Below are 115,343 nucleotides of genomic sequence, written 5' to 3' on the forward strand. Positions count from 1 at the left end.
CTATGTACGGCGGCTGGACGGTTTTGAAGTGGTGGCCGAGGCGCACGGCATGGGGGCGGCGCTGGCGGTATTGAACGATCCCGCGGTGCCATCCATTCAACTGATCCTGCTGGACATGAACCTGACCGACGGCCACGGTTTGGACCTGCTCCGGCGCATCCACGGGCTGGGGCTCGTGCCGGACGTCGTGGCCATTACGGCCGTACGGGATGTCCACGTGGTGCGCTCCGCCATCGCCCTGGGCATCACGGCCTACCTCATCAAGCCGTTCACCTTTGCCGCCTTCAGGGAAAAACTGGAGAACTATCGCAACTATCACGTTGTGCTGGCGGACAGGTCCCAGACGTCACAAGATGCAATAGACAGGGCGTTGTCGCAACTGCGCCCCACGGGGAAACTCACGCTGCCCAAAGGGATGCTGCCCGAGACGCTGAGCGCCGTGGCTGACTGGCTAAGGACGCGGGAATACCCGGCATCAGCCACAGAGGCCGCCGCACAACTGGCCATGTCCCGCGTGACGGCCCGGCGGTACTTGGACCATCTGGTCGAGACCGGCTCCGCGAGCAAGGCACCCCGGCATGGATCACCCGGCCGCCCGGAACTCGAGTACAGCTGGTCGCGCTGACAGCTGCAGCGGCACTTTCCAGCCCCCCGGAGGAAACCCTAAACCCCAAAGCACTTCCTTCCCTAATTAAGAAACATTAACTTGACGTAAAGGTAAGCCTAAGTAAGGGTAGGCTGTGCTTGGTTTTTTGCCAGCTATTACCGAACGCAAGGATTCCCCTCTTGACATCGCTGCACACAATAAACGATCCATCCATCGCCGAACTCGAATTTGGTTCCGGCGTGGAGGAGGCTCTAGCCGCCAGCAATTACCTGTTCAATTCCGCCAATTCGGCCCGCTATGTGGCCGATGTTCTCCAAGGCGTTAACCTGGTGGCGACCACTGTGTCACGCACCACCCGGCCCTTCACCGGGGCCACCCCGGCCGAATTATCCGCCCGGGTTGAAGCGGTCGACCTGGAACAGCCGCTGGAGGACACGGCGGCCGCCCTGACAGAGCTTGAATCCCTGTACCTCAGGGACGCCGTCTACTTCCACGACACGAAATACGCGGCCCACCTGAACTGCCCCGTGGTGATCCCCGCACTGGTCGGCGAGGCGGTGTTGTCGGCCGTGAATTCATCCCTGGACACGTGGGATCAAAGCGCTGGTGCCACGATGATCGAGCGCCGCCTCATCGATTGGACCACCGAGCGGCTTGGGCTGGGCCCGGATAGCGACGGCGTGTTCACCAGTGGGGGCACGCAGTCCAATCTGCAGGCAATGCTGATCGCCCGGAACCACGCGGTGGCATGTTTGCGCCTGGATCCTGCCAACGCAGAATTGCGTCTTCCGGCCCTGTTGGACCGGCTAAGGATCTTCACCTCCGGTGCCAGCCATTTCAGCATCCGCAAGTCAGCTTCCATGCTGGGCCTGGGGTATGACGCCGTGGTTGACATAGAGTGCGACGACAACCGGCGCATGGATCCCGCGGCGCTGGCCAGGGAACTGGCCGTTTGCCAGGCGGAAGGTCTCATTCCCCTTGCCGTGGTGGCCACGGCCGGCACCACTGACTTTGGCAGCATCGACCCCTTGCGGGAGGTGGCGGCCCTCAGCCGGGCGCACGGCAGCTGGTTCCATGTTGATGCCGCCTATGGCGGAGGGCTCATCACATCTTCAAGGTATCGACATCTCCTTGATGGGATTGGCCTGGCCGACTCCGTCACGATTGACTATCACAAGACGTTTTTCCAGCCCGTCAGCTCCAGCGCCCTGCTGGTCCGCGAAGGCGCCAAACTAGGTCACGTCACCTACTACGCCGACTACCTCAACCCGGAAAGCGCAGCCCGGGCCAACGTTCCCAACCAGGTGGACAAGAGTATTCAAACCACCCGGCGCTTTGATGCACTCAAACTGTGGTTGACCTTGCGAACCATGGGCGCAAACGGCGTCGGGGCACTGTTTGATGAAGTGATTGACCTAGCCGCGCGCACCGGCGAATTGCTGGAGGCCCACCCGGACTTTGAGTTGGCCGCGAGCCCTGCGTTGAGCACATTGGTGTTCCGCTACAAGCCCGCCGGCAGCTCCAATGCCGACGCCGACATCCTCAACCCGCTAATCCGCTCAGCCGTTTTCGCATCCGGGGAGGCCGTGGTGGCAGGAACCAAAATGGATGGCCACCACTTCTTGAAGTTCACCCTCCTCAACGCCGAAACCACGCTTGGAGATATGAATCAGATCATCGAACTTCTGCGCAGCACCGGCGAGTCGCTGCGCAGCTCCGGAATCATCGCTGGGGGCGCAGCATGAGCGCCGCAAATTTTGGTACAGGAGTCACAACTTTCCCTCGAATCTACGACGTCGCCGGGATTGGCGTTGGCCCCTTCAACTTGGGACTGGCCGCTCTCGCCGCACCAGTGGACGGCCTGGACGCCGTGTTTTTGGAGCAACGCAGGGGATTTGATTGGCACCCAGGCATGATGTTGGAATCGGCGCACCTGCAGGTGCCCTTCATGGCCGATCTAGTCACCTTGGCAGACCCCACCTCGCGCTATTCGTTCCTGAATTATCTCAAAGAGGCTGGCAGGCTCTACCCGTTCTATATTCGGGAGAACTTTTACCCGCTGCGGGCTGAATACAACCAGTACTGCCAGTGGGTCGCCAATGAGCTTCCCAATGTCCGCTTTGGCGTCACCGTTCAGCGGATCACGTTCGCCGACGGCATCTATGAGCTGCACTCCATGGGTCCGGAGGGGGCCGAGGTGGTGAGGGCTAGGCGACTGGTGCTCGGCACAGGTACTTCTCCCCACATTCCTGAGGCTGGCGCCGGTCTCGTTTCTGACGGGGGGCTGGTGCTGCACAACTCTGAGTATCTGGCCCGGCGGGAGGAACTGGTGCGCCAGCCCAGCATCACCATTGTGGGGAGCGGACAAAGCGCAGCTGAGATCTATTACGACCTGCTGGGTGAGATCGACATCCATGGATACCAGCTGAATTGGGTGACCCGGTCTGGCCGTTTCTTCCCTCTTGAGTACAGCAAGCTGACCCTGGAGATGACCTCACCCGAGTACGTGGACTACTTCCATGCCCTGCCTGAGCGGACGCGCGATCGGCTGAACGCCAACCAGAAGAACCTCTACAAGGGGATCGACGCGGAACTGATCAATGACATTCACGAACTGCTCTACACCAAAAGCGTGGCCGGCCCCGTCCGCACGTCGCTGCTGACACAAGCCGCACTTTCAGGAGGTAGCTACGACCCTGTCAATGACAACCACCGGCTGGATTTCAAGCACCAGGAACTTCAGGAGGATTTCAGCTTGGAGAGCGCCGCCGTGGTTCTAGCCACCGGCTACAGCTACCGGGAACCGGCCTTCCTGAGCGGCATTTACCAACGCATTCGCCGTGACTCGAACGGGCGTTTCGACGTTGGGCGCAACTACGGGATTGGCGCGGCGGCCGAGGACATCTTTGTTCAAAATGCCGAACTCCACACCCACGGCTTCGTCACTCCCGATCTGGGGATGGCTGCCTACCGCAATTCCTGCATCCTCAGGGAAATCACCGGCCGGGAGGTCTATCCGGTGGAGCGCAGCATCGCCTTCCAACACTTTGGTGTGCCGCAACGAACGGTGGTGCCCGCATGAGATTTTCCTTCCGGCCGGTGAATCCGGCAGCCGACGCCCCACTGCTGCACTCCTGGGTGGGCATGGACTACGCCCGCTTTTGGGGCATGCAGTCCGCCACCCTGGCCGAGGTTCGCGCCGAATACGAGAACATCCAGTCCTCGGGCCACCACACAGCCATCCTCGGGATGGAAGACGGGAATCCCGTGTTCCTCATGGAAAGCTACGATCCCACCCGTTCTCCACTTCATGGGCTCTATGACGCAGAAGCGGGCGACATTGGCATGCACCTGCTGGTAGCTCCCCCGCTCCGCCCCCGCCCGGGTTTCACCACAGCAGTGATGTCCGCCGTACTGGACACGCTGTTCGCCGATCCCACAGTGGAACGCGTAGTGGTGGAGCCAGACGCCACCAACCACAAAATCCACATCCTTAACGCCCGCCTTGGTTTCCGTAAGCACGCCTTGGTTCGGCTGCCAGACAAGGAAGCCTGGCTGAGCCTGTGCACACGGGAAAACTTCCGTGACGCCGCGCTCCTGCCAACAACCCAGACCGCTTCCGAAGGAGCTATCCGATGACCGCCACACTAAGCGATCCTGTCACCACGTCCGCAACCACGGGAATTGGGGCTGGCCACGCGCGCCAGGACGTGGAGCATCTCACGCCCGAGCGCTGGGCCATAGCCAATCGCCACGTTCTCCGAAAAGCACTGTCGGAATTCGCCCACGAACGGCTGATTGTCCCGATTCCGGAGGGCAACAACAGCTATCTTCTGGCCAGCGACGACGGCGCGATCGAGTACCGGTTCACGGCCCGCCGGCTGCAGCTGGACCACTGGGCCATCGACGGCGCATCCATCCACCGGACACGGCGCGGCACCGTGCCGTCCCAGGGGCTTGCCTTGGACGTCCTGGACTTCATCACCGAGTTCCGCGGCACGCTGGGAGTCCGCGAGGACATGCTGCCGCTCTATCTCGAGGAAATCAGCAGCACCCTGGCCAGCCACGCCTACAAACAGCTGGCTGACCGTCCATGTTCGGCCGAGCTTGCCAAGGGTGTCAGCGCGGGCGTCAATCCGGCGGCCGACTTTCAGATGATTGAAATGGCCATGACGGAGGGGCACCCCTGCTTTGTGGCCAACAACGGCCGGATGGGTTTCGGCATCACCGACTACCGTGGCTTCGCACCTGAGGCTGGTGCCCCGGTTCGGCTTCAGTGGCTTGCCGTGCACCATTCAAAGGCCGTCTTCTCCGCCAGTGCGGGGCTCGAATACCGAGCCCATTTCGAGGCCGAGCTCGGCGCCGCGGCCCTGGCCAACTTTGACTCTGAGCTGACGGCGCTCAGTGTGGACCCGGCGGACTATCTTCTGATGCCGGTTCATCCCTGGCAGTGGGAAAATAAACTGGCCGTGACCTTTGCGGCCGAAATCGCCCTACGCCACCTCATCCCACTGAGTCGTGGAAGCGAGGACTATCAGGCACAGCAATCCATCAGAACCTTTTTCAACACCTCCACGCCGGAACGCTGCTACGTCAAGACGGCCTTGTCGGTACTGAACATGGGCTTCATGCGGGGCCTGTCCCCTGCCTACATGAAAGCCACACCGGCCATCAACGACTGGCTGTTCACCTTGATCGGGGCGGATCAGACCCTGATGCATCACGGGTTGACCATGATCCGGGAAAAAGCCGCCTTGGGATACCACAATGCCTACTTCGAGGCCGCCTCCATCAAGGGCTCCCCGTACCGGCAGATGCTCTCGGCCCTGTGGCGGGAAAGCCCGCTGCCGCTCCTGGGGCCTGGCCAGCAATTGGCGACCATGGCGTCGCTGCTTCATGTGGACGGCGCCGGGGTGCCTCTCGCCTCGGAATTGATCCGTCGCTCCGGGCTGGGCGCGACACAATGGCTGCGCCGCTATCTCCATGCCTACCTGGTGCCCGTGGTGCACTGCCTGTTCCGCTACGAGCTCGCGTTCATGCCGCACGGGGAAAACGTCATTCTGGTGTTGGAGCATGGCGTGCCGGTGCGTGCAATCATGAAGGACATCGGCGAGGAGATCGCCCTCATGGGCGACGACGTCGAGGTACCTGATGAAGTGTCCCGAATCAAGGTGGCCATTCCGGAGGGCGAACGGGTTCTAGCCGTCTTCACCGACGTCTTTGACTGCATCTTCCGGTTCCTTGCCGCAACACTCGTCGAAGATGGGGCGCTCAGCGAGGACGAATTCTGGGGCACGGTGGCCGCCGTCGTACACGGCTACCAGAGTGACCACCCCGAATTGGCCGAGGCGTTTGCACGGCACGACCTCTTCGCCGACGAATTCGATCTCTCCTGCCTGAACCGGCTGCAGTTGCGCAACAACAAAAACATGCTGGATCTGGGCGACCCGTCAGGCGGGCTGCAGATGGCCGGCAAGCTTGCCAATCCGCTGGCCGCCTTCCGGTAGCACCTGCGCGCGCATCACCCGCCCGTCCCGCGTACTAGTGCTGAGGCGGCATTTCCGTCGAGCCAGACCCAGCCCCGTTAAATCAGACGTGGGGGTGGGTCTGACTCGAGGCATGCACCGGGACAGGGCAGCACTACATGGCCCGCAATACCGGCAGCAAGGCATCGATGACGGAAGGCTCCTCTATGGTTGAGGGCACCGTGTAATCGTCACCGTCGGCAATTTGGCGCATGGTTTTGCGCAGGATCTTCCCGGAACGGGTCTTGGGCAGGGCCTCAACCACGGTTGCATTCTTGAAATCCGCCACGGGCCCAATCTCGCGCCGCACCAAGGCCACCAGCTCCTTTTCCAACGCCTCCGGCGCTATGCTCAGGCCGGATTTGAGGACCACGAATCCCACAGCCTTTTGTCCCTTGAGTACATCGGCAACACCAATCACGGCACACTCGGCCACGGCCGGGTGGGTGCCGATGACCTGCTCGATCGCACCCGTGGAGAGCCGGTGCCCGGCCACATTGATGACATCGTCGGTGCGGCCCATGACAAACACGTAACCGTCCTGGTCCTGGTAGCCGGAATCGCCCGTAAGGTAAAAACCGGCGAAGGCACTTAGGTATGAATCGATGAAGCGCTGATCGTCATTCCACAGCGTGGGCAGCGTGCCGGGAGGCAACGGCAGCCCCAGCACAAGGTTTCCTTCTTCGCTCGTTGCCACGTCATTGCCCATGCCGTCCACGATCCGCAGGTCAAAGCCCGGCATAGGCACAGACGGTGAACCTGCCTTGAGCGGCAGGGGCTCCAGGCCGCGCGGATTGCCCACAATTGGCCAACCGGTTTCGGTCTGCCACCAGTGGTCCACCACCGGCACTCCCAGAACCTTGCCGGCCCAATGATAGGTGTCGGTGTCGAGCCGCTCACCCGCGGTGAACAGCGTTTGGAGGCTGCCGACGTCGAACTTCTTCAGCAGCTCCGCGTCCGGGTCCATCTTCCGGATGGCCCGCAGCGCCGTGGGTGCCGTGAACAGCGCCTTGACCTTGTGCTGCTCAATGACGCGCCAAAACGCGCCGGCGTCGGGGGTGCCCACAGGTTTGCCCTCATACATCACGGTGGTTGCCCCTGCCAGCAAAGGTCCGTAGACAATGTAGGAATGCCCCACGACCCAACCAACGTCCGAGGCTGTCCACCAGACATCGCCCGGGCCAATGTCGTAGTGATTGGCCATGGTCCACAAAAGTGCGACGGCGTGACCCCCGTTATCTCGGACCACGCCCTTGGGCGCACCGGTGGTCCCAGACGTGTAGAGAATGTAGAGGGGATCACTGGCCTTCACGGGCACGGGCGCCGCGGGCTCTGCGTCTGCGAGCGCGGCATCCCAATCAACTCCATTCAAGCCGAGGGCGGCGGGATCGGCTGCGAAACCGTCGCGATGCTTGATGATGACAGGTAGTTGCGGGACCCCGGCCTTCTGAAGTGCCTCCTGAGTTGTAGGCAGGTATTCGACCCGCCGTGCGGGCTCCAGTCCTCCCGAGGTGGTGACCAAGACAGTGGGTCCCGCGTCTTGGATGCGGACCGCAAGTTCGCTCGCGGCAAATCCGCCAAACACTACGGAGTGGATGGCGCCCAGCCGGGCAGTGGCCAGCATGGCGATGGCTGCCTCGGGGATCATGGGCATGTAGATCAGTACCCTGTCCCCCTTGCCTACACCCTGGGCACGCAGTACCCCGGCGAAGCGGGCCACAAGGTCTGTGAGCTCCCTATAGCTATAGCTGCGTTGTGTGCCCTGCATGGCGGAATCGTGAATCAGGGCAGGCTGCTCTCCCCGCCCGGCTGCGACATGCCTGTCGAGGGCGTTGTAGCAAGTATTGAGTTCGCCATCGGCAAACCAGCGTCCGTTGGGAGCATCTTCCTTGTTGTGCCCTTGGCTGGGCGGCACCACCCAATCCACGGCCTGCGCAGCTTGAAGCCAGAACCCGTCTGGATCACTGATGCTGCGCTGGTATTCGTCCCTGTAACTGGGGGCGTTTGATGCCATGGTGTTTCTCCATCCACGTTGATGTGATGTGAGCCATGCTACATGCGTGTCGTTAGGCACGACAAGCACGAATGTATACACGAAATGAATTTACCTGAGAAATTTCGCAGAATTTGCCTCTTGAGACTGTTCTTTGTATACACTGAGCGAGTATTGTGTTCCGTAATGGGCATCTGGTTGTGACTCCGGGTGCCTGAATCCAAAGGAGGGTCCATGCGAGCGAGTGAACGCGCCTATGCAACCTTGCGTAGCGAGATCATCGACTGGAAGCTCACCCCGGGCACTGTCCTGGGAGAAGTTGAACTCTCCGAACGCTTGGGTGTGTCCCGCACCCCCATTCGTGAGGCGCTCGCAAAGCTGACCGCCGAGGGGTTGACGGAACCGCAGAGCGGGCGCGGAATGGTTGTTAGCGAGATTTCCCTCGACCACCTCAATGAGCTCTTCGAACTTCGCTCGGCCCTTGAATGCAGGGCGGCCGAATTGGCGGCCCAGCGATGTGAGCCGGGGATCTTTCTGGCACTCCACCAGCAGCTCACCAATGCCGGTGAGTTGATTACGGCTCAGGACCCCACACGTACTGACTATTACCAGCTGGCAGGTGACCTCGATGCAGCCGTGGATGCCGCCGTCGGCAACCACTACCTGAATCTGGCGCTGAAGAACCTGCGCGTCCATCTTGTCCGTGTCCGCCGCTTGGGCAAGGACAACCCCACCCGACTCCGCGACGCAGCCCGCGAACATGCGGCGATTGCCCTTGCCATTGCCCACGGCAACCCCACTGTGGCAAGTGCCGCAACTACCGTCCATCTGGACAACAGCCTGCGCCACCTGCTGAGCACCACACACTGAACCACTGAAAACACTTTTTGTATCACCCTGTGAAAGGAACACCATGACCATTGAGCACAACGTCCGCGTTTACAAGAGTGAAGAGAAGCTGGCTCGCGAGGACCAGCTGGCACACAAGATCGCAACTGTGGCCGCCGATCCCGTAGAGGTGACGGCTGAGGTTACCGACATGATCATCAACCGCGTGATCGACAACGCCTCCGTGGCCATCGCGTCCCTGAACCGTGGCCCCATCGTTGCGGCCCGCGCGCAGGCGCTGACGCATGCTCCCTCCACGGGCGGCTCCGGTGCGTCAGTCTTTGGCATTGCAGAGAAGGTATCCCCCGAGTGGGCGGCCTGGGCCAATGGCGTTGCCGTGCGCGAGCTCGACTACCACGACACCTTCCTTGCTGCCGAGTACTCACACCCCGGGGACAACATCCCGCCCATCCTGGCCGTCGCCCAGCACACGGGTGCCTCGGGTGCTGACCTGGTCCGTGGCATTGCTACCGGCTACGAGATCCAGGTTGACCTGGTGAAGGCCATTTGCCTGCACAAGCACAAGATTGACCATGTTGCCCATCTCGGCCCGTCGGCCGCCGCAGGCATTGGCACCTTGCTGAACCTTGAGGTGGAGACCATCTTCCAGGCCGTGGGCCAGGGCCTGCACACCACAACTGCCACCCGTCAGTCACGCAAGGGCGAGATCTCCACGTGGAAGGCACACGCTCCCGCATTTGCCGGCAAGATGGCTGTCGAGGCTGCGGACCGTGCCATGCGCGGGCAGACCTCACCGGTGCCGATCTATGAGGGTGAAGATGGGGTTATCGCCTGGATGCTCGACGGCGCTGACGCCCAGTACACCGTGCCCCTTCCCGCCGCTGGTGAAGCCAAGCGCGCCATCATGGACACGTACACCAAGGAACACTCCGCCGAGTATCAGGCGCAGGCGTGGATCGACCTTGCCCGCAAACTCCACCGCGAGCACCCGGAAGCCACCGACCCGGCGAACGTTGCGAGCGTGCTCATCAAGACCAGCCACCACACCCACTACGTGATTGGCTCCGGCGCCAACGATCCGCAGAAGTACGATCCCACCGCCTCACGCGAAACCCTTGACCACTCCATCCCGTACATCTTCACGGTGGCCCTGCAGGACGGTGCATGGCACCACGTTGACTCCTACTCCCCGAGCGTGCCGGCCGCCCCGACACCGTGGAGTTGTGGCACAAGGTCACCACGGAGGAGGACGCCGAATGGACGCGCCGCTACCACTCCCTGGACATTGCCGAGAAGGCCTTTGGCGGCACGGTGGTCATCACCCTCAACGACGGCACTGTCATCACGGATTCCATCGCCGTGGCCGACGCGCACCCGCTCGGTGCCCGCCCGTTCGCCCGTGAGCAGTACATCAACAAGTTCCGTACATTGGCCGCAGGCCTGGTGGAGGAAGCCGAGATCAACCGCTTCATTGCGGCGGCTGAGAACTTGCCCAACCTTGCCGCGGGCGAACTGAACCAGCTGAACATCACGGCAGCCCCCGGCGTCGTGGATCTGGCCGCCGCACCCAAGGGTCTGTTCTAACATGCTGTATTCGAAGAAGACTCCCGAGCAGAAGCGCCGTGACCTGCGCGCCATGCTGGTTCCCGGTGCCGCAGTGCAGTTCCCGGGCGCGTTCAACCCGCTCTCGGCCCGCCTCATAGAGGAAAAGAAGTTCGACGGCGTCTACATCTCCGGCGCTGTCCTCGCCAACGATCTGGGATTGCCGGACATCGGCATGACCACGCTGACCGAGGTGGCGGCCCGCGGCGGGCAGATTGCCCGCATGACGGATCTGCCCTGCCTCATCGACGCCGACACCGGCTTTGGTGAGCCCATGAACGTTGCGCGCACCATCCAGGAGCTGGAAAATGCGGGGTTGGCCGGTTGTCATATTGAGGACCAGTTCAACCCCAAACGCTGCGGCCACCTGGACGGCAAGAACATGGTGGATCTGGACACGGCGGTCAAGCGCATTGCCGCCGCCGCCGACGCCCGTCGTGATGAAAACTTCTTGATTATGGCCCGAACCGACATTCGCGCCGTGGAAGGCCTGGACGCGGCCATTGACCGTGCCAAGGCCTTGGTCGACGCCGGAGCGGATGCCATCTTCCCGGAGGCCATGAAGAGTGTGGCCGAATTCGAGGCTGTATGCAACGCAGTCAATGTTCCGGTCCTGGCGAATATGACAGAGTTTGGCAAGAGCGAGCTGTTCAACCGTGAAGACCTTGCCAGCGCTGGCGTGGCCATGATCATTTACCCCGTGACCCTGCTGCGCAGCGCCATGGGTGCGGCAGAGCGGGTACTGGACGCGATCAGCGCCGAAGGAACACAGGAATCGACTGTGCCAGACATGCTGACAAGGGCGCGTCTTTATGATCTGGTTGACTATGAGGCGTACAACCAGTTTGATACCGGCATCTTCAACTTCCAGGTTCCCGGCCTGGACATCGGGCGCAACAGCGCAAACCTTTAGGCATCAACTCTTTTCGAAGAAGGAGTACCAACTGTGAGTGACGAAGACGTACGTAAGGGTCTTGCCGGCGTCGTTGCCGATTACACCGCCGTTTCCAAGGTAAACCCGGATTCCAATTCGCTGCTGTACCGCGGCTATCCGGTGCAGGAATTGGCGGCCAGCAAGTCCTTTGAGGAAGTGGCCCTGCTGCTGTGGACCGGCGAGCTGCCAACAGATGTGGAGCTGGCCGCGTTCGAAGCCTTTGAACGCGCCAACCGTGCCCTCGATCTTAATGTTCGGGCCGCCATTGACCTCCTGCCGCTGGATTGCCACCCGATGGATGTGGCCCGCACGGCCGTTTCCGTACTCGGCGCCAACCATCCGTTGGCGGAGGAGTCCTCCCCTGAGGCAGAACTGGAGAAGGCCAAGTCCCTTTTTGCGCATTTCCCGGCCGTCGTCGCTTACGACCAGCGCCGCCGTCGTTCCCTGCCTTTGGTGGAACCCCGCGCAGAACTTGACTACTCGCAGAACTTCCTGTGGATGACTTTTGGCGAGGAGGCCGCCCCGGCCGTAGTGGACGCCTTCCGCGTCTCAATGGTGCTCTACGCGGAGCACTCCTTCAACGCCTCCACTTTCACGGCCCGGGTCATCACCTCAACCCTGTCGGATCTGCATTCGGCTGTCACGGGTGCCATTGGAGCATTAAAGGGTCCGTTGCACGGTGGCGCCAACGAAGCTGTCATGCATACCTTTGACGAGATTGGCATCCGCAAGGAGGAATCGCGTGAGGAGGCGGCCGCGCGCGCCAAGGCGTGGATGGAGGACGCCCTGGCCGCGAAGAAAAAGGTCATGGGCTTCGGCCACCGCGTCTACAAGCACGGTGACTCCCGTGTGCCCACCATGAAAGGTGCGCTGGATAAGATGATTGCGCACTTTGAACGGCCGGAAATACTGGGGCTGTACGACGGTCTGGAACAGGCCATGGACGAGGCGAAGCAAATTAAGCCGAACCTGGACTACCCGGCCGGGCCCACATACCACCTCATGGGTTTTGACACCGACATGTTCACGCCCATCTTCATCGCCTCGCGCATTACGGGGTGGACGGCGCACATCATGGAGCAGCGGGCAGCGAACTCACTCATCCGCCCGCTCAGCGCCTACAACGGTGTGGATGAGCGGCACGTGGGCTAACTGCAGATGCTGGGCCAACGGCGGGAGGCAACCTTTTCACGAAGGGTTGCCCCCGCCGTCGGGCTTTAACGAACCCTGCGGCGGTAGGGTGAGTGGCATACCTTGAAAACAGTGTCGTTGAGAAGGAGCATCGTGGAAAAATCATCCCTGACAGCCCTGGCTCGGGAACTCATGGTTTCCGCCAAGGCCAAGAACAGCGGCCGCAGCGCCCGAACAGTCTTTGGCGGTCACGAGCGGATCCTGCGGCAGACGGTTGTTGCCCTGACAGCGGGCTCGTCCCTTGATGACCACGACAACCCGGGCGAGGCAACAATCCACGTGCTCAGCGGCCGGATCCTCTTGAAATGTGGCGAGGTTCAGTGGGAGGGCTCCCCAGGCGACCACCTGGTGGTGCCGCTGGCCCGCCATCGTGTCGATGCCGTCGAGGATTCGGCGTTCCTGCTGACGGTGGCGAAACCTTAGCCGCCTGCACGAACGTGAACTAGCTGCCCGTGTTTTCCGCTGGGACGGCTCCCCGGGGCGGGGTGTGGTTGCTTGAGGCGACCGTTTCGTTGTCGTCGTTGAGGACTACGCGCCAATGGCCGCGCTCGCCCGAAAGGAACGCCGGAAGCCAGTGACTGGCATCTGCCCACATCTGCGCGTGGGGCAGCTTCGCCACCGGATGCCATTGTGGCGTAATTTCATCGCTTTCAACAGCTTCGCCATCGAAATCCCGGCACAAATACACCGTGGTGAACATGTCCCATTCAGGTTTCGCGGGGAATTCGAACGCCACGGTGCCCGCGGGAATCAGGTCCATCGCGCCAACGACGAGGCTCGTTTCCTCGGCCACTTCCCGGCAAATCGCCGCAACAGTGCTCTCGCCCGGCTCCACATGGCCGCCAATTCCCACAACTTTTCCCGCGCCAAAGCCGGTCTTCTTCAGTCCCAGCAGCACCTCTTCACCGGCACTGCCATCACGCAGGAGGAAACACAGGGTTACGGGAGCACTCATGCAACCAGCCTATGGCACCAGCGAACTTCGCCGTACTGGCAAGGATTTTGACACATTTTCACGGTACAGTTCGACTTCACAAATAGGTGATGTGTGTCAAATAACAAATATAGATTTTGCATAGTGAAACTTTTGTTCAATGTGCTTCGCACCACACATCGCGCCCTCCTAATGTCATCTCATGCCCGCTGCGATTTCTGCCAGGGCCCCACTTGACCATCATCCCTGGAGGAACCGTGAAGTTCTCACGCATGCTCGCCGTAGCTACACTGGCCGCCCTGGCCTTGACCAGCTGCGCACCCCCAACATCCAACAACGCTGCATCAACGCAGGACGAAAAGACCGGCACCTTGCGCGTCTGGCTCTTCTCCGAAGTGAACCAGGACCCCAAGTCGGCCGTGGTGAACGCGACCGTCAAGGACTTCGAGGCCTCCCACAAGGACGTCAAGGTCGACGTCCAGTACATCCCCGTTGACACACGCGCAGAGAAGTTCAAGGCCGCCTTCAACGATCCCTCCAGCGCCCCCGACGTAGCCGAGTTCGGCAACACCGACCTGGCCAGCTATGTGGCAGCCGGTGGTCTTGCCGACATCACCTCCAGCATCAAGTCATGGGACGAGGGCAAGGACCTGGACCCGAAGGTCCTGGCCACCACAGCCCTGGACGGCAAGAACTACGGCGTGCCGTGGTTTGTCGGCGTCCGCGCCCTGTACTTCCGCACCGATATCCTCAAGGATGCCGGCGTCGAGGTTCCCAAGACCATGGCCGAAATTGAAACCGCTGCCCGCGCAGTGCGCGCCAAGAACCCCGGCATGCTGGGCATCTCAGTAGGCGGCAAGGCTCAGTTCTCCGCCATGCCGTACCTGTGGGCGCACGGCGGCGCCATTGCCGAAGACGCCAACGGCACGTTCTCCTCGAAGCTGGACACGCCCGAGTCCCAGGCCGGCATCACCGCCTACACCAACCTGATGAAGGATGACATCTGCCCGGCACAGACTTGCGCCGAATTTGGCGGCAACGCCAGTGTCCAGCAGTTCATTGCGGGCAAGGCAGGCATGACCATCGGTGGCGACTTCAACTACAAGGCCATCGCGGCGAGCGAATTCAAGGACAAGTTCGGAGTGGTTCCTGTTCCCGGCGTCGAGGCCGGATCCATTGCCCCCGCTTTTGCCGGCGGCAACAACTTGGGCGTCTTCAAGAGCTCCAAGAAGAGCACCCTGTCCAACGACTTCGTGCAGGCCCTCGCCAGCAAGAAGTCCCAGCTGGCCATGTTCGATGCCATGGGGAACCTGCCCACCTTCACCGATGTACAAAAGAGTGTCGCCGAAAAGAACCCGTACGTGGCACCGTTCATCGACACCATAGCTGCCGGCACCAACTTTGTGCCGATCACCTCCACTTGGTCAACCGTTGACGCCAAGGGCCTGTTCACGAACATGTACCAGCAAGCGGTCACCGGCAAGTCAGATGTTTCCACGGCGGCCAAGGACACCGCAGCAGCCATGAACAAGATTTTCGAAGCCAAGTAGTCACATCATGACCCTTCAACTTCCCGCAAAGTCCTCCCTGCAGGAGTCGAGCCTGCCCACCCCGCCGCGCCGCACCAAGCGCCGCGGCGGGGTGAGCCGGTTTGAGCATTGGCTGTACCTGGCTCCGGCCCTGATCGTGCTGATTGCCCTCATGGGGTATCCGCTGTTCCAGCTGGTCAACGTCTCCCTGTACGACTACCGCCAGGACCAGGTCAGCGGCAACGCGCCCCTGGACTTCATTGGGCTGGGCAACTACCAGACCCTCATGGCGGATCCCGAATTCTGGCAGGTGCTGGCCAACACTGTCATCTTCGCCTCGGCCTGTGTGGTTCTGACCCTTCTGGTGGGCTCCACCCTGGCGGTACTGGCCACCCGGCTGCGCCCCTGGGTCCGCAACACCCTCTTTGCCGTCTCTCTCGGCGCCTGGGCCACCCCGGCCGTCACCGGCAGTGCCGTGTGGTTGTTCCTGTTTGACCCCACCCAGGGCCTGATCAACAAGATGCTGGCCGGCATTGGGCTGAGCCAATTCGTTGATCATTCCTGGACGTATGAGAAGTGGTCTGCGTTCGGGTTAGTGGCCAGCGAGGTTGTCTGGTGCTCGTTCCCGTTCGTCATGGTCACCGTCTATGCCGGCATCCAGGCAATCCCCACCGAGGTCCTGGAGGCTGCACGCCTCGATGGCGCCTCCATGCCGCGCATCTTCTCCAACATCATGCTGCCCATGCTGCGCCCCATCGTCATCATCGTGACCATCCAGTCCATCATCTGGAACTTTAAGATCTTCTCCCAGATCTACATCATGACCAGCGGCGGCGGCATTGCCGGCCAAAACATGGTCTTGAACGTGTACGGCTACCAGCAGGCCTTCGCGGCCAGCCTGTACGGCCTGGGCTCCGCCCTGGGCGTCATCATGACGGTCCTGCTGCTGGTCATCACCCTTGTTTACCTGCGACTACTCAAAAGGAGTGGTGAAGTCCTGTGACAACACTCAAACTGGACGGGCCCGCCAAGCCGGCCACCCGCCGTCGTATCTTCCCCGCCCGCAAGGGCTGGACGGTGAACATCGTTGGCCTGCTCATAGCTGTTGCGGTCGCGTTCCCGCTGTACTGGATGGTGCTTTCGGCCCTGAAGCCGGCCACGGCGCTCGACGCCGGAGACTCCACCCCGTGGACCCTCACCCCGTCCTTTGACTCGTTCGCGAGGGTGCTGAGCGTGAACAACTTTGGCCAGTACTTCATGAACTCGGTCATCGTGGCGCTCAGCGTGGTGGTCCTCTCCACACTATTCGCGTTCCTGGCCGCAGTGGCCTTGACCCGCTACAACTTCAAGATGCGCACCAAGCTGCTCATCATCATCCTCGTGGCCCAGATGGTGCCCGTGGAAGCGCTGACCATTCCGCTGTTCTTCCTGTTCCGCAACTTTGGCGAAAGCATTCCGGCGATCGGCCTGAACCACTTGGGCTCGCTGATCCTGGTGCACGTGGGCTTCTCCATTCCGTTTGCCATCTGGATGCTGCGCGGCTTTGTTGCCGCCGTGCCGCTGGAGCTGGAGGAGGCTGCCAAGCTCGACGGCGCCAGCAGCTTTCGCTTTGTCCGCTCGGTCTTGTTCCCGCTGGTGGCACCGGGCGTTGTGGCATGTTCTGTCTTCGCCTTCATTTCCACCTGGAACGACTTCCTGTTCGCCAAGACTTTCATCATCTCGGCCCAGGAAAACTCCACCCTTCCCATGGCATTGCTGACCTTCTTCAAGCCTGACCAGAACGACTGGGGCGCCATCATGGCCGGCTCGGTCATCATGACCATCCCGGTGCTCATCTTCTTCATTGCCGTCCAGCGCAAGCTCGTCTCCGGCCTGGCCGGCGCCGTCAAGGGCTAAGAAAGGCCTCCCATGCATTCCCTGATCCCCGCCCCCAGCTCCTTCACCGCAACGGGTTCCACCCTGCGCCTTGATGCGGCCACGTCCGTGTCCTCATCTCCCGAACTGGCCGCCGCCCGGCGCTGGTTTGTGTCCGCGCTCGGTGCCGCCACAGGATGGGAGCTGGCGGATGCGCCGGCCGCCACCATCGCCTTCGTCCTGGACCCCGAGGTGGAGCCTGAGGGCTACACACTGACCATTGACACGGCTGTGCGGATCACGGCATCGGACAATGCCGGCGCCATGTACGGTGCCCAGACCCTGCGCCAGCTGCTGGGTCCGGCGGCACTGCGCCAGGCGCCCACGGCCGCGTCCTGGGCATTGCCCACCGCCGTCATCACGGACAGGCCCCGCTTCAGCTACCGCGGGATCATGTTGGATGTGGCGCGGCACTTCATCCCCAAGAATGACGTGCTGCGCTTCATCGATGTCGTCGCCGCGCACAAGCTCAACGTGCTGCACCTGCACCTCACGGATGACCAGGGCTGGCGGGTGGACATCAAGAAGTACCCGCGCTTGACCGAGGTTGGCGCCTGGCGCAAGGAGTCCAATCTGGGCGCCTGGCGGGCGGGCATCTTTGACTCCACCCCGCACGGCGGCTTCTACACGCAGGAAGACCTGCGCGAGATTGTGGCGTTCGCCGCCGCCCGGAACATTACAGTCATCCCGGAAATTGACGTCCCCGGCCACTCCCAGGCAGCCATTGCCGCCTACCCGGAGCTGGGCCTGCCCGGCAAGCCGCTTGAGGTGTGGACCCGGTGGGGCATCAACGAGAACGTCCTGGAACCCACCGCCTATGCGGTGCAGTTCTACAAGGACGTGCTCGATGAGGTCATGGACATCTTCCCCTCCCCCTGGATCAGCCTGGGCGGCGACGAGGTTCCGCTGGATCAGTGGAACGCCAGCCCGTTCGCGCTTCAGGCGGCCGCCGATCTTGGCTACGACTCCGTGGCCGGGCTCCACGGCTGGTTCGTGGGACAGCTGGCCAAGCATCTGCACCAGCACGGGCGCAAGTCCGGCGTGTGGGACGAGATTGGCGACGTCGGCCTGCCCGACGGCGCCCTGGTCGCCTCCTGGCGCGGCTACGAGGGCGGCCTGGATGCCCTCGCCAAGGGCTACGATGTGGTCATGTGCCCCGAACACAAAATGTACTTGGACCACCGCCAGTCTGCCCTGGATGAGGAACCCGTCCCGGTGGGCTACGTCACCACCCTTGAGTCTGTCTACAACTTTGACCCCATGCCCGACGCCGACGGCCGGGACTTCCCGGGCCGGCTGCTGGGTGCCCAGGCCAACATCTGGACGGAGCACCTGCCGTCCGCACGGCGAATTGACTATGCCGCGTTCCCCCGCTTGAGCGCCATCGCAGAAGTGTTTTGGTCCAACCCGGACACACGCGACTACGCTGACTTCGCGGCCAGGCTTTCCCCTGCACACCTGGACCGGCTCTCCGCCATGGGCGTGGAATTCCGGCCACTGGACGGCCCGCACCCCTGGCAGCAGCGCCCCGGCGTTGCAGGCTGGAAGCGAGACTACGAGGCGGAGCAGGCGGCACTCGCCGCTGCAGCGCAGTGAGCGATCCGGAAGACACCAGCGAGAAGCGGAACTCGTCGTCGTCCCTTCGCAAGGCGCTAAGCCTGTTGTCCACCGTGGCCGAACAACCGACAGATCCCGAAGGCATGTCCCTGCTGGAGCTGGCCAAGCGTTCGGGCATCAACAAAAGCACCGTGCTTCGCCTGAGCGCCGCCCTCATCGATGAGAACCTCCTGGAGCGGGACAGGCAAAGCGGCAAGTTCCGTTTGGGCTTTGGCAGTTTGCGGTTGGGGCAGTCGTACCTTGATTCGCTGGACCTGCGCAGTGCCGCCAATGCGGAGCTGCGCTCGTTGATGCGCAAGACCGCCAACACGGTTCACCTGGTGGTCCTCTCCGGCCACGAGGTGGTGTATCTGGACAAGGTGGAGGACGAGGCCACCGTGCGCATGGCATCCCGCGTGGGCGCCACCATGCCCGCCTACTGCACGGCCGTGGGCAAGGCGATCATGGCCTACAGCTCCGAGGAGGTGGTGGCGTCGATCCTGTCTGTGCCGCTTGCTCCCATTACGCCCAAGACCATCACCGACCCGGCTGCGCTGCGTCAGGAGCTCGCAGCCGTGCGCCGCCGCGGCTACGCGATTGATGACAGGGAGAACGAGCCGGAGGTCCGGTGCGTTGCGGCACCCATCTTCAACCACGACGATGTCGTTGTTGCGGCATTGAGCGTCTCCTCGCTGACCTCCCGCATGACACCGGCCAAGGTGCGCGAGGTGGGGCCCATGGCGGCCGCGGTGGGGCTGCGCATCTCGGTGAAACTGGGCTCGCGCCGTGCGGCGGCCCTGCTGACGTAACACCGGCAGGCGTTCCTCCGTCGACGGCGTGCCAAACAGTTGAGGGCCCATGAAATTTCATGGGCCCTCAACTGTTTGGCACGCCGTCAGCGCACTCTGGCGTGGATACGCTTAGTCAATCATCCGCCGCTGCGCGTTCGCCATGGCAGATTTGATGCGCCGCCGCAGAAGCTCGGGGTCCGCCAGATCCGCCCAGACCACCCTGATGAAGCTCCACCCCGCTTCCATGAGTTCGCGTTCACGCAGCCGCTCCTCATAGATGACCTCCTCCGTGGGTTTGAAGTCGAAGTACTTGGTTTTGCCGTCAAACTCCAAGGCCAATTTGATGTCCCACCATGCGCCGTCCACCCGGTAGGCGTTTCCCCGGACAATTATCCGCACTTGGTACTCCGGGGCGGGGATGTCCATTCCTGATATCAGCAGCCTGGTCCGGGTTTCCCCCGCCGACTCTGAGCCGATGTCCAGGGCGGCAATGACCTTCCGCGCCGCCGCAACTCCGCGGTGGCCGGCAAGTGTGCCCAGCAGCGCGAGCATAGCGTCAAGCCTGGCACCTTGGTGCAATCCGCTGTCACCGATGATGACTGCCGTGACAAAGGGGGCCGTCCGGGCACAGTCAACAATTGTCTGCTCCAGCGACGTGAGGCGGACCATCCCCATGTGGCGGTGCCGAATCCGCATCAGCTGTTCCGGTGCCACAGTGCGCCGGTGCACCGTGACGCCCCGAACCTTGCTGGTGGCGGACAACGACGAAGGTGAGCTCACGTGAATCTCGCGGCCTGCATTCCACACCCGCAGCCCCAGCAAACGGGCGGCACTGAGATGGCTGTAACAGGCGTTTGAGTGAGTGGCCAGGGCATGGGCGCGAAGCATAAGCATGTCCTGTTCCCACGGCGTCCTTTGCTGCCACTCCACCATACGGATGTAGACCCCGTGCCTGATGCGAAACAGCAGGCCGCAGGACCTTGCTGCCTTCAACACCTGCGGGCCAAGCCCGGCTGCGGTCAGCTGCGCCGTGTTGGCAATGGTTTTCCCGGCGGGCCAGTCCCGGGTGATTCTGTTGGCCAGATCCCGCGTTTCCATGGATCCAGCATCGCCCTGCAGCCAAACCAATTCAACGTAGGTGCGGCGCGCTTGTGGATAACTACGCCCCGCCAATCCACGACGGCGACACCGCCCTTGCGCCGAGGGCGTGCCAAACAGTTCGGGGCCCATGAAATTTCATGGGCCCTCAGCTGTTTGGCACGCCCTCGAGTGGAGGAGGGACCGGCGTCGAACGCTTGGAGCTGCTAGACGAACTGCCAGATCAAAGCGGCCATGCCGAATCCAACCACCGAAAGCACCGTCTCAAGGACAGTCCAGGTCTTCAACGTGTCCTTGACCGACATGTTGAAGTACTTGGAGATGATCCAGAAGCCGCCATCGTTGACGTGGCTGGCGATAACCGAACCTGACGCGATGGCCATGACAATGAGCGCCATCTGCGGCTGTGAGTACCCGGCAGCGAGAACACTCGGCGCGAGGATGCCGCCGGTGGTCACGATGGCCACAGTTGCCGAACCTTGGGCGATCCGCATGCCAGCCGAGATCACGAATGCGGAGAGCAGGAGAGGCAGACCAGCTGTTGAGAGCGAATCGGCCACGGCCTTGCCAACGCCGGTGGCACCAAGCACGGCACCAAAGAATGCGCCTGCACCAACCACCAGCAAGATCATGCCCACCGGGCGCAATGACGACGACGTCAGCTCGGCCAGTTCATCGCGGTTCATACCGCGGCGGGTGCCCAGCAGCCACATGGCCAACAGCACGGCCACGGTCAGGGCGATGGCCGGGTTGCCCAGGAACTGCAAGGTGGTGCGCAATCCGCTGTCGGGCAGTGCGATGTTGCCGAAGGTGCCGCCCAAAATCAGGATCATCGGGGCACCGATGGCCAGCAGGACCGTTCCCAGCGCAGGGTCACCCAGAGCCTTGGCCTTCTCGGACTCCTCGAGGACGCTGTCCTCGGGGACGTTGACCATGACACGCTTGCCGATCCAGGTTCCCCAGAGAATGCCGGAGGCGAACCAGGCCGGGATTCCGCAGGCCAGGCCCATGATGATGATCCAACCCAGTTCCACATGGAATAGTCCGGCTGCAGCTACAGGTCCCGGGTGCGGCGGCAGGAATGCGTGGGTCACGGACAGGCCGGCCAGCAGCGGCAAGGCATAGAGCGCCAACGACTTTCCACCCTTGACGGCGGCCACGTACACCAGCGGTGCCAGCACAAAGATGCCAATGTCGAAGAAGACGGGGATGCCCAGCACAAAGCCGGTGATACCCATGGCCAGGGGTGTGCCCTTTTCGCCAAAGATTTTAACGAGCCGGCCCAACAGCACCTCGGCACCGCCGGAGCGCTCGAGGATGGCACCCAACACGGTGCCCAGGCCGATGATGACAGTGATGTGGCCCAGGATGCCGGCGAAACCCTTTTCAATGATGGCGTCGCTGCTCTTAGTGGCCGAGCCGACCAGGTCAGGCACGGACACGCCACCAGCCAGGGCCACCAGGACACCCACCACCAACAACGCAATAAACGGTTCCAGCTTGATTTTGATGATCAAGACCAGCAATAAGGCGATGCCCACGCCGGCCAGGAGCAAAAGCCCTGCCGTGTCATGGTGCAGCCAGTTAATGAAATCTGTCATGGGAAAACTTTCGTGACGAAGAAAATTAGCGAAGAATGCTGGTGAACGCTGCGGCGCGTTCTGTGATGTCGGCCCAGGTGCCTGCGGCGACCACGGCGGGGGGAACCACTGCGGTGCCACAGCACACGGCAATGGCCCCGGCCGCCAGGTAGTCATTGGCGTTGGCAGCATCGATGCCGCCGGAGGGCAGCAGCTTCACTCCGGGGTAAGGACCTTGAAGGTCCTTGAGGTATCCCGGGCCCAGGGCGCGGGCCGGGAAGATCTTGACGACGGCGGACCCCAGGTCAAGTGCCATGGCCACCTCTGTGGGGGTCAGGGCACCCAGAGAGAAGGGGATGCCCGCATCTGCGGCCACCTTCGCAACGTCCGGGCGAATGCCGGGGGTGACAAGAAACTGTGCACCGGAATCGATGGCAGCCTTGGCCTGCTCTGCGGTGAGGACCGTGCCTACACCGATGATGGCACCATGCTCTGCCGCTGTTTCTGCAGCCCGGGCAACGTGCTTGAGCAGATTTGGCGTGGTGTAAGTCAGTTCGACGCCGGTGATGCCGCCGGCAACAAGGGCACGGCAAAGCTCGGCAGCGTCTGCAATTTCAGGGGCGCGGACGACGGCGATGGTGCGGTCCGCCTCGAGCCGGGCGATGAATTCGGTGTTGTTCATGGGGTGGATCGTGTTCCTTCCGGTGTACGGCGCAATGCCCGCCCGGCTAGTGCGCCGGTGGGCGCCCCTGCACGGATGGCGGCGGTGCCGTTGACAAAGACGTAGTGGATTCCCGCGGCGCTCTGCCGGGGATTTTGGAATGTGGCGGTGTCGGCTATGGTGTCCGGGTCGAAGAGCACCAGATCGGCTGCGTAGCCTGTACGCACCAGTCCGCGCTCGTGCAACTTCAGCCGGCCGGCCGGCCGGCCTGTCAGGTGGTGGATCATCTCTTCCAACGTGAGCAGACCGAGTGTCCGGCCGTAGTGGCCAAGGAAGCGTGGGAACGTTCCCCACGCCCGTGGGTGCGGTTTGGCGCCGACCAGAATTCCGTCGCTGCCGCCACAATGGGTGCGGTGGACCATGATGGCCTGGACATTTTCCTCGTGCCCCACGTGTTGCAGGATGCCGGTGCCCATCTCATCCCGCAACAAGATATCGACGAAGACGTCAAAGGGGTCGGTTCCGCTGGCTTCGGCAATCTCTGCCACCGTCTGCCCCACGAAGCCGTCCAGTTCCGGGTTCTGCACGCCGGAAATTTCCAGGGTTTCCCATTCGGCGATCACGCCGTGGCAACCATCGGAGCCATAGATTTCCACGTTTTCACGAATCTGGGCCAGCGTATGGGGATCCCGCAAGCGAGCCATCGTGTCGATGCTGCCGCCAGCCGAAGCCCAGCTGGGCAGGATGGCGGAGAGCGTGGTGGCCCCCGGAAGGTAAGGGTACGTGTCAAGGGTGATGTCGACGCCTTCGTCCAGAGCCCTGTCGATGAGTCCGAGCAACTCCGGAGCCCTGCCCTTGTTGGGTGCAAAATTCATGGTGGCGTGTGAGAGGTGCAGCGCGCATCCGGTCAGGCGGCTCAGTTCAATCATCTCGTCGTACGCCTCGAGTGCACCCTTGCCGTAGGAGCGGTGGTGGGGGGCGTAAAAGCCGCCGAACTCGCCCACAATGGAACAAAGCTGCGCTAGTTCCTCGGTGGTCGCGTACATGCCGGGCGTATAGGTCAGGCCCGAGGACATGCCAACGGCGCCTTCCTCCATGGCTTGCCGGATCGCTGCCTGCTGGGCGGCAATCGCGGTGTCGTCCGCAGCATCATCGCCAAAGCCCATGACCATGGCGCGAACCGTACCCTGCGGCACAAGATAAGCGGCATTCGTGGCAATTCCGGTGTCCAGACGGTCCAGGTACTCCCCCACCGTGCGCCAGTTGAAATCGAAGTCGGCTGGGTTTTCATTCCAGCCGGCAATCTTCTGCCGCACACCGGCCAGCGTGAGGTCATCAATCGGGGCGTAGGAGAGCCCATCCTGGCCCAGGAGTTCCGTGGTGACACCCTGGCTGAGTTTGGCCAGGTGGTCCGGGTGGATGAACAGTTGCAGGTCCGAATGCGCGTGCATGTCGATGAACCCGGGGCTGAGGACCAGTCCCGTCGCATCTATGGCGCCGGCTTCCCCTGCATGGGTGCCCGGCGCGGAAATGCTCGCGATCTTCCCGTTCTCCAGGACGACGTCGGCGGCGAACCGTGGCGCGCCGCTTCCGTCAACAACACTGGCGTTGGAAATGACGGTTCGCCCTGCGGGTGCGGTTTCCCTTGTCACGGTTTAGAAGAACGTGTGGATGAGATCCACAACGCGGTTGTCGCTGCCGGCATCGGCCAGGACGGGAATGAGCGTCCACTTATCAAATGCCGTACAGGGGTGGGACAGCCCGAGGCGCACCACGTCCCCGATGTTCAGAACGGTCTTAGCCGGGTCAAAGCGCAGAAAACAGTGCTGGTCGTTGACGGCGCTGATGCTGGCCCCGGAGAGCTCAAGCATTTCACCGCCCAGGGACCGGCCCAGCAGCTGCGGTTCGGGCAGCCCCTCATCGACGGGCATGTCACGCTTCCCGGCATCGAGGATGGCCAGGCCTGCCTCGGGCAAGGAAACCACGCGGGCCCAGGCGTGCATGGCCGAGGTGAAGGGCGCATTGCCCGCTTCAGCCTGCTCTCCCCTGGCGAAGGGGGAAATACCACGGTAGAAACCGTCGTCGTGGACCATGTAGGCGCCGCTGCGGATAATGACATCCACCCGGGCATCGCCAGATGCGCCATCGTTGGAGCAGCCGCCCAGGACGTCAACAACGTCGTCGAAGTAGGCGCTGCCACCTGCCGTGACGATGACATCGGCGCCGTCGGCATAGAGATTCTCACTCAGCAAAAGATCGTGGAGTTCCTTGACGCGTGTCAGGTAGCCGCGCACGGTGGTGAGTGCGCCGAAGTCGGCCGAGTGTGCCAGAGAACCCTCGTATCCGCCGACTCCAACCAATCGAAGATGAGTGGACGCATGGACGGCACGCGCCACGTCCACGGCTTGCGCAACCGTGCGGAGGCCAGTGCGTCCGCCGGTGCCACCGAGCTCAACGATGACGTCGATGACGGAGCCGGGAACGTTGGAAAGCGTGGCTTCTTGAAGTTGCACGGTCTGCAGCGAGTCAACCCAGGAAACTACGGAGAAGGTGGGACTTTGGGCGCCGGCCAGCCACGTGATGGCCTGCGGATCGGTCAGGCTGTTGGCAACCATGACTCGTTGCAAGCCGAAGGCGTGTCCCACGCGAAGCTGTGACGCGTTGGCCAGGGTGATACCCCAGGCGCCCCGAGCCAATTGTTCCCGCCACATTTGCGGGGCCATGGTGGTCTTGCCGTGGGGAGCCAGCAGTACACCCTTGTCGGCGCACCAGTGCGCCATGTGCTCAACGTTGGCACTCATCGCGGCTGAGTCCAGCGTCAACAGCGGCGTTTGCAGATCAGCCAAGGAGACTCCGGAGGCTACATAGGCTCCGGCGCTTTGGCCGTGGGACGCGGCCGGAACTGCCTTGAACTTCCAGCTCAGTTCAATCGAATCCAGCGCATCCACCACGGTATTGTCAATGCCGGGTGCGTTGATGTTGTCCGTTGCCATACTGCCCATTGCTGTTTCCCTTCGCGGGCCAGCTTTCCGACCCATTGCGTATTTTGCAACGCTAGTTGCAAACTCACCAAGAGCATGTCTAACATGGTCAGGATTCACCCGTCAAGGTGAGAATGAGATTCCAAGCACATCAAAGCCTGCTGAAACTCAAGCTGCCTGTGCTTTTTTGGTGCAATCAACCCCCTGAACCGTGCGAGAGGAAGTGCAGAAGGTCCATGCTTTCAGTTGTATGCATCGGAGAGACGATGGCCATGCTGACTCCCACCCACCAGGTCCCCCTGGCTGTGGCAACGGAGCTGTTCTATGGAGTTGGTGGCGCCGAATCCAATGTGGCCATGGGACTGGCCGCCATGGGCGTTGAATCCCACTGGGTTGGCCGCGTTGGTCACGACGGATTTGGCACACGCATTCTCAATGACCTCACGTCCCACGACGTAGGTGTCACCGGGGTTGAGGTGGACAGCAGCCGCGCTACCGGCCTGTATGTGAAGATTCCCGCGTCCGCGAACTCAGACTCTGGGGAAAGCTCAGTCCTGTACTACCGCCAAGGCTCGGCAGCTTCGGCCATGGGACCGGAACTACTACAGAACCCCGCCACGGCTGCCCTCCTGGCCCAGGCCGGCCTGATCCACCTCAGTGGCATCACGGCCGCGCTCTCCCCCAGTTGCCGTCGCATGCTGGCCGCTATTCTCTCCGCTCCCCGCAACGGACGGCTCATCTCCTTTGACGTGAACTGGCGCGAAGCACTGTGGGCTCAGGAGGACAAGGGCATCCTGCGCACCCTGGCCAACCAGTCCGACGTCGTGCTGGTTGGTGCCGATGAAGCCATTCCCGCCTTTGGCACCAATGATGAGGCCGAACTGCGGGCACTATTGCCAGACCCGTCGGTGATTGTGGTCAAGAATGCGCACACCTCGGCCATCGCCTTGATGCGCGACGGTACCCGCGTTGAAGTCCCCTCCCTTAGCGTTTCCGTGCTGGAACCGGTAGGCGCTGGCGACGCATTCGCCGCCGGGTACCTCAGCGGCATGCTGTTTGGCTTGGACCAGCGTTCCTCGTTGCGACGTGGGCACTTGAGCGCGGCAGCAACCCTGACTGTGCCCGGCGACCGCGGCCCGTTGCCGATGCCCGAGGTCTTGAACCAAATCCTGTCTTGTTCCGAGGAAGACTGGGCCGCAACTCACGTTGCCCCGGGCCGGATTGATTCACCGGTTCTGCTAAGGAGCCTTACATGAGCCAGAGCCTTGTGCGCGCTTTGGAGCTATTGGCGAAGCTTGCCGAGCAGCCGGCTACCCTCGATGAGCTGGCATCCACCTCCGACGTCCACAAGACCACCGTGATGCGCCTCCTGCACTCATTGGAGGCCGAGCATTTTCTGGTCCGCAATGCCGCAGGCCAGTTTCAGCTTGGCCGCAAGCTCTTTGAGCTGTCCTCCCGGGCATTGGAGCAGAGAGACCTGCGGGCGGTTGCCCGCCCGCACCTGATCCGGCTGAACGATGCGACCGGCCACACCGTGCATTTGGCACAACTTGAAGGCGCCGAGGTTGTGTACATCGACAAGTTTGAGTCCCATCACCCGGTCCGAATGTATTCCCGGATCGGCCTGACAGCGTCGCTGTATTCCGCAGCCGTGGCGAAGGTGATCCTGGCGGACATGCCGCGAACACGGCAGGAACAGATCGCCGTCGGGCTGGACTACGTCAAGATGACGGAGACCACGCTCACCTCTCCGGAGGCGTTGTTGGCCGAACTGGTGGCGGTCCGAGAACAGGGTTGGGCGCACGACAAATCTGAGCATGAATCGTTTGTGCATTGCATTGCCGCACCGATCCGCGACGCGTCCTCACGTGTTGTGGGGGCGGCGTCGTTCTCCGTTCCAGTGGTGATGCTGGGCTATGAAGATTTACTGAAGCTACTCCCCGTACTAATACAAGGAACCGAGGCCATCTCAAAAGACTTGGGCTGGGTTTCCAATGAAAGGAACACTCGATGAGTGAGAAAACAATCGTATTGACCGAAAACGCTCCGGCTCCGGCCCACGTCTTTTCGCAGGGCGTCAAGAAGGGTGGCCTGTTCCAGGTCTCCGGCCAGGGCCCCATGGATCCCACGGTCAATGAGTACATTGGCGCCGGCGACGTCCGCGTGCAGACCCGCCGCACGCTCGAGAACGTCAAGGCCATTCTGGAAGCCGGCGGCTCCAGCGTTGAGGACGTCATCATGTTCCGCGTGTACCTGACCACGCGCGATGACTTCCCCGCCATGAACGAGGTTTACGGCGACTTCATCAAGGAGAACGTCCCCAGCGGCGCACTCCCCTCCCGCACCACGGTCTTCGTTGACCTGCCGCACGAGGTCATGCTTGTTGAAATCGATGCTTTGGCAGTGACGGCATAACTGAGCCCACTAGCAACCCGCAGCAACCCGCGAGGATCATTCCCTACGCTGGTTGCTGCGGGTTGGCTGTTTAAGAACGACGGCGGTGCACGGCTTAGTCCGCCGTGACCAGCGGGTCTGTGCCCGCCGAGGTGACGCCCACAGCTGATTCGACGGGTAGGCCGTTGCGGGCCCAGTACTCGATGCCGCCGATCATCTCCTTCACCGGATAGCCCAGTTCGGCGAAAGCCAGAGCGGCAAAGGTGCTGCCGTTACAGCCGGGTCCCCAGGAGTACACCACAACGGGTGTCCCCGCAGGAATCAGCACAGGTGCCTGGACCGGGATCAGCGAGGTAGGCAGGTGCAGGGCCCCTGGTACGTGGCCATGATCCCAGGAGGCGTGCCGCCTGGTGTCTACGAGGACAAACGTTTCCAAGGGCAGTCCGTCGTGGACTTCCATGACGTCGATTTCAAATTCCAGTTTGTTGCGAAAGTACTCCGTGGCGTTGCTCATGTATCCAGCCTAGAGTGCTGAAGCGACTGCAGTTAACCGTGCGTGAAGGGCCTAGCCGAGGGCCCGGGGGTGGGCCGCGGCGTACACTTCCCTGAGGGTATCTGCGGTAACAAGTGTGTACACCTGTGTGGTGGTCACCGAGGCATGACCCAGCAGTTCCTGAACAACGCGAACGTCTGCACCGCCTTCCAACAGGTGCGTCGCGAATGAGTGGCGCAAGGTATGCGGGGAAACCTCGACCTCCACTTTGGCATGTTCGGCGACGGTTTTTAGGATGGTCCAGACGCTTTGTCTGCTGATTCGGCCACCGCGGGCGTTCAGAAACAGTGCTGGCGTTCCAGCTCCTTTGGCCACAAGCGCCGGACGGCCCCGTACCAGGTAGGCGTCAAGTGCCCGTAGCGCGTATGAACCGATGGGGACAATCCGTTCTTTGGAGCCCTTTCCGAACAATCGCACCAGCGACGGTCCGTCAACTGTGGCGTCCGGCAGGACCAGATCGTCCACGTCAAGACCAACGGCTTCGCTGATGCGGGCCCCCGTGGAGTAGAGGAATTCCAGCATGGCGGCGTCACGCAGGCCAGCTGGCGAATCGTTGCCGGCAGCCTCGAGAATACGCGACACATCGTGGACGCTGATGGCCTTGGGGAGGCGGCGGCCGGCTTGGGGTGGGTGGACGTCGGCGGCCGGGTCCGCGTCGCTGACGCCTTCCAAAGCCCAAAATTTGTGCAGCCCCCGGACGGCAACAATGGTGCGGGCCATGGAACGCAGGCCGAGCACGGAACCACCATCGGCGCCGTCGGACAGGGCCTGGGCAAAGTTGCTGACGTGGGCGCGGGTGACGCCGCCGGGCGTGGTGACATGGGCCGCCACAAGGAATTTCTCGTAGCGAATGAGATCTCGCCGGTAGGCCTGCAACGTGTTGGCTGCCAGCCCGCGTTCCACACCCATGTGCAGCAAATAGTCCGCAATAGCTCTCCCCAGGGCGGTGGAGGGCAGAGGGGTGGGTGACCCGGCAACGGAAGAGACTGCGGCGGTCACCGCTGGCGGTTGGCCGGGTGTTCAGGCCAGGCGGTGTTGCCGGGGCGCAGCTCGGCGAAGTTGCTGCGGGAGGCTTGGGCTGCTGCCAAAATGCCAACGACGGCGGACGGGTTGTGAATGCGTCCGGCCAAAACCGCTGCGGCTGCCTCGTCGAGGTCGACCCAGGCAAACTGAATCTCGGCTTCCTCCTCGGTGCGGACATGACGCTGGTCTTCCGGAACCAAGGAGATCTGGCGGGCCAAATAAATTCGGATGGCTTCACTGGACGAACCCGGAGAATTGAAGAAGTCCGTCAAAACATGCCATTGAGCGGCCACGAGATCGGCTTCCTCAGCCAATTCGCGGGCGGCTCCTACAACAAAGTCTTCGCCTTCAATGTCCAGCAGGCCGGCGGGAATTTCCCACAGGTTCATTTGGACAGGGTGGCGGTACTGGCGCAGCAGGAGTACCTGATTTTGCTCATTGAGCACAACCACCGCCACTGCCCCGGGATGGTCAATGTAATCCCGGGTCAGTGGCGTGGAGCCGTTGGTGAGCGAAAAAGTGTCTGAGACGACGTCCCAGATGCGGCCTTGGTACACCGTGGACTGCGAATGCAAAATCCGGTAGCTTTCCTCATCGGCAATCACGGCCGATGAATGAGCAATTTCGGATCCCTGTCCGGGATGCGGTGCGCCAAGGCCAGCCACTTAGACCTCCAGCAGGCGGGTTGCGTTCTGGCGTGCCAAGGCGGCAGCAACCAGTCCGGCAAAGAGCGGGTGCGGCCGGGTGGGGCGCGAGCTCAATTCCGGGTGTGCCTGAGTGGACACGTAGTACGGGTGAACGCTGGCCGGCAGCTCAACGAACTCAACAAGCTTTCCGTCAGGTGAGGTTCCCGAGAACACCAGTCCCGCGGCGGCGATCTGATCGCGGTACTTGTTGTTCACCTCGTAACGGTGGCGGTGACGTTCGGAAACATCCGTGGTGCCGTAGGTCTTGGCTATAACCGAGCCCTCGGTAAGAACGGCCGGGTACAGGCCAAGACGCATGGTTCCGCCAAGGTCGCCCTTGCCGTCAACGATGTCCTGCTGCTCTTCCATCGTGGCGATGACAGGGTAGGTGGGGTTGTCGTCGAACTCCGAGGAGGAGGCGCCTTCCAAACCAACCACGTTGCGTGCGTATTCGATGACCATGGTCTGCAGGCCAAGGCACAGGCCAAGCGTGGGGATCTGGTTTTCGCGGGCGTACTTCAAGGCGCCGAGTTTTCCTTCGAGCCCACGAATGCCGAACCCGCCAGGAACACAGATGGCGTCAACGTCGGCCAATGACTTCTTGGCACCAGCTTCGGTGGCACACTCGTCCGAGGGAACCCAACGGATCTTGACCCGTGCAGCATTGGCGAAACCGCCCGCTCGCAAAGCCTCGGTAACCGAGAGGTAGGCATCGGGCAGGTCGATGTACTTGCCAACGAGAGCAATTTCAACGTGGTGAGCCGGGTTGTGAACAACCTCGAGAAGCTTGTCCCACTTGGTCCAGTCAACGTCCTTGAAGGACAGACCCAGTGCACGCACGATGTAGGAGTCCAGGCCCTGGGCATGCAGGGTCTTGGGGATGTCGTAGATGCTCGGTGCATCGGGGCAACCGATGACAGCTTCAACATCAACGTCGCAGGCACGGCCGATCTTGGCCATCATGGCCTCGGGAAGAACCCTGTCCGAACGCAGGATGATGGCGTCGGGCTGAATGCCCAAGGAGCGCAGCGCAGCAACAGAGTGCTGGGTGGGCTTGGTCTTCAGTTCCTGGGACGGGCCAATGTAGGGAACCAGTGAAACGTGAGCGAAGAACACGTTGTTGCGGCCCACGTCTTGGCGCACCTGGCGTGCGGACTCCATGAAGGGCTGGGATTCGATGTCACCTACGGTGCCACCGATCTCGGTGATGATGACGTCGGGTGCGTTCTCGCCCTCGGCGGGCAGACGCATACGGCGCTTGATTTCATCGGTGATGTGCGGGATGACCTGCACAGTGTCACCCAAGTATTCGCCGCGGCGTTCCTTGGCGATAACCGTGGAGTAAACCTGGCCGGTTGTTACGTTGGCGGAGCCTTCCAAGTTTTCGTCGAGGAAGCGCTCGTAGTGGCCAATGTCCAGGTCGGTTTCGGCGCCATCGTCAGTGACGAAGACTTCACCGTGCTGGAAGGGATTCATTGTGCCTGGATCCACGTTGAGATAGGGATCAAGCTTTTGCATTGTGACCGAGAGTCCGCGTGCACGCAGCAGGTGACCGAGGCTGGAAGCCGTCAGACCCTTACCGAGCGAGGACGCGACACCGCCGGTGACGAAGATGTGTTTGGTCGTCTTGGACTGACCACTGAACCGGGAATTTGATCGTTGCACCACGGAATTCGAGCCTATCATCTAATGAGCCAATAAACGTTGCTGCTCGGTACTTAATTTATGACTGAGACCAACAACAAACTACCGCTGCGGACGCACCGCCTGGGCCAGCAATTCCTTGGCGTGAGCCTGTGCTGTCGCCGAATCTTCCTGTCCTGCCAGCATTCTGGCCAGTTCTACGACGCGTTCCTCGTAGCTCAAAAGCCGCACATTGCTGGTGGTTATTCCTGTTGAGTTTTTACTCACAGAACTCTTGGTCACAAGGATGTGCTGGTCCGCAAAGGCGGCAACCTGCGGCAGGTGCGTGACCACCAGAACCTGCACGTGTTCGGCGAGCATGGCCAAGCGCCGCCCGATTTCCACGGCTGCCTTGCCGCCCACACCCGAGTCAACTTCATCGAAAACAAAGGTGGGGACGGGGTCCACTGCCGCCAGGACCACTTCCAGCGCAAGCATCACGCGTGAGAGCTCGCCGCCGGAGGCACCCTTGCCCAACGGGCGCGGTGAGGCCCCAGCATGAGGCGCCAGCAGGAAGGCGATCTCGTCCTCGCCGTGGATGCTGCGCTCTGCAGTGTTGATGTCAATGACCAGCTTGGCGTCCGGCATGGCCAGGGCCTTTAGTTCAGCACTGACGGCCTTCGAGAGCTTGTCCGCGGCTTTCTTGCGCAGAGAGGTAACCTCGGCAGCCAACACCCCCAACTCGGCCAGGGCGGCCACTTCCTCGGCCTCGAGCGATTCGATCCGCCCGGAATCATCACTCAACTCGTTCAGGCGCACCCGGGCCGTGTCAGCCCACTCGATGACCTCATCGATACTGGGGGCATACTTGCGCACCAGCACGGCCAGCTCTCCGCGGCGATCTTCAACCTCGGCCAACCGCCCGGGACCGTCGGAGTCCAGGGAGGTTGCGTAACTGGCCAGGTCTCTGGCGATATCGGCCAGAAGAAAGCCCACCTCGGAGAGGCGTTTGGTGGTCTGCGTCAACTCTTCATCGGCGTCCGCAACACTTTCCACCAACCGTTTTGCTGTGTCAACAAGGCCGGCGGCGTCCACACCGTCACCGTAGTCGGCGGCGCTTAGTGCCTCATGTGCACCCAAGGTTGCCTTGCGCAGTTCCTCAACGTTTCCCAGCTTGACGGCTTGGGCTTTGAGGAGCTCATCCTCGGACGGCAGTGGATCAACTGCGTCAATCTCGGCTAGCGCCGTGGTCAGCGAATCAGCCTCCCGCAACCGTTCCCGGCTTTCCGATCGCAACTGGGCAAGTTCAGCCTGCACGGTCCGCCAACGCTCAAAAACGCCGCGGTAGCTGGCAAGTTTCGCGGAAAAGCCCTTATTGGCCTCGGCCGCGAACTTGTCCAGGGCGGCACGCTGGGCGGAAGGATTCTTGAGCCGGATTTGGTCCGATTGCCCGTGCACAGCAACCAGGGCCTCCCCCAGCTCATTGAGGACTCCGATGGGAGCGCTGCGTCCGCCCACATGGGCCCGACTGCGGCCATCGGCGTTGACGGTGCGGGCCAGAATAAGCTGCGCTCCGCCGTCGAACTCATCAATATCCGCGCCGGCCTCCACGGCTCTCAAGAGAGCCGTGTGGCCTTTCGGCAGTGTCAGCGTTGCCTCCGCTGACGCGCTCTTGGCACCGTTGCGAACGGACCCGGCGTCTGCCCGGTTACCCAGCAAAAGTCCGACGGCGGTGACCACCATGGTCTTGCCGGCGCCGGTTTCGCCGCTGACGACACTCAGGCCAGGGCCCAGCGGAAGCGTGGATTCGGAGATAACACCCAAATCCCGGATGCGGATTTCTTCGATCATTAGCGCTCCTCCCCATAGAAGGCGGTGGTGCCGGAGTACGTGGTCTCTTGCGGCGGGATGGTTAGATCGGGCACGGGTGGAACGGGCCCTGCGGGAGGTCCCTCAAGTGCGGTCTTGGGTTTGGGCGTCTTGATGATGGGCAGCTGGGTGGTTGGCGTCGGAGACACCTCTTCCGCCGGTCCCCGCCAGCCTTGCACGGGGAGCTCAAATTTTCGCACCAACCGTTCGGAGAACGGTGACTGCTGCGTCCTGGCCAAATTAACCGGCTTGCTCGAGCGAGTCACCTCAATCCGAGACCCTGGCAACAGGTCAACCGTGCGCCGTCCGTCGCACCAAATCACTCCGGAGGCGCCATTGCGGCTGAGAACCTCCACAGCCAAGGTCGAGGATGGTGAGACCACCAACGGCTTGGCAAAAAGGGCGTGCGCGCTGATGGGGACCATGAGCAAAGCCTCAACACCGGGCCACACCACGGGGCCACCAGCAGAAAAGGCATAAGCAGTGGAGCCTGTGGGGGTGGCCATGACAACGCCATCGCAGCCGAAGGAGGTCAGGGGTCGGCCATCGACTTCGGTAACAACCTCGATCATGCGTTCGCGGTTGCCTTTTTCCAGGGCAACTTCATTCAAGGCCCAGGTGTGCGCCACTACCTTGCCGGCAACTTTCACCACCACATCCAGGCACATGCGTTCCTCAACCGAGTACTTGCGCTGGACCACGGCCGCGACCGTTTGGATGAGCTCTTCGCGTTCGCTTTCAGCCAAGAAGCCTACGTGGCCCAGGTTCACGCCCAGCAGCGGAACATCATATTCGCGAACAATTTCGGCGGCTCGCAGAATGGTGCCATCACCACCAAGGACCATGACAAGCTCAATGTCAGCCAGCGTGACATCCCGGCCAAGGATCTCCATTTTGACGCCGGAGACACCCAAGTAACCTGTCATATCAGCCAATTCCTCGGCGTACATGACGGGGACAATATTGTTTGCATGAAGCTCAACGCACGCCTCGAGGGCTGCAAGCATCGATTCTTCACGACCTGTGTGGGCCAGAATCAAGACGCGCCGTGTCATGTGCTGTTTCCTCATCATGTTGATTGCGAACCTGCCGGAAGCTGATCCACCGCTAGCAGGACATCATGGCAAGAGCGCCTCATGCAAGCTTATGGCCAGAGCTGGGCCAAGAGCTTATCCACCGCACCGTCATCTTCTTCCATGCTGCCTTGCCCTTTGATCTTATGCGCAGGCTCTGACACGACACGCGTGGCGAGCAGGAAATACTCCACGTTTCCCTCCTGGCCAGGCAGGGAGCTGGTCCCAATTCCGTCCAAGGAGAGGCCGTTGGCAACGGCTGATTGCGCCACCAGGGCGACGGCCCGGCGTCGTTCATTCTCGCTACTGACAACTCCGGTCCGGGCCAAATTGTCCTTGCCTACCTCAAATTGCGGTTTGACCATGAGCAGCAGTTCACCGCCTGGCTTGGTGGCAAGAGTCAACGGGGCCATGACCTTGGTCAGGGAAATAAAGGAAAGGTCGCAGACGGTGAGGTCGGCGAGAGCGCCCACATCGCCGGGCTGCATATAACGGATGTTGAGGCCCTCGTGGACTTCTACCCGCGGATCGTGCCGCAGGGAATCCACCAATTGGTCGTGTCCCACGTCGACGGCGGCAACGCTGACCGCTCCCCTGCGCAGCAATACGTCGGTGAATCCGCCTGTTGAGGCGCCGGCGTCGAGGCAGCGTTTTCCTGCCACGGTAATCTGGGAAAAGTGGTCAAGTGCGCCGGCAAGTTTGTGCCCGGCGCGCGAGACGTAGTCCTCTTCGTGTCCGGGAAGCACCTCGAGAACACTGTCGGCATCCACGGGGAGGGCGGACTTGGTGGTGGGGTTGCCTGCAACTGTGACGCGGCCGGCCTTGATGAAGGTTGCCGCGACCGTGCGTGAACGTGCCAGCCCTCGGTTGACGAGTTCCTGATCAAGACGGGTCATGATGCGGCTCCGCTCAGGTGCGTTTGGGGGTCAGTGTTGAGCTCCTGTTCGAGCCCAGCAAGGACGGAAGAATAGAATGCTTTATGCTCATCGGCCGGCAATTGAGCCGTCTGAGCAGCCATCGCGATCAAGGCATCAACGCCCTGATCGCCCGTAGGCAGGGACTTTTCAGTTCCTGCCCCGGGCTCCCGTGGAACGGTCATGGCAGCTCTGTGTGCCAGCTGATGACCGGATTGGTCTCGGTTGAGGACTCGGGCACAAAGGCCCACCAGGCGGCACAGGCGGCCCGCCATGAATCAACATCCTCCGGACTCCCGGCGATATGCATGGTTGTCTCCCCCGATTCGGCAACCTCAACGGTCGCGGCAGCGTCACCACAGGTGACCTCCGCGCCGTCGTGCACTATCGAGGGGTACGGCTGGTAAAGGTCCGGCAGCGTGGGGATGATGAATCCCGGGCGCTGGGCCGTGCAGGCACGCAAGGCCGTTGCACCGGAATCCACGCCGGTCAATACCAAAGCGGTTGCCATCCCGGCGTTGTTGCCACCGAGAATGTCCGTGTCCAGCCGGTCGCCGACCACCAGCGCGGCCGTGGCCCCGAGGCGGTTGGCGGCAGTATGGAATAGCGGCGCCTCCGGCTTGCCCGCCACCAAGGGATCATGGGCGACGGCGGCACGCACCACCGCGACAAGGCTCCCGTTTCCGGGGGCGATCCCGCGTTCACGGGGAATCGTCATGTCAGTGTTGGTGGCAATCCAGAGAGCCCCGGCGTTGATGGCGTACGAGGCCTCGGCCAAATCGGCCCAGCCCAGCGTCGGTTCGAAACCCTGAATGACTACCTCCGGGGCGTCAAGGGCGCTTTCAACAACCTTCATGCCCAAGGCCTGAACTTCTTGAGCCAGCGCGGCACTACCGGTGACAAGCACCTTCGTGCCCTGAGGGAACTTCTGTGCCAACAGGGCAGCACCTGCCTGGGCAGAGCTGACAACTTGATCGTCGTCAGCAGGGGCACCCAGTTCACGCAGGTGAGCTGCGACCTGCGCTGGCGTGCGTGAGGCATTATTCGTCACGTACGCCAGCTTCACGTTGACTCCTTCAAGGGCGTTCAACGCTTCGATCGCACCCGGTATGGCGTGGGGGCCGGCGTAAACTACACCATCCAGATCAGCCAGTACCGCGTCAAAATCAGTCAGCAACGTTTTAGTTGTCACTGTGATTGTGCTGGTCAGAATCCTCGTCTTCCGAGGCGGCGGACTCTTCTTCTTCGGCGCTGTCCGAATCGGACTCTGCGTCATCTGATTCAAAGTAGGAGGACTCGACGTCGTCCACGTTTGTCTCGTCCTCTTCCTGAGTATCGCCCAAGGTGAGTTCGGCAGCTGCGGCGATGTCGGCGTCGTTCATCACGGGCGCAACAGGTGCGGCCATGACGTCGGAAACGCGAACACGCGGGGCATCCAAGGGGATGTCGTCATCGTCACCGAGATCCATGATGATCTGGTCGGTGCCCTCATCGATGCCCAAGGCTTCCTCGGCCACCAATGCCTGGTGCTCCCAGGTCTTGGCTTCATCCTTGCGGCCCGCAGCGCGCAGAACCATGCCGTAAGCACGGAACAGTCGCGGGCTGAAGGAGAAAGCGCGGTTGATGTCCAACTGCGGAATCTCGAGTGCGGACAGGGCCGCATCCATCTCGCCCAGGTCGCCACGGGCGCCTGATTCAACAATGGCCAGTTCAACCTTGCCAGCGGTGTCCAATGTTGCGGCATCCTCAGACTTGATCAGATCAAGTGCGCGGTCCGGACGGCCAAGGCCGCGTTCGCAATCGGCCATGAGCGGCAGGTGCGCGTTGGAACCACTGATGCGGCGGTAGGTGCGGAGTTCGCGAAGTGCTTCACCGTACTTGCCGGCGGCGTAAGCCGTCATGGCAACAGCTTCACGAACACAGGCCAGACGGCCACCGCGACGGCTTGCGGCCAGCGCATGCTCGAAGGCAACTTCCGGAACGAAATCGATCAAGCGGCCGGCCATGACCAGGTGCTTGGAAACCCACTCGTTGTTGCGCTCATCCAAAATACGCAGCTGGGCGCGGGTTACCTTGTCCAGTTCCTGACCAGTTACATCGGGATCGATTTCCGGCGAACGCTCACGGTCGGGGCGGTTGGAGCTGCGCAGGTCGGCAGCGTTGCGCTCCGGAGCCGTGCGGGGACCCGTGCTGGAGCCACGGTCATCGCGGCCGCGGGCCGGGCGGTCGTTGCTGCGTGCGGGACGAGCGTCACGGTCTCCGAATGAACGGGCACCTTGGGCGCCGCGGTCATCGCGTGAACCGTAGGAAGGACGATCGCCCGACGGGCGGTCGTTGCTGCGTGCCGGACGGTCACCGTATGACGGGCGGTCGCCTGACGGACGACCACCCTGTGCACCGCGGTCGTCGCGGTTGCCATACGGACGGTCGTTGCTACGTGCCGGACGGTCACCGTATGACGGGCGGTCGCCTGACGGACGACCACCCTGTGCACCGCGGTCGTCGCGGTTGCCATACGGACGGTCGTTGCTACGTGCCGGACGGTCACCGTATGACGGGCGGTCGTTGCTGCGTGCCGGACGGTCACCGTATGAGGGTCGGTCGCCTGAAGGACGGCCACCCTGGCCACCGCGGTCGTCGCGGTTGCCATAGGGGCGGTCGTTGCTGCGTGCGGGACGGTCACCGTATGAGGGTCGGTCGTTGCTGCGTGCGGGACGGTCGCCGTATGAAGGGCGGTCGCCTGAAGGACGACCACCCTGTGCGCCACGGTCGTCGCGGTTGCCATAGGGGCGGTCGTTGCTGCGTGCCGGACGGTCGCCGTATGAAGGACGGTCGTTGCTGCGTGCCGGACGGTCGCCGTATGAGGGTCGGTCGTTGCTGCGTGCCGGACGGTCGCCGTATGAGGGTCGGTCGCCTGAAGGACGGCCACCCTGGCCACCGCGGTCGTCGCGGTTGCCATAGGGGCGGTCGTTGCTGCGTGCCGGACGGTCGCCTGAAGGACGGCCACCCTGGCCACCGCGGTCATCACGTGAACCGTAGGAAGGACGGTCTCCCGAAGGGCGACCACCCTGGCCACCGCGGTTGTCGCGGTCGCCAAAGGGCTTGCGATCTTCACGGCGTCCATTGACCATGGGACGGTCTGCGCTGCGGTTATTGCGGTCACCGAAAGCGGGACGGTCACCACCGGAGCGGGCCGGCCGATCGTCGCGGTTGCCGTAAGCGGGACGGTCACCTGACGGGCGGCCACCCTGGCCACCGCGGTTGTCGCGGTCGCCAAAGGAGCGGGCGGGTCGATCAGAGTAGGGACGCGCCGTCTGGCGGTCGTTAGTGGGAGGACGTTCGGTGTAAGGACGGTCGTTGCCACCCTTGTTGTCGCGTCCGCGAGAATTATCCTCGCGCTTTCCTTCGTAATGCTCAGCCATGCCGACTCCTAAACCTTCGAGCGCACTAACTGGCACAGTAACAGCCGCTCTTCACTATTGATGTTCTTCGAAAAATCTCTGGACGCATTGGTCCATCTACCAGTCTAGTCGAGCTTGGCGGCTCCACCCATGAATCTGGCGTATCTGGCCAAGATGAGTGCCCAATCACAGATAAATACGTTATCCGAGTCACTTTCGGAGCTCAATGCACGCTCACAACGGATTGTCACGCGGGTCAGGCCTCCGTCGGCAACATCAAAATGGATCTCAACGTCCGAAGTTCCCAGTTCTTCGCTTCCCAATGTCCAGTGAAGTCGGATGAACCCAGGTGAGTCCCACTCCTGAATTTCCGCCCAAACCATCTCATCTCCGTCTTCTGATTCTTCGACCAGATGATCACGAAGGATCGCAACATGGCTCCCTTCACCGAACACGCTCAGTTCTGCCACCGGCCACCAGAGATGCACAGCATCAGTGAAGCCATCAAAGGCCTGATCCTGCGGTACATCGATGACCACCGAATCTTCGTAGGGCTTAGCATCCAGAGGTGACACATAGTCGGGCTCATGGGCATGGGAAAAAAGATTCTGCATCCGCCAACCTTACTCCTGAACCAGGTCAAATATTCTTCCCCGGAGACCAGCGGGATGTATCGCTACAGCCATCAGTCGCCATGGGATGCGATTCCTCACACGGCATGTGGCCTTCTGAACTCTGGCCGGTGTCCCGGGCGCTTGGCCGACACATGGGTCTTTAAGCATGTGTGGCCACCTGGTGGCGGGTGGTCGTTGGGTGGTGGTGGGTTTGGTGTTTTGTTTGTTAAGTGAGGGAGGCCCCGCACCATTGCTGGTGTGGGGCCTCGACCTTCTTTTTACGTGTTGTCCGGCGGTGTCCTACTCTCCCACATCCTCACGAATGCAGTACCATCGGCGCTGTGGGTCTTAGCTTCCGGGTTCGGAATGGGACCGGGCGTTTCCCCCACGCTATGACCACCGTAACTCGTTCCCCTGAACCGTCAGCTGTTGCTGGGGTTGGGTGGCTTGTTGGGTGTTCTTGTTATGGAACAACAGTATTTTATTGTACAGGGTCCTGGTGATGGTCCTTCACCACTGATGTGGTGGGGGTTCTCACAGGGGTACCCTGTTTTTTTGGTTTCAACGAACAAACGCCTGGGTTTGTTGGTTGGGAACCACATAGTGAACGCGAGCAATCTTTGTGTATAAAGATGTGTGTGTTGTGTAAGTTATCGGCCTATTAGTACCGGTCAGCTTCACGAGTCTTTAGTCCTCGCTTCCACATCCGGCCTATCAACCCAGTGGTCTAGCTGGGGGCCTCTCACACTTACGTGTATGGAAATCTCATCTTGAAGCGGGCTTCCCGCTTAGATGCTTTCAGCGGTTATCCCATCCGAACGTAGCTAATCAGCGATGCACTTGGCAGTACAACTGACACACCAGAGGTTCGTCCGTCCCGGTCCTCTCGTACTAAGGACAGCCCTTCTCAAATTTCCTGCGCGCGCAGCGGATAGGGACCGAACTGTCTCACGACGTTCTAAACCCAGCTCGCGTACCGCTTTAATGGGCGAACAGCCCAACCCTTGGGACCTACTCCAGCCCCAGGATGCGACGAGCCGACATCGAGGTGCCAAACCATGCCGTCGATATGGACTCTTGGGCAAGATCAGCCTGTTATCCCCGAGGTACCTTTTATCCGTTGAGCGACGGCCATTCCACAATGTGCCGCCGGATCACTAGTCCCGACTTTCGTCCCTGCTTGAGGTGTCCCTCTCACAGTCAAGCTCCCTTGTGCACTTACACTCGATACCTGATTGCCAACCAGGCTGAGGGAACCTTTGGGCGCCTCCGTTACTTTTTAGGAGGCAACCGCCCCAGTTAAACTACCCATCAGGCACTGTCCCTGACCCGGATTACGGGCCGAAGTTAGATGTCCAAAGTGACCAGAGTGGTATTTCAACGATGACTCCATCACAACTAGCGTCGTGACTTCACAGTCTCCCACCTATCCTACACAAGCCACTCCGAACACCAATACCAAACTATAGTAAAGGTCTCGGGGTCTTTCCGTCCTGCTGCGCGTAACGAGCATCTTTACTCGTACTGCAATTTCGCCGAGTTTATGGTTGAGACAGCGGGGAAGTCGTTACTCCATTCGTGCAGGTCGGAACTTACCCGACAAGGAATTTCGCTACCTTAGGATGGTTATAGTTACCACCGCCGTTTACTGGGGCTTAAATTCTCAGCTTCGCTCAACAAGTTGAGCTAACCGGTCCTCTTAACCTTCCAGCACCGGGCAGGAGTCAGTCCGTATACATCGTCTTGCGACTTCGCACGGACCTGTGTTTTTAGTAAACAGTCGCTTCCCCCTGGTCTCTGCGGCCCACACCCGCTCATGAAGAGTAAATCTTCTTCACGGGGCAGGCCCCCCTTCTCCCGAAGTTACGGGGGCATTTTGCCGAGTTCCTTAACCATAATTCTCTCGATCGCCTTAGTATTCTCTACCTGATCACCTGTGTCGGTTTGGGGTACGGGCAGTTTGAACCTCACGTCGATGCTTTTCTAGGCAGCATAGGATCACCGAATTCCCCCCTACGGGGGTCCCATCAGATCTCAGAATCGTCATTGAAGACAACACGACGGATTTGCCTATCGTGTTTCCTACGTCCTTAGACCGGGACAACCATCGCCCGGCTCGGCTACCTTCCTGCGTCACACCTGTTAATACGTTTACCTCCCTAAGTCAGGTCCCACGCTCCCCACACAATCCTGGCCCGAAGGCACGCAATTAGTGGTTTGGGTGGTTAGTATCCTTAGTTCAATATGGGCGGTTCTTCACCGGTACGGGAATATCAACCCGTTGTCCATCGACTACGCCTGTCGGCCTCGCCTTAGGTCCCGACTTACCCAGGGCAGATTAGCTTGACCCTGGAACCCTTGATCATTCGGCGGACGGGTTTCTCACCCGTCTTTCGCTACTCATGCCTGCATTCTCACTCGTGTAGGCTCCACCGCTAGTTCACACTGCGACTTCAATGCCTACACGACGCTCCCCTACCACTCCAAACCCCTGAACCACAGGACGAACCTAATGGCTAGGGCAATGTTTGAAATCCACAACTTCGGCGGTGTACTTGAGCCCCGCTACATTGTCGGCGCGGAATCACTTGACCAGTGAGCTATTACGCACTCTTTTAAGGATGGCTGCTTCTAAGCCAACCTCCTGGTTGTCTAAGCAATCCCACATCCTTTCCCACTTAGCACACGCTTAGGGGCCTTAGTTGGTGGTCTGGGCTGTTTCCCTCTCGACTATGAAGCTTATCCCCCACAGTCTCACTGCTACGCTCTGACTTACCGGCATTCGGAGTTTGGCTGACGTCAGTAACCTTGTAGGGCCCATTAGCCATCCAGTAGCTCTACCTCCGGTAAGAAACACGCAACGCTGCACCTAAATGCATTTCGGGGAGAACCAGCTATCACGAAGTTTGATTGGCCTTTCACCCCTACCCACAGCTCATCCCCTCCATTTTCAACTGAAGTGGGTTCGGTCCTCCACGCGCTCTTACACGCGCTTCAACCTGGCCATGGGTAGATCACTTCGCTTCGGGTCTAGATCACGCCACTACACTCGCCCTATTCAGACTCGCTTTCGCTACGGCTTCCCCACACGGGTTAACCTCGCGACGTAACACTAACTCGCAGGCTCATTCTTCAAAAGGCACGCCATCACAAGAACAACTACACCAAGGTGCACGCTTGCTCTGACGGATTGTAAGCACACGGTTTCAGGTACTATTTCACTCCCCTCCCGGGGTACTTTTCACCTTTCCCTCACGGTACTTGTCCGCTATCGGTCATTAGGTAGTATTTAGGCTTATCAGGTGGTCCTGACAGATTCACACGGGATTTCTCGGGCCCCGTGCTACTTGGGATACTCACCTAAGGGAGTGCACTGCATTTCAGTTACGGGACTCTCACCCTCTACGGTCGGCCATTCAAAACCGTTCACCTATACATGCACCATTCCCCTCAACGAACCGGCAGATCCGTCACGGTAAGTCCCACAACCCCGCACCATGCAACGCCCGCCGGCTATCACACATGACACGGTTTAGCCTGTTCCGCGTTCGCTCGCCACTACTAACGGAATCACTTTTGTTTTCTCTTCCTGTGGGTACTGAGATGTTTCACTTCCCCACGTTCCCTCCACACATCCTATATATTCAGATGCGGGTCACCACCTGGTCTTGCAACCGGTGGCGGGGTTCCCCCATTCGGACACCCTCGGATCAAAGTTTGGTTATCAACTCCCCGAGGCTTATCGCAGATTCCTACGTCCTTCTTCGGCTCCTAATGCCAAGGCATTCACCGTGTGCCCTTAAAAACTTGACAACACACAAGTTGTCACTCTTACTTATCGAGAGAACCATGAAAACCGCTACCACCACACCCAAAAGGTGTACCAGCATCAGATCCAGGTTCTAATTATCTCAAAGAAATTGCTTCTTTATAAAGATGCTCGCGTTCACTATGTAGTTCTCAAACAACAACCCCACCACACACATCCCCACCCAACAACACGCAAAAGTGTTTCATCGGTGGATCCGTTGTGTGCGGGAAACCAGAAACACACCAACCCCTTCAACCACACACCCCACAGGGGTGCGGATCGAAACAGTTGTTGTTTCAGGACCCAACAGTGTGCCAAACACATAACAACCAGAAAACCCTCAACCCGAAAGGTTCGTTCCTCACACCCCCAAAAGAGGTGTTGTACTTGAACCAGGCTAAGCGTGACCGATCATCGGCTATTTTATTGATATTCCACCCTTGAGCAACTCACCCAGAAACATACGTTCTGGCAATGAGTCTTTACTCCTCACACCACCAACACAACCCATGCGGGCCATCTCGTGGCGTTTGGTGCTCCTTAGAAAGGAGGTGATCCAGCCGCACCTTCCGGTACGGCTACCTTGTTACGACTTAGTCCCAATCGCCAGTCCCACCTTCGACAGCTCCCTCCCCACAAGGGGGTTAGGCCACCGGCTTCGGGTGTTACCAACTTTCGTGACTTGACGGGCGGTGTGTACAAGGCCCGGGAACGTATTCACCGCAGCGTTGCTGATCTGCGATTACTAGCGACTCCGACTTCATGGGGTCGAGTTGCAGACCCCAATCCGAACTGAGACCGGCTTTTTGGGATTAGCTCCACCTCACAGTATCGCAACCCATTGTACCGGCCATTGTAGCATGCGTGAAGCCCAAGACATAAGGGGCATGATGATTTGACGTCGTCCTCACCTTCCTCCGAGTTGACCCCGGCAGTCTCCTATGAGTCCCCACCATTACGTGCTGGCAACATAGAACGAGGGTTGCGCTCGTTGCGGGACTTAACCCAACATCTCACGACACGAGCTGACGACAACCATGCACCACCTGTAAACCGACCGCAAGCGGGGCACTTGTTTCCAAGCGTTTCCAGTTCATGTCAAGCCTTGGTAAGGTTCTTCGCGTTGCATCGAATTAATCCGCATGCTCCGCCGCTTGTGCGGGCCCCCGTCAATTCCTTTGAGTTTTAGCCTTGCGGCCGTACTCCCCAGGCGGGGCACTTAATGCGTTAGCTACGGCGCGGAAAACGTGGAATGTCCCCCACACCTAGTGCCCAACGTTTACGGCATGGACTACCAGGGTATCTAATCCTGTTCGCTCCCCATGCTTTCGCTCCTCAGCGTCAGTTAATGCCCAGAGACCTGCCTTCGCCATCGGTGTTCCTCCTGATATCTGCGCATTTCACCGCTACACCAGGAATTCCAGTCTCCCCTACATCACTCTAGTCTGCCCGTACCCACCGCAGATCCGGAGTTGAGCCCCGGACTTTCACGGCAGACGCGACAAACCGCCTACGAGCTCTTTACGCCCAATAATTCCGGATAACGCTTGCGCCCTACGTATTACCGCGGCTGCTGGCACGTAGTTAGCCGGCGCTTCTTCTGCAAGTACCCTCAACCAGACAACGTCTGGCCTTGTTCCCTACTGAAAGAGGTTTACAACCCGAAGGCCGTCATCCCTCACGCGGCGTCGCTGCATCAGGCTTTCGCCCATTGTGCAATATTCCCCACTGCTGCCTCCCGTAGGAGTCTGGGCCGTGTCTCAGTCCCAGTGTGGCCGGTCACCCTCTCAGGCCGGCTACCCGTCGTCGCCTTGGTGAGCCATTACCTCACCAACAAGCTGATAGGCCGCGAGTCCATCCAAAACCAATAAATCTTTCAACCAATCCCCATGCGAGGAAAAGTCAATATCCAGTATTAGACCTCGTTTCCAAGGCTTATCCCAGAGTTAAGGGCAGGTTACTCACGTGTTACTCACCCGTTCGCCACTAATCCCCAGTGCAAGCACCGGTTCATCGTTCGACTTGCATGTGTTAAGCACGCCGCCAGCGTTCATCCTGAGCCAGGATCAAACTCTCCGTTAATAACTAAACAGACACACACATTCACACCGGAAAAAGGTAATGAACACATGCACTAAATTCGAAACCAGCTAAACGATCAGCCATCACCACAGGGGCGGCAACAACCAATCAAATAACCAATTCAATATAAATAAATTGGTATCAATAAAACTTGGCACACTATTGAGTTCTCAAACAACAACTGCATTCGAGTAATTGCTAATTAGTAATTCATAATTAGTTTTCGTCGTTGCGATATTCATACTTTATTTCATTAGAATTCATTTTGTCCAATCCGCAGCATGTGCGGCTGGTCACTTCATGAATTCCGCAAATCTGTGTTTTCAAGGATATTCCGACTCAAGGAGTCAACAATATCCATGGAAGTTTTAGATTTGGATGCCTGCAAGATGGGAGTCGGTGCTTCTTTCGAAGCGGCTCAACCTTGTGCAAGCAACAGATAGAACAATACACAGATACCCGCCCCCAACGCAAGTCGGGAACGGGTATCTTCGTGAATGAGCAGGCAAGTAGCGATCAGTTGCCTAGTTCAACCATGGCCAGCGTTCGCTTGCCGCGGCGCACCAGAAGGAACTTACCGTGGAGCGCATCGCCGGCACCCAAAGTGGCGTCCAGGTCTGTGATCTTGACGTTGTTGACATAGGCACCACCCTCCCCCACTGTGCGGCGTGCTTCTGAATTGCTCTTGGACAACCCGGCAGCGACCAACAGCTCAACAATGTTGAGGCCTTCTGCCGGTGCGCCCGATCGGGGAAGTTCCCGAGTTGCCGATTCAAGTGTGGTCAGATCCAGCTCGGCCAAGTCGCCCTGGCCGAACAAAGCACCGGATGCAGCAATGACCTTCAATGTGGCGTCAACGCCGTGAACGATTGAGGTCACCTGGAAGGCCAGAGTGCGCTGGCCTTCACGGGCCTGCGGCTTCTGGGCAACCGATTCTGCAATGGCAGCAATCTCCTCACGGGAAAGGAAGGTGAAGACCTTCAAACGATCCACCACATCGGCGTCGGCAGTGTGGAGCCAGAACTGGTACATGTCGAACGGGCTGCACATGGCTGCATCGAGCCAAATCGCGTTGCCTTCGCTCTTACCAAACTTGGTGCCGTCGGAGTTCGTGATCAAGGGGGTGCCCAAAGCATGCACGGAGGCGCCTTCAACCTTGCGAATCAGTTCGGTTCCGCTAGTGAGGTTGCCCCATTGATCGGAGCCACCCTGCTGCAAAACACACCCATACTGGCGGAAGAGCTCCAGGTAATCCATACCCTGCAGGATCTGGTAGCTGAATTCGGCGTAGCTGATGCCCTCATCAGAGTTTAGGCGTGAAGCAACGATGTCTTTTTTGATCATGGTGCCGACGCGGAAGTACTTGCCAACGTCACGCAGAAAATCGATGGCGCTCATGGGCGCCGTCCAGTCGAGGTTGTTGACCATGCGGGCAGCGTTCTCACCGTCGAACGACAGGAATCGCTGGACCTGGCCCTGCAGGTAGCCGACCCACTCGGAAACTGTTTCCTTGGAGTTCATGGTCCGCTCCGCCGTCGGGCGTGGATCCCCCACCAGACCGGTGGAACCGCCTACCAAACCCAGCGGTTTGTGGCCGGCCAGCTGCATGCGCCGCATGGTCAAGAGCTGAACGAGGTTGCCCAGGTGCAGGCTCGGTGCTGTGGGATCGAAACCGCAATAGTACGTGATGGGATCGCCGGCGAGGAGCTCTTCAAGAGCCGCCTCGTCAGTGGAGACCTGGACCAGGCCTCGCCATTTGAGCTCCTGCCAAACATTGGCGAAGCTGGGATCGTTCTCGGGGGCGCGGAGTTCAGTTTGCAAAGACACGCTCCAAAATTACCAGCACGACGGCGATTCTTCGCCATTCGCACGCCCGCATTGTGTGCCGCAGTGGTTGCGTTGGGCAACCACAGCGGCACACGGTGCGGCCTTTACGCCTTGATTCCCGCAGGCAGTGGCTGCGAGGTGATCATGCGTAGGCGCTGGGTGGGCCGGGTCATGGAGACGTACAAGTCCCCTACGCGTCCGTTGGCGTCCGCGAGCAGAGTGGCCGGCTCAACGATGATGACGCCATCAAATTCCAGACCCTTGGCCTCGTGCGGATCAATCACCACAATGTCTTGTTCCAATGATCCGGCTCCGTGGCCAATGCGATTTCCGTACACGGATCGCAGTGCGAGTGTGGTCTGCTGCACCAGGGCCGCGGGAGCAATGACCGCTACAAGTCCACCACCCACTGCGGCAGTCTCCTCGGGCATGACTGCCACAACCGTGGCTACCACGTCGGCTGCGGCGACATGGTCAACCAGCGGTTCCCATTCGCCGTCGCGCACTGCCTTGGGCGCCGAGACTACCTGCCCGGCGGCATTGGCCATGCGTACAGCAGCCTCGGCGATCTGCATCGGCGTACGGTAGTTGACCGTGAGCTCTTCCATGTTCCACCGCTCCCCCATGAACGGAGCGAGCGCATGCTCCCAGGACATGGCTCCCGAGGAGGAACTGGTCTGGGCGATGTCGCCCACAATCGTGAAGGACTTCACGGGGCAGCGACGAACGAGCAAGCGCCACTGCATGGGCGAAAGTTCCTGAGCCTCATCAATCACTACGTGACCATAAGCCCACGAGCGATCAGTCAGGGCACGTTCCGCGCTGGTCTGGGAAGCCGCTTCCACAATGTTGTAGTCGGCCAGCTGCTCAGCCGTCAGGATGCCGTCAACACCGGAATCCTCCAGCTGCTGATTCATGTTGGCGATGGCCTTTTCGGCGTTGGCCAAATCCCGCTTCCGCTGCGAATCCGCCGACGCCTGAGCGCGGCCACCGGAGGCATCCATCTCACCCAGAAGCTCGGCGGCCTCATCCAGCAACGGCACATCCGATTCGCTCCAGCCAGAGCCGGGACTGCGCAACAACAGATCACGCTCGGCCTGGGTGAAGTCAGGGGTCACGGCGGCAAGAATCTCGGGCTTGCTAAACATGTCATCGACGAGCTTCGCGGCAGTCATCGGCATCCAGCAAAGGTTCAGCATGACGCGCACGTCGTGCGCTGATCGAACATCCTCGGCCAGGTAGGACCTGTCCGCATTGTTTCCTGCACCGGCAGCTTCAATGTGCTCTCGCAATTGTTCTGTCAGCTCACGCAGCAGCGTCTTGACGAAGGTGATGCGTGCTTCATTGTGCGGCAGGCCTGTGGCCCGTGCCTTGTCCCGAGCACGGCGCACCTGCCGGACCGTCAAGATCAAACGAGTGCCCTCAACGTCAAGCCGGGCATCCGCCCGCGGTAGGCGCTGGCGGTTGGCCACAGCGTTGGCAACCACCTCGGCCATGACCAAACGGCCCTTGAGCTCGGCTGTTTCCGGTGACTCGGCAGCGGTTGCTCGCACACCGGGGAACAGATTTCCCACGCTGGCCATCACAACGCCGGTCTCGCCCAGGGAGGGCAGCACGCGCTCGATGTACTTCATGAAAGCGTTCGACGGGCCCACCAACAGCACGCCAGCTGCCTGCAACCGTTCGCGGTGCGTGTAGAGCAGGTAGGCGGCGCGGTGCAGTGCGACGGCAGTCTTGCCTGTACCGGGGCCGCCTTGCACCACGAGGGCGCCGCTCAGGGGCGAGCGGATAATCCGGTCCTGCTCCGCCTGAATGGTGCCGACAATGTCATTCATGCGCCCTGTGCGCTTGGAGTTCAGGGCAGCCAGGAGCGCCCCCTCGCCCTGCAGGTGATCGCCATCAACGAGCATGGTGTGGTCAAGGACGTCGTCCTCGATGGCCTTGACGTTGCGGCCCTGCAGGAGCAAGTGACGACGCCGGCGCACACCAAGGCGTTCAAAGGCGGTGGCCTGGTAGAAAGTACCGGCCTCGGGGGCGCGCCAGTCGACCATGAGTTGCCGTAGATCCTCGGAGGAAAGGCCGATCCTGCCGATATAGCGGGATTGGCCATCGTCGAGATCCAGACGACCGAAAACCAGCTTGTCATCGACCGCGTTCAGCTGCGCCAAACGGTTTTCATACAACGTGGCAAAGGCATCACGTTCCGAGCGATTTTGATGCGTGCCCATGGATTTAGCACGGCGAACCTCACCGAGCTGCTCAACCTTTTCAGCGCGAAGTTCATCCAGCCGGGAATACAGGCCGTGGACATAAGTGCGTTCCTGGGCCAACTCGTCGTCATACATGCAAGGCTCCTGATACGTAAGGCTTACCGCCAAAAGGCGGACCGTCTAGTCTATCCCCTTAGCCGCGCGGCGGTTCGCCAATTTTCACCGTTGGGCACGGGAACGCGGCGGGTGGTGCTGTTGGCGCGGCGACCGTCACACAGTCTGTAGTGAGAGAACCTCATGCGGCGCGAGGTTGCTCCGGCCCGGCAATCCGTCAATCTCCAGAACCACACCCACACCTGTCACGATGGCACCCGAGCGCTCAAGCAACGAAACGGCCGCGCCGATCGTGCCGCCGGTGGCGAGAACATCGTCAAGAATTAGCACACGCGTGCCGGCTGGGACGTCTTCCTTGTGCAGCTCGAGGGTTGCCTGGCCGTACTCCAGCGCGTAGCTTTCGGCGAACACCTCGCGCGGCAATTTTCCAGCCTTGCGGATGGTGATGACACCGGTTCCCGTGGCGTAGGCAGCAGCCGCGGCCAGGAGGAAACCTCTAGCCTCAATTCCGGCAACGGCGTCGAACTTTCCGGCGAAGGCCGTGACGATGGAATCAACCATCAACTTGAAGGCGGCACCGTCAGCAAAAACTGGGGTTAAATCTTTGAAAACAATGCCCTCTGCGGGGTAGTCCTCAACTGTGGCGCACAACTCATCGAGAACCGCGGAAACATGCGAAGTTTCGGGGCTCTGGGTGTGGGTTGAAATGGGTGTTTCCGGGGCACTTAATCTCTCGTTCACCCTTCAACGGTACAGGGTCAAAACAGGGGGCTTTTGCGATGCCCAAAAAGGTGCTTATATATTCTCCGTGCAACACAACATTTCACTTCCCGGGCATGGTGTCCGGCTTGTTCCGCTACGGCGTCGTCACGCGGCAGATTTGTACCCCTACATCGATGCAGAGATGTGGGCTGGCATGGCCTCCGAACTGCCCACGTCCAAGCGTGCCCTGGAACGGCTGTTTGCCACCCGAATTGCTGACCCGTCTGTCATCGCCTTTGCCGTCATCGACGAAGAGACCGGCACAGTAGCGGGTACCACCAGCCTTTACGACTACGTTCCCGAGCAGTCACGCGTTGAGCTGGGCATGACCTTTTTTGGCCGGAATTACTGGGGCCGCAACGTCAATGCCTCCTCAAAACTGGCGCTCTTGGAGTTCGCGTTTGAGGAGTTGCGCGTCTACCGGGTGACCCTTCGCTGCGACGCGCGCAATGTTCGCAGCGCCGCTGCCATTGAAAAACTCGGAGCCACCTTGGACGGCGTGCTGCGCGGCTACCGCCGCGGGCACGATGGCACTCGTGTGGACACCCGTGTGTACTCGTTGCTGGAATATGAATGGCCGGCATCGCGCTCCGGCCTGGTCCAGCGATTGACACCTGCGGACCTGCTGCCACAAGTGACTGAACTCATTGAGTACTCGGAGCAGTTGATGCGCGCGGACGCCCAGAACGCACCACTCCCGGCTTGAACTTCGAGACGGTCGGATCGCCGTCGATCCAATACCGCCACGGGTAGGCCTCGGTGCCACCGGGCCCGCTGATTCCAACGCGCGGTCCGGTGCGCACAGCCTCCACGGGAATCCGCGGCAGGGTCAAGCTCACTTCCCCACCAAGTGCGCTCAGACCGTTGTGTTCACGGCCAAAGGCTAGGGCCTTGGCGAGCCGGGCAGGGCCTTGGGCCAGCTCGACGTCGTTCTTGGCCGTTGGCCGGCGGGAACGGGCCAGCTCCAGTCCCTCTACGATCTCGCCGGCACGCATCAGACATCCCGACGATGTCCCCTCGGGCCGGCAGACCAGGTTCGCGCAAAAGTGCATTCCGTAGGTGAAGTACACGTAGAGGTGGCCGGGTGGGCCGAACATCACGGCATTGCGATTCGTCATCCCCCGATAGCTGTGGGCGCCGGGGTCTGGGTCTGCGGAATCAGCCGGGCCCAGATAAGCCTCCACCTCGCTCAGACGGACGACGACGGGACCTTCCGGGCTCTCGTGCCTCACCAAGGCGCCCAGCAAGTAGGGCGCTACCTCAGTGGCAGGAAGGTGCAAGAGTTCATGAAGGTCCATTGGCTTGGCCATCATCCCAACTTAGCAGGGCGGTGCCGCGAGCTTGTTGGACGCCTGCGCGCCGAGCTGTCTGAATGGGGCGCAGGTTCAAAAGCTGCGCCATATCCAGGCCAAACCGTACGCAGCTTCGTAAATAGTGAGGCGTGAAATACTGCTTAGATGGCCATCGCTCTAGATTTTATTGCCCCCTTTGAACCCGGGATCTTTGACTTCCTGGCGGCCCGCGCCATACCGGGCGTGGAGGACGCCGATTCGTCCAGCTACGCCAGAACCGTGCTCCTCACCCACGGGCATGGCTGGTTTCGCGTGAACTGGGAAGCCGGAGCATTGTGGCTTGAGCAGGACTTGGAAGACCCGGCGGACGCCGCCGAACTTCGTGGCCATGTGCGGCACTTGCTAAATTTGGGCCACAATCCGCAGATGGCAGACAAGGCGCTAAGTGCGCATCCGCTCTTGGCGGCAAGGGTGGCAGCGCTGCCCGGAATTCGTCTGCCCGGCTGTGTAAATCCAGCCGAGATCATGATCAGAGCCATGGTGGGCCAACAGGTCACGGTGGCTGCAGCACGCACGGCACTTGCACAACTAGTTGCACTCAGCACGCCCTCCCGGCTGCCGCACGGCTCCATGACGCATTTCTTCCCGGCTCCTGCCGAAATTGCCGCACGTGGCAGGGACATCCTCCGGGGTCCGCAGCGACGGATCGACTCGATAGTGGCTGTCGCGGCGATGCTGGCTGAGGGTTCGCTGCACATCGGCAAGGGCGACAGCTACGAGTCCTTGGCCGAAAAGCTCCTGCCGCTTGCAGGCATCGGCCCCTGGACCGTGGGATACGTGGCCATGCGGGTGCTGGGCAACAGCGACATCTTCCTTCCCGGCGACGCCGCCGTGCGCAATGGCTACGGCCTGCTCCGGGGCGACACCCTGACGCAGGCTCGCAGCATCAAAGCCCCGGAGCTGAGCCGCATGGCCGAGCCGCTAAAGCCTTGGCGCTCCTATGCCACCTTGCATCTGTGGCGGATTGCCGGAGAGAAGTAGTCAACACGCCCCGTGCCGCTAAAGTTGACGGCAGCCCACCACGGACGGAAAGAAGCAGACCATGCCTATCATTCAGATTTCCCTCATCGAGGGCCGCGAGCCCCAGCAGATTCGCAACCTCATCTCTCAAGTGACGAACTCGGTGTCCAATGCACTCGATGCCCCCGTCGAATCCATCAAGGTCATCGTGACCGAGGTGGCACCGACCCACTGGGGTTCAGGAGATCGCACCATCGCCGAGAAACGCGGCTAAGAAGTCACAACCCGGGGGCTATTTGGCGGCGAACGCGGACGGCCAGGGCAGCAGCTTGGGCAGCTCCACGGAATCCGCGGCAGCTTCGGCGCGCAGGCTGCCCATAGTGGGTGTCCTGCCGGACAACCAGGCAGCGATATCGGTCAGCATGCCCTGCACCGAAACGCTGTTCTGGCCTGAGCCAATGGTCATGGGAGGCAACGCCAAAGGAAGTAGCTTTAGTTTCACATTTGCCGGGACACGGTCAGCCAGGAACTCGAAGAGATACAGGCAGAACTCCTTGGACCAGGTCTCGGGGCCGCGGCCCAACTGGAGATCGGCCAGGTGGATCACGAGCTCGCGCCAGTACGCCAGCGCACCGTCGCGTACTGTGCCGTTGCGGTAGCTGATGGGCAGCTCCCATTGCGCATCCTCGAGTCCATCCAGGACCGTCAGAGCCCTGGTGAAAGCGGCAGAAATGTACTCGCGGTGTTCGGCCGCCGAGTGGCCTGCGTTCATCTCGATCGCCTGCGTGCGGCCACCCTGGCCGCCGTCGTAAAATTCAATTAATTCCCCGCGCAAGGCATACTCAGCCTGCCGGGCAACAGCGTTTGAAACATGCGCGATGTGCGCCAGCACGTGCCCGCGCGTCCATCCCGGCAAATCGGTGGGCTCCAGGACATCGGCGTCCGTGAGGCTCCCTAATTTGGCGCCTACGTTGTCGGCCGCAATCTTTAGGCGGTCCATCAGCTGCGCGTTAGAAATATCAGTCATGCCCCCCAGCATAGCGGCCGGGGGTCCCGCCGCGAGCTTGCGAGCGGTGGGAGGCCGCTGTGCGCTAAAGCAGGAAATGCCCGTATCCACTACGGATACGGGCATTTCCTGCTTTAGCGCTTTTCAGACGTACGACGCCGGTCAGGCCACGAAGCTTCGAACTTCGCCCAGCTGACCCTCAAGGGCCGCGAGCTGCAACAGCACAGCCGAGGGGGCGGTGCCACCCTGGGCGTTACGGCTGTTCAACGAACCGTTGGTGCTCAGGACGGTACGAACCTCGGGTGTGAGGTGCTCGGAAATGCCCGCGTACTCGGCATCCGTGAGGTCCCACAGCTCAACGCCACGGCCCTCGGCCACCTTGACCGCAGCACCGGAAAGCTCGTGTGCATCGCGGAACGGTACGCCCTGACGGACCAGCCATTCGGCAATATCCGTAGCCAGCGCGAAGCCCTGAGGTGCCAGCGCTTCCATGCGTTCGGTGTTGAAGACCAGCGTGGCCATCATGCCGGAGACGGCCGGGAGCAGAAGTTCCAAGGTGTCTGCCGCGTCGAAGACGGGCTCCTTGTCTTCCTGCAGATCCCTGTTGTAAGCCAACGGCAAGCCCTTGAGCGTTGCCAGCAGACCGGTCAGGTCGCCAATCAGGCGTCCCGCCTTGCCACGGGCAAGTTCAGCCACATCCGGGTTCTTCTTCTGCGGCATGATCGAGGATCCCGTGGAGTAGGAATCATGCAGGGTCACAAAGGAGAATTCCTTCGTGGCCCAGAGGATGACTTCCTCGGAAACCCGGGAAAGGTCCACACCAATCATGGCTGAAACCCAAGCAAACTCGGCGAAGACATCGCGTGCTGCGGTGCCATCGATGGAGTTCCACACAGCGGAGTCGAAACCGAGATCGGCAGCGACAGCATTGGGGTCCAGGCCCAGTGAGGACCCAGCCAAGGCACCCGAGCCATACGGTGAAACCGCTGCGCGCTTGTCCCAGTCAACGAGGCGTTGCACATCACGGAGCAGGGCCCAGGCATGGGCCAACAGGTGGTGGCTGAGCAAAATTGGCTGAGCATGCTGGAGGTGAGTGCGGCCAGGCATGGCCACACCGTGGTGCGCCTTGGCCTGCTCCACCAACGCATCAATGACGGAAAGAACTCCGGCCGCGATGATCCGTGCGTGGTCACGCAGGTACATGCGCCCCAGTGTGGCAATCTGATCGTTGCGCGAACGGCCGGCACGGAGCTTGCCGCCCAAGGCCGTTCCGGCGCGTTCAATCAGTCCGCGCTCCAGAGAGCCGTGGACGTCCTCATCGGAATCGGCAGGACCGTACGCGCCGGATTTCACATCCACTTCGAGCTCGTCAAGGGCCTTCAGCATGCCTTCGAGCTCACTTGCGTCCAACAACCCGGCCGTGTTCAAGACGCGGGCGTGCGCCTTGGAGCCAGCAATGTCATACAGTGCCAAGCGCCAGTCAAAGTGTGTTGACTTGCTCAGTGCCGCTAGCGCGTCTGCGGGGCCGCCCTGAAAGCGACCACCCCAGAGCGCACCTTCGTTAGTTCCGTGGGCCATGGTTACTTGCCTGCGGCGCGCTGGTCGCGGGTGGAAGCAACCTTGGAGGACATGCCCCACAGCTCGATGAAGCCCTTGGCCTGTGACTGGTCGAAGGTGTCACCGGTGTCGTAGGTGGCCAGATCGAAGTCGTACAGCGAGGTCTCCGAGCGGCGGCCGTTGACGATGGCCTGGCCACCGTGCAGGGTCATGCGGATGTCTCCGGAGACGTACTTTTGGGTGTCTTCGATGAAAGCATCCAGTGAACGCTTCAACGGGGAGAACCACTGGCCGTCGTAGACCAGCTCGGCCCAGCGCTGGCTGACGGTGGCCTTGAAACGGGCCTGCTCGCGCTCGATCGTGATGTCTTCGAGGTGCTTGTGAGCGGTGATCAGGGCCATGGCACCGGGTGCCTCGTAGATCTCGCGGCTCTTGATGCCTACCAAGCGGTCTTCCACGACGTCGATGCGGCCAACACCCTGAGCGCCGGCGCGGCGGTTCAGTTCCTGGATGGCCTGCAACGCTGAGACCTTCACGCCGTCAATGGCGACAGGAACACCCTGGTGGAAGGAGATGACAACTTCATCCGGTGCCGGGGGGAATTCCGGGGTGGCCGTGTAGTCGTAGATGTCCTTGGTGGGAGCGTTCCAGATGTCTTCGAGGTAGCCGGTTTCCACGGCGCGGCCCCAGACGTTCTGGTCAATGGAGTACGGGTTCTTCTTGGTGGTTTCGATCGGCAGGCCCTTGGCCTCGGCGAAGGCGATGGCCTTGTCGCGGGTCAGTGCCAGGTCGCGAACCGGTGCAATGCACTTCAGGTCCGGGCCCAGAGTCTGAATTCCAACTTCGAAGCGGACCTGGTCGTTGCCCTTGCCGGTGCAACCGTGAGCAACTGTGGTGGCGCCAAATTCGCGGGCAGCCTTGACCAGGTGCTTGACGATCACGGGGCGGGAGATGGCCGAAACCAGCGGGTAGTGACCCTGGTACAGGGCATTGGCCTTCAACGTGGGCATTGCGTATTCGTTGGCGAATTCGTCACGTGCATCGGCAACATAAGCTTCGACGGCGCCGCAAGCCAGGGCCCGCTGGCGAATGTCTTCGAGGGACTCGCCGCCCTGTCCTACGTCAACAGCCACTGCAATAACTTCTGCACCGGTGGCTTCACCGATCCAACCGATGGCGACGGAGGTGTCAAGACCACCGGAGTAGGCCAATACAATGCGTTCAGTCACGTTTTTATCTCCCTTTAGTGAAAAATTCTCAGAGTGTTTTGTTGCGTTGCATCCCAGCATAATGCATGGTTATGCATTCTTACTAAAATATATTCAGCGCTCGTCCCGCGGCTGGATAAAGCGTACGCGCAGGCTAGGCACCAGCGCTGGATTCGGCGGCAAACTGCAGGAATCGCTCGGCTACTTCGGCCCCACCGTTTGGCTCCCGGCTAATGACCATGACGGTGTCATCTCCGGCGATCGTGCCCAGAATGGAAGGCATAACCGAATGGTCAATGGCGAGAGCAAGGAAGTTCGCCGCACCCGGCGGCGTCCGCAACACGGCAATATTCGCCGAGGCCTCGGCCGTCACCAGCAGTTCCCCACAGAGACGAATCAGCCGGGTATCCAACAGCTCCTGGGAGGATGCTGAGTGAACGCTGCGATCCCCACCCTCCTTTGGCAGGGCATAAATCAAGGCACCATCCTTGCCACGCACCCGCACCGCCCGCAGTTCAACGAGGTCACGCGAGAGTGTCGCCTGGCCCACCACAAGCCCGTCATCGGCCAGCAATGTGGCCAACTCCGCCTGGGACCGCACAGCCCGGCTGGTCAACAAGGCAGAAACCCGTGCTTGCCGTGCTGTTTTGGTGGCCGGCATGGCCGCTGCGGAACTACTCGCCCTGGCCATGGCTACAGGCCGGCCACACTGTTTGCCGTAGCCGCCTCGGCTGCGGACTTCTCAACCAGCCAGACCATGAGGGCCTTCTGGGCGTGCAAGCGGTTCTCGGCCTCATCCCAGACCACTGACTGCGGGCCATCGATGACGGAGGCAGCGATCTCGTAGCCGCGGTAGGCCGGAAGGCAGTGCAAAACGATCGCGTCGGGCGCCGCCTGGGCGAGGGCGGCGTCGTCGAGCGCGTAAGCCTTGAACAGTTCCAGGCGCTGGGCCTTTTCATCTTCCTGCCCCATGGACACCCATGTGTCAGTGACAAGAACATCGGCGCCGGCCACGGCTTCGGCCACATCGGTGGTGATGAGCACGGATCCGCCCGTCTGCGCCGCGCGTTCCTGAGCTGCACGCACGACGGCGTCGGCCGGCAAATACCCGGCAGGCCCCGTGATGCGCACGTGCATGCCAGCCGTAACTCCAGCCAGCAGGTACGAGTTGGCCATGTTGTTGGCGCTGTCCCCCATATAAGTCATGGTCAGCCCGGCCAACTCACCCTTGTGCTCCTTGATGGTGAGCAGATCGGCAAGCAGCTGGCAGGGATGGTAGTCATCGGTCAGCGCATTGATCACGGGCACCGAAGAATTGGCCGCCATTTCTTCCAGACCAGCCTGGGCGTAGGTCCGCCACACAATGGTGGACACCATCCGCTCGAGCACCTTGGCGGTGTCGGCCACAGATTCCTTGTGACCAATCTGCGCCTCGCCCGGGTTGATAATCAGCGGGTTGCCACCGAGGGCAGCAATGCCAGCTGCAAAGGAAACACGTGTCCGGGTGGAGGTCTTGTCAAAGATCACCGCAACCGTCTGTGCGCCCTGGCCGTCCCCAGCAAAGGTGCCCTTGGAGTACGGCGCCTTCTTCAGCTGCACGGCCAGCTCCAGAACCTCGGCCTGCTCTGCGGGGCTGAGATCGGTGTCTACGAGAAAATGGCGGGTCATCAGGACTTTCCTTCCGAATTATGAGCGGCGATGGCCGTCTCCAGGAGCGCCGGCAGGGCTGCAATAAAGGACTGGGCCTGCTTTGCCGTCAGGTTCAACGGCGGAGCCAGGCGGATGGTGTTGGGGCGTGGAGCGTTGACGATGAAGCCGGCATCCAGGGCCGCCGCGACAACTCCGGCCGCCACGGGCTCTGCCAAGTCAAAGCCAATCAGGAGGCCGAAGGCACGAACCTCCGTGACGCCGTCGACCTTGGCCAGGCCTTCGGCAAAAAGCTCACTGATAGCCTTCACATTGCCGAGCACATCCTGAGATTCCAGCACGTGCAAGGTGGCCAGTGCCGCTGCGGTGGCCACCGGGTTGCCGCCGAAGGTGGTCCCGTGCTGTCCGGCGCTGAGCAACCGGGAGGATTCCTCGCCAAAGGTGATGATGGCGCCGATCGGGAAGCCGCCACCCAAGCCCTTGGCCAGGGTCATGGCGTCCGGGGTGATGCCCGCACTGACTCCTGCAAACCAGGTGCCGGTACGGCCAACGCCGGTCTGAACCTCATCGAGGATCAGGAGGGCGCCGTGTTCATGGGTCAAGTCCCTGGCGGCCCGCAGGTACTCGGCGGAAAGCGGACGGACGCCGGCCTCGCCTTGAATGGGTTCGATCACGAGGGCTGCAACGGAGCCGTCCATGGCGGCGCGCAGGGCGTCAATGTCATTGAACGCGATGTGGCGCACACCGGCGGGCATGGGCTCGAAAGGCTCCCGGTAGGCCTGCTTGGCTGTCATAGCGAGGGCACCCATGGTGCGGCCATGGAAGCCGCCCTCAAGTGCCAAAATCGTGGGGCGTTCCTTGCCACCGTGGGCACGGGCCAGCTTGAACGCGGCCTCGTTGGCCTCGGTGCCCGAGTTGGCGAAGAACACCTTGGAACCGATGGGTGCCTGGCTCAACTCGAGCAGCTTTTCAGCCAGCGCGATCTGCGTGGGGCTCGTAAAGAAGTTGGACACGTGACCCAGGGTCGACAGCTGGCTTGCGATCACGGAGGTGACGAACGGGTGGGCATGACCCAGGGCGTTAACGGCGATGCCGCCCAAGAGGTCCAAATATTCCTTGCCGTCGGCGTCCCACACGAGGGCGCCGGCGCCGCGGACCAGGACTCGCTGGGGGTTGCCAAAGACACCCATGAGTGAATCCCTGTAGCGTGCCAGCCACTGGGCGCTGGTCCCTGTACCCGTCACGGCCGCAGCGTTGGCGGTGCCTAGATTAATGGTGTTGTCGTTACTCGGCTCAGTCATCAGTTTTGGTCCTCATCGGGGAAAATTTGCGTTCCATTGCCTTCAAAAGTCATCAATTCCAGCAGCACGGAGTGAGCGCTACGGCCGTCCACGACGGCGGCACGAGCCACCCCGCCGTCGACCGCGGCCAGGCAGGCTCCCATCTTGGGGATCATGCCCGACTCCAGCTCTGGCAGCATGGCCCGCAGCGTGCCGGCGCCGATCTCGCTGAGCAGCGAGGATTTGTCCGGCCAGTTTGCGTAGAGACCCTCGACGTCGGTCAGGATCACCAAGCGTGAGGCGTTCAATGCGATCGCCAGGGCCGCAGCGGCCGTATCAGCGTTGACGTTCAAAACGGTGGAGGCGTCCCCTACCTCGGGGGCCACCGTGGAGATCACGGGGATCCGGCCGGCCTCGAGCAGGTCAAGGATGGCGCCGGGGTTCACACCCACAACCTCACCAACCAGGCCCAGGTCCACGGGCAAACCGTCCACCACCGTGCCTGTACGCTCGGCCTGCAGCAGCGCGCCATCCTCACCGGAAAGCCCCACAGCGTACGGCCCGTGCTCATTGATCAAGCCGACCAGCTGGCGGCCAACCTGACCCGTCAGAACCATGCGCACAACGTCCATGGCCTCGGGCGTGGTGACGCGCAGCCCGCCCTTGAACTCGCTCTTGATGTCCAGGCGCTTGAGCATGGCGTTGATCTGTGGCCCGCCACCGTGCACCACCACGGGCTTGATGCCCACATGGTGCATAAAGACGATGTCCTCGGCGAACGCGCGCCGCAACTCATCGTTGATCATGGCGTTGCCGCCGTACTTAACAACCACCACCGTGCCGGCGAACTGTTGAATCCACGGCAACGCCTCAATCAGCGTGCCAGCCTTACCCTGCGCTGTTGCCACCGAACCCATCATGTCTTCCTTCAATCCTGTTGTGTACTGCGTTGTGTGTGCCAGCCTCCCGGCGGACCGCCATTTTTCCGGCGACTATCCGACGCGTCGGCCGCGGGCGGCCTTTGGCGTCTCCTTTACGTCGCCTACAAAAAATGTCGGCTCCGGCGTCCGGCTTACACTGGGCGGCGTCCCCAAGTCTCGTGGCACCCAAGGCGACCGTTGATTCGAGGCGGCGGAGCCGGCGTTTCCGTAGGCGACGTAAAGGAGACCGTAAGGCCGCCCGCGGCCGTCGGTCGGATAGTCGCCGAGGGAATGCCGGTCCGCCGCCGGGTCTCGACAAGCTCGGCCAGCGAGCTACGAGGAGTAGGCGCTGTTTTCTTCGACGTACGCGTGTGTGAGGTCGTTCGTCCAGATGGTGGCCTCGGCCGAACCGGCGTTGAGGTCGATCTCGACGGTGACTTCACGGGGGGTGAGGTCCACGAGGTCTCTGGAGTCGCCGATGCAGCCGTTGCGGCAGATTTGAATGCCGTTGATGCTGACGTTGATCTTGTCCGGATCGAAGACGGCGTCGGTGGTGCCTACGGCAGAGAGCACACGGCCCCAGTTGGGGTCGTTGCCGAAGATGGCCGCCTTGAAGAGGTTGGAGCGGGCCACTTCGCGTGAGACTACCTCGGCGTCGCGTTCGCTGTCTGCGTTCTTGGTGATGATGGCGATGTCGTGGCTGGCACCTTCTGCATCCGCAATGAGTGAACGGGCCAGCGTGGCGCACACCTGTGTGAGGCCTGCGGTGAACTCGTCCATGTTCGGGATTGCCTTGGATGCCCCGGAGGCCATGAGCAGCACGGTGTCATTGGTTGACATGCAACCGTCGGAATCTGCCCGGCTGAAGGTGACGCGGACGGCGTCGCGCAGGGCGGCGTCGAGGGCCTCAGTTTCAACACCGGCGTCGGTGGTGATGACAACCAGCATGGTGGCCAGGCCGGGGGCCAGCATGCCAGCGCCCTTTGCCATTCCACCGATGGTGTAGCTGATTCCATCCTCGTTGGCAGGTAAGGTCCACACCGCTTCCTTGGGGACAGTGTCGGTGGTCATGATCGCGGCAGCGGCGGCAGCTCCGCCCTCGGCCGTCAGGGCAGCGGCAACAGCCTCAACGCCGGGCAGGATCTTGTCCATGGGCAGCTGTTCGCCGATCAGGCCGGTGGAGCAGACAGCAATGTCCGTGGCGGAGAGGCCCAATACTTCGGCAACTTTCTCGGCCGTGGCGTGCGTGTTCTGGAACCCCTCGGGGCCCGTGCAGGCGTTGGCGCCGCCGGAATTCAGGACTACTGCGTCAACGCGGCCGTCACTGAGGACCTGGCGGGACCAGTGAATGGGAGCGGCCGCCACACGGTTGGTGGTGAAGACTGCTGCGGCGTGGAAGTCAGGACCGTCGTTGACCACGAGGGCCATATCCGGGTTGCCTGATTTCTTGAGTCCGGCTGTTACGCCGGCGGCCCGGAAGCCAAGTGGGGTGGTCACGCTCATGGTGCTACTCCTTGGAAGGTCAGGCCTGTGGTTTCGGGCAGGCCGAGTGCAATGTTCATTGACTGTACCGCCCCGCCGGCCGTTCCCTTGGTGAGATTGTCAATGACACAGCAGACAATCACCCGGTTGACGTGGGCATCGTAGGCGATCTGCAGGGCTGCGTAGTTTGAACCCTGTACTGATTTAGTGGTGGGCCACTGGCCTTCGGGGAGTAAACGCACAAATGGTTCCTCCGCGTAGGCTTCTTCCCAAATTTCGCGAAGAGCCGTTGCTGGATCCTCCATCGCGGCGATTTCGGCGGAAACCTTGGCTGTGGCGGTGGTGAGGATGCCACGGCTCATGGGCGCCAGGGTGGGGGTGAAGGAAACCTTCACGTCCAGACCGGAGGCGTTGGAGAGGCCCTGTTCGATCTCGGGGGTGTGCCTGTGGCCGCCACCAACGCCGTAAGGACTCATGGAGCCCATGACCTCGGAACCAATGAGGTTGATTTTGGCGGCCTTGCCGGCGCCGGAGGTGCCCGATGCTGCGACAATCACGACGTCGTCCGGCAGCAGGGCGCCGGCGGCAAAGCCGGGCATGAGGGCCAACAATGAGCTCGTGGGGTAGCAACCCGGAACAGCCACGCGCTTAGAGCCGCGGAGCTTTTCACGGTGGCCTGGTAGTTCAGGAAGACCATAGGGCCAGGTGCCGGCGTGTTCTGAACCGTAGAATTTTTCCCATGCCGCAGCATCCTGCAGGCGGTGGTCGGCTCCGGCGTCGATCACCAGGGTGCTTTCGGGCAGCTGGGCCGCGATGGCAGCCGAGGCTCCGTGCGGCAGGGCCAGGAAAACAACATCGTGTCCCGACAGGTTCTCCACCGTGGTCTCAACCAGGACGCGATCGGCCAGGGCGTGCAAGTTCGGGGCAAGGCTGCCCAAGCGGGTGCCGGCGTTACTGTGCGCTGTGATGGCGCCGATCGTTACGTTGGGGTGGCTGGCCAGCAGGCGCAGCACCTCTCCCCCGGCGTAACCACTGGCTCCGGAGACGGCTACTGAAATTGTCATAAGTCGACTATACAGCAGAACTATTCATAGTCACCGATATTTATCCACAAATGTTCCTCCGGGATGTGAGAGCCGTCCTATGATGAACGTTAGAGGGCTTGCCTTGCCCCCGCGAGACTTACCGATTTGGAGTTCACCATGACCGAGTACGCCAACGCCATCGTCGCCACCGCCCCTGGTGGTCCCGACGTCTTGGAACTAACCCAAGTCCCCATGCCCGTGGCCGCGCCCGGCGAATTGCTCGTGAAGATTGCTGCCGTAGGCGTGAACTTCATCGAAAGTTACCAGCGCGAGGGCATCTACAAGGTCCCCTACCCCTTCACTCCGGGAACGGAGGCGTCAGGCCAGGTGGTTGCCGTGGGTAACAACGTGGCAGGCTTCGCAGTGGGTGACAGCGTTGCCACGGCTGAAGGCATCGCTTGCTACGCCGAATACGCCATCTTTCCGGCCGAGAAGGCGTTTCATGTTCCGGCGGGCGTGCCCATGGATGTTGCTGCGGCGCTCCCCCTGCAGGGCATGACGGCTCATTACCTGATGAATTCCACCTATCACGTTGAGCCTGGCCAGACCGTGCTGCTGCACGCCGGCGCCGGGGGCGTTGGGCTGCTGCTGACGCAGATGCTGAAGGAACGCGGCGCCCGGGTCATCACAACGGTTTCCACAGAAGAAAAAGAAGAACTATCCCGCGTGGCCGGCGCCGACGAGGTTCTGCGCTACGAGAACTTTGCCCCAAACGTGCGCGAATTCACCGACGGCATTGGCGTTGATGTGGTGTTCGACGGCGTTGGCAAGGACACCTTCGACGGCTCGCTTGCATCGCTGCGCACCCGGGGCATGCTGGTGCTCTTTGGCGGCGCGTCAGGTCAGGTGCCGCCGCTTGATTTGCAGCGGTTGAACAGCGGCGGCTCACTGTTCGTCACCCGCCCCACGCTGGGCAACTACCTCCTGAACGCCCAGGAGCGCAGTTGGCGTTCAACGGAGGTGTTCAATGCGGCCGCTTCGGGTACATTGACGGCCCGCATCGGCGCCCGATTCCCGCTTGCCGAGGCAGGCGCGGCCCATGCCGCCTTGCAGGGACGCGTCACCACGGGCAAGGTCATCCTGGAGCCTTAGTCGGTTCCGCCTCCAGGTGAACTCCGCCGGTTACACCCGGCAGTACATCGCTTAAAGCCTTCGGGCGGGCGCGGAATGAATTCCGTGCCCGCCCGAAGGCTTTTTGTTGCCGCCGTTGGAGTTAGTGGCCTGCCCTTCTTCTACGGGCCACCCTGAACGCCGTCATCCCCGCCAAAAGCATCAACACGGCGACCCCAGCAAGCACCGCGAAATTGACACCGGTGCTGGCGAGGTGGTCCTCCGCGGACGGCGTGTCCGTCGCCAGCACAGTTGCCGGGACGCTCGGGCCTGTTGTTCCGCCAGGTCCCTCGTTTCCACCAGGGTTCACAGTATCCGTGGGATCCGTGCCGGGGCCCGGATCGGGACTCCCCGGTTTGCTCGGCTCGTTGGCCGTAGCGTTCACAAGAACCGCGACCGTGCGTGCGGGGACGCTGACGGTTCCGCTCTTGGCATCCCAGCTCGTCTGCTTGACCACGGGGTCGAGCCCGTTTGACTGCACCTGTGCGAGGGCGTAGTCGCGGCCGGCGAGGGCACCGACAGTCTGGCTGGCGGAATCAGGGCCGGCGTTGAAAACAACGAGAGCGCCGTCAAGCGCGGGATCCGCGTCGTCGCCCACAAGGTCGTCGATGCTCATGACGATGACTCCAGGTGTTGCCTCGGTTCCGCTGCCCGGGAACGACACCTTTTGCGAGATGAGCTCGGCGGAGCCCAGACGCAGCAAGTCGATCGATGAACGCAGTCGCAGCAGATCGAGCGCGCCCGCTTCCGCGGCGGAGATGTCGGCAGGCTGGGGCTTGTTGGCCGCATTCTCTAACAGGGGCTTCATCGCTGCCCAGTGATCCCCGTTGTCTGCCTTCGGTGGCAGCCCCGAACCAAACGTTGACTCCTGCCCCGTCCAGTCAATGCGGTTGAACCAGTCACCGGAGTTGTAACTGTTGCGGTCCAATGACTTGGAGCGCAGCAGCTCTGTTCCCGCGTGCCAGAATGACGGCGTCTGGGCCAGTGTTGCGGTCGCCAGCGACAGGGTGTTCATGCGCACGCGGTCGGCCATCGTGGTGTCGGCGGGCAGCTTGAGCATGCCGATGTCGAAGAGCGTCTCGTTGTCGTGGGCGTCGACGTAGCTGATAATTTCATCGGGCTGGCTGGCGTAGCCGGCGGGTGAACCCCGGTAGTCGAGTTCGGCCCCCTTCGCCACGGTGCCGTCGGAGGTGGTCAGGCTGTAGTCGCTGAGATTTCCGGCCAGGCCGAGCTTGACCAGGTCAGTCTGGTGTTGGAGCTCGGCGAGAGCCTGCTCCGGTGTTCCATTGATCTCCGAACCGTTCGGATCGGTGGCCAGGCCGGTTCCGAACCCTTGTTGGAACTTGGTCTCACCTGCCACGGGACTGCCGCCATGCACGGCATCGCGCAGCCGGTCGCTGAAGGTGCCAACCGATGTTCCGGCCAATTGACCTTGGCTGGCCTGCTCGAAGAGCGCGTTGTCGGCGACCTCTCCGAAGTTCCAGCCCTCGCCGTAAAGCAAGATGGATTTGCCGTCAACGCCGTCTTTCTCAACGGTCAGCTCGTCGAGGGCCGCACGCACTGCCAGCATGTTCGCCTTGGAGTGGTGCGCCATGAGGTCAAAGCGGAAACCGTCAACCTTGTATTCACGGGCCCAGAGGACCACGGAGTCGACCATGAGCTTTTCGGCGGCCTTGTGCTCAGTGGCCACATTCTCACAGCATGTGGAGGTTTCAACCTTGCCATCGGCGTTGAGCCGCTGATAGTAGCCGGGAACCAGCTTGTCCAGCACCGATGCGCCGGCCTGTCCTGATGCCGCCGTGTGGTTGAACACCTGGTCAAGCACCACCTGCAGGCCGGTTGCGTGCAGGGCACCGACCATTTCGCGGAATTCGGCGACGCGGGCGCCGCCCTCCGGGTCAACGGCATAGGAACCTTCGGGAACCTGAAAATGGAGTGGGTCGTAGCCCCAGTTGTAACCGTCTTGATTGGCGACAGCACCGGCACAGGCCTGCTGCTCCTCGGATCCGGCGCCGAACGAGGCGAGGTCGCAGTCCGGGGCCTTCTGGGCTGCGCGGTTCTCCTCAATCGTGGCAAGGTCAAAGGTGGGCAGGAGGTGCACCGTATTGATGCCTGCTGCTGCGAGTTCCCGGAGCTGGGCCGTTCCGGCGCTGTCGCGGGTGAAGGCACGGTAGGTGCCGCGCTCTTCTTCCGGCACGGTGGTGTCGCCAATCGAGAAATCACGCGCGTGCAGCTCGTAGATTGAACGGTCACCCTGCTTCGAGATGACAGGCGCTGACGTGGTTTCCCACTGCTTGGGTGCCCAAGCGGGCGAATCGAGGTCGACGGCGATTGAACGGGTCGAGTTCGTCGTCAGGGCGATCGAGTATGGGTCCGTCACCTGGTTGGTCTCGACCTTGCCTGTTGAGTGGGTGTAGACGTCAACCTCCCAGAGGTAGTGTGCGTTCTCCGCGATCACGTTGGGTGCAGCCGTCCACGTTCCGGCGGCAGCATCCCACGTTGCGGCAGTACGCACCGGCTCTCCCGAGCCGTCCGTTGGCCATGTCAGCAGTGTTGCCTTCTGTGCAGTGGGCGCCCACAAGGTGAAGGTGGGACTGCCGGTGCTCCACTTGATTCCGAGGGTGCGCCCGGCCAGGGACCCGGCGTACAGACTGTCGAGGACACCGGGGAGCTGCACGCCCGTGTAAGCGTTGAGTGCGCCGTCACGTGTCTGGGCGATTTGCAACTGCTCCTTGAGGAGCCCGGCTGTTTTCGCCTGGTCCAGGGCTGCAGGGCGCAGCACGATGTAACCGGTCTTTAGCGCAGGAAATGTTGCAAGCTGTTCAGCCGAGAATCCTGCGGAATCGTAGCTGAGGTCAATGGCGCTGCCGCCACTGACGGCTCCGCCTGTCACCATCAGGGCTGCCGATGCCGAGTGAAACAGCTGCCAGGAGGCATTTGCAGCAGGGACCTGGCCGAGCAATGCTGCAGGCCAGGCGAGGGTGTTTTCATCGATCCACTTGGCCTGAAGCGTGCCGAGACCGGCGAGCGGCGGATCTGCAACGTCGATCTCAAGGATGTGCGTTGCCAGGGTGTAGCGGAAGTTGATCTGCTTGCCGGTGCTGGCTGAGAACGCAAGGTTCTCGCCGCCGGGTGCGCCGCCACCCCCGTAGTTCTCGTCCCACCCAAGGCCATGCGCTGTTTTGACGGAGTAGTTGCCGGCCGCGAGCTTGTCGGTCGAGAATTCGTAGACGCCGTCGCCGTCGCCGTCATGCATGGATGTTGCAAAGCAGGCTGGTTTCCAGTCTTCACTGCAGCCGAGCTGCTTCTGAAAATCACCGGCAAGCGTGATGATCGGTGCCTGCGAGCTGTTTTGTGCCATCTTCGTTGCGGGGTTCCAATAGAAGGTGACCGGTCCGCCGTCGTGCGTGTACATCAGGTTCTTCGCTCCGCCTCCGGAGTCGCCGCCTGAGCCATAGGCGAGATCCCAGCTGCCGTTCATGGCCACCTTGTATTCGTAGGAGCCCGCCGGCAGCTCGAAGGTGCCGGTGTAGATGCCATCCTCGTTCTTGGTAAGTTTTGCCGTTTCACAGGCGGGCTGCCAGTCGGCGGCGCAGCCCATGGCGACATTGTGGCTGCCGGGGACTGAAACCATGGTGATCTCGGCCTCGGGGGCTTCGACCTCCTCGGTGGTCACGGCGAATCCTGCGGAGCCGTAACTGGACGCGGCGCTGTGGTTGCCTGCGGCATCCGTCGTCACCGCACGGTACTCAACCAAGGTGCCGGCCGGCAGTGATTCGCTGTCGTGAAACACTCGGGGCGCAGCGCTCTCCGCGGTGCCGAGCGGCATCCATTCCTCGCCGCCCACAACACGGTAGGCAAAACTCGTCTCAGCCCAGGCATTCTGGTCGATGGTTGCGCTCACTGCGGTACTTCCGGTGAGCGCTGCACCCGCGGCGGGGAGGTTGAGCGCGATGTCAGTGGCGGCGGACGCCGTGACGCCCTTGTCGGCACGGTACACAACCGCGCTCATAGGGGGCACGGTGATGGTGGTTGCACCTTTTCCGTCGCTCTTAACCGCCGAGTCTGCTCCGTAGAGAGGCTCGAACCCACCGTTTTGTGTCAGCGTGGTCACCGCAACAGACTTTTCCTCAGTGGCGTTGTTCAAGGCAACCAGGTATTCCACCTTTTCGTCTCGGTCAACGCGGGAGAACGCGTAGATGCCCGCACCGTCGTCTGCGTAACGCTGGATCTGTGCGCCCTGCGCCAGGGCGGGATGGTCGGCACGTAGCTTGGCGAGTGCCGCAATGTGCCGGTAGAGGGGCGCCTCCGTGTCGAAGCGGTCCTCGGTGCCAATTGTTTCGCCTGTGACGAGCTTCTGCTCTGCATATTCAGCCACCCGCGTGCCAAAGAGGCTCTGGCGCGAATTCTTGTCTTTTCCATCGCCCTCGCCAGCGAAGCCCTGCTCGTCTCCGTAGTAGATCACCGGCTGTCCGCGGGTGAGGTAGAGCAGCTCGTGGGCGAGTTCGTCGCGTTCCAGGGGGTTGGCTGTGTTGTTCGCAAAGTAGCCAACACGACCCATGTCGTGATTGCCAAGGAAGGTGGGCAGCGCTGTCGGCGAGTTCTTGGTCGTCGTGAAATAGTCATCCCCGGCAAAAAGTGTTTGCAGTCCCCGCGCGGAGTTGCCGGTGGCATAGCCCACAGCACCATCTTGGAAGGCAAAGTCGAGAACCGAGTTCATCTCTGTCTTGCGTACGTAAGGGGAAAGGATCTTCTGGTCGGCGCTGTAAACCTCGCCAAACATGAAGAAGTCCTCCTTGCCGTTGGCGTGGGCATAGTCCAGCACCCCGGTGGTCCACTTCTGCCAGAACTCAAGGTTGACGTGCTTGACGGTATCGATGCGGAAACCGTCGATGCCGAAATCAACCCAGTCTTGGAACACCTCGACAAATCCGTCAACCACCTTCGGGTGTTCGGTCATGAGGTCGTCGAGACCGCTGAAGTCGCCGTACGTTTCAGACTCACCCGACCAGATGGAGTCGCCACGGTTGTGGTACAGCGAGGTGTCGTTCAGCCACGCCGGAACCTTGAGGTTCTTGTCCGCGTCCTGGACTTTCGGCGTGTAGGGGAAGCTGGTGGCAGGGTCAAGATCCGGGAAGGTGTCCGTCCCGGCAAAGTCCGCGGGGTCAAAGGGTGCCCCGGACGCGTCCTTGTAGGGCGCGTCCTTTTTTTCCAGGTAGGAGTTTTGGTTTTGTTCGTTGGCAATGACATCAGCCGTGTGGTTGGTGATGATGTCGAAGTAGACCTTGATGCCCTTGGCGTGCGCCTCGTCGATGAGTGCCGACAATTCGTCGTTCGTGCCAAGGTGTGGGTCGATTTGGGTAAAGTCAGTCACCCAGTAGCCGTGGTAGCCGGCCGATGCATCCGCCCCTTCGCCCTGCACTGGGCGGTTCTTGAAGCTCGGCGTCAGCCAGATGGCGGTGGCGCCCAGGCCCTCGATGTAGTCGAGGCGGTTGCGCAGTCCGGCGATGTCGCCGCCGTTGTAAAACCCTTTGTCACTCGGATCGTAACCACTAAGCAGGCGGCCACCCTCGATCCCCGCCTCGTCGTTTGAGGTGTCACCGTTGTCGAAACGGTCGGTCATCACAAAGTAAAAATTCTCGCCCGCGCCGGCTTGGCGGACGGGAGCCTTGACCAGTGCATCGTCCGCGGCGCTGTAGTCGCCGCGCAGCTCAAGCGGTTGGACACCGATCCGTTTCGTGGTGTCATCAAAAGTGACCCGGAGCCGGCTCTCCCCCGCAAGCGCCAGCGGAATGTTCTCGCTGCCGTGACCATAGGCCTCATCCCAGGACCCGTTCACGGCGACTTTGTAGTTGAAGGAACCAGCGGGAAGGGTGAAGTCCGCAGCGTAGACGCCGGCGGTGCCGGTCTCGACAAGTTTTGTCTCCGGGCAGTCCGGTGCCCAGTCAGCCGCGCAACCGAGTTCATCCTGCAGGTCACCCGCCAAAGTGAACACGCGCCCGTCCGCCGCGTCGGCTCCCGTGGCCGTGGCGAATGCAGGTGCCAGCAAGGCTGAAGCTGCGAGAGCGCCCGAGAACGCCAGGGCAAGCGCTCGTCGGGCACGCAGATAGTCTGTCATCTTTGACTCCAATGGTGATATGGCACACATGGTGCACGGCAATGACTGCGACGCTAGCAGCGTACGAAGACTTAATGCAAGCGTTTCCATAGGGTGACGCCCGATTGCTAGAAATACTGTCCAAAGGTATTGATTAAGTACTGGAAACGCTTACAAAGTTGTCGCGCAAAGCACACAACAGGGCACCAAAGGAGCTAAGACTGAGTTTGGAGTCTGCCGTCGGCAGTCTGGCCGGCGCCAATCAGCGCACGGTCGGCCCCGGTTCCACTCCCATTCCCTGCCCCAGTCCGAACATGGTCCACTGCCGACTCACTGCGTAACGCGGCAGGTTCCGTTCAACTTCCGTTCATCTTGATGGTGCATGGTGTGGCAGTGAACCCTGCCTCATTGAATATCCCCGAGACTCAAGCAACCGCTTCCCCGGAACAGATAGCGTCAGCCGAATTTACCGCCCAGATGCCAGGCAGCGAACTGGCAACCGAGCCCAGAACACTATGGGACATCTTGCAGGCAACGGCGGAATTGAACCCGGATGCCACCGCCTTGGACGATGGCATGAAGTCACTCAGCTACGACGAACTCCTCAAGGCCGTGCGAGCCAAGGCCCGGGAACTGACTCAGGCAGGACTCGGTGCCGGGGACTGTGTTGGGGTGCGGATCCCCTCCGGAACAGCCGAGCTTTATCTTGCTATTTTGGCCATACTTTCCATCGGCGCCGCCTACGTGCCCGTGGACGCCGACGATCCAGAGGAACGGGCCGCGCTGGTCTTTGGCGAGGCCCGAGTTGCTGCCGTGCTCGGTGACCCGGAGGCAGACAAAGCGCTAACCATGTTCCTGGAGCGCCCCACACCCTTCCCCGCCCCCGAGCTCCACAGCCCGCGGACGATGCCTGGATCATCTTCACCTCCGGCTCCACCGGCACCCCGAAGGGTGTGGCCGTGAGCAACCGCTCAGCTGCCGCGTTCGTCGATGCAGAGTCCCGAATTTTCCTGCAGGACGAACCGATCGGACCCGATGACCGGGTACTCGCCGGATTGTCTGTGGCCTTCGATGCCTCGTGCGAGGAAATGTGGCTGGCCTGGCGCTACGGCGCCGCCCTGGTCCCGGCTCCGCGTTCCCTGGTCCGCTCCGGCATGGACCTTGGCCCGTGGCTGATTTCCCACGGCATCACGGTTGTCTCCACCGTCCCCACACTCGCGGCCCTCTGGCCTGCCGAGGCCATGGAATCAGTACGACTGCTCATCTTTGGCGGCGAGGCCTGCCCGCCGGAACTTGCTACGCGATTGGCTGTCAAGGGACGCGAGGTGTGGAACACCTATGGCCCCACCGAGGCGACGGTGGTTGCGTGTGCCGCGCCACTGGGCGGCGAAGGTCCCGTTCGGATTGGCTTGCCGCTGGATGGTTGGGACCTCGCCGTGGTTGACTCCGCCGGCGCACCCGTGGCCGAAGGCGAGGTTGGCGAATTGATCATTGCCGGCGTTGGTCTGGCCCGTTATCTCGACCCTGCCAAGGCTGCCGAAAAATATGCACCCATGCCCGCATTTGGCTGGAATCGTGCCTACCGCAGCGGTGACCTGGTGCGCCTTGACAGCGCCGGACTGATCTTCATGGGCCGCGCCGACGACCAGGTGAAACTGGGCGGGCGGCGCATTGAACTTGGTGAAATCGACGCCGCGCTGCAGGCCCTGCCCGATATTTCCGGCGCCGCTGCCGCCGTGCAGGACACGGCAGGTGGCAGCCAGCTTCTAGTCGGTTACTTGGTTGCGGCCCCCGGGACCACCCCGGATGCGGCCGCGCTGCGAGAGGTCCTGGCCGAATCCCTGCCGGCACCCCTGATCCCCCTGCTCACCTTCACAGATTCCCTACCTACAAAGATCAGCGGAAAAGTTGACCGCAAGGCTTTGCCGTGGCCGTTGGAACAACCCGCGGACGACGGCGGATCCCTCGCCGGAACGCTGGCCCCGGACGCGCAGTGGGTCCTTGAGCAATGGCGGTCAGTCTTGGGCGGCTCACCCTCCTCGCTCGATACCGACTTCTTCGCCAGCGGCGGCGGCAGTTTGGCTGCCGCCCAGCTGGTCTCGGCCCTCCGCAGTCGTTATCCGCGCATCACAGTTGCCGATGTTTACTCACATCCGCGGATCGGCGCCCTGCTCGAACTCGCCCTGGGCTCGGTCCCAGCAGGCGGTACAGGCAAGCCCGTTAACCGCACTGTGGGGCGGACCCGGCGCAGCTCCCAGGTCTTCCAAACACTCATGGGCATACCGCTGCACATCCTGGTGGGCATGCGCTGGCTCACCTACCTGATGGCACTGAACAACTTCGCCGCATGGCAGGGCATCTTGGCCGGCGCGCCCACCATCTCATGGTGGTGGATACTGGCGTCGTGGGTGGTCTTCGTTTCCCCTTGGGGGCGCATGGGCATCTCGGTGGTCTCGGCACGGCTGCTCCTCCGCGGTGTCCGAGCTGGCAGTTATCCGCGCTCTGGCAAGGTCCATCTGCGGCTGTGGCTTGCAGAGCAAATTGCCGACATGTCCGCCGCGGTCTCTCTGGCCAGTGCCCCCTGGGTCCCTTACTACGCCCGTGCGCTGGGTGTGAAGATGGGCAGGAACGTGGACCTGCACTCGGTGCCACCAGTGACGGGCCTGCTCCGCTTGGCCGAGGGTTGTTCCATTGAACCCGAGGTGGATCTTTCGGGCTGGTGGATCGATGGTGACTGGGTACACATTGGCGAAATATCCATTGGTGCCGGTGCGGTTGTTGGCGCCCGCAGCACGTTGATGCCTGGCGCCCGCATTGGTGCCGGCGCCCACGTGGCGCCAGGATCCGCGGTGCGAGGAAAGATCAAGCAGGGCGTTACGGTTTCCGGATCCCCCGCCGAGAGGACCGGAAAGGCCAAGCATTCTTGGCCGGATCTGCGCACCGCCACCTCATGGAAGCGCGACCTTCCCTTTGCCGGAGCATCCGCACTGTTATCCATGATTCCTTTTGTGGCGGCAGGAGCAGCCGTGTGGACAGTTCTGGCGGCCATCAGCGGTCAGAACTCCTTCTCGGCGTCGATCCCCACACTTCTTTGGGCTGTCCCGCTGGCCGCATTGGCCTGGTTTGGGACCCTGCTGGTCCTGATTCTGGTGACCGTGCGGCTGCTGGGCGTGGGATTGAAGGAGGGACACTACCCGGTTCGCAGCAGAATCGGGTGGCAGGTTTGGGCCACCGAGCGGGTGTTGGACATGGCTCGTGATCTCTTGTTCCCCATCTACGCCAGTCTCTTTACCCCGGTCTGGCTGCGCCTGCTCGGCGCCAAGGTAGGCAAGAACGTCGAAGCCTCAACCGTGTTGCTCCTGCCGAAGATGACAACCATCGGCTCCGGTGCTTTCCTTGCCGATGACACCATGATCGCCTCCTACGAGTTGGGCGGCGGATACATCCACATTGCCCCTGCCAAGGTAGGCAAGCGGTCCTTCCTGGGCAACTCGGGCATGGCGGCAGCCGGGCGCACCATGCCGCGAAACTCGCTCGTCGCAGTTCTCTCGGCAGCCCCGGCCAAGGCGAAGGCAGGCACCTCTTGGCTGGGCAGTCCGCCTGTCCGACTACGCCGCACCAACCTCAACACCGATGAGTCGCTGACCTTCGCCCCGCCCCTGCGGCTCAAGGTGGCACGAGCCCTGTGGGAAAGTTGCAGGCTTATCCCCACGGTGCTCTCGGTGGCCATAGCCGCGGCCGTATTGGCCGTTTTCGACGCCGTCGCCCTTGTCAGCAGCTATTGGCTCGCTGCCCTCGTTAGCGGTGTTGTCATCATGGTGGCCGGAGCCGTGGCGGCGGGCAGTTCGGTGGCCGCAAAGTGGCTGCTGGTTGGCCGCATCAAGCGCGGCGAACATCCGCTGTGGAGCTCCTTCATCTGGCGGAACGAGGTTGTGGATACGTTTATTGAAATGGTGAGTGCGCCGTGGTTTGCGCGCGCCGCCGTGGGCACTCCTGCAATGGTGTGGTGGCTGCGCGCGCTCGGCGCCAAGATCGGCCACGGCACCTGGTGCGAAAGCTACTGGCTGCCCGAGGCCGACCTTGTCTCGCTGGGCGAAAGCTCAACCGTCAACCGCGGGTGCGTCATCCAGACGCACCTGTTCCATGACCGGGTCATGGCCATTGATACGGTTACGCTGGAAGCCGGGGCCACCATGGGCCCGCACGGGGTGATTCTGCCGGCGGCAAGGATCGCTACAAGCGGTACCGTTGGCCCGGCGTCCCTCGTAATGCGCGGTGAAAGCGTACCTGCCAGCAGCTATTGGATGGGCAACCCCATCAGCCCCTGGAAGGGTCCGGAATTTGCCGACCGCGCCTGATCCCCCAACTGATTCGGAAACCTGATCCAGCATGAGAATCCTGCACCGCCCCCGTCATCTGGCTACCTCGGAGGTCCCGACCGCCCCGGACCCGTACATTCCCACACATGGCAGTACCAGTTTCGCGGTGGAACACTATGACCTTGAGCTGACGGTGCGGCTAGCTGGGAACCAATTGCAGGGCCGGGCCATCATGACGGCAAAGGCGCTTGTTCCCCTGGTTTCAGTTGACCTTGACCTCGTCGGGTTGGGCATGGACAAGGCCTCCGTAGATGGGAACCGGGTCGTCAAGCATGCCCAGCGTGCGGGGAAATTGCACCTACAGCTGCCATCGCCGGTGGCGGCGGGTGCGGAGTTCACCCTCGACATCCGCTACAGCGGCATACCGGCGCCCAACAACGGCCAATGGGGTGAAGTCGGCTGGGAGGAACTGGCCGACGGCGTCTTGGTCGCCGGCCAGCCCACCGGCGCACCAACCTGGTTCCCCTGCAACGACCGGCCCGATGACAAGGCTTCCTACCGGATCACTGTCACCACAGACGCCGACTACACGGCTGTATGCAACGGCACCTTGATTTCCCACACGAAGAAATCCAGCCGGGAAACCTGGGTCTATGACCAGCCCGCACCCATGGCAACATATCTCGCCACGGTGCAAATAGGCCGGTACAAATTGCTCGCCTTGCCGGCTTCGTCTGGTCAGTGCCAGCTCCCCATAACGGTGGCCGTTCCGAAAAAGCTTCAGTCCAAGGCAGCCACCGCCTTGGCAAGGCAGCGGGAAATGGTGGACGTCTTCACGCAATTCTTTGGGCCGTATCCATTTCCCACGTACACGGTGGTGGTGACGGAGGATGAGCTGGAAATACCGCTCGAGGCACAATCGCTCTCCATCATTGGCGCAAACCACCTCGATACCGGTTGGGAATCCCAACGCCTGATTGCCCACGAGCTCTCACACCAGTGGTTCGGCAACTCCCTGACTTTGGCATCGTGGCGCAACATTTGGCTCCATGAGGGCTTTGCCTGCTACGCAGAGTGGCTCTGGTCCGAAGAGAGCGGCTCCATGACCATCGCCGAACGGGCAGCCGCGGCGTACGCAAATCTGCTCGCCGAACCAGTTGCCATGACCGTGGGTGACCCCGGCCCGGAACACATGTTTGACGATGCGGTCTACAAACGCGGTGCGCTGGCCCTGGCGGCCATACGTACCGCGGCCGGTGATGCCAACTTCTTTGCCCTGCTCCAACGGTGGGTGGCGGAGAACCGCCACGGTTCGGTGTCCACGGCCGCTTTCGTGGCCTTGGCCGATGACATGTGTGGCGATGTTGCGGGATTCTCGGCGGCTGACGTCCTTATGCCGTGGTTGTACCGGCAGTCACTACCGTCGCTCCCCCTCGGATAGGACACCGCAGCCGAAAGGACACTGCGGCGGCAACCGACTCATCCAAGGGAGGTAATCAGGCTACGGTGGTAAACATGCCTGCAGCCACCCCTAGTGAACACTCCCGCCCTATACCGATTCTTCTGTCAGGATTTGGTCCGGTTGGGCAGGAATTTTTCAACAGGATCCGAGCCCACCATGGCAAGGATTTCTACGTGGCCGGCATCCGCGGTCGAACGGATGAGGTCAGGCCTGGCCCGGACACTGTTCTGCCGGACCGGGCCCACTGGAATGCACTCACCCCGATCGCAGAGTTTCTTCAACAAACCAGCGCGCTGATCCTCGTACAGGCCATTCCGTCGTCCCCGAAGCCCACCCGCGTGCCGTTGAAGAGGCAATCACGGCGCTGCGCCACGGCGTCGACCTCGTGACGGCTACGAAAAATCACCTCCTCACACACTGGAAGGAACTCGAAGCTGCGGCCCAAGCCGGCGGTAGCCGCATTCGAATCTCGGGAGCCACAGGCGCGGCCTTGCCGGCCGCGGACGTTGCCAGAATTGGTGTCAATGGGCTGGACTGCCGGAGCATCCGGGCCTGTCCCAACGGAACCTCAACGTTCGTCCTGGATCGTATGGACCAGGGCATTAGCCTCAAGGACGCCGTCAACGAGGCACAGCGGCTCGGCATAGCCGAGGCCACTACCAGCGCCGACCTCTCCGGATCCGACGCTGCCACCAAGACGAGCCTGATCGCCGGCCTGCTGTGGGGTTGGGACGTATCTAAGATCAGTGTTGGAAAAGAGGCCATCGATGAGAACTCGGTCCGCCGTGCAAGAACCTCTGCCAGTTCGAGCCAGCGACTTCGTGCAGTTGCCACGGCATCGGTTGACCAGCCGTTGAACGTCACCGTGCGATTGGAAGCCGTCGGGTCCACCGACCCGCTCTTTCACATTTTGGGCCCGGAAAAGGCCATGACCTTCCACTGCCCCGAAGCCGGGGACATCACTGTCCAAGGCGGTCGTTCCAGCCCAGCTGGAGCTGGCCTGGCCCTGGTCAAGGATGTCCTCAATTTGATGCCCGCCCGGACGTCGGGCTTTCGCTGATGGCTCTCTCACGTCTTGGCACCCACTGCCACTGCGGCGGCGAAGCCTTCGGGTAAACCAACTCTGGCGGATTCAACATCCCACACCTGCGCAGCAGGCCCTTGCTTCCCATTTTCGTTCCCGGGAAACGCCTCGATACGCGTGGGATCCGTACGCAGGCCGAGGCCCGAGACCTTTGCCAGCGCTTCCTTGCGCGCCCAGGCTGCCGCCCGCCATGCATCCTGCCCGCCTGGGGCGATCTGGGACAAACGCAACTTTTCGGCAGAACTCAGCGCCACGTCGTCGAACCCGTCAAAGGCCACCGAGGCAAGTTGCTGTACATCAACACCAATCCCCACACCAGCGAAGGGAACCATGGCCGCCACGGCCCAGCCGTGGCTGCGTGAAAAACTGACCGAGACGGCAGCCGGCTCACCGCGCAGCAAATAGCCCGGGCGGCCATGTGAGGGATAAGGATTTGGCCCGCATTCTGGGCAGCTATACGCGGAGACCAGCTCGCCCGGCGCCGCATCCAGCAGCTCGGCCGCCATGATTCGCTGAACCACTCGACCGGCGATGAAGTCACGCCGCGTTGGTGCATCGAGGATGGTGTCGGCACGGGCTTGTTCGGCAGCGTCCAACCATCCTTGCAGTCCCGGATCCACGGTCCCCAGTTCGAACGCCTGAACCAGGACATGACGGCGGAAAGGCGGGTCATATTGATGCTCGTTCACCTTGGCTCCACTTTCTGTTCATACTCCGTATTCTCGGCAACGTTAGGGTCAGGTCATGACTCGACCCACCCCTGATTTCACCGGTTTTACCGTTATTGACAACGACGACGACGATCCGGTTCTGTTGGCCCCGGATGGATCCCCGGTTGACACCTGGCGGGACGGATATCCCTATGCTGCACGGCTGGAACGGAACGTTTATGACATTGAAAAGCGGTTGCTGCAAATTGAGCTGCTAAAACTTCAGCAATGGATCAAGGCTACCGGGCGGCGAGTGGTGATCTTGTTCGAGGGCCGTGATGCCGCCGGCAAGGGTGGCACCATCAAGCGATTCACGGAACACCTGAACCCGCGAGGGACCCGGGTCGTTGCGCTGGAAAAGCCCAGCCAGCGCGAATCAACTCAGTGGTACTTCCAGCGCTATGTAGCCCACCTGCCCAGTGCAGGCGAAATGGTGCTCTTTGACCGCTCTTGGTACAACCGGACCGGAGTTGAGCGTGTCATGGGGTTTTGCACCAAGGAACAGTATGACGAGTTTATCCGCCAGGCACCCTTGTTTGAACGCATGCTGGTCAATGATGGCATGACGGTCATTAAGTTCTGGTTCTCCGTAACGCAGGCCGAACAACGCACTCGATTCATCATCCGCCAGGTCGATCCCGTGCGGCAATGGAAGCTCTCACCGATGGATTTGGCTTCTCTGGACAAGTGGGATGCGTACACCTCGGCCAAGGAAAGAATGTTCAAGAGAACCGATACCCGCCATGCGCCATGGACCGTTGTGAAATCCAACGACAAGAAGCGCGCCCGCCTAGCTGCCATGCGTCACGTGTTGAGCATGTTCGATTACACGGGCAAGGATCACGAGCTCGTTGGCGTGCCGGATCCGCACATTGTGGGCCCGGCATCGGCCGTAGTGGGCGAGGGCGAAGAGTTCTAGCGGCGCGGGCTATGCCTCATTGGCAGTACCAAGCCCGGCGCTAACCTCTTCTACGGCGGCCACAAGCGCTTCAACTGATGTGGGGCCACCATGCCCCTCCTCTTCCACAATGGTGAGCTTGCTGGTGGCCCATTGACGATGCAGCTTCCAGGGCGTTATTGCCGGCCCGCTGACATCGCGGCGCCCATGAATCAGGTGCCCCGGAATCCCATCAAGTTCGTGGATTCGGGGAATGATTTCCGTTTCTCCCACGAGGAAGCCGTCATTGGCCCAGTAATGGGTCACCAGGAGTGCAAAGGTCATGCGTAGTCGTTCGTCGCTAAACATGGGGCCCGGCTGCCAATAGGAACTAAACGATATATGCCAGGCTTCCCATCGGTCCCAGGCAATGGCCGCAATTCGGGCGTCTTCACGATCTGCGCCTGCGAGTCTGCGGGCGTACGCTTCCACAACCCGCTCCCCAGGCATGGCAGCGGAGGCGCGCGCCAACTCATCCCATGCCTCGGGGAAGATCCGGCCCACGCCCTCGGTGATCCAGTCAACCTCGTCGCGGTTGGTTGTGGTGACGGCCATGAGGGCAATGCCCAACACCCGGTTCGGGTGGGCCAAGGCATAGGCCAGGGCCAGGGTGCTCCCCCATGAAATACCCGTCACAATCCATTGCTCAATGCCAAGGTGCTGGCGGACAGCTTCGATGTCCTCGATCAAGGTTGCCGTGGTGTTGTCCGCCAAATGGTCCAGGTCGTCCTGGACAGTGGGTGTGCTCTGGCCGCAGCCGCGCTGGTCCAGGCCGATGGTCCAAAACTGCTCGGCATCGTGGCGTTTGCGGTAGCCGCCCTTACCCAGTGAACCGCCGGGACCGCCGTGCAGATACAGGACCGGGACACCGTCCGGGCTTCCAGTTGCTTCCCAATAGATTTTGGCGTTGGGTACATGAACCCAACCATTGTCGAAAGGTATGTTCTGGTCTGTCATTGCCCTACCCTATGGTGAGAGCCCAAGGCCCGCACCACCGTCAGCACTTCCTGTGCCACGACTTCAGCGGAACTATCCGAGCTGTCAACAACCACGTCATCCAAGGCCTGTTGGGCCAGAATGCTTTCCAACTCAACGGTGCGTTCAAGATGCCAAGCCAGCGCATCTGGGTCGTACCTGTGACGGTCACCAAGACGGGCACGTCGAACAGATTCGCTTGCCGTAATTCGGCAGACTGTTAGCGGCCGATTGCCCAGAGCCGCGCGATAGCACGGAACTTCACGCGGGTCCTCGATGACCCCGGCCAAGACAAACATTGACACACCCGCGCGGACAAAGTTGGCAGCCATGGCGGCCAGATTCGCCAGCTCAAGTTCATGGTTGAACCTGTCGTGCATGGGGGCTGGCCATGCCCGGCGTAGTTCATCCAGGTCAATGATGGCGTGCGGGAGCAATTCCCGTTCCAAAATTTCACCCAGGCGGGCCGCGACAGTAGTTTTTCCCACACCAACAGTGCCATTGAGGAAAATACTCCGCGTCACCATGTTCATAGTCCCATGCTAGGGCCTCAGCTCAGCCGTTCTGCCCCGTGCGAACCCGGTGCCGGCGCACGGCTGCACGGTTGTTGCAGCGCACCGAGCAGTACTGTTGACGTCCATTGCGGGTGACATCAACAACCACGGCGGTGCATGGATCCCCGGGAGTTTGCCCTGCGGCACAGCGCGCGAGGCGGTGCATCCCGCGAGTCGTTAGGTGCAGCGCAGTCCCGACGCTGATCACGGCCCGCAGGACATGCGGCAGGGTCTGGTTCTCGTCCCGGTAGTGCAAGTGCCAGCCTTCCCCATTGTGCTCCGTCAAGCGGGGGTATGCTGTCGCTGCCGCCATCTGGGCGTTGAGCAAAGCCGCCCGGGCTTGATGGTCGGGTGCGTCCACTACGGTGAGCCAGTCATCGATGACCACACGGACCAGCCCATGGTCATCCGGAGCTGCCGTGAACTCCATCGTCATGCCAAAGTCTCGCGTCCGTTCAAGGATGCCTTCCCTGTCCATCGGAAATTCATTGGCGAGAGATTCAGCAAGGAGAACAGCATATTCTCCGTAAGGGTTGAGATGCATAAGACCATTACAGCATAGTTGTCTGCATGACCTCAACAACAGCTTCGGAACCGACAACGACTACCCCCACGCCCGCCGACCACACACACTCGTGGGACCTGGAATCGGCTCACAATACCTCGCAGGGACGCGTGCTCTATATGAAATGCAGTGGCGGCTGTGGTGCATGGCAAGTCTTTTTGGACGCCCCTGCTTCCCGAGTCCCGACGGTGATGAGCCGGGAAGTGGGAAGGGGACGCCTAACGTGAGGAACGCTCGAAAGGCTGCCAAGCGCTCCCGTGGATTCCGAAAATCCAGCATTGCGTGGATACCGTTGAGAAATGATCAGTCTTGAGCGGACGGCAGCCATGTCCCTATCCGAAGCGTTGCCGTTGATCCGGAACTTCGCGGGGAAGGAATTGGGTTGGAACTTGCCCAATTTGCGATGGACGGAGCTGTCGACGCTGGCGCCAACCAAGCGTGGCTGTTCAGCCGCAGGTCTGGTCCGTTCTGGCAGAAAACCGGATTCACATCAGCAGGCACGAAGGCTCTTGCGGTTGCCCTGGCCTCAATTCAACAGGTTCAACTATTCACTGAAACTGGCCAGCTCGGACGTGAAGTTGCTTGGAGCCGAAGGTTTCTCGGGTGCTGTCGTTGTAGATAGTGGTGCTGCGAACCTCGGGAAAAGACTGAATCATGTACGTCAGGTCATGGCTCTGCGTTCCAATGGCAGAGCTGAGCTTCTCAAGCATGTACCGGTTGGGATCATTGACCACGTTGTACCCGGAGGCATTTTTGTCATGGCGCCCGGGTTTGCGGTCACGTACAAGCAATCCGCGGCACTCGTTGAAAAGTCTTTTAGTTCCAGGACCAAACTGTCGGGAGTCTGGGTGATGACGGCCTCACCACTTGTCGGAACCGCCTGAGAAACGAAAGTACCCGATAGGACCTTGGACAGGGGCACGGCAGGAGTTGAACTGGAGCGCTCAGATTCCACCTTCGGGGTTTGCGCTGTTCCGACAGTTTCTGCCGTTGTGCAGCCCGCGATGGCTGCGGTAGCAATGATCCCGGCCGAGAGTAGTCGAATAAACTTCAAAGTTCACCCATGTATATGCATATCTGCTGACGCGGATCGGCAAAACCAACCCCAATCCCGTGCTCAGCGATTAGCTTACGACACCGGTACGACTGCATCAATCGGCTCAGCTTGGGCCAAGAACGCGAAATTATTCGACAATCTTGGAGTCCAGGACGCGGAAACAAAAAAGGTCTCGGCGGGCTCGACCATCGCTGGCCGAGCTCGCCGAGACCTTGTGTGAAACGTTAGCGCTGGGTTGCGCCGAACCGCTCCGCGGCAAGCTCGACGGCGGACGCGCGTGCGGCCGATGCCTCATCTGAGGTCAGCGTGCGGTCCGCAGCCCTGAAACGCAGGCCAAAGGCCAAGGACTTGCTGCCCTCGGGAATGCCCGTGCCCTGGTATTCATCGAACAAGGCCACGTCTTCCAGCAGTTCGCCGGCGCCTTCACGCAGTGTTTCCAGAACAGCGGCAGCCGGAATCTCCACCGGAACAACCAGGGCAACGTCCTGAGTTGCCACCGGGAAGGTGGAAATGGCCTTGGCCACGATCACGTCTGCGGCAGCGGCAAAGACCTTCTCGGCGTTGATTTCCATGGCCACCGACCGGGCAGGCATGTGCAACTCGGCCAGCAGTTTCGGGTGAAGTTCACCCGCGTAACCAACAACGTCCCCATCGCGCAACGTCAGCATGGCCGCGCGGCCCGGGTGGAACGCCTGGTGCGAACCCTGTGTCACCACGAGTTCCACGCCTGCCACGTCGGCCACCAAGCGAGCAGCGTCAATGGCATCGGCCCAGTCCCACGCCCGCGGGCTGTGCGCAGGTGCAGCCGGTGAATCCTTGCCCGTGAAAACGGCACCAATGGTCAAAGGCTGGTACGGAATACCGTCATACAGCCCGTCGAGGACATCCTCGGCAGGCCTGACGCCAAGCGGCGGGATCGAGGCGGTGCCCATCGTTTCCGAGGGCAGGAACACCAGACCGGATTCGAACAATGCCAGATCGTGGAAACCGCGTGAGTGGTTGCGCTTGGCAATCTCGATCAGCCCCGGCAGAACCGAGGTCCGCAGGAAGCCGAACTCCTCGCTCAGGGGGTTCGCCAACTTCACGGCGGGGCGGGAGGCACCGGCTTCGGCCACCCCGAAGGTCTCGTTGGAAACCTTGGACACAAACGGGTAGGCCAGAATCTCGGTCAACCCGGAATCCGCCAAGGCTTGCACCGCCCGACGGCGCTGCTGCTGAGCGCGCGAATAGCCGTGTCCAGGAGGTGCCGTGGGAAGGGTGGACGGGATGAGGTCATAACCCACCAAGCGGGCGACTTCCTCGGTCAGGTCGTCCTTGGCGAGCAGATCGTGGCGCCAGCTGGGGGCCGTGACGGAATATCCGCCGTCGACCTTCTCAACAACGGCACCCAGGTCCGTCAGGGAACCGATGATCTGTTCCTGGGTGAAATTGATGCCGATGCGGGCAGAGGTGTAACCGGAAGGCAGGAACACCGGAGCCACAACGACTGGGGTACCAACGTCAGTGACGGTGGTTTCCTCGGTGCCGCCAGCCAGCTCAACGAGCAGGTCCACGGCACGCTGGGCGGCAACATCGGCAACCAAGGGGTCAACACCGCGTTCGAAGCGCTTTGACGCCTCGGAGGGCAGCTTGTGGCGGCGGCGCGAGCGGGCAATCGAGACTTCCTCGAAGTGCGCGGCCTCAACCAACACATTGACGGTGCTCGAGTTGACCTCGGTGGAGGCACCGCCCATGACACCGGCGATCCCGATGGGACCGGACCCGTCAGTGATGAGCAGGTCCTCAACATCGAGTTTGCGGACCTTGCCGTCAAGGGTCTCCAGCGTTTCACCGGCGGCGGCGCGACGCACCACGATCTCTCCGGTGAGCTTGTCGGCGTCGTAGGAATGCAGCGGCTGACCCAGTTCCAACATGACGTAGTTGGCAATGTCCACGGGCAGTGAAATGGAGCGGACACCGGCCAGGCGCAACCGGGATGACATCCACGGCGGGGTCGGCGCGTCCGGGTTGATTCCATGTACGGTGCGGGCAACGAAGCGATCGCAGCCGGCGTTGCCATAGATAGGCGCTTCATCTGCCAACCGGACGGGATGGCCAGCACCCGTTGCTGCGGTCACCGAAACCAGCGACGCCGGGTCGGTGAAAACGCTGTCGGTGGCGTGGGCGTATTCGCGGGCAACGCCGCGGATGCTGAACGCGTAGCCGCGGTCCGGGGTGACGTTGATTTCGGCGGCTTCGTCGCGAAGACCCAGCAGCTCCAGTGCGTCGGTGCCGAGCTCCGGGTCAAGGCCCAGGGTTGAGAGCACCAGGATGCCGTCGTGATCTTCGCCAATGCCGAGCTCGCGCACGGAGGCGATCATGCCGGCGGAAACATGACCGTAGGTCTTCCGGGGTGTGATGCGGAAATCACCGGGCAGGACGGCGCCGGGCAGGGTGACAACAACCTTGTCCCCCACCACAAAGTTGTGCGCACCACAGACAATGCCTTGAACGCCCGAGGGGTCAATGCCGTCAATGTCCAGGGTCTGCGGGGTGCCTTCGGGAACCACGCGGACGGTGCACCAGTTGATGGTCTTGCCGTTGGACTGCGGTTCCTTCTCCAAAGAGAGGACCTGACCCACCACAATGGGGCCGCTGATGGTATCTAGCGGACGGTGTACTTCCTCTTCTTCAAATCCAACCTTGACCAGATCGGTCATTACTTCTTCGGCAGTTGCTCCTGCCGGTACCTGCGCGTACTCGCGCAGCCAAGTCAGTGGAATACGCACTTACTTAGATCTCCATCCCAAAGTGTTCGCTGAATCGTACGTCGCCCTCGATCATGTCGTGCATGTCGCCAACCTCATTGCGGAACATGAGGGTGCGCTCAATACCCATGCCGAAGGCAAATCCTGAGTAGACGTCCGGATCAATGCCGGCCGCGCGGAGTACGTTCGGGTTGACCATGCCGCAGCCGCCCCACTCGATCCAGCGCGGGCCGCCCTTGGCGCCGGGGTGCCAAATATCCAGCTCGGCCGACGGTTCGGTGAAGGGGAAGAAGTTCGGGCGCAGGCGGATGCTGGCTTCGTCACCAAACATCTGGCGTGCAAAGTGTTCCAGGGTGCCGCGCAGGTCAGCCATGGAGAGGTCCTTGTCGATGGCCAGGCCTTCGAACTGGTGGAACACGGGCGTGTGAGTGGCATCGAGTTCATCGGTGCGGAACACCTTGCCGGGGCACAGCACGTAAACGGGCAGTTCGCGCTCCAGCAGCGAGCGGACCTGCACGGGTGAGGTGTGGGTGCGCAGCAGGAGGTGTGCTTCCGGTGGCTCCACGAAGAACGTGTCCTGCATTTCACGGGCCGGGTGATCCGGTTTGAAATTCAACGCATCAAAGTTGAACCATTCCGATTCCAGCTCGGGGCCTTCGGCGATTTCCCAGCCCATGCCCACAAAGATGTCGCTGACGCGGTCCTGCAGCGTGGACAGTGGGTGGCGGGCACCGGCGCGACGGCGGCGCGGGGCTGCAGTAACATCCACGGTCTCCTCGACCAGGATGCGCGCTGCGTCTTCAGCCTCGAGCACCTCGGTGCGGGCTGCGAGCGCCTTGGCAACTCGGCCGCGTGAGCCGCCCATGAGTTTTCCGGCGGCGGCCTTGAATTCCTTGGCGAGCCCACCGATCTCACGGTTGGCCAGGCTTAGCGGTGACTTTTCGCCGGTGTGGGCCAGCCGTGCGGTCTTTAGTTCATCCAGCGTTGTGGCGGCGGCAATGGCTGCGAGCGCGTTTTCAACGGCTGCTCCAATCGCTGCTTCGTCAAGCGGATCCGGAACCGTGGCGGGTTCGGTGGTTGGTTCGGGCATCTCTGCCGTCGTGTGGGGCATCTCAGACATCTACAGTTTTTACCTAAGCTCGTGTGCGAGTAAGCGGCGGGGTAGCTCCTCCCGCCTAAGCCAGTCTAGTTGACGGCGCGTGCCTGCTTTGAATCCAACTCTTTACCTCTTCCCCGCCCATTCGTCGGCGCGGCTTGTTACGCTAGCGCCCATGAGCTCCCTTCTCCGCAGACGTACGACGCCGGCCTGCCGGTATGCGCTGGTGGCGTCACTCGCGCTGGTGTTGGGCGGGTGCAGTACATCCCCCCGCAAGGTCAGTCACTACACCCCTGCCCCGGCCGCAATTCAGGAGAAAGTTGACTGCCTTGCCCCTCCCGAATGGCACGATGGCTCCGAAGCCAGCCAGCCGGCGGCGGATTTGAGGGGTTCGGTCCCTGAGGGATTTGTCCCTGTTCAGGTGGTCCGCTGCCAGCAGGACTTCCTTGAACAAGCTGGTGTCTACACGCGCGCGGTTCGGCAGGAGCAGCTCGAGGGGGATTACTCAGCGTTGCTTGCGGCCTTGGCACAGCCCAGCGACAGGGCGAACGGCAACATGGCCTGCACTGCGGATGCGGAGCTCCTGCCGGCATTGTGGCTTGTCAACGCTGATGGCCAAGCTATCCACGTGGTGTGGCCGGTCGACGCCTGCGGTAAGGCTCGCGGGAAGCCGGATACCGCCAAGGCGTTGGCCGGCTTGACGGTTGGCGAGGTACAGATCCAAACGGAGAAGGAATCAGGACAGTGAGGTCTTCAGTGTGCCTGCGTGCGGTGGCCAACGCCGTCAATCTCTCTACGGCAACCGGGTTGCTCCTTGCCGGGCTGACGCGCACCCCTGTGGAGAAGGGACCGGATGGTCTAATTTTAGGCACTGGTTATCAGCCCAAGCTCCCCCTTGCCGGAGCTTTCACGGTGGGCAATGTGATCTTCTACCGGGCCGATCGGGCTTTCATTGACTCACGCCCAGACCTCTTGGTCCATGAATCGGGCCATTCAACGCAGTACGCATGGTGCTTGGGTCTGCCCTTCTTGCCGCTCTACGCAGCCTGCGCAGCCTGGTCGCTGTGGCGCACCGGAGATCCTGGCAGCCGGAACTTCTTCGAACGCAATGCGGGCTTGACCCTGGGCGGGTATCGCGAACTGCCTACGATTGCTAGGCTCCCCCTCATCAGGAACCAATTGCGCCGCTTTGCGGTGAATAAGTCACGAGACAACAACACCCACTGACCTAAGGAAAAGAAGTAGCCATGACACTAGCTGCAGATACCGTCACCGTCACCGGCCAGGGCACAGTTTCGACCACTCCGGATTTTTTCACCATCTCCATCGGGATCGAGGCGGCGCAGCCCACTGTTCGTGCCGCTTATTCGCGTGCCAGTGAGGCCCTGAACGCCGTCAACTCCAAACTCTTGTCCCTAGGGGTGGGGCGGGAAGCCATGAGTTCCTCGTCTCTGGACGTCCGGGCAGACACCCGCTGGCAAGATGGCACCGGGACGGTGGTGACTGGTTACACGGTCTCCAGTACGTTGACGGTGTCATTGCGCTATGACGCGGGCGCGCAGGACATCATTGCCGCGGTGGTGGACACGGGCAACAACAATGTCCGGCTGCACGGCATGACGCCCGTGGTCTCGGACCCCTCGGCCGCGCAGGACGAAGCACGCGCAGCCGCGTGGGCCGACGCCCGACGGGCAGCCGAAGTGTATGCACAGCTGTCCGGGCGGGCCTTGGGCCCGGTTAGCCAGATCAGCGAAGGCATCGTCCATGATTCGCCGCCCCGGCCCATGAAGGCCAGGGCCGTCATGGCCATGGACAGCTCCATGGCCATTGAACCGGGGCAAAGTGACGTGGCCATGGCGGTGCAGGTGACCTGGCTCCTAGCTTAGGGTTTCAGTGGCTGGGCTCAGGTAGCGGAAGCAGCCGCTAGGGGATGCTAATTTCCCTCTTCAGGATCTTGCCCGTGGGCCCCTTGGGCAAGGCCTCCATGATGACAACCCTGCGTGGGTACTTGTAGGCCGCAATTCTGGCCTTGACGAACTCTTGAATCTCGGCGGCGAGTGCCTCCGGATTGTCGGCTCCCTGCGCACCCTCCTTGAGTGCCACCGCGGCACAGACCTCCTCACCGTGCACGTCGTCTGGCCTGCCCACTACGGCGGCTTCGGCCACTGCGGGATGTTCGTACAGGACCTCCTCTATCTCGCGCGGGTAAATGTTGTACCCGCCGCGCAAGATCATGTCCTTCTTGCGGTCAACAATGAAGAACACGCCATCTTCATCCTGACGAGCCAAATCGCCGGTCCGGAACCAGCCATCGGGAATCGCGGCGGCCGTTGCCTCCGGATTGTTCCAATATCCCTTCATGACATACGGACCTGCGACGACTATCTCCCCCACCGCGCCCGGTTCCACGTCCGCACCTGCATCATTGACAATCCGCAGCTGGGCACCGGCCACCGCAGTTCCCACTGACCCAGGTTTGCGAATGCCGTCCATTTGGTTGAAGGCCACCACGGGCGAGGTTTCGGACAGGCCGTAGCCCTCCAACAGCGTTGCCTTGAAGGTGGTCTCAAATTCATGCAGGATTTCCACCGGCAGGGCGGACCCGCCGGACGCTGCCAGGCGCAGACTGCTCAGATCATAGTTGTCCCGGCCCGGTGCACGCAGGAGAGCAATGTACATGCTGGGGACGCCCTCGAAGATCGTGACCTTGTCGCGGGCAATAATCTCCAAGGCCTTGACCGGGTCGAATCGAGGCAGGAGTGTCACAGTTGCACCCGCCATGACCGCAGAGTTTAGTGCACATGTCTGGCCAAAAATATGGAAGAACGGAAGTCCGCCAAAGATCACGTCACCTTCCCTGCTTGAAAACAGGGCCGTGGACACCTCAGCATTGCTCCGTAGATTCTCATGCGTCAGCTCTGCCCCCTTGGGCTTGCCGGTGGTTCCGGAGGTGTAGAGAATGACGGCGGTATCGTCCTTTTCGGCGGCTGCCACCTCGCTGACCGCTTCGAGAGGTGCCAGCAGGGTCATGAAATTTCCATCGATGGCAATGATGGCGGCGCCGGCCTCTGCGGCGCCTGGTTCAACCTCGCCCAGGACTCCTTCCCAGGCAAAGGCGAGCACCGCCCCGGAATCCTTGAGGTGGTAGGCCACTTCGCGGGCTTTCAAGAGGGGGTTCAGGGGAACCACAATGGCTCCGTAGCGCAGGATTCCGTAATAGATGGGCGGCATCTGGGGCAGGTTGGGAGATATCAAGGCGACCCTGTCACCGGGCTTTACGCCACGTTGGGCCAGAAGTGCTGCCACTTTGGAACTGAGTACTTCCAGTGCGCCGAAAGTCATTTCCAGGTCATCGAGCTTAATGACCACTCCACTCGGGTTTCGCGCGGCAGAGGCAGGAACCATGCTGGCCAGGTTTGTCATTGAAGCTCCTTATGCTTTGGGCGGACTGGCGCTGAGTTGCAGTACCGCTGATGCAAGCAATGGCCAATCCGTGGGGGACAACGCCGTCCCCTGCCACCACCCTAGCGCCATAACGAGTGATTCACAGCACCTTTCTACTCGTGAGTAGCCACCACTTCCGGCGAACGGGCATTGCCATTGATTAGAATATATGTTCTAATCAATGCATGCGGTGGACCAGTCAAGAAATTAGCCAGCCACTTTTTCCTGAGCAAGCAGTTGCTCAAGCGGACCCAGGAATGGCAGCGCTGGCGCCCGGGCTGCCTCTCCTCCCATTGGCCGGACTTGTGAAGAGTGTTCAGACCCCGGAATTTGCCGGAATCACTTTTCACGAGGTTTTGTCCAAATCAGCCCTCAACAAGGTGCCACCCAGTTCCACCATGCCGTTCGAATGGACCGTCAATCCCTACCGCGGGTGCTCGCACGCCTGCGTCTATTGCTTTGCACGCAAGAGTCACACCTACCTGGATTTTGATTCCGGGGTGGACTTCGATTCCCAGGTAGTTGTGAAGGTCAATGTCGCCGATGTCCTGCGAAAAGAGCTGTTCAAGCCTTCGTGGCAGAGGCACCACGTGGCTCTGGGAACCAACACTGATCCCTACCAGCGCGCGGAGGGGCGCTACCGGCTCATGCCTGGAATCATTACCGCACTGGCGGACTCCGGCACCTCGTTTTCAATCTTGACCAAAGGAACGCTGCTCGCTCGGGACATTCCCTTGTTGCGCGCCGCCGGCGAACAGGTCAGCGTCGGGATGGGGATCTCCTTGGCGCTGCTGGACGAGGATCTAGCCCAAGCCATTGAGCCCGGAACACCCTCCCCCAAGGCCCGGCTGGCACTGATCAGCAAACTGCGCGACGCCGGCCTGCCGTGCGGCGTCATGGCCATGCCAATCCTGCCGTGGCTTACCGACTCCGATGAGGCCTTGGATTCATTGTTTGCCGCACTGGCACAGGCGGGCGCAACAGGCGTCAGCGCCGGTGCACTGTACCTGCGCCCAGGTACGCGTGAATGGTTTATGGCGTGGCTGGCCCGCGAACACCCCGCCCTTGTTGGCCGGTATCAGCGTCTTTACAGCACGGGCTCGTACGCGTCCAAGGAGTACAGACAGTGGCTCTCTGGCAGGATCAATGAAGCCAAAGCCCGCCACGGGTTCAGTTCTCAAGGATTCATTCACGACCCTCGCCGCGAGGAAGCCCAGTATCCTGCTGGCAGCATGTCCGCAGGAATTGAGCGCCAGGAACACTCCGCCGCCCCGAACATAAGAAAGGCGGAACTCCCCGTGGGGAATCCCGCCTTTCCAAACCCTGCTCCCACCTTGTTCTAAGGCCGCACCCCTACACGCATCTAACCGCGTATCAGGTGCTCACCTGGAACGCCGGCGAAGCATCAAGCTTTGCTGTTATCCGCTCTTGCGGCGGAATTCGCGCTTGTGCGATGCCGCGCCGTGAGAGGCGCTAATTTTTGCGCCACCGGCCGCAGCCACCGTACCGTGTTGTTGGTTCTTCTTGTTTTCCAGAGCCTGCCGGAACTTTTCCTTAGTTTCCTCGCTGGCGCCTGCGGGGGTTTGTTCGTCGTGGTTTTCACTCGTCATGGCACAACCTCCTTGGGGTCTTGTGCACCCAGTCTGGCACAGCAACGCAGGTTTTCAACACCCGCTGCGGTATTCGTAGTTCAGCGAGCCGTGAAGACAACAAGCGCCTCCACAATGGGCAGATCCGCCGGAATCCAGTCCAGCCCAAGAATTTCCGGCCCCCCGAGCTCAACCCAAGCCAACATGTCGTGATCCTCCAAGGGTTCCGGTGTTCCCTCCGTCACCTCGGCCAGCCACACGCGCATGGCAGCGCCAGCGTTAAGAGGCCAGCCTTCCGGCGTCGGGCCTGCCACTTCGGCGCCGAGGGTCACCACGACTCCCAATTCCTCCGCCAGCTCTCTGTGCAAGCCATCCTGCGCGGATTCACCCGATTCAACCTTGCCGCCTGGGAACTCCCACATACCGGCAAATTCCGGTGGGGCAGTCCTTCGGGCGGCTAGAAGCTTGCTTGGTTTTTCGAGGGAATCTACGAGGGCGCCGCCCACTATTTGTTTGATCGTCGTCACCAGGCAAGTGTAGGCCGAACTAGACTAGAGACGGCATTACGATGCCTTACCGCGCCGCCCGCGTACCGAGGCGCCGGCACCACCCGCCCAGCATCGTGCGGCCGATTCCCACCTTTGGAAAGCACAAGAAATGTCCCTGCTTAAAAGTTCCCGTCAAACAAAACCCGCATCACCGAATGTAGTGGCCTGGGCAATCCTGTCGCTGGCAATTGGCGGGTTTGGCATCGGCACCACCGAATTTGCCATGATGGGCCTTCTGCCCAACGTAGCCGATGGTGTCGGCGTCAGTGTCCCCACCGCCGGCCATGTCATTTCCGCCTATGCGCTCGGCGTGGTGGTCGGCGCACCGCTCCTGGTAGCCATCAGTGCCAAGATGCCCCGGAAGACACTCGCCCTTGCCCTGATGGCACTGTTCACTGTGGGCAACCTCTTGTCAGTTTTCGCGCAGGATTACTCGACCTTGCTGGTCACCCGCTTCATCGCTGGCCTGCCGCACGGCGCATTCTTTGGTGTAGCTGCCGTACTGGCTGCCTCCATGGTTGCCCCCACTAAACGCGGCCGCGCAATTTCAATGGTCATGATGGGCCTTTCCATCGCCAACGTTTTGGGCGTGCCGCTGGCCACCTACGTGGGCCAACAATTCGGGTGGCGCTGGCTCTTTGTGCTGGTTGGCATCATTGGCGTCGTCACCATGGTTTGCATGGCTATATTCATCCCGGCACAAAAAGCCCTGCCCGGGGCAAGCCTGCGGAAGGAAATCAGCGCGCTGCGCCGTGGCCAGGTCTGGCTAACGCTCCTGGTGGGCGTGGTTGGCTTTGGCGGCTTCTTTGCCGTGTACACCTACGTTGCCAACACCATGACGGACGTTGCCGGCTTCTCTGCCGGCTTCCTGCCCGTCATCGTGGGGCTGTACGGCGTTGGCATGGTGGTTGGGAACTATGTGGGTGGACGGATCGCGGACTGGTCGGTCATGGGCAGCATCTACTTGGTCATGGGCTTCATCGCGGCCATGCTGGTGCTCTACGCTGCCACGGTTCACATCCAGTGGATGGCGCTGGTGATGATCTTTGTGATTGGGGCATCGGGCGCCATGCTGATTCCCTCGCTTCAAACGCGATTGCTCGACGTCTCCCCCGGTGCACCGACACTGGCGTCCTCGCTGAACCACTCGGCACTGAACATGGCCAATGCCCTGGGTGCCTTTGTGGGAGGACTCGTCATCACGTGGGGGTGGGGTTTCACCGCACCAGCCATGGTGGGCGCCGTCCTCGCTGTCCTGGGCCTCGGCATTGCACTTCTCAGCGGCTTGCTGGATAAATCGAGCAATAAGTAGCCTGCAACTTGCGAGCCAGCTTTAACGCAGAAAGTCCACGTGAAAACGTGGACTTTCTGCGTTAAAGCCAAGAATGAAAATAGCGATCACGACTAGCTTTCGACCCGGGCGGCTACCGCTGTTTCGCCACCCTCAAGGGAGTGGAGGCGGCTACGACCTGTGCTGGGCCCGGGCCGTCGCGTACAGGCACACAGTGGCAGCGGTTCCGAGGTTTAGGGACTCGGCTGCACCGTAGACGGGAACTGCCACGCGGTGATCGGCCATGGCCTTTTCTTCGCCGGCCAGACCTTGAGCTTCGTTGCCGAACATCCACAAGGTGGGCTGCTCCAGCTCGTAACTGGAATCAGGGATTTCCTGGTCAAAAGCACGCGCAGCGCTTTCATCCTGCAACATGTCCAGGTTTAGGTGACCGTAGCCGTCGGCGGCAAGGACCCCAATGCCGGCAGCCTTTGCCGCCCCAACAACCTCAGTAACCGTCACACCGAGAACAACCGGGATGTGGAACAAGGATCCGGCGGTGGAACGCACAGCCTTGGGGTTGTAAATATCAACACTCGACGAGGAGAAGATCACAGCATCCGCGCCCGCCGCATCGGCGGCGCGCAATACTGTACCCGCATTGCCGGGGTCCTGCACCCGGCACAGCATGGCGATGAGCTTGGGCTTGGCGGCCAACACCTGCTCCAGTGGCACGTCCACAAAGTTGCACACCGCCACAATGCCCTGCGGTGAAACGGTATCCGTCATAGCCGCAAGGACCAGCTCGCTGGCAATGCGGACCTGCAAGCGTGAACCGGGTGCGGATGCCGCTTCCAACAATTCGGGGAATTTCTTCAGACATTCAACCGTGGCGTACAACGCCTCCACCACAGGGGTACCGCCGGCCGACAGGCACTCGCGGTGAGCGCGCAGGGCTTCACGGACAGCCTGCGGCCCCTCGGCCAGGAACTGCCTGCGCTTTAAACGGCCCGAGCGCCCGGTCAGCTTGGCAACATCCCTCACTCGATCTGCTCGAGGATTGGTCATTGCTTCTACTGGCGGGCGCCCGGGTTCAGTCATGCTTAGGACTTTAGCAGTCACAGCGCACGAACAAGGAACTGAAGGTTCCTAGGGGTACTAGCTAAATTACTTTGCTACCGGAGCTGAGGTGTCAGCAGGCAGTGCAGCCTTGGCGATGTTCACCAGAGCGGTGAATGCACCGGCGTCGTTGACAGCCAGGTCGGCCAGCATGCGACGGTCAACCTCGATCGCAGCAGCCTTCAGGCCCTGGATCAAGCGGTTGTAGGTCAGGCCATTGGCGCGTGATGCAGCGTTGATGCGCTGGATCCAGAGGCGACGGAAGTCACCCTTGCGCTTGCGGCGGTCACCGTAGCTGTACACAAACGAGTGCAGCAACTGCTCTTTGGCCTTACGGTACAGGCGTGAACGCTGTCCGCGGTAACCCTTTGCGCGCTCAAGAATAACCCGACGCTTTTTGTGGGCGTTTACAGCCCTCTTCACACGTGCCACGTGCGTACTCCTTCAATTTTAAAGATCCCAAGCCAATCATGCCGGGGAAGGCTTTTTTTGGATTGGTGTTAGTCCCGAATTGGGAATTAACACCGATTGACTTGCGAAATTAGATGCCGAGCATCTTTTTGATGTTGCGAACATCAGCCTTGGCGACCGTGAGGTCACCCTTCAGGCGACGCTTCAAGCTGGAAGGCTTGTGCTCCAGGTAGTGGCGGCGGTTAGCCTGCTGGCGCTGAAGCTTACCGGAACCGGTGAGCTTGAAACGCTTCTTAGCACCACTATGTGTCTTCATTTTAGGCATGAGGACCTGTCTCCTTACGTATCCACCGGCGCTGCCTGTGGTTCTCTTGCAGCGACCGGTTGGGTCACTGTGTGGGTGTATTCACCGCTGAAAAGGTGAAACCTTATTCAGCCGAGCTGGGGGTTTCGGCTACGGGAGCGCTCTTTGCAGAGGCCGCCTTCGTAGCCGGCTTTGCAGCAGCCTTGGCGGCCGGCTTTGCTGCGGGCTTCGCAACAACGGGCTTGGCCATGGGCTTCGGCATGGGGATGGGCTTTGCGGCAACGGGCTTCGGAGCAGCTACCGGCTTCGGCGCTACAGCGGGCTTGGTTGCGGCCTTGGCTACCGGTGCGGCCTTGGCCACGGGGGCCTTAGCTGCGGCAGGCGCCTTGGCAGGGGCTGCCTTGGCCGGAGCCTTGGCAGGTACGACGGCGGGGGCCGGCTTTTCTTCCGGAACGCTTACCTCGGGTGCAACAACGGCTGCGGGAGCTTCCTCAACTGGTGCTGCTTCCACGGCCGGAGCCGACTCAACAGCGTCGGTTGCGGGAGCTTCGGCGTCGTCGGACAGGTTCAAGCCCTGGGGCAACAGGTCGGCCAATGACTGCGTCATGGGCACCTTGTTGTCGCGGTCCACATCAACGCGGGCAGTGCCATTGGCAACTGCCTCGTTGTGTGCCTTTGCGTCGGCGCGCTGCTGGTTGCGGCGTGCTTCAGCCTTTGCCTCAGCCTTGTTCTTCAAGGGACCAATAACCATGACCATGTTTCGGCCGTCAATGCGGGGGCTCGACTCGATGATGCCAACTTCGGCAACATCTGCTGCGAACTTCTGCAGGAGGCGAATACCCATTTCCGGACGCTGCTGCTCGCGGCCTCGGAACTGGATCATGGCCTTGACCTTGTCACCGGCGCCGAGGAAGCGCGTTGCATGTCCGCGCTTGGTCTCGTAGTCATGGGTGTCAATCTTGAGGCGGAAACGGATTTCCTTCAAGACGGTGTTGGTCTGGTTCTTGCGGGCTTCACGAGCCTTGACTGCGGCTTCGTACTTGTACTTGCCGAAGTCCATCAGTTTGCACACCGGCGGCTTTGCCGTCGGCGCTACCTCAACCAGATCCAAGTCGGACTCTGCTGCCAAACGGAGGGCGTCTTCAATGCGGACGATCCCTACTTGTTCGCCTGCTGGCCCAACCAACCGCACCTCGGGGACGCGGATTCGATCATTGATGCGTGGCTCGCTAATGTGTAGCTCCTGTTGCCTAAAAAAGGGTGAGTACCACCAGCAACGGAGAAGGCCCCCAATTTGCTGATGCAATGGAGGCCTCGAATAATCGGCGCATACCCCGCGAAGGGACATGACTGCCATACCCAAAAGGAACGGCGCCGACCTAAAACCAGACAACGCCAAAGAATGGGTCGAAAGGTGGGAGAGGACTCCACTTGCAAACTCTTTGCTGCTGTTTTGGCCCTGTGACTTTCGCCTTGAGGACACACGATAAATAACAGCATCGAGTCGGTCTATGACAAGCTTAGCAGTATGAGTAGCTCAGATAATAATTCGGACACCCGCAACACCTTTCAGGCAGCCCCGGAAGAGGCCCTGACGGACACCCAAGCTGCATCAGTTGTGCGTGACATCGCTGAAGTTCCAGCCATTGAGGTCATTACGACGGCGGCCGTTCACCTCATGAGCGCCGCGGCAGTTAAGTGCGGCCTCGCCGCCGGACCGGACGCGGAAGAGCTTAAGGACCTTGATGAAGCCCGCAAGCTCATCACGGCCCTGGCGGGTTTCGTCACGGCCGCTGCACCGGAAATTGGCAGCCAGCACGCCGGACCGTTGCGCGACGGACTGCGCTCACTGCAGCTCGCCTTCCGTGAAGCGTCCACCATCCAGGATGCACCGGGCAAGGGCCCGGGCGAGAAATACACCGGCGCGGTCAACTAACCCCTCGTCATCGAGCAACTGCTTCTCGAGCAAACAAATACCGCTCCGATACGGCCATTACAGCCCGTATCGGAGCGGTATTTTTTGCCCCAGTGCTACACCGCGTCTCCAGGACTGCGGCGACGCCACCGGCTCATGACGATCAGGCCCAGGAGCCCGAGAATCGTGCACGCGATGCCAACGATCGCAAAGCCCGCCCAGGGGCCAATGTTGTCCATCATGGCCCCCGCGAAGGGAGCACCCATGGCGCTTCCGATGGTCATGGATGAGCCATACCAGCCCATGGCCTCACCACGGCGTTTCTCGGTGACCAGATCAGCAATGTGTTCGGCACTGGAGGTCAGCACCGGGGCGCACAGCAGTCCTGGCAAGATGCTCAACAATCCCAGCGTCCAGGCGTTGGTGGCAAAGCCCATAGGGATAATCAGCAGCGCCATTGCGCAGAGAAGCCACAGAGGGTTGACCGACCGTTTGAGCGCTCCATAGACAAGGCCGCCGGCAAGGGAGGCCCCGCACCAGAACAGGAAGACGATTCCCAATTCGCCTGTGCTGTTGTTCTCTCGCATCAGCGCGACCATGCCCACATTGACGCCCGTCAAGACCAGGCCGGCACCGAGGGAGGTGGCCAGGATGGCCAGGACGGCTATGTTGACCCACCGCACATTGTATTTGGTGGTGCGCAACCAGCGAACCAGAATGTTCTTCCCGAGCAGATCAGGCGCCACTTGATCTTCAACCAAATCATGGTGATCGGTGGTGGGCTCGGCAACAGCAACAAAGGAACCTTTTTGGCCCGTTCGGGTTGGCGGATTGAACCACATGAGGAAAATGCCGGCCAGGGACGCGCTGACACCGATGACGATCAGGCCCATCACGGTGTTGGTGGTGGCCAGCATGACTCCGGCGGCCGGACCGATCATGAAGGTAATTTCGGCCCCCATGGAATCCAGCGCGTAGGCCGTGCGGCGTTGTTCCGGTGGAACCATGACACCCAGCGCCTGGCGAACAACGGAGAAGATCGGCACCGCGAAGAGACCGCCAATGAAGGCCGCCACAACAAGCAGCTGGAAGTTCAAGAACGGTGCGGTTCCCCACACAACCACCTCGGCGACGACCGAGGGAATCAAGGCGCGCCGCAGCCCGTAGATATCCACCATCCGGCCGCGCCACGGTGCGCCGATAGCCATGCCAATCGTGATGGATGCAGCAATTGCGCCGGCAGCCGCATAGCTGAGCTTCATGGACTCCACTACATGCAGCGTGAGCAGGACACCCGCTGCCGCATGGGGAATTCGCGCCAACATGGCGACAATCAAAAGCCTGCGGACGGATCCAACCGCGAGGATTCCGCGGTAGGCAGCAAAATTCACGTTGATAGCTTCTCTCTTGATATCCATCACAAGAGAGCGCGTTGCTGCCTTGCTGCGGATTAGGTCTGTGGTTGCGGGTGGCGCAGGCGGATCTGAATCGAATCAACAGCAGAGGCGAAGTACTCTTGCCCGGCCCAAAATTCTTGCAGTCGGGCCAATAGCTCATTTACCGTTTGCTGATCAAGCCCGGGAACCAACGTGATCGTGACGCACAATTCTGGTCCGGTTCCCCCGCCAGACACTAGCAATTGCCCCGGATCACTCCGATGGTCCCAGAGGGATTCTATGCCCTGCCCGGCACTTGCCGAAATGTCCACCACAGCACTGTTACCAAGCGCCGACACAGATTCGCGAAGAACGCTTTCCACCGCTACATCGTCATAACTTGGTTGCCATTGTTGCTGCTGGGCCAGTGCCCACATCGCTGGCCGGCGTACCACGAACGGACGCTGCGAACCGGGATCAACTACCAGCAATTGAGCATCCTCGGCCACGGCGGACAGTGCCGCCCGGGCTGCATAAACGGCCACCGGACGAGCTTCCCGATGCCATCGGGCCAGCGCCTCTGCGTGTGAGAACACGGGCAGGGCCCGTCGGCCGTCCGGTCCCTGCAGGGTCACCAGGGCCATGTCTGATTCCTTGTCCGAGACCAGGCCGTTCTCACCCACAGTCTGTTCCGCCAGCTGGGCCACGATGGGAATAAACACACGTGCCGTGGCGAGGGAGGCTACTACCTGCGCCTCGCTGCCGTCGCCTGCGGCAAGGTCAGCCATAGCGGCGGCAAACCCTGCGTCCATGGCGCCGTCGTCCGCATCAAAGTTGTGGTACTTCTCCTGCGCGGGAAGGTCCCGGCCCGCCCACGGCTGCCCGGCAGAATCGGTGATTCCCCCGGCGCCGGCCAATGCAGCGGCAATGTGTCCGGGCAGCGCCTTCTTGGGCATCTCAGTCATGATTTAGCGGCGGCCTGCAACATCAAGGGCCTGCGGCAGGGTGAACTGACGGGAGTACAGGGCCTTGCCGATAATGGCGCCCTCTACGCCTTCGCCCACCAATTCACGCAGGACGCGAAGGTCCTCGAGGCTGGAAATTCCGCCAGAGGCCACGACAGGCTTGGACGTACGGGCACACATTTCACGCAGCAACTCCACGTTGGGTCCGCGCAGGGTTCCATCCTTGGTGACGTCGGTGACGACGTACCGCGCACACCCGGCATCCTCCAAGCGGGCCAGGACTTCCCAGATGTCCCCGCCTTCCTTGGTCCAACCCCGACCAGCAAGTGTGGTTCCGCGAACGTCCAGACCCACGGCGATCTTGTCACCAAAGCGGTCGATGACCTTGGCAGTCCATTCCGGATTCTCCAAGGCAGCGGTTCCCAAGTTCACTCGGCCAACGCCAAGTTCAAGGGCGGCTTCGAGGGACGCGTCGTCACGAAGACCACCGGAAAGCTCAACCTTGATATCCAGGGCCTGAACCATTTCGCTGAGCAAGTGAACGTTGGAACCGCGACCAAACGCCGCGTCGAGGTCAACCAGGTGAACCCACTCGGCGCCGTCTTTCTGCCAGTTCATGGCCGCTTCCAGCGGGGAGCCGTAGCTGGTTTCCGAACCGGCTTCGCCTTGTACGAGGCGCACGGCCTGACCGTTCACCACATCAACAGCGGGCAGCAATTCCAAAATGGGAGTGGTCATGGGATCCTCAACGTTCTTTGTCCTGCGGATGGGAAAGGTGCGGCCTGGCCGCGGGATGATGCTTGTTTTTAGAGCGTGAACATGAAGGCAGCCACGAGTGACATGACGGCCAACAGTGCGAAGCCAATGGGAATCCAGCGGGCACTCTTTTGCTGGTAAAACGTGTAGGCGCCGCCGATCAGCAGACCGGCCAACGCCATCAGCAGCAGTGACCACATCAGCTGGCCACCGTGCTGGAGGACGCAACTGCCGGGCGCTGGAGTGAACGCACCCAGTTGCGCAGCATGCGCGCACCGGCGTCGCCGGACTTTTCCGGGTGGAACTGTGTGGCGCAAAGCGGACCGTTTTCGACAGCGGCAATAAAGGGTGCGCCATGCTCAGACCAGGTCACCAGCGGTGGGCGCATTTTGGGCTGAAGTACTTCAAAGTCCCACTTCTGCACTCCATAGGAGTGCACAAAATAGAAACGCTCCTCTTCCACGCCTTCGAACAGCATGGAACCTTCGGCGGCCTTGACGGTGTTCCAACCCATGTGTGGAACCACCTCAGCGGGCAGCAACTCCACTGTTCCGGGCCACTCCCCCATGCCTTCTTCATGGATACCGTGTTCAACACCGGCATCGAAGAGTACCTGCATGCCGACACAGATGCCCAGCACGGGGCGTCCCCCGGCCACTCTGCGTCCGATCATTCGCAGTGCGTCAACGTTTTTCAGTTCCTTCATGACGGATCCGAATGCGCCGACGCCGGGAACAACCAGGCCATCGGCGGTCAGGACGTCCTCAGGCTTGGAACTGAGTGTCACGATGGCTCCGGCGCGCTCCAAGGCACGGACGGCGGAGCGAACATTTCCCGAACCGTAGTCGAGAACGGTGACGGTGGGCTGGCTCACTTCACTCTCGCCAGCTTCGCGGCTCACAGCAGGCCCTTCGTGGACGGAATCCCGGTAACACGCGGATCCTGCTCGACGGCCGATCGCAGGGCGCGCGCGAAGGCCTTGAATTGTGCCTCAACAATGTGGTGCGGGTCGCGGCCGGCGATGACTGTCATGTGCAGGCAGATCTGTGCGTGCAAGGTGATGGCTTCAAACACGTGGCGTGTGAGGGAGCCAGTGAAGTGACCACCGATGAGATGATATTCCTGACCGGCCGGCTCTCCGCCGTGCACCAGGTAGGGGCGCCCGGAGACATCCACGACGGCGTTGGCCAAGGCTTCATCCAGGGGTACTGTCGCCTCGCCAAAACGGCGGATCCCGGACTTGTCGCCGAGGGCTTCCTTGAGGACCTCACCCAGGGAGATTGCCACATCCTCGACCGTGTGGTGCGCATCAATGTGCGTGTCACCCGTGGCCTTGATGTCCATGTCAATCAGGGAGTGCTTGGACAGTGCCGTCAGCATGTGGTCGTAGAACGGCACAGATGTGTCAATGTTCGATACCCCAGTGCCATCAAGGTTGATCTCAACCATGACACTTGATTCGCTCGTGGCACGCTCCAAACGAGCTGTCCGTCCCTGGCCCGGGGTTGTCTGAGTCATTGCAGCAGTCCTTTGATTTGTGTGCACCACCGGTTCGCCGCACAGGGCAGCGGTGGGCACGGGGACGATCATAAGTATTGATACCAGTTTAGAAGAGAAGACGCGCCAAAGCCCAAACCGCCGGACTCTTAGAACACCGCCAAGGTGCGACGGCGCTGGGCGCCTTGAGCACTAAGCGCCCAGGATCGCGCGAAGCCCCGTGAGGAACGCCGTGGTCTCGGCTTCGGTTCCTGCCGTGACACGAAGGTGCCCAGGGATCCCGACGTCGCGGATCAAGACACCCTTGGCCAGCAATGCTTCCCACACCTCGTGGGGGTTTTCGATGCCTCCAAAGAAGACAAAGTTCGAGTCTGAGGGAGCTGGGGTGAGACCCATCGCCGTCAGCTCGGTGACGATCCGATCGCGCTGAATCTTAATCCTCTCGACGTTGGCCAGCAGCGATGCTGAGTTGCGCAGCGCCGCGACAGCAGCAGCTTGGGTAATGGCCGACAGGTGATAGGGCAGACGAACCAGTCGAACGGCGTCGGTTACCTCTGGGGCGGCTGCCATGTAGCCCAAACGGGCGCCGGCCATGGCGAAAGCTTTGCTCATGGTGCGCGAAACTACGAGGCGTGGGCGGCCTTCAAGGAGGTCGAGTGCACTGGGTGTCCCGGCATGCGAGAACTCCGTGTAAGCCTCATCAACAATGACAATTGCCTGTGATGCCTCACCGGCCTCGTAGACGGCCTTCACAACATCCAAACCAAGGGCTGTTCCCGTGGGGTTGTTGGGCGAGCACAGTAGAACAATATTCGGGGCGTGGGCACGGACCTGCACGGACGCCGATTCTGCGCTCAGACTGTAGTCTGACGCGCGAACGCCGGCAACATAGGCCGAACCCGTTCCGCTGGCCAGCAGCGGGTACATGGAGTAGGTGGGAGGGAAACTCATCACGCTCCGGCCGGGGCCGCCGAACGCCTGTAAAAGTTGCTGGAGGACTTCGTTGGACCCGTTGGCGGCCCACAAGTTCTCCTCCGTCAGTCCGTGCCCGAGGTAGGCGGCCAGTTCCTGGCGCAATACCGTAAATTCGCGGTCCGGATACCGATTGAGGCCGTCAAGCTCGGCGGCGACAGCGTTGAGGATGGCTTCCTTCGCGTCAGCGGGAACGCCGAAGGTGTTTTCATTGACATTCAACAGCACCGGCACTTCGAGCTGGGGCGCACCATAAGGATGCTGTCCGCGCAGATCGTCGCGGAGTGGCAATTGGCTTAGGCGTTCAAACTGATCCATGCATCCAGCATATTTCCTGCCCTGGAAATGTCCGAACTCGCGACAGTATGCGGACACGTACAACGGTATGTACGGCAGCTCGATGCCTTCCCGGCGCATGGCCCGGAGAGATCTCCGGCGCCGGGCCTATTTGGGGAGTGGAACAAAAAGGCGCTGGCCGGCATGAACCACGCCGCTGCCAAGTTCGTTCAGGGCCACAATCTCGCTGACCACGTCTCGAACATCGCGCTTGGGGTTCGAGGCTGCCGCGATACTCCACAGGCTGTCACCTTGAAGAACAGTAACTGTGGCGGCGTACTCAGCCATGTCCACCGCCACATGTTCAACGGAGGCCTGAGCCGGGCTGGCAATCGAGCCCAGGACAATGGCCAACGCTGCGAAAACCATGACGGCGGTGGTCAGGATGGCGGGGATGCCCAGCAGCACCAGACGGCCACGCCGGGTCAGGCTGATGCCGGTAGTACTCAGGGGTGGTGCGGAGATAACCATTGCATTCATGACTTCTGGTCCTTTCGCCGTGGATCCGGATCCCCGGACTCGAACATCCATTGGATCAATTTCCATTGCTTTACATCTTCGATAGAACGTATGTTCTAGTTTGCTACTAGAACAGTTTTAGCACCTATAGACGACACTTGCCAAGAGTAGATCGAACAAATGTTTGAAATTGCCTACTTTGTGGCTTAAACTTGTGAAACAAGGATTGGCCGCTAGATGCAGTCCACCAGCAGGCACTGACATTGTTCAGGGCAACCACGAAAGGACCCCGGAACCATGGCGCTTCCAGAACCACCGCACCGCATCCCCCAGGCTCCCAGCCGCGCCGGCATGAAGGGCCTGACGGTTCGGCAGAAGAAGATCCTTGAGTGCATTCAGCGCTCCATCGCGGACAAGGGCTACCCGCCGTCCATGCGTGAAATTGGGGATGCTGTGGGATTGGCAAGTCTTTCCAGCGTCACGCACCAGCTGACCCAACTTGAACGTCACGGATACCTGCGCCGTGACCCCAAGCGCCCCCGCGCCATGGAAGTCTTGATCCCCCTCGTTTTGGACAACGGAGCCGTGGAGATCGAGGGCGTCAGTTCCCCTACGGCACTGCGCAGTTCGAATGGTCTGAATTTCGCAGAGCTCAGCAGCTCCTCGGACACGGCGTTCGTGCCTTTGGTGGGACGCATCGCAGCCGGCGGGCCCATTTTGGCTGATCAGTCGGTGGATGACATCATGCCGCTGCCACGTCAGATTGTGGGCAACGGCGAGCTATTCATGCTCAAGGTTCAGGGTGATTCCATGATCGACGCCGCCATTTGCGACGGCGACTGGGTTGTTATCCGGCAGCAGAAAACAGCCAACAATGGTGACATCGTGGCGGCATTGCTGGAAGATGAGGCAACCGTCAAGACTTTCAGGCAACGCGATGGCCACACATGGCTGCTCCCGCAAAACACCCGCTACGAGCCGATCCTCGGCGACCACGCCACCATCATGGGCAAGGTCGTTTCGGTGCTGCGAAGCCTGTAGGAGTCTCAGCGAACCCACAAGGGGCACAGGAGCCGGCATTTTTGTAGGCGACGTCAGGGAGGCCGAGGCCGCCCGCGGCCGATTGGCCGGAAAGTCGCCGGAAAATGCCGGCTCCTGTGCCCCTTCCTATGTGGTTGGTGCTGGAGCCAATGGAGTTACTTGCCTGAAAGGCGTTTCAGCGCCGACAGCGCAACTGCCCGGTCCTTAGTGGACCAGAAGGGCGGCAGGGCTGCGCGCAGGAATCCCCCATAGCTGGCGTTGGCGAGGCGTGAATCAAGGACGGCGACAACTCCGCGGTCCTGGCTGGAGCGGATCAGCCGACCAACGCCCTGGGCCAGTCGAACGGCTGCGTGGGTGGCTGAGATGGCGATGAAGCCGTCACCGCCGCTTTGCGCCACGGCGCGCGCCCGGGCTGTCACCAGTGGATCGTCGGGTCGCGGGAACGGAATCCTGTCGATCACAACGAGGCGGCATGATGCGCCTTGGACATCAACGCCCTGCCACAGTGACATGGTGCCGAAGAGGCACGTGTCTGGTTCGTCAGCGAATTGCTTGATCAACCCGGACATGGATGAATCTCCCTGGCACAGGATCTTGACCTTGAGCTTCTTTCGAAGCTTCTCCGCCGCGTCCTCGGCGGCACGCCTTGAGGAGAACAGGGCAAGGGTGCCGCCACCGGCTGCCGTGATGAGATCGGCCAATTCATCCATTTGCTCCGGTGACATACCGAACCCGGGCTTCTTCAGATGCGCCGCTACGTACAACATGCCCTGTTTGGGGTAATCAAACGGAGAGCCCACGTCGGAGCCCGTCCATTTGGGCGCACTTGGGCCGAGCAAGCCCAAACCTCCTGCGGTTCCCTGGAATGACTCGCCAATGGCAAGGGTGGCCGATGTCAGCACCACTGTGCGGTCTGCAAAGAGCCCTTCACGCAACTTCATGGCGACGCTCAAGGGCGCAATGTTCAAGACGGCAGGTTCGCTCTCGTCGGCCTTTTGATAGCCCTGCCCGGGTACGAAGCTCCCAGGGCGTGATGCCCAGACAACTTCCCGAGCATCGGCAGCCACCAAGAGCCGTTCACACAGATCGAAGATCAGGTTCAGCCGGGATCTGGCAATGGAGCGGCCACCGTCTGCAGCCGCATTTCCATCAGGCTTTGAATCCGAAAGGGCAGCACGCACGGCGTCCCGCACCTGCTCGATCGCCTGGCTCTGAGTGTCGTTGAGGCCGTTGGGTAGCAAGCCCTCGGGCGCACCGGCAAGCGCCATGTCCAATGCTGCTGCACTTGCCTGCAGTGTCTCCACAGGCACGGCAGTGTGCTTACGGGTGCTGGAGGCGGCAGCTTGAATCATTTGCACTGACAACTGCCCCGTGACCGCACCGGTGACCCTGTCCTGAAGTTCGTGGGCTTCATCCACCACCACAACGTCGTACTCCGGCAGCACGGCAATGCCTTCAAAGGCGCTGATGGCCAGCATGGCGTGGTTCGTGACCACAATGTCCGCGTCGGCGCCGCGGGCGCGGGCCAACTCGGCGAAACATTCGGTGGCCAGGGGACACTTTTGGGCGCCAAGGCACTCCATTGACGTCACTGAAACTTGACGCCATGCCCGGTCAGTAACGCCGGGCACCAGCTCGTCCCGGTCCCCCGTTTCCGTATCTTGAGCCCATTCCCGCAGGCGGACAACTTCCTTGCCAAGCTGGGATGTGGGCCCGGAGGTGGCGCCCGGCAGGTGCGCCACACTGGTGTCCTCGCCCAGCGTGAAGAGGGCTCCTTCCCCAGTATCTTCCGTGGGGAAGCCGCCACCTAGCTTCTGCTTGCACACATAGTTGCTGCGCCCCTTGACCAGGGCGACATCGATGGGGCGGGGCAGGATCGGTTCCAAAGCTGCCAAGAGCCTGGGTACATCACGCCCGACGATCTGCGCCTGCAGGGCCAGCGTTGCCGTAGCCACCACAGCAGGTTTCTCGCTTGTGAGTGCGTTGACGATCAGCGGAATCAGGTAAGCCAGGGACTTGCCCGTTCCGGTGCCGGCCTGTACCAGCAGGTGGTCTCCACTTTCGATGGCCTCCACGACACGGCGAACCATCTCGTGCTGGCCATCGCGGCGTTGGCCCCCCATGGATTCAACCGCTTTGTCCAAAAGCGTCAGGGCTTGTTGCGAAAATTCACTATCAGGCATGCTGGACAAACGGCTCAACCTCGGCTGCAAGGTCTTCACGGACACGGACCGTAGCCAGTGTGCCGTGTTCGCCGTGTTCAAGAGAGATAATTTCCGCGTCGGTGCGGTGCAACTTGTTCAGCACATCACCACGGTCATAGGGAATCAGCAGTGTCAGGGTCACGCTGGGGTGCGGAATGGCTTCGCTAATGGCTTCCAGCAGTTCGTCAATGCCTGCGCCAGTGCGGGCCGAAACCACCACGGTGCGGGATTCGTGCTGGCGGAGCCGCTCAATGACAAATGGATCGGCGATGTCTGCCTTGTTGAGAATGATGATCTCGGGAATTTGCAGTGCCCCGACCTCGGCAAAGACTGTGCGCACGGCGGAGATCTGACCCTCCGGATCCGGGTGCGATGCATCCACGATGTGCAGAATCAGATCAGCATCGGCCACTTCTTCAAGGGTGGAACGGAAGGCCTCAACCAATTGAGTGGGCAGGGAACGCACAAAGCCAACGGTGTCGACCAGGGTGTAGCCCAATCCGTCAGCGGTCTCGGTCTTGCGTACTGTGGGATCCAGGGTTGCAAACAGCGCGTTCTCAACCAAAACTCCGGCATCGGTCAAACGGTTCAGCAGGGATGACTTGCCGGCGTTCGTGTAGCCCGCAATGGCTACGGATGGCACACTGTTGCGCTTGCGGTTGGCCCGTTTGGTTTCGCGAGCCGGACGCATGGCGGCGATTTCACGGCGCAGCTTTGCCATCCGGGTACGGATCTTTCGGCGGTCCAATTCCATCTTCGTTTCACCGGGACCACGCGAGCCAATGCCACCACCGGCGGCACCTACACGGCCACCGGCCTGGCGAGACATGGATTCACCCCAACCGCGCAATCGCGGCAGTAGGTATTCCATCTGGGCCAACTCAACCTGGGCCCGGCCTTCGCGAGACTTGGCGTGCTGGGCGAAGATGTCCAAAATCAGGGCCGTACGGTCAATGACCTTGACCTTGACAACTTCTTCGAGCGTGCGGCGCTGGGACGGGGCAAGGTTACCGTCGATGATGACGGTGTCTGCACCTGTTGCGTGCACGATGTCCTTGAGTTCTTGGGCCTTGCCGGTACCCAGGTAGGTTGCCGGATCGGGCTTGGCGCGACGCTGCACCAGACCATCAAGGACTTCCGAGCCAGCGGTTTCGGCCAAGGCGGCCAGTTCCCTCAGTGAGTTTTCAGCGTCGGCCATGGTCCCCTGCGACCACAGGCCGGCGAGAACAACGCGCTCGAGCCGCAGCTGGCGGTACTCAACTTCGGAAACGTCTTCGAGCTCGGTTGAGTGGCTTGCCTTGCGACGCAGGGCGTTGCGTTCGGCAAGTTCACTTTGATCACCGTCAAAGATGCTGTGCTGGAGTTTCAACGACGAAACAGCCTGCGCCTGACCGGCCAAGGGACGTGTAGAAGGAACACCCTGGTACGGGTCCTGGGCTTCCTCGTCAGCGTCCTCGCTCACGGCACGGCTTGCGGCCGCGTCCTTAGCTAGGATGCGATCAATCACCGCTTCAATCTCGGCAACTGACATGTCCTGGTGAGAGGTGCCCGTGTTCGATGAGCCGTGTGTTGTTGTTCCTTCGTCGCCTGCCTCGGGCAGCAGGTTATCGTCGGAACCAGGGTGTGCAGATGCGTTGGACATAGTCTCCTTATAGGCGCTTGCTTTCAATCTTAGTCCGCGCCACCGACACGCACACCTTTGCCACCTGGTTGTTGTGGATAATGTCACCGCCACGTCCGAGGTGGCTTAGGCGTGCCTAGATTCCCAACGCAGCATTTCCCCACTAATCTGGCATAACTATGGCTACTCAGGGTTCAGACCACTATTTCAGTTCACAACCATCCACGCCGATGAAAAAGCGGCCGCTGCGCGTGGTTTTGGCTGGTGAGACACGCACTCTTGAAACCGCTGGCGGCATCTTCAGCCCCGACGGCGTCGACAAGGGCACCACGATCCTCCTTTCAGAGGCACCGGCTCCGGCCACGGAGGGCAACCTCTTGGATATCGGCTGCGGGTGGGGTCCAATTGCCCTGACCTTGGCACTGCGCTCGCCCGAGGCAACGGTTTATGCCGTGGATGTCAACGAACGCTCCATCGAGCTGACAACTGAGAACGCCAAGACGCTGGGCTTGAAGAACGTTCAGGCCTCAATGCCTGAGACCGTGGATCCGGAACTTCGTTTCAACACCATCTGGTCAAACCCGCCTATCCGGGTGGGCAAAGAGGAATTGCACTCGATCTTGCTGATGTGGCTGCCCAGGCTGGCGCACAACGGCCACGCCTACCTGGTGGTGCAAAAGAATCTTGGCTCGGATTCACTGCAGCGCTGGCTGGCCGCCGAGCTGGACGAGCGATTCCCGGAAGCGGGCTTCACCGTGGTGCGCGATTCCACTAACAAGACATTCAGAATCCTGCGCGTCACCCGTACCAAGCCGTAACGAAACGCTGGGCCCACGCGGCCGAGGGGCCCCAATTACAGACGCACCAGCGGCTGTAATTGGGGCGGGGCCGGAGCTTAGGCCAGGACGCCGTCGGCAACGATGACGGCCGGGCCGCTGAGCTCAACGTGCTCGCGACCGTCGGGGCCGGGGAAGAATCGTACGCCAACCACGCCGCCCGGGACTGTAACCGCCCAAACATCAGGAGCTTCGCTGCCGGCCCAGAAACGGGTCGCGGCGGCAGCAGCGCAGGCGCCAGTCCCGCAGGACAGGGTCTCCCCCACGCCGCGTTCGTGAACACGCATGCTGATGTGTCCGACGTCGTCCGTTACGAGGGGCTGGGCCGGTACGGCGAATTCGACGTTGGTGCCATACGGCGGCACGGGAGTCACCACCGGTGCTTCGTTGAGGTTGGTACTGGCCAGCTCGTCCAGATCCGCCAGTGCCACAACTGTGTGGGGGTTGCCCATGGTGATGGAGAGGGCAGGGCGCTCAACCGGGAGCCCAGCCACGTTTACGAGGGAATCGGAGCCGCTTTGGCGCGCCTCCGGGTGAATAAAGTCCCACGGCCCCATGTCCACGCGGTAACCGGCGTCGGTGCGCGAGACGACCTTGATGCCCGCACGGGTTCCGATGGTCAGCTCCTCGCCGGCCTCCAAGGATACTAGTCCTTGGGTGATGAGGAAGTGAACGAAGACGCGAACGCCGTTGCCGCACATTTCCGATCGCGAACCATCGCCGTTGTTGTAATCCATGAACCACTCGGCCGTGGGGTTGTCTGCAAGTAGTTCCACACCCTCGGGCAGGTGTCGGGAGCGGACGGCGCGGATCAGGCCGTCGCCGCCAATGCCGCGCCGACGGTCGCACAGGGCCGCGATCTGTTCGGGCGAAATACTCTTCTCACCGTCGGGATCCGCCACCAGAACAAAGTCGTTGCCGGTTCCATGGCCTTTGGAAAAGCGCATGCCTGTCAAGGGTGCCGAGGTCTCATTCATGGTTTAAGCCTAAGGCACCGTGGGGCCGCTCGTGCACGTGGCCGGTGATGGACGACGCCGCATGGCCACTAAGTGCCCGGGGTACCTTTGGCCTGGCTCACCAGGGCAGCTGCCGTGGCAGAAAGATCCCTTTGTGACCAATTCAACCAGTTGACGCGCGGGTCGGCTCGGAACCAGGTGAGTTGGCGCCGGGCGAACTGACGCGTGGCAACGATGGTTTCCTCGCTAGCGTTTTTCACCGTGGATTCGCCATCAATGACGCGCAGAAACTGCTGATAACCCAAAGCCTTTTGAGCGGTCCGCCCTTCTCGCAGCCCTTCCGGGATCAAGGATTGCACTTCGTGTTCCAGCCCCTGCTCAACCATGGTGTGCACGCGTGCCGCGAGCCGTTCGTGGAGCTCGGCACGGTCGCCGTTGAGCCCAATCTGTACTGTGGGGCTCACGTAGTCCCTTTCGGGCATAAAGGAGCTGAAGGGGCGGCCGGTGATCTGGTGCACCTCCAGCGCCCTGACAACTCGCTTGCCATCGCCAATGCGGGCGGCCGAGACCGGATCAACCTCCTGCAGACGGGCCATGAGTATTGACAGGCCACTGTTCTCGAGTTCGTTTTCCAGCTGTGCCCGTATGGCAGGATCCGTGCCGGGAAACTCCAAGACGTCGATGGCTGCCCGGACGTACAGGCCCGAGCCGCCCACCAGAATGGGCAACTTGCCGCGTGAACGAATGTCGGAAATTGCGGCGCGGGCCAGATCTTGAAAGGAGGCAACCGTGGTGTCTTCGCGGACGCTCAGGAAATCCATCAGGTGGTGTGGGATGCCGCGGCGTTCGGCCACGGGAAGTTTGGCTGTACCAATGTCCATGCCGCGATAAAACTGCATGGAATCGGCGTTGACCGCCTCACCGTCGAAGTGTTCGGCCAGCTGCAAAGCCAGTTCGGATTTGCCTGACCCGGTGGGTCCCACAATGGCGACTACCGGTAAGGGCGAATCGGGGTGCTGCACGGGGTGTGCGCTCACGCTGAACGTACGGGCAGTGACGGCATGCCGAGGCTGACCTTGGGCTTGACGCTGGCGGTTCCACCCGCGCTTCCCCCTGTTTGAGGCACGCCGCAGGACTCGGCCTGTGCCAAGTCCCAGGCGTCGCCTGCGCGGGAGCGGCGGAGTTTGTAGTCGGCCACAGTTGCGGGGTCAGCAATGAGGTGGAATGCGGCGGCTTCGGTAATCGTGACCGTGACGAGGTCGCCGGGACGCGGAGTCTCGGCACCTTCGGGGACGCTGAAGTGAACCAGGCGCTGATCCTTGGCGCGGCCGGAGAGCCTATTGGTCTTCGCAGCCTTGCGGCCCGAGTCGGCGGTGACCATGACTTCCACCTCACGAGCTATTTGCTTGGCGTTCTCCTCGGCGGCGATCCGGTCCTGAAGGGCTGTCAGGCGCAGGAAACGCTCCTGGACCACTTCTTTGGGCAGCTGATCAGGCAGATCGGCGGCGGGTGTCCCTGGCCGCTTGGAGTATTGGTAGGTGAACGCTGTGGCAAAGCGTGACTTTTCCACGACGTCGAGCGTGGCTTGGAAGTCTTCCTCCGTTTCACCTGGGAAGCCCACAATGATGTCGGTGGAGATGGCTGCGTTCGGGAGGAGCTCACGGACCTTGTCCAGGATGCCCAGGAATTTCGCTGAGCGGTAGGAACGGCGCATGTCCTTGAGGACCTTGTCGGAGCCGGACTGCAGGGGCATGTGCAGTTGCGGCATCACGTTGGGAGTCTCTGCCATGGCCTCGATGACGTCGTCAGTGAAGGCGGCCGGGTGGGGGCTTGTGAAGCGCACACGCTCCAGGCCCTTAATGTCACCGCAGGCACGGAGCAATTTTCCGAAGGCGAGGCGATCGCCGAATTCGACGCCGTAGGAGTTCACGTTTTGGCCCAGCAGCGTGACTTCAATGGCGCCGTCGTCCACGAGTGCCTGAACCTCGGCCAAGATCTCCCCCGGGCGGCGATCGCGTTCCTTGCCGCGCAGCGACGGCACGATGCAAAAGGTGCAGGTGTTGTTGCAGCCAACGGAGATGCTGACCCAGCCGGCATATACGGAGTCTCGGCGGGTTGGCAGCGTGGAGGGGAAGACCTCCAGGGATTCCAGAATTTCCATCTGGGCGTCCGTGTTGTGGCGGGCGCGCTCCAGGAGTACGGGCAGGGCGCCGACGTTGTGGGTGCCGAACACCACGTCTACCCAGGGCGCACGCTTCTGGATGGTATCGCGGTCCTTCTGTGCCAGGCAGCCACCCACGGCGATCTGCATGCCGGGGTTCGTCTCCTTGACATGCGCCAGCATGCCCAGGTTGCCGTAGAGCTTGTTGTCCGCGTTCTCCCGGACGGCACAGGTGTTGAATACGACGACGTCGGGACTGGGCCCCACGGGCTGGCCGTGCCCGTCGAGCTCACCTGTGCCGCCGCCATCATCGAAGGCGACCAAGCCCGCGGTTTCCAACAGCCCGGCCATGCGCTCTGAGTCGTGGACGTTCATCTGGCAGCCATAGGTGCGCACTTGGTAGGTGCGGGGTGCACCGGACGCACCTGCGAGGTGGCTGGAGTTGTCGGGGCTGGCTGCGGTCGCGGAAGAATCAACGCTGTTTTGAATCAGGCTCACTCATCCACCTTAAGACCTATCCCCGGCTAAGCGCTAAACCGTCCGCGGCAAGCATGCAGCCAGCTGCGACGGCGAGGAAGGCACCGCGCCGCTCGGATGGACTCAGTACCAGCCGATGGCTTCCGAGTGGGCCCAGGCGCCGCAGGGTGAGCCATAGCGTCCCTTGATATAGCCCAGGCCCCAATCCACCTGCGTCCGGTAGCTGGTGAGCCAGTCTGAGCCGGTTTGGGCGTACTTGCTCGCTGGCAATGCTTGGGCAATCCCGTAGGCCCCGCTGGAGGGGTTGGTTGCATTGGTACGCCAATTGGATTCGCGTTCCCACAAGAGGTTCAGGCACTGGAATTCGCTCTGCCCCCAACCATAGGCGCCCAAGCGGGCCGAGGCGTAGGCTTTGGCTCCGGCGGGGTCATTGACGGCTCCCCCTGGCACACCGGGATCTACCGACCCACCCGGATTCGGGGCAGGCGTGGTGGGCGGGGGCTGGACTGGAGCGGGTGCCGGGGCTGGTGCGGGGTTGGGGACACCCGGATTGGATGCTTGCTCAACAGGTTTGGGTTTTTGGGCTGCGTCGGCTGCTCGCTGGGCGGCTTCCGCGGCGAGGCGCGCTGCTTCATCTGCCGCGGCCTGGCGTTTCGCTTGCTGCACCTGCTCGTAGGCGGCGACGGCGCTTTGACCCTTGCGGTATTCCTGCTCGGTGGCGACTGAGGTGCTATTGAGCGCGGCCAACTGCGAAAGGAGCGTCTCGCTCTGTGATTTCTGGGCGTCCAGACGAGTTGTGACGGCCGTCTGCGCCGCGACAGCCTCGGTGCGCGCCGTCTGTGCTTCTGCAGTGAGTTCAGCTTGTGCAGCAACGGCTGCCTGCCGTGTTTTCTCCAAAGCATCTGCTGTGGCCATGGACTGCAGGGCCAGGGCCTGTTTGACGGCGGCTCGCTCACCGACTTGGTGGAGCATCTCTACACCGTTGAGACTTTGCGGTGACTCGAGGGCTGAGATTGCAGAGAAGAGGTCAAGTCCGGTTCCGCCACTCTTGTAGCTCTGTACCGCGATGGCTACGGCCGCCTGCTTGTACTGTTCTGCGTCTTGTGCCGCCCGCTTGGACTGTGCGTTCAGCACGCCCACTTCCGCCGTGGCGGCTTCAAGCTTCGCTTGGGTGGCAGCAAAGTCGCCGCCCGCCTTTACGGCAGCCTCACCCAGGCTGCCTGCTTCTGCTTCAAGTGAATCCAGGAACTTGGAAATCTTGGCTACCTCGGCCGCTGTGGCCGCAGCGTTGCCCTTGGCTTTTTCAACATCGGACCAGCTGGGAAAGCCCGACGGCGGCGCATCTTCGGCTGTTGCCGGTGCGGCAACAGTTGCTGTCAGCAATAAACCGGCCGTCACGGAGACGGCCAGAAAGCGGCGGAGGGCAATCTGTTGCTTAGTCATATGCCGCTAGCATAGCGGTTGTGGCGCCTTGTCCGCAGCCAACTTCGGGCCGCCGGGCCTCACTGGACCACCACGTCCGCGCTAGACGTCCTCTAGGTACTCGTCAATGACCTGAGCAACAACTTCAAAGGCCGTGCCGGGGTTGAATCCCTTTCGGGCCAGCATGGCAACCCAGCGGCGGGTGTATTTGTCCCGTTCACTGCGCTCGCTCAAGTCGATGGATCCGCGCAGTTTTTTGCGGACGAAGTCCTTGGCCTGTCGCCGCTCGGTATCGTCGTCAACTTGATCCAGGGCATCCTGGGCCAGATGTGGGTCAATGCCCTTTTCGGCCAGTTCCCGTTTGAGCGCGCCACGCGCCAGCGACTTGTGGAGAGACCGGCTGCGCACCCACATTTGCGCAAACTCGGCGTCATCGATCAGCTTCACCGCCTCAAAGCGGTCAAGCACGGCTTCTGCCACGTCCTCAGGGATGTGGCGTTCGGCAAGTTTTTGACTGAGCTGAAAGCGGCTCTTGGGTGAATGCGTCAGCTGGCGCAACACGATGGCCCTGGCCACCGACGCCGGGTTGGCGTCGGGGTCCAGTTCCGGTACTGGTGATGCGTTGTTCATAACCAGTTTTAGAAGCCGTCGACGGCCTTGAGCTTGGGCGCAGGTTCCTCAGCCGTTTCAGCGACGAGGCCGACACCCAGCTTGGCCTTGATCAAGCGTTCCAGCTCATCGGCTAGTTCCGGGTTGTCCTTCAGGAAGCGGCGTGAGTTCTCCATGCCCTGGCCCAGCTGATCACCGTCGTAGGTGTACCAAGATCCGGACTTGCGGACAATGCCGTGCTCAACACCCATGTCGATGATGCCGCCTTCACGCGAAATGCCCACACCATAGATGATGTCGAACTCTGCGATCTTGAAGGGCGGAGCCATCTTGTTCTTGACAACCTTGACCTTGGTGCGGTTACCAACAGCATCCGCGCCTTCCTTCAAGGTCTGAATACGGCGAATGTCGAGTCGGACCGAGGCATAGAACTTCAGGGCCTTACCACCGGTGGTGGTTTCCGGGCTGCCGAAGAAGACACCAATCTTTTCACGCAGCTGGTTGATGAAAATAGCCGTGGTCTTGGTCTGGCTCAGACGCCCGGTGATCTTACGCAGGGCCTGGCTCATGAGGCGAGCCTGCAGACCGACGTGGCTGTCACCCATATCGCCTTCAATTTCGGCGCGGGGCACCAAGGCGGCGACGGAGTCAATGACGATGACGTCCAAGGAGCCCGAACCGATCAACATGTCCATGATTTCCAGGGCCTGCTCGCCGGTGTCCGGCTGGGAGACCAGGAGGGCATCGGTGTCAACACCGAGCTTGGCAGCGTATTCCGGGTCAAGGGCGTGCTCAGCATCGATGAACGCGGCAAGGCCGCCGAGCTTCTGGGCGCTAGCGACGGCGTGCAGGGCCAAAGTGGTCTTACCGGAAGACTCCGGTCCGTAGATCTCAACGACACGCCCGCGCGGCAGGCCGCCAATGCCCAGGGCCACGTCCAAGGCGATGGATCCCGTGGGGATCACTTCAATGGGTGCACGCACGTCATCACCCAAGCGCATGACGGAGCCCTTGCCAAATTGCTTGTCAATTTGGGCCAATGCTGCTGCCAGCGCTTTTTCACGGTCTGCGGGAGCGGCCATGATTCACCTCGGTCTTTCCTTT

At 61.3% G+C, this 115,343-nt stretch carries 96 protein-coding genes, 3 rRNA genes and 2 pseudogenes (1 of these 101 cut by a window edge); 36 read left to right on the forward strand and 65 right to left on the reverse strand.

Annotated features, from left to right (window positions below):
- The 5 genes from BLV41_RS08100 to BLV41_RS08120 form a co-directional block, all read left to right on the forward strand.
- On the forward strand, positions 1 to 625 hold the 3' portion of the coding sequence (locus tag BLV41_RS08100; protein WP_074711288.1) for a response regulator. 71 nt of this gene lie to the left of the window's left edge; only the last 625 of its 696 coding nucleotides appear in the window; its start codon lies off the left edge, out of view; its stop codon occupies positions 623 to 625.
- Positions 626 to 786: 161 nt separating this feature from the next.
- Positions 787 to 2,352, forward strand: coding sequence for a pyridoxal phosphate-dependent decarboxylase family protein (locus BLV41_RS08105; RefSeq protein ID WP_280138591.1), 1,566 nt, complete (start codon positions 787 to 789; stop codon positions 2,350 to 2,352).
- Entirely contained in the window at positions 2,349 to 3,689 is a 1,341-nt protein-coding gene (locus BLV41_RS08110; RefSeq protein ID WP_074711289.1) for a lysine N(6)-hydroxylase/L-ornithine N(5)-oxygenase family protein, read from the forward strand. The genes BLV41_RS08105 and BLV41_RS08110 overlap by 4 nt, the downstream gene beginning before the upstream one ends.
- Positions 3,686 to 4,246 carry a GNAT family N-acetyltransferase gene (locus BLV41_RS08115; RefSeq protein ID WP_074711290.1) on the forward strand — a complete coding sequence of 187 codons (561 nt, stop codon included), beginning with the start codon at positions 3,686 to 3,688 and terminating at the stop codon, positions 4,244 to 4,246. The genes BLV41_RS08110 and BLV41_RS08115 overlap by 4 nt, the downstream gene beginning before the upstream one ends.
- Complete coding sequence (locus tag BLV41_RS08120; protein WP_074711291.1) at positions 4,243 to 6,114, forward strand: IucA/IucC family protein; 1,872 nt, start codon at positions 4,243 to 4,245, stop codon at positions 6,112 to 6,114. Before BLV41_RS08115 ends, BLV41_RS08120 begins: the two co-directional genes overlap by 4 nt.
- Positions 6,115 to 6,247: 133 nt before the next feature.
- On the opposite strand, the gene BLV41_RS08125 is transcribed toward BLV41_RS08120, so the two are convergent.
- Positions 6,248 to 8,146 carry an AMP-binding protein gene (locus BLV41_RS08125; protein WP_074711292.1) on the reverse strand — a complete coding sequence of 633 codons (1,899 nt, stop codon included), beginning with the start codon at positions 8,144 to 8,146 and terminating at the stop codon, positions 6,248 to 6,250.
- Positions 8,147 to 8,359: 213 nt separating this feature from the next.
- Here BLV41_RS08125 and BLV41_RS08130 point away from each other — a divergent pair, with 213 nt between their 5' ends.
- The 5 genes and pseudogenes from BLV41_RS08130 to BLV41_RS08150 all read left to right on the forward strand — a co-directional run bounded on the left by BLV41_RS08130 (position 8,360) and on the right by BLV41_RS08150 (position 13,124).
- Positions 8,360 to 8,995, forward strand: a complete 636-nt coding sequence (locus BLV41_RS08130; RefSeq protein WP_044571923.1) for a GntR family transcriptional regulator — start codon at positions 8,360 to 8,362, stop codon at positions 8,993 to 8,995.
- Between the two features lie 43 nt (positions 8,996 to 9,038).
- Positions 9,039 to 10,558: pseudogene (locus tag BLV41_RS08135) on the forward strand (MmgE/PrpD family protein).
- Between the two features lies 1 nt (position 10,559).
- Positions 10,560 to 11,489, forward strand: a complete 930-nt coding sequence (gene prpB / locus BLV41_RS08140) for a methylisocitrate lyase (RefSeq protein ID WP_074711293.1) — start codon at positions 10,560 to 10,562, stop codon at positions 11,487 to 11,489.
- 33 nt (positions 11,490 to 11,522) lie between these two features.
- Positions 11,523 to 12,662, forward strand: coding sequence for a bifunctional 2-methylcitrate synthase/citrate synthase (locus tag BLV41_RS08145; protein WP_044571917.1), 1,140 nt, complete (start codon positions 11,523 to 11,525; stop codon positions 12,660 to 12,662).
- A 132-nt stretch (positions 12,663 to 12,794) separates the two neighbouring features.
- Positions 12,795 to 13,124 (forward strand): cupin domain-containing protein, encoded by a 330-nt coding sequence (locus BLV41_RS08150; RefSeq protein WP_074711294.1) that lies wholly within the window; start codon positions 12,795 to 12,797, stop codon positions 13,122 to 13,124.
- 19 nt (positions 13,125 to 13,143) lie between these two features.
- On the opposite strand, the gene BLV41_RS08155 is transcribed toward BLV41_RS08150, so the two are convergent.
- Complete coding sequence (locus tag BLV41_RS08155) at positions 13,144 to 13,656, reverse strand: 8-oxo-dGTP diphosphatase (protein WP_074711295.1); 513 nt, start codon at positions 13,654 to 13,656, stop codon at positions 13,144 to 13,146.
- Between the two features lie 236 nt (positions 13,657 to 13,892).
- On the opposite strand from BLV41_RS08155, the gene BLV41_RS08160 reads away from it, so the two are divergent.
- The 5 genes from BLV41_RS08160 to BLV41_RS08180 are packed head-to-tail and all read left to right on the forward strand — an operon-like array spanning position 13,893 to position 19,483.
- Positions 13,893 to 15,185: an extracellular solute-binding protein gene (locus BLV41_RS08160; protein ID WP_074711296.1), complete on the forward strand. Its 1,293-nt coding sequence runs from the start codon at positions 13,893 to 13,895 to the stop codon at positions 15,183 to 15,185.
- Between the two features lie 7 nt (positions 15,186 to 15,192).
- Entirely contained in the window at positions 15,193 to 16,167 is a 975-nt protein-coding gene (locus tag BLV41_RS08165) for a carbohydrate ABC transporter permease (RefSeq protein WP_074711297.1), read from the forward strand.
- Between the two features lie 47 nt (positions 16,168 to 16,214).
- Positions 16,215 to 17,060, forward strand: a complete 846-nt coding sequence (locus tag BLV41_RS08170; protein WP_074713193.1) for a carbohydrate ABC transporter permease — start codon at positions 16,215 to 16,217, stop codon at positions 17,058 to 17,060.
- Positions 17,061 to 17,072: 12 nt separating this feature from the next.
- Complete coding sequence (locus BLV41_RS08175; RefSeq protein WP_074711298.1) at positions 17,073 to 18,674, forward strand: beta-N-acetylhexosaminidase; 1,602 nt, start codon at positions 17,073 to 17,075, stop codon at positions 18,672 to 18,674.
- Positions 18,671 to 19,483 (forward strand): IclR family transcriptional regulator, encoded by an 813-nt coding sequence (locus BLV41_RS08180; RefSeq protein ID WP_074711299.1) that lies wholly within the window; start codon positions 18,671 to 18,673, stop codon positions 19,481 to 19,483. The genes BLV41_RS08175 and BLV41_RS08180 overlap by 4 nt, the downstream gene beginning before the upstream one ends.
- A gap of 111 nt (positions 19,484 to 19,594) precedes the next feature.
- On the opposite strand, the gene BLV41_RS08185 is transcribed toward BLV41_RS08180, so the two are convergent.
- The 5 genes from BLV41_RS08185 to BLV41_RS08205 all read right to left on the reverse strand — a co-directional run bounded on the left by BLV41_RS08185 (position 19,595) and on the right by BLV41_RS08205 (position 25,806).
- Positions 19,595 to 20,563, reverse strand: coding sequence for a type IV toxin-antitoxin system AbiEi family antitoxin domain-containing protein (locus BLV41_RS08185; RefSeq protein WP_170835441.1), 969 nt, complete (start codon positions 20,561 to 20,563; stop codon positions 19,595 to 19,597).
- A gap of 206 nt (positions 20,564 to 20,769) precedes the next feature.
- Positions 20,770 to 22,164 (reverse strand): GntP family permease, encoded by a 1,395-nt coding sequence (locus tag BLV41_RS08190; RefSeq protein ID WP_074711300.1) that lies wholly within the window; start codon positions 22,162 to 22,164, stop codon positions 20,770 to 20,772.
- A 25-nt stretch (positions 22,165 to 22,189) separates the two neighbouring features.
- Entirely contained in the window at positions 22,190 to 22,825 is a 636-nt protein-coding gene (locus BLV41_RS08195) for a bifunctional 4-hydroxy-2-oxoglutarate aldolase/2-dehydro-3-deoxy-phosphogluconate aldolase (RefSeq protein WP_044571898.1), read from the reverse strand.
- Complete coding sequence (locus BLV41_RS08200) at positions 22,822 to 24,456, reverse strand: N-acyl-D-amino-acid deacylase family protein (RefSeq protein WP_074711301.1); 1,635 nt, start codon at positions 24,454 to 24,456, stop codon at positions 22,822 to 22,824. The genes BLV41_RS08195 and BLV41_RS08200 overlap by 4 nt, the downstream gene beginning before the upstream one ends.
- A 3-nt stretch (positions 24,457 to 24,459) precedes the next feature.
- Positions 24,460 to 25,806: a type III PLP-dependent enzyme domain-containing protein gene (locus tag BLV41_RS08205; protein WP_083360666.1), complete on the reverse strand. Its 1,347-nt coding sequence runs from the start codon at positions 25,804 to 25,806 to the stop codon at positions 24,460 to 24,462.
- 215 nt (positions 25,807 to 26,021) lie between these two features.
- Here BLV41_RS08205 and BLV41_RS08210 point away from each other — a divergent pair, with 215 nt between their 5' ends.
- From BLV41_RS08210 to BLV41_RS08220, 3 genes are read left to right on the forward strand one after another with little or no spacing between them, the layout of a single operon-like run.
- Positions 26,022 to 27,041 carry a sugar kinase gene (locus BLV41_RS08210; RefSeq protein ID WP_074711302.1) on the forward strand — a complete coding sequence of 340 codons (1,020 nt, stop codon included), beginning with the start codon at positions 26,022 to 26,024 and terminating at the stop codon, positions 27,039 to 27,041.
- On the forward strand, positions 27,038 to 27,799 hold the full coding sequence (locus BLV41_RS08215; RefSeq protein WP_074711303.1) for an IclR family transcriptional regulator: 762 nt from the start codon (positions 27,038 to 27,040) through the stop codon (positions 27,797 to 27,799). The genes BLV41_RS08210 and BLV41_RS08215 overlap by 4 nt, the downstream gene beginning before the upstream one ends.
- Entirely contained in the window at positions 27,796 to 28,200 is a 405-nt protein-coding gene (locus BLV41_RS08220; RefSeq protein ID WP_044571890.1) for a RidA family protein, read from the forward strand. The genes BLV41_RS08215 and BLV41_RS08220 overlap by 4 nt, the downstream gene beginning before the upstream one ends.
- 94 nt (positions 28,201 to 28,294) lie before the next feature.
- Here BLV41_RS08220 and BLV41_RS08225 read toward each other — a convergent pair whose 3' ends face one another.
- The 17 genes from BLV41_RS08225 to BLV41_RS08305 all read right to left on the reverse strand — a co-directional run bounded on the left by BLV41_RS08225 (position 28,295) and on the right by BLV41_RS08305 (position 50,687).
- The gene (locus tag BLV41_RS08225; RefSeq protein ID WP_074711304.1) at positions 28,295 to 28,693 is read right to left on the reverse strand and encodes a rhodanese-like domain-containing protein; all 399 of its coding nucleotides are present in this window, start codon (positions 28,691 to 28,693) and stop codon (positions 28,295 to 28,297) included.
- 51 nt (positions 28,694 to 28,744) lie between these two features.
- Entirely contained in the window at positions 28,745 to 29,641 is an 897-nt protein-coding gene (locus tag BLV41_RS08230) for a site-specific tyrosine recombinase XerD (protein WP_139244441.1), read from the reverse strand.
- A gap of 86 nt (positions 29,642 to 29,727) precedes the next feature.
- Positions 29,728 to 30,420, reverse strand: a complete 693-nt coding sequence (locus tag BLV41_RS08235; protein WP_074711306.1) for an NUDIX domain-containing protein — start codon at positions 30,418 to 30,420, stop codon at positions 29,728 to 29,730.
- Positions 30,421 to 32,127, reverse strand: a complete 1,707-nt coding sequence (locus BLV41_RS08240) for a CTP synthase (RefSeq protein ID WP_044571880.1) — start codon at positions 32,125 to 32,127, stop codon at positions 30,421 to 30,423. It abuts the gene before it with no gap.
- A 60-nt stretch (positions 32,128 to 32,187) separates the two neighbouring features.
- Positions 32,188 to 33,915: a DNA repair protein RecN gene (gene recN, locus BLV41_RS08245; RefSeq protein ID WP_074711307.1), complete on the reverse strand. Its 1,728-nt coding sequence runs from the start codon at positions 33,913 to 33,915 to the stop codon at positions 32,188 to 32,190.
- Complete coding sequence (locus BLV41_RS08250; protein ID WP_083360667.1) at positions 33,915 to 34,988, reverse strand: NAD kinase; 1,074 nt, start codon at positions 34,986 to 34,988, stop codon at positions 33,915 to 33,917. Before BLV41_RS08250 ends, recN begins: the two co-directional genes overlap by 1 nt.
- A gap of 89 nt (positions 34,989 to 35,077) precedes the next feature.
- Positions 35,078 to 35,902, reverse strand: coding sequence for a TlyA family RNA methyltransferase (locus tag BLV41_RS08255; protein WP_044571876.1), 825 nt, complete (start codon positions 35,900 to 35,902; stop codon positions 35,078 to 35,080).
- A complete protein-coding gene (locus tag BLV41_RS08260; protein WP_074711308.1) occupies positions 35,899 to 36,105 on the reverse strand; it encodes a hypothetical protein in 207 nt (68 codons plus the stop codon). Before BLV41_RS08260 ends, BLV41_RS08255 begins: the two co-directional genes overlap by 4 nt.
- Complete coding sequence (locus BLV41_RS08265) at positions 36,102 to 37,112, reverse strand: HAD-IIA family hydrolase (RefSeq protein ID WP_074711309.1); 1,011 nt, start codon at positions 37,110 to 37,112, stop codon at positions 36,102 to 36,104. Before BLV41_RS08265 ends, BLV41_RS08260 begins: the two co-directional genes overlap by 4 nt.
- Positions 37,102 to 39,342 (reverse strand): hypothetical protein, encoded by a 2,241-nt coding sequence (locus BLV41_RS22465; RefSeq protein ID WP_074711310.1) that lies wholly within the window; start codon positions 39,340 to 39,342, stop codon positions 37,102 to 37,104. Before BLV41_RS22465 ends, BLV41_RS08265 begins: the two co-directional genes overlap by 11 nt.
- Before the next feature lie 104 nt (positions 39,343 to 39,446).
- Positions 39,447 to 39,935: an SRPBCC domain-containing protein gene (locus BLV41_RS08275; RefSeq protein ID WP_074711311.1), complete on the reverse strand. Its 489-nt coding sequence runs from the start codon at positions 39,933 to 39,935 to the stop codon at positions 39,447 to 39,449.
- A 287-nt stretch (positions 39,936 to 40,222) separates the two neighbouring features.
- Positions 40,223 to 40,339 (reverse strand): 5S ribosomal RNA (gene rrf / locus BLV41_RS08280).
- Between the two features lie 238 nt (positions 40,340 to 40,577).
- Positions 40,578 to 43,748, reverse strand: a 23S ribosomal RNA gene (locus BLV41_RS08285).
- Between the two features lie 542 nt (positions 43,749 to 44,290).
- A 16S ribosomal RNA gene (locus BLV41_RS08290) occupies positions 44,291 to 45,828 on the reverse strand.
- Together the 16S, 23S and 5S rRNA genes form the textbook arrangement of a ribosomal RNA operon.
- A gap of 516 nt (positions 45,829 to 46,344) precedes the next feature.
- A complete protein-coding gene (tyrS, locus tag BLV41_RS08295; RefSeq protein ID WP_074711312.1) occupies positions 46,345 to 47,655 on the reverse strand; it encodes a tyrosine--tRNA ligase in 1,311 nt (436 codons plus the stop codon).
- Between the two features lie 104 nt (positions 47,656 to 47,759).
- On the reverse strand, positions 47,760 to 50,000 hold the full coding sequence (locus BLV41_RS08300; RefSeq protein WP_074711313.1) for a HelD family protein: 2,241 nt from the start codon (positions 49,998 to 50,000) through the stop codon (positions 47,760 to 47,762).
- A gap of 135 nt (positions 50,001 to 50,135) precedes the next feature.
- Positions 50,136 to 50,687 (reverse strand): adenine phosphoribosyltransferase, encoded by a 552-nt coding sequence (locus BLV41_RS08305; RefSeq protein ID WP_044572218.1) that lies wholly within the window; start codon positions 50,685 to 50,687, stop codon positions 50,136 to 50,138.
- A gap of 100 nt (positions 50,688 to 50,787) precedes the next feature.
- Between BLV41_RS08305 and BLV41_RS08310 the strand changes: the two genes are divergently transcribed.
- Complete coding sequence (locus BLV41_RS08310; protein ID WP_074711314.1) at positions 50,788 to 51,447, forward strand: GNAT family N-acetyltransferase; 660 nt, start codon at positions 50,788 to 50,790, stop codon at positions 51,445 to 51,447.
- Here BLV41_RS08310 and BLV41_RS08315 read toward each other — a convergent pair.
- Complete coding sequence (locus BLV41_RS08315) at positions 51,386 to 52,039, reverse strand: DNA-3-methyladenine glycosylase (RefSeq protein ID WP_244516796.1); 654 nt, start codon at positions 52,037 to 52,039, stop codon at positions 51,386 to 51,388. The two genes, BLV41_RS08310 and BLV41_RS08315, sit on opposite strands and share 62 nt — an antisense overlap.
- Positions 52,040 to 52,198: 159 nt before the next feature.
- On the opposite strand from BLV41_RS08315, the gene BLV41_RS08320 reads away from it, so the two are divergent.
- Both BLV41_RS08320 and BLV41_RS08325 read left to right on the forward strand, forming a co-directional pair.
- A complete protein-coding gene (locus tag BLV41_RS08320; RefSeq protein ID WP_074711316.1) occupies positions 52,199 to 53,074 on the forward strand; it encodes a DNA-3-methyladenine glycosylase family protein in 876 nt (291 codons plus the stop codon).
- Positions 53,075 to 53,135: 61 nt separating this feature from the next.
- Complete coding sequence (locus BLV41_RS08325) at positions 53,136 to 53,327, forward strand: 2-hydroxymuconate tautomerase (RefSeq protein WP_074711317.1); 192 nt, start codon at positions 53,136 to 53,138, stop codon at positions 53,325 to 53,327.
- An 18-nt stretch (positions 53,328 to 53,345) separates the two neighbouring features.
- On the opposite strand, the gene BLV41_RS08330 is transcribed toward BLV41_RS08325, so the two are convergent.
- The 9 genes from BLV41_RS08330 to argC form a co-directional block, all read right to left on the reverse strand.
- A complete protein-coding gene (locus BLV41_RS08330; RefSeq protein WP_074711318.1) occupies positions 53,346 to 54,080 on the reverse strand; it encodes a maleylpyruvate isomerase family mycothiol-dependent enzyme in 735 nt (244 codons plus the stop codon).
- Between the two features lie 141 nt (positions 54,081 to 54,221).
- Positions 54,222 to 55,637, reverse strand: a complete 1,416-nt coding sequence (gene argH, locus BLV41_RS08335) for an argininosuccinate lyase (protein ID WP_074711319.1) — start codon at positions 55,635 to 55,637, stop codon at positions 54,222 to 54,224.
- A 2-nt stretch (positions 55,638 to 55,639) separates the two neighbouring features.
- Positions 55,640 to 56,845, reverse strand: coding sequence for an argininosuccinate synthase (locus tag BLV41_RS08340; RefSeq protein ID WP_044571852.1), 1,206 nt, complete (start codon positions 56,843 to 56,845; stop codon positions 55,640 to 55,642).
- 133 nt (positions 56,846 to 56,978) lie between these two features.
- Positions 56,979 to 57,515, reverse strand: coding sequence for an arginine repressor (locus BLV41_RS08345; protein WP_044571850.1), 537 nt, complete (start codon positions 57,513 to 57,515; stop codon positions 56,979 to 56,981).
- A 2-nt stretch (positions 57,516 to 57,517) separates the two neighbouring features.
- Positions 57,518 to 58,492, reverse strand: coding sequence for an ornithine carbamoyltransferase (gene argF / locus BLV41_RS08350; protein WP_044571848.1), 975 nt, complete (start codon positions 58,490 to 58,492; stop codon positions 57,518 to 57,520).
- Positions 58,492 to 59,772: an acetylornithine transaminase gene (locus BLV41_RS08355; RefSeq protein ID WP_083360669.1), complete on the reverse strand. Its 1,281-nt coding sequence runs from the start codon at positions 59,770 to 59,772 to the stop codon at positions 58,492 to 58,494. The genes argF and BLV41_RS08355 overlap by 1 nt, the downstream gene beginning before the upstream one ends.
- Positions 59,772 to 60,668, reverse strand: a complete 897-nt coding sequence (gene argB, locus BLV41_RS08360; protein WP_074711320.1) for an acetylglutamate kinase — start codon at positions 60,666 to 60,668, stop codon at positions 59,772 to 59,774. Before argB ends, BLV41_RS08355 begins: the two co-directional genes overlap by 1 nt.
- Positions 60,669 to 61,004: 336 nt before the next feature.
- Positions 61,005 to 62,174 carry a bifunctional glutamate N-acetyltransferase/amino-acid acetyltransferase ArgJ gene (argJ, locus tag BLV41_RS08365; RefSeq protein WP_074711321.1) on the reverse strand — a complete coding sequence of 390 codons (1,170 nt, stop codon included), beginning with the start codon at positions 62,172 to 62,174 and terminating at the stop codon, positions 61,005 to 61,007.
- Positions 62,171 to 63,217, reverse strand: a complete 1,047-nt coding sequence (argC, locus tag BLV41_RS08370; protein ID WP_074711322.1) for an N-acetyl-gamma-glutamyl-phosphate reductase — start codon at positions 63,215 to 63,217, stop codon at positions 62,171 to 62,173. The genes argJ and argC overlap by 4 nt, the downstream gene beginning before the upstream one ends.
- A 138-nt stretch (positions 63,218 to 63,355) precedes the next feature.
- On the opposite strand from argC, the gene BLV41_RS08375 reads away from it, so the two are divergent.
- Complete coding sequence (locus tag BLV41_RS08375; protein ID WP_074711323.1) at positions 63,356 to 64,330, forward strand: quinone oxidoreductase family protein; 975 nt, start codon at positions 63,356 to 63,358, stop codon at positions 64,328 to 64,330.
- 121 nt (positions 64,331 to 64,451) lie between these two features.
- On the opposite strand, the gene pulA is transcribed toward BLV41_RS08375, so the two are convergent.
- Positions 64,452 to 70,466, reverse strand: coding sequence for a pullulanase-type alpha-1,6-glucosidase (pulA, locus tag BLV41_RS08380; protein WP_074711324.1), 6,015 nt, complete (start codon positions 70,464 to 70,466; stop codon positions 64,452 to 64,454).
- A 456-nt stretch (positions 70,467 to 70,922) separates the two neighbouring features.
- Here pulA and BLV41_RS08385 point away from each other — a divergent pair.
- The 4 genes and pseudogenes from BLV41_RS08385 to BLV41_RS08395 all read left to right on the forward strand — a co-directional run bounded on the left by BLV41_RS08385 (position 70,923) and on the right by BLV41_RS08395 (position 77,286).
- Positions 70,923 to 74,803, forward strand: a pseudogene (locus BLV41_RS08385) (Pls/PosA family non-ribosomal peptide synthetase).
- A gap of 31 nt (positions 74,804 to 74,834) precedes the next feature.
- Complete coding sequence (locus BLV41_RS08390) at positions 74,835 to 76,205, forward strand: M1 family metallopeptidase (RefSeq protein ID WP_074711325.1); 1,371 nt, start codon at positions 74,835 to 74,837, stop codon at positions 76,203 to 76,205.
- Between the two features lie 74 nt (positions 76,206 to 76,279).
- Entirely contained in the window at positions 76,280 to 76,615 is a 336-nt protein-coding gene (locus BLV41_RS22290) for a hypothetical protein (protein WP_211481614.1), read from the forward strand.
- Entirely contained in the window at positions 76,612 to 77,286 is a 675-nt protein-coding gene (locus tag BLV41_RS08395; protein ID WP_211481615.1) for a hypothetical protein, read from the forward strand. Before BLV41_RS22290 ends, BLV41_RS08395 begins: the two co-directional genes overlap by 4 nt.
- An 8-nt stretch (positions 77,287 to 77,294) precedes the next feature.
- Here the strand turns inward: BLV41_RS08395 and BLV41_RS08400 are convergent, their stop codons facing one another.
- The gene (locus BLV41_RS08400; protein ID WP_083360670.1) at positions 77,295 to 77,999 is read right to left on the reverse strand and encodes a 4'-phosphopantetheinyl transferase family protein; all 705 of its coding nucleotides are present in this window, start codon (positions 77,997 to 77,999) and stop codon (positions 77,295 to 77,297) included.
- A 55-nt stretch (positions 78,000 to 78,054) separates the two neighbouring features.
- Between BLV41_RS08400 and ppk2 the strand changes: the two genes are divergently transcribed.
- Positions 78,055 to 78,939 carry a polyphosphate kinase 2 gene (gene ppk2, locus BLV41_RS08405; RefSeq protein ID WP_044571835.1) on the forward strand — a complete coding sequence of 295 codons (885 nt, stop codon included), beginning with the start codon at positions 78,055 to 78,057 and terminating at the stop codon, positions 78,937 to 78,939.
- Between the two features lie 9 nt (positions 78,940 to 78,948).
- On the opposite strand, the gene BLV41_RS08410 is transcribed toward ppk2, so the two are convergent.
- The 3 genes from BLV41_RS08410 to BLV41_RS08420 are packed head-to-tail and all read right to left on the reverse strand — an operon-like array spanning position 78,949 to position 81,030.
- The gene (locus tag BLV41_RS08410) at positions 78,949 to 79,914 is read right to left on the reverse strand and encodes an alpha/beta fold hydrolase (protein WP_074711326.1); all 966 of its coding nucleotides are present in this window, start codon (positions 79,912 to 79,914) and stop codon (positions 78,949 to 78,951) included.
- Positions 79,911 to 80,465, reverse strand: coding sequence for an ATP-binding protein (locus BLV41_RS08415; protein WP_074711327.1), 555 nt, complete (start codon positions 80,463 to 80,465; stop codon positions 79,911 to 79,913). The genes BLV41_RS08410 and BLV41_RS08415 overlap by 4 nt, the downstream gene beginning before the upstream one ends.
- 22 nt (positions 80,466 to 80,487) lie before the next feature.
- The gene (locus BLV41_RS08420; protein WP_074711328.1) at positions 80,488 to 81,030 is read right to left on the reverse strand and encodes a CGNR zinc finger domain-containing protein; all 543 of its coding nucleotides are present in this window, start codon (positions 81,028 to 81,030) and stop codon (positions 80,488 to 80,490) included.
- Between the two features lie 355 nt (positions 81,031 to 81,385).
- Between BLV41_RS08420 and BLV41_RS08430 the strand changes: the two genes are divergently transcribed.
- A complete protein-coding gene (locus BLV41_RS08430) occupies positions 81,386 to 81,673 on the forward strand; it encodes a GNAT family N-acetyltransferase (protein WP_083360671.1) in 288 nt (95 codons plus the stop codon).
- Here BLV41_RS08430 and BLV41_RS22045 read toward each other — a convergent pair.
- The 3 genes from BLV41_RS22045 to pheS form a co-directional block, all read right to left on the reverse strand.
- The gene (locus BLV41_RS22045; RefSeq protein ID WP_170835443.1) at positions 81,600 to 81,761 is read right to left on the reverse strand and encodes a hypothetical protein; all 162 of its coding nucleotides are present in this window, start codon (positions 81,759 to 81,761) and stop codon (positions 81,600 to 81,602) included. The two genes, BLV41_RS08430 and BLV41_RS22045, sit on opposite strands and share 74 nt — an antisense overlap.
- Before the next feature lie 571 nt (positions 81,762 to 82,332).
- Positions 82,333 to 84,876 (reverse strand): phenylalanine--tRNA ligase subunit beta, encoded by a 2,544-nt coding sequence (pheT, locus tag BLV41_RS08440; protein WP_074711332.1) that lies wholly within the window; start codon positions 84,874 to 84,876, stop codon positions 82,333 to 82,335.
- Between the two features lie 4 nt (positions 84,877 to 84,880).
- Positions 84,881 to 85,975: a phenylalanine--tRNA ligase subunit alpha gene (gene pheS, locus BLV41_RS08445; RefSeq protein ID WP_420836160.1), complete on the reverse strand. Its 1,095-nt coding sequence runs from the start codon at positions 85,973 to 85,975 to the stop codon at positions 84,881 to 84,883.
- 151 nt (positions 85,976 to 86,126) lie between these two features.
- Between pheS and BLV41_RS08450 the strand changes: the two genes are divergently transcribed.
- From BLV41_RS08450 to BLV41_RS08460, 3 genes are read left to right on the forward strand one after another with little or no spacing between them, the layout of a single operon-like run.
- Positions 86,127 to 86,699, forward strand: a complete 573-nt coding sequence (locus tag BLV41_RS08450; protein WP_139244251.1) for a hypothetical protein — start codon at positions 86,127 to 86,129, stop codon at positions 86,697 to 86,699.
- The gene (locus BLV41_RS08455) at positions 86,696 to 87,178 is read left to right on the forward strand and encodes a hypothetical protein (RefSeq protein ID WP_074711334.1); all 483 of its coding nucleotides are present in this window, start codon (positions 86,696 to 86,698) and stop codon (positions 87,176 to 87,178) included. Before BLV41_RS08450 ends, BLV41_RS08455 begins: the two co-directional genes overlap by 4 nt.
- A gap of 20 nt (positions 87,179 to 87,198) precedes the next feature.
- Positions 87,199 to 87,837: an SIMPL domain-containing protein gene (locus BLV41_RS08460; RefSeq protein WP_074711335.1), complete on the forward strand. Its 639-nt coding sequence runs from the start codon at positions 87,199 to 87,201 to the stop codon at positions 87,835 to 87,837.
- Positions 87,838 to 87,874: 37 nt separating this feature from the next.
- Here the strand turns inward: BLV41_RS08460 and BLV41_RS08465 are convergent, their stop codons facing one another.
- Positions 87,875 to 89,374, reverse strand: a complete 1,500-nt coding sequence (locus tag BLV41_RS08465) for a long-chain-fatty-acid--CoA ligase (protein WP_074711336.1) — start codon at positions 89,372 to 89,374, stop codon at positions 87,875 to 87,877.
- A gap of 206 nt (positions 89,375 to 89,580) precedes the next feature.
- On the opposite strand from BLV41_RS08465, the gene BLV41_RS08470 reads away from it, so the two are divergent.
- Complete coding sequence (locus BLV41_RS08470; RefSeq protein WP_083360672.1) at positions 89,581 to 90,738, forward strand: Rv2578c family radical SAM protein; 1,158 nt, start codon at positions 89,581 to 89,583, stop codon at positions 90,736 to 90,738.
- Positions 90,739 to 90,813: 75 nt separating this feature from the next.
- Here the strand turns inward: BLV41_RS08470 and BLV41_RS08475 are convergent, their stop codons facing one another.
- Entirely contained in the window at positions 90,814 to 91,005 is a 192-nt protein-coding gene (locus tag BLV41_RS08475; protein ID WP_074711337.1) for a DUF5302 domain-containing protein, read from the reverse strand.
- A gap of 80 nt (positions 91,006 to 91,085) precedes the next feature.
- Positions 91,086 to 91,511, reverse strand: coding sequence for a (deoxy)nucleoside triphosphate pyrophosphohydrolase (locus BLV41_RS08480; RefSeq protein ID WP_074711338.1), 426 nt, complete (start codon positions 91,509 to 91,511; stop codon positions 91,086 to 91,088).
- A 130-nt stretch (positions 91,512 to 91,641) separates the two neighbouring features.
- Between BLV41_RS08480 and BLV41_RS08485 the strand changes: the two genes are divergently transcribed.
- Entirely contained in the window at positions 91,642 to 92,844 is a 1,203-nt protein-coding gene (locus BLV41_RS08485) for an MFS transporter (RefSeq protein WP_074711339.1), read from the forward strand.
- 150 nt (positions 92,845 to 92,994) lie between these two features.
- Here the strand turns inward: BLV41_RS08485 and BLV41_RS08490 are convergent, their stop codons facing one another.
- The 4 genes from BLV41_RS08490 to infC all read right to left on the reverse strand — a co-directional run bounded on the left by BLV41_RS08490 (position 92,995) and on the right by infC (position 95,828).
- Positions 92,995 to 93,903 (reverse strand): TrmH family RNA methyltransferase, encoded by a 909-nt coding sequence (locus tag BLV41_RS08490; RefSeq protein ID WP_074711340.1) that lies wholly within the window; start codon positions 93,901 to 93,903, stop codon positions 92,995 to 92,997.
- A 66-nt stretch (positions 93,904 to 93,969) separates the two neighbouring features.
- The gene (gene rplT / locus BLV41_RS08495) at positions 93,970 to 94,353 is read right to left on the reverse strand and encodes a 50S ribosomal protein L20 (RefSeq protein WP_044571806.1); all 384 of its coding nucleotides are present in this window, start codon (positions 94,351 to 94,353) and stop codon (positions 93,970 to 93,972) included.
- Positions 94,354 to 94,462: 109 nt separating this feature from the next.
- Positions 94,463 to 94,657: a 50S ribosomal protein L35 gene (gene rpmI / locus BLV41_RS08500; RefSeq protein WP_044571805.1), complete on the reverse strand. Its 195-nt coding sequence runs from the start codon at positions 94,655 to 94,657 to the stop codon at positions 94,463 to 94,465.
- 103 nt (positions 94,658 to 94,760) lie between these two features.
- Positions 94,761 to 95,828 carry a translation initiation factor IF-3 gene (gene infC / locus BLV41_RS08505; protein WP_244516798.1) on the reverse strand — a complete coding sequence of 356 codons (1,068 nt, stop codon included), beginning with the start codon at positions 95,826 to 95,828 and terminating at the stop codon, positions 94,761 to 94,763.
- Between the two features lie 336 nt (positions 95,829 to 96,164).
- On the opposite strand from infC, the gene BLV41_RS08510 reads away from it, so the two are divergent.
- Positions 96,165 to 96,572, forward strand: a complete 408-nt coding sequence (locus BLV41_RS08510; protein WP_044571801.1) for a DUF1844 domain-containing protein — start codon at positions 96,165 to 96,167, stop codon at positions 96,570 to 96,572.
- A gap of 95 nt (positions 96,573 to 96,667) precedes the next feature.
- On the opposite strand, the gene BLV41_RS08515 is transcribed toward BLV41_RS08510, so the two are convergent.
- The 8 genes from BLV41_RS08515 to BLV41_RS08545 all read right to left on the reverse strand — a co-directional run bounded on the left by BLV41_RS08515 (position 96,668) and on the right by BLV41_RS08545 (position 102,933).
- Entirely contained in the window at positions 96,668 to 97,942 is a 1,275-nt protein-coding gene (locus BLV41_RS08515) for an MFS transporter (protein ID WP_074713199.1), read from the reverse strand.
- 59 nt (positions 97,943 to 98,001) lie between these two features.
- The gene (locus tag BLV41_RS08520; protein ID WP_074711341.1) at positions 98,002 to 98,892 is read right to left on the reverse strand and encodes an SseB family protein; all 891 of its coding nucleotides are present in this window, start codon (positions 98,890 to 98,892) and stop codon (positions 98,002 to 98,004) included.
- Between the two features lie 3 nt (positions 98,893 to 98,895).
- Positions 98,896 to 99,630 (reverse strand): bifunctional 1-(5-phosphoribosyl)-5-((5-phosphoribosylamino)methylideneamino)imidazole-4-carboxamide isomerase/phosphoribosylanthranilate isomerase PriA, encoded by a 735-nt coding sequence (priA, locus tag BLV41_RS08525; protein ID WP_074711342.1) that lies wholly within the window; start codon positions 99,628 to 99,630, stop codon positions 98,896 to 98,898.
- A gap of 68 nt (positions 99,631 to 99,698) precedes the next feature.
- Complete coding sequence (locus tag BLV41_RS22050) at positions 99,699 to 99,848, reverse strand: hypothetical protein (protein ID WP_170835444.1); 150 nt, start codon at positions 99,846 to 99,848, stop codon at positions 99,699 to 99,701.
- Positions 99,848 to 100,549, reverse strand: coding sequence for an imidazole glycerol phosphate synthase subunit HisH (gene hisH, locus BLV41_RS08530; RefSeq protein WP_074711343.1), 702 nt, complete (start codon positions 100,547 to 100,549; stop codon positions 99,848 to 99,850). The genes BLV41_RS22050 and hisH overlap by 1 nt, the downstream gene beginning before the upstream one ends.
- Positions 100,546 to 101,166, reverse strand: coding sequence for an imidazoleglycerol-phosphate dehydratase HisB (gene hisB / locus BLV41_RS08535; protein WP_074711344.1), 621 nt, complete (start codon positions 101,164 to 101,166; stop codon positions 100,546 to 100,548). The genes hisH and hisB overlap by 4 nt, the downstream gene beginning before the upstream one ends.
- Before the next feature lie 171 nt (positions 101,167 to 101,337).
- Positions 101,338 to 102,435 carry a histidinol-phosphate transaminase gene (locus BLV41_RS08540; RefSeq protein WP_074711345.1) on the reverse strand — a complete coding sequence of 366 codons (1,098 nt, stop codon included), beginning with the start codon at positions 102,433 to 102,435 and terminating at the stop codon, positions 101,338 to 101,340.
- Positions 102,436 to 102,561: 126 nt separating this feature from the next.
- Positions 102,562 to 102,933: a LysM peptidoglycan-binding domain-containing protein gene (locus tag BLV41_RS08545; protein ID WP_074711346.1), complete on the reverse strand. Its 372-nt coding sequence runs from the start codon at positions 102,931 to 102,933 to the stop codon at positions 102,562 to 102,564.
- 276 nt (positions 102,934 to 103,209) lie between these two features.
- On the opposite strand from BLV41_RS08545, the gene lexA reads away from it, so the two are divergent.
- Positions 103,210 to 103,953, forward strand: coding sequence for a transcriptional repressor LexA (lexA, locus tag BLV41_RS08550; RefSeq protein ID WP_044571787.1), 744 nt, complete (start codon positions 103,210 to 103,212; stop codon positions 103,951 to 103,953).
- Positions 103,954 to 104,108: 155 nt separating this feature from the next.
- Here the strand turns inward: lexA and BLV41_RS08555 are convergent, their stop codons facing one another.
- Complete coding sequence (locus BLV41_RS08555; RefSeq protein WP_044571786.1) at positions 104,109 to 106,136, reverse strand: ATP-dependent DNA helicase; 2,028 nt, start codon at positions 106,134 to 106,136, stop codon at positions 104,109 to 104,111.
- Positions 106,129 to 107,799: a GTPase HflX gene (gene hflX, locus BLV41_RS08560; RefSeq protein ID WP_083360674.1), complete on the reverse strand. Its 1,671-nt coding sequence runs from the start codon at positions 107,797 to 107,799 to the stop codon at positions 106,129 to 106,131. Before hflX ends, BLV41_RS08555 begins: the two co-directional genes overlap by 8 nt.
- Before the next feature lie 209 nt (positions 107,800 to 108,008).
- Between hflX and BLV41_RS08565 the strand changes: the two genes are divergently transcribed.
- Positions 108,009 to 108,596, forward strand: a complete 588-nt coding sequence (locus tag BLV41_RS08565; protein WP_244516800.1) for a class I SAM-dependent methyltransferase — start codon at positions 108,009 to 108,011, stop codon at positions 108,594 to 108,596.
- 77 nt (positions 108,597 to 108,673) lie between these two features.
- Here the strand turns inward: BLV41_RS08565 and dapF are convergent, their stop codons facing one another.
- The 6 genes from dapF to recA all read right to left on the reverse strand — a co-directional run bounded on the left by dapF (position 108,674) and on the right by recA (position 115,321).
- Positions 108,674 to 109,591, reverse strand: a complete 918-nt coding sequence (gene dapF, locus BLV41_RS08570) for a diaminopimelate epimerase (protein ID WP_074711348.1) — start codon at positions 109,589 to 109,591, stop codon at positions 108,674 to 108,676.
- Positions 109,592 to 109,659: 68 nt separating this feature from the next.
- Positions 109,660 to 110,607, reverse strand: a complete 948-nt coding sequence (miaA, locus tag BLV41_RS08575; protein ID WP_244516802.1) for a tRNA (adenosine(37)-N6)-dimethylallyltransferase MiaA — start codon at positions 110,605 to 110,607, stop codon at positions 109,660 to 109,662.
- Positions 110,604 to 112,106 (reverse strand): tRNA (N6-isopentenyl adenosine(37)-C2)-methylthiotransferase MiaB, encoded by a 1,503-nt coding sequence (gene miaB, locus BLV41_RS08580; protein ID WP_244517005.1) that lies wholly within the window; start codon positions 112,104 to 112,106, stop codon positions 110,604 to 110,606. The genes miaA and miaB overlap by 4 nt, the downstream gene beginning before the upstream one ends.
- Before the next feature lie 225 nt (positions 112,107 to 112,331).
- A complete protein-coding gene (locus BLV41_RS22765) occupies positions 112,332 to 113,651 on the reverse strand; it encodes an aggregation-promoting factor C-terminal-like domain-containing protein (protein ID WP_074711350.1) in 1,320 nt (439 codons plus the stop codon).
- An 81-nt stretch (positions 113,652 to 113,732) separates the two neighbouring features.
- Positions 113,733 to 114,260, reverse strand: a complete 528-nt coding sequence (locus tag BLV41_RS08590; RefSeq protein WP_074711351.1) for a regulatory protein RecX — start codon at positions 114,258 to 114,260, stop codon at positions 113,733 to 113,735.
- A gap of 8 nt (positions 114,261 to 114,268) precedes the next feature.
- Complete coding sequence (gene recA, locus BLV41_RS08595) at positions 114,269 to 115,321, reverse strand: recombinase RecA (RefSeq protein WP_074711352.1); 1,053 nt, start codon at positions 115,319 to 115,321, stop codon at positions 114,269 to 114,271.
- Positions 115,322 to 115,343: the final 22 nt, after the last annotated feature.

The organism is Arthrobacter alpinus, from assembly GCF_900105965.1.
Lineage (GTDB): Bacteria > Actinomycetota > Actinomycetes > Actinomycetales > Micrococcaceae > Specibacter > Specibacter alpinus.

Bases quoted from the DNA above. Each gene is read 5' to 3' on its own strand.
- dapF (WP_074711348.1), bottom strand. From the start codon at position 109,591: ATGAATGAGACCTCGGCACCCTTGACAGGCATGCGCTTTTCCAAAGGC.
- BLV41_RS22765 (WP_074711350.1), bottom strand. From the start codon at position 113,651: ATGACTAAGCAACAGATTGCCCTCCGCCGCTTTCTGGCCGTCTCCGTG.
- BLV41_RS08590 (WP_074711351.1), bottom strand. From the start codon at position 114,260: ATGAACAACGCATCACCAGTACCGGAACTGGACCCCGACGCCAACCCG.
- BLV41_RS08475 (WP_074711337.1), bottom strand. From the start codon at position 91,005: ATGACGAGTGAAAACCACGACGAACAAACCCCCGCAGGCGCCAGCGAG.
- BLV41_RS08225 (WP_074711304.1), bottom strand. From the start codon at position 28,693: ATGAGCAACGCCACGGAGTACTTTCGCAACAAACTGGAATTTGAAATC.
- BLV41_RS08300 (WP_074711313.1), bottom strand. From the start codon at position 50,000: ATGTATGACGACGAGTTGGCCCAGGAACGCACTTATGTCCACGGCCTG.
- BLV41_RS08510 (WP_044571801.1), top strand. From the start codon at position 96,165: ATGAGTAGCTCAGATAATAATTCGGACACCCGCAACACCTTTCAGGCA.
- BLV41_RS08240 (WP_044571880.1), bottom strand. From the start codon at position 32,127: ATGATAGGCTCGAATTCCGTGGTGCAACGATCAAATTCCCGGTTCAGT.
- BLV41_RS08210 (WP_074711302.1), top strand. From the start codon at position 26,022: ATGCTTTCAGTTGTATGCATCGGAGAGACGATGGCCATGCTGACTCCC.
- prpB (WP_074711293.1), top strand. From the start codon at position 10,560: ATGCTGTATTCGAAGAAGACTCCCGAGCAGAAGCGCCGTGACCTGCGC.
- BLV41_RS22045 (WP_170835443.1), bottom strand. From the start codon at position 81,761: ATGCTTGAGAAGCTCAGCTCTGCCATTGGAACGCAGAGCCATGACCTG.
- BLV41_RS08175 (WP_074711298.1), top strand. From the start codon at position 17,073: ATGCATTCCCTGATCCCCGCCCCCAGCTCCTTCACCGCAACGGGTTCC.
- BLV41_RS08325 (WP_074711317.1), top strand. From the start codon at position 53,136: ATGCCTATCATTCAGATTTCCCTCATCGAGGGCCGCGAGCCCCAGCAG.
- hflX (WP_083360674.1), bottom strand. From the start codon at position 107,799: ATGTCCAACGCATCTGCACACCCTGGTTCCGACGATAACCTGCTGCCC.
- BLV41_RS08420 (WP_074711328.1), bottom strand. From the start codon at position 81,030: ATGCATCTCAACCCTTACGGAGAATATGCTGTTCTCCTTGCTGAATCT.
- BLV41_RS08450 (WP_139244251.1), top strand. From the start codon at position 86,127: ATGAGCTCCCTTCTCCGCAGACGTACGACGCCGGCCTGCCGGTATGCG.
- BLV41_RS08410 (WP_074711326.1), bottom strand. From the start codon at position 79,914: ATGACAGACCAGAACATACCTTTCGACAATGGTTGGGTTCATGTACCC.
- argB (WP_074711320.1), bottom strand. From the start codon at position 60,668: ATGGGTTCGGTGGCAACAGCGCAGGGTAAGGCTGGCACGCTGATTGAG.
- BLV41_RS08130 (WP_044571923.1), top strand. From the start codon at position 8,360: ATGCGAGCGAGTGAACGCGCCTATGCAACCTTGCGTAGCGAGATCATC.
- BLV41_RS08185 (WP_170835441.1), bottom strand. From the start codon at position 20,563: ATGGAAACGCGGGATCTGGCCAACAGAATCACCCGGGACTGGCCCGCC.
- BLV41_RS08345 (WP_044571850.1), bottom strand. From the start codon at position 57,515: ATGGCCAGGGCGAGTAGTTCCGCAGCGGCCATGCCGGCCACCAAAACA.
- ppk2 (WP_044571835.1), top strand. From the start codon at position 78,055: ATGACTCGACCCACCCCTGATTTCACCGGTTTTACCGTTATTGACAAC.
- miaB (WP_244517005.1), bottom strand. From the start codon at position 112,106: ATGAACGTCCACGACTCAGAGCGCATGGCCGGGCTGTTGGAAACCGCG.
- BLV41_RS22290 (WP_211481614.1), top strand. From the start codon at position 76,280: ATGCCTGCAGCCACCCCTAGTGAACACTCCCGCCCTATACCGATTCTT.
- recN (WP_074711307.1), bottom strand. From the start codon at position 33,915: ATGATCGAAGAAATCCGCATCCGGGATTTGGGTGTTATCTCCGAATCC.
- BLV41_RS08555 (WP_044571786.1), bottom strand. From the start codon at position 106,136: ATGCCTGATAGTGAATTTTCGCAACAAGCCCTGACGCTTTTGGACAAA.
- BLV41_RS08320 (WP_074711316.1), top strand. From the start codon at position 52,199: ATGGCCATCGCTCTAGATTTTATTGCCCCCTTTGAACCCGGGATCTTT.
- BLV41_RS08545 (WP_074711346.1), bottom strand. From the start codon at position 102,933: ATGAATGCAATGGTTATCTCCGCACCACCCCTGAGTACTACCGGCATC.
- BLV41_RS08115 (WP_074711290.1), top strand. From the start codon at position 3,686: ATGAGATTTTCCTTCCGGCCGGTGAATCCGGCAGCCGACGCCCCACTG.
- BLV41_RS08490 (WP_074711340.1), bottom strand. From the start codon at position 93,903: ATGACTGAACCCGGGCGCCCGCCAGTAGAAGCAATGACCAATCCTCGA.
- BLV41_RS08165 (WP_074711297.1), top strand. From the start codon at position 15,193: ATGACCCTTCAACTTCCCGCAAAGTCCTCCCTGCAGGAGTCGAGCCTG.
- BLV41_RS08460 (WP_074711335.1), top strand. From the start codon at position 87,199: ATGACACTAGCTGCAGATACCGTCACCGTCACCGGCCAGGGCACAGTT.
- BLV41_RS08250 (WP_083360667.1), bottom strand. From the start codon at position 34,988: ATGACACGGCGCGTCTTGATTCTGGCCCACACAGGTCGTGAAGAATCG.
- BLV41_RS08260 (WP_074711308.1), bottom strand. From the start codon at position 36,105: ATGACCGTTCCACGGGAGCCCGGGGCAGGAACTGAAAAGTCCCTGCCT.
- BLV41_RS22465 (WP_074711310.1), bottom strand. From the start codon at position 39,342: ATGGCTGAGCATTACGAAGGAAAGCGCGAGGATAATTCTCGCGGACGC.
- BLV41_RS08230 (WP_139244441.1), bottom strand. From the start codon at position 29,641: ATGGGTGTGGAACGCGGGCTGGCAGCCAACACGTTGCAGGCCTACCGG.
- BLV41_RS08155 (WP_074711295.1), bottom strand. From the start codon at position 13,656: ATGAGTGCTCCCGTAACCCTGTGTTTCCTCCTGCGTGATGGCAGTGCC.
- BLV41_RS08275 (WP_074711311.1), bottom strand. From the start codon at position 39,935: ATGCAGAATCTTTTTTCCCATGCCCATGAGCCCGACTATGTGTCACCT.
- hisB (WP_074711344.1), bottom strand. From the start codon at position 101,166: ATGACTCAGACAACCCCGGGCCAGGGACGGACAGCTCGTTTGGAGCGT.
- argH (WP_074711319.1), bottom strand. From the start codon at position 55,637: ATGGCCCACGGAACTAACGAAGGTGCGCTCTGGGGTGGTCGCTTTCAG.
- argC (WP_074711322.1), bottom strand. From the start codon at position 63,217: ATGACAATTTCAGTAGCCGTCTCCGGAGCCAGTGGTTACGCCGGGGGA.
- pheS (WP_420836160.1), bottom strand. From the start codon at position 85,975: ATGTCTGAGATGCCCCACACGACGGCAGAGATGCCCGAACCAACCACC.
- BLV41_RS08110 (WP_074711289.1), top strand. From the start codon at position 2,349: ATGAGCGCCGCAAATTTTGGTACAGGAGTCACAACTTTCCCTCGAATC.
- BLV41_RS08485 (WP_074711339.1), top strand. From the start codon at position 91,642: ATGTCCCTGCTTAAAAGTTCCCGTCAAACAAAACCCGCATCACCGAAT.
- BLV41_RS08125 (WP_074711292.1), bottom strand. From the start codon at position 8,146: ATGGCATCAAACGCCCCCAGTTACAGGGACGAATACCAGCGCAGCATC.
- BLV41_RS08540 (WP_074711345.1), bottom strand. From the start codon at position 102,435: ATGGATCAGTTTGAACGCCTAAGCCAATTGCCACTCCGCGACGATCTG.
- BLV41_RS08190 (WP_074711300.1), bottom strand. From the start codon at position 22,164: ATGACAGATTTCATTAACTGGCTGCACCATGACACGGCAGGGCTTTTG.
- priA (WP_074711342.1), bottom strand. From the start codon at position 99,630: ATGACCACTCCCATTTTGGAATTGCTGCCCGCTGTTGATGTGGTGAAC.
- argF (WP_044571848.1), bottom strand. From the start codon at position 58,492: ATGACCCGCCATTTTCTCGTAGACACCGATCTCAGCCCCGCAGAGCAG.
- argJ (WP_074711321.1), bottom strand. From the start codon at position 62,174: ATGAGCGTGACCACCCCACTTGGCTTCCGGGCCGCCGGCGTAACAGCC.
- BLV41_RS08415 (WP_074711327.1), bottom strand. From the start codon at position 80,465: ATGAACATGGTGACGCGGAGTATTTTCCTCAATGGCACTGTTGGTGTG.
- BLV41_RS08315 (WP_244516796.1), bottom strand. From the start codon at position 52,039: ATGGACCTTCATGAACTCTTGCACCTTCCTGCCACTGAGGTAGCGCCC.
- BLV41_RS08470 (WP_083360672.1), top strand. From the start codon at position 89,581: ATGCGGTGGACCAGTCAAGAAATTAGCCAGCCACTTTTTCCTGAGCAA.
- BLV41_RS08205 (WP_083360666.1), bottom strand. From the start codon at position 25,806: ATGGGCAGTATGGCAACGGACAACATCAACGCACCCGGCATTGACAAT.
- BLV41_RS08465 (WP_074711336.1), bottom strand. From the start codon at position 89,374: ATGACAAACCTGGCCAGCATGGTTCCTGCCTCTGCCGCGCGAAACCCG.
- BLV41_RS08220 (WP_044571890.1), top strand. From the start codon at position 27,796: ATGAGTGAGAAAACAATCGTATTGACCGAAAACGCTCCGGCTCCGGCC.
- BLV41_RS08355 (WP_083360669.1), bottom strand. From the start codon at position 59,772: ATGACTGAGCCGAGTAACGACAACACCATTAATCTAGGCACCGCCAAC.
- pulA (WP_074711324.1), bottom strand. From the start codon at position 70,466: ATGACAGACTATCTGCGTGCCCGACGAGCGCTTGCCCTGGCGTTCTCG.
- BLV41_RS08565 (WP_244516800.1), top strand. From the start codon at position 108,009: ATGAAAAAGCGGCCGCTGCGCGTGGTTTTGGCTGGTGAGACACGCACT.
- BLV41_RS08375 (WP_074711323.1), top strand. From the start codon at position 63,356: ATGACCGAGTACGCCAACGCCATCGTCGCCACCGCCCCTGGTGGTCCC.
- BLV41_RS08255 (WP_044571876.1), bottom strand. From the start codon at position 35,902: ATGACCCGTCTTGATCAGGAACTCGTCAACCGAGGGCTGGCACGTTCA.
- BLV41_RS08120 (WP_074711291.1), top strand. From the start codon at position 4,243: ATGACCGCCACACTAAGCGATCCTGTCACCACGTCCGCAACCACGGGA.
- BLV41_RS08390 (WP_074711325.1), top strand. From the start codon at position 74,835: ATGAGAATCCTGCACCGCCCCCGTCATCTGGCTACCTCGGAGGTCCCG.
- BLV41_RS08195 (WP_044571898.1), bottom strand. From the start codon at position 22,825: ATGAACAACACCGAATTCATCGCCCGGCTCGAGGCGGACCGCACCATC.
- recA (WP_074711352.1), bottom strand. From the start codon at position 115,321: ATGGCCGCTCCCGCAGACCGTGAAAAAGCGCTGGCAGCAGCATTGGCC.
- BLV41_RS08520 (WP_074711341.1), bottom strand. From the start codon at position 98,892: ATGACTGAGATGCCCAAGAAGGCGCTGCCCGGACACATTGCCGCTGCA.
- BLV41_RS08330 (WP_074711318.1), bottom strand. From the start codon at position 54,080: ATGACTGATATTTCTAACGCGCAGCTGATGGACCGCCTAAAGATTGCG.
- rpmI (WP_044571805.1), bottom strand. From the start codon at position 94,657: ATGCCTAAAATGAAGACACATAGTGGTGCTAAGAAGCGTTTCAAGCTC.
- BLV41_RS22050 (WP_170835444.1), bottom strand. From the start codon at position 99,848: ATGTGGTCACTGCTGCTGATGGCGTTGGCCGGTCTGCTGATCGGCGGC.
- BLV41_RS08215 (WP_074711303.1), top strand. From the start codon at position 27,038: ATGAGCCAGAGCCTTGTGCGCGCTTTGGAGCTATTGGCGAAGCTTGCC.
- lexA (WP_044571787.1), top strand. From the start codon at position 103,210: ATGGCGCTTCCAGAACCACCGCACCGCATCCCCCAGGCTCCCAGCCGC.